Annotated in this window: 98 protein-coding genes, 1 tRNA gene and 1 pseudogene (1 of these 100 cut by a window edge); 46 read left to right on the forward strand and 54 right to left on the reverse strand. The window is 60.2% G+C overall.

The window, feature by feature from the left end:
• Positions 1–30, forward strand: the 3' portion of a protein-coding gene (locus tag NDJ82_RS16385) for a LysR family transcriptional regulator (RefSeq protein WP_112193897.1). The gene continues 879 nt to the left of window position 1, outside the view; 30 of the gene's 909 nt are visible here — the last part of the coding sequence; its start codon lies off the left edge, out of view; its stop codon occupies positions 28–30.
• Here the strand turns inward: NDJ82_RS16385 and NDJ82_RS16390 are convergent.
• From NDJ82_RS16390 to NDJ82_RS16430, 9 genes are all read right to left on the reverse strand, one after another.
• Positions 27–512 (reverse strand): DoxX family protein, encoded by a 486-nt coding sequence (locus NDJ82_RS16390; RefSeq protein WP_099583314.1) that lies wholly within the window; start codon positions 510–512, stop codon positions 27–29. The genes NDJ82_RS16385 and NDJ82_RS16390 overlap by 4 nt on opposite strands.
• On the reverse strand, positions 509–1285 hold the full coding sequence (locus tag NDJ82_RS16395) for an HvfC/BufC N-terminal domain-containing protein (protein WP_250925867.1): 777 nt from the start codon (positions 1283–1285) through the stop codon (positions 509–511). The genes NDJ82_RS16390 and NDJ82_RS16395 overlap by 4 nt, the downstream gene beginning before the upstream one ends.
• Entirely contained in the window at positions 1282–2160 is an 879-nt protein-coding gene (bufB, locus tag NDJ82_RS16400) for an MNIO family bufferin maturase (protein WP_158876254.1), read from the reverse strand. Before bufB ends, NDJ82_RS16395 begins: the two co-directional genes overlap by 4 nt.
• Positions 2161–2183: 23 nt before the next feature.
• Positions 2184–2480: a BufA1 family periplasmic bufferin-type metallophore gene (locus NDJ82_RS16405; RefSeq protein ID WP_112193901.1), complete on the reverse strand. Its 297-nt coding sequence runs from the start codon at positions 2478–2480 to the stop codon at positions 2184–2186.
• Positions 2481–2661: 181 nt separating this feature from the next.
• Positions 2662–3363, reverse strand: a complete 702-nt coding sequence (locus NDJ82_RS16410) for an ABC transporter ATP-binding protein (protein ID WP_078731918.1) — start codon at positions 3361–3363, stop codon at positions 2662–2664.
• A gap of 1 nt (position 3364) precedes the next feature.
• Positions 3365–4132 (reverse strand): high-affinity branched-chain amino acid ABC transporter ATP-binding protein LivG, encoded by a 768-nt coding sequence (gene livG, locus NDJ82_RS16415; protein WP_012722652.1) that lies wholly within the window; start codon positions 4130–4132, stop codon positions 3365–3367.
• Positions 4129–5382, reverse strand: coding sequence for a high-affinity branched-chain amino acid ABC transporter permease LivM (locus NDJ82_RS16420; protein ID WP_099583309.1), 1254 nt, complete (start codon positions 5380–5382; stop codon positions 4129–4131). The genes livG and NDJ82_RS16420 overlap by 4 nt, the downstream gene beginning before the upstream one ends.
• A complete protein-coding gene (livH, locus tag NDJ82_RS16425; RefSeq protein ID WP_025855194.1) occupies positions 5379–6302 on the reverse strand; it encodes a high-affinity branched-chain amino acid ABC transporter permease LivH in 924 nt (307 codons plus the stop codon). The genes NDJ82_RS16420 and livH overlap by 4 nt, the downstream gene beginning before the upstream one ends.
• A 229-nt stretch (positions 6303–6531) precedes the next feature.
• Positions 6532–7659: a branched-chain amino acid ABC transporter substrate-binding protein gene (locus tag NDJ82_RS16430; protein ID WP_099583308.1), complete on the reverse strand. Its 1128-nt coding sequence runs from the start codon at positions 7657–7659 to the stop codon at positions 6532–6534.
• Positions 7660–8000: 341 nt separating this feature from the next.
• On the opposite strand from NDJ82_RS16430, the gene NDJ82_RS16435 reads away from it, so the two are divergent.
• Both NDJ82_RS16435 and NDJ82_RS16440 read left to right on the forward strand, forming a co-directional pair.
• Positions 8001–8306: a DUF2288 domain-containing protein gene (locus NDJ82_RS16435; protein WP_250925868.1), complete on the forward strand. Its 306-nt coding sequence runs from the start codon at positions 8001–8003 to the stop codon at positions 8304–8306.
• 257 nt (positions 8307–8563) lie between these two features.
• Positions 8564–9655 carry a hypothetical protein gene (locus NDJ82_RS16440; protein WP_158876250.1) on the forward strand — a complete coding sequence of 364 codons (1092 nt, stop codon included), beginning with the start codon at positions 8564–8566 and terminating at the stop codon, positions 9653–9655.
• A gap of 36 nt (positions 9656–9691) precedes the next feature.
• On the opposite strand, the gene NDJ82_RS16445 is transcribed toward NDJ82_RS16440, so the two are convergent.
• From NDJ82_RS16445 to NDJ82_RS16455, 3 genes are all read right to left on the reverse strand, one after another.
• On the reverse strand, positions 9692–11887 hold the full coding sequence (locus tag NDJ82_RS16445; protein ID WP_158876249.1) for a hypothetical protein: 2196 nt from the start codon (positions 11885–11887) through the stop codon (positions 9692–9694).
• 203 nt (positions 11888–12090) lie between these two features.
• Entirely contained in the window at positions 12091–14355 is a 2265-nt protein-coding gene (locus tag NDJ82_RS16450) for a putative bifunctional diguanylate cyclase/phosphodiesterase (RefSeq protein ID WP_250925869.1), read from the reverse strand.
• Positions 14356–14493: 138 nt separating this feature from the next.
• Positions 14494–14859, reverse strand: a complete 366-nt coding sequence (locus tag NDJ82_RS16455; RefSeq protein WP_099583304.1) for a YkgJ family cysteine cluster protein — start codon at positions 14857–14859, stop codon at positions 14494–14496.
• A 251-nt stretch (positions 14860–15110) separates the two neighbouring features.
• Between NDJ82_RS16455 and NDJ82_RS16460 the strand changes: the two genes are divergently transcribed.
• The gene (locus tag NDJ82_RS16460; protein WP_112193918.1) at positions 15111–16457 is read left to right on the forward strand and encodes a spinster family MFS transporter; all 1347 of its coding nucleotides are present in this window, start codon (positions 15111–15113) and stop codon (positions 16455–16457) included.
• 166 nt (positions 16458–16623) lie between these two features.
• On the opposite strand, the gene rapA is transcribed toward NDJ82_RS16460, so the two are convergent.
• Positions 16624–19470 carry an RNA polymerase-associated protein RapA gene (rapA, locus tag NDJ82_RS16465; RefSeq protein ID WP_112193920.1) on the reverse strand — a complete coding sequence of 949 codons (2847 nt, stop codon included), beginning with the start codon at positions 19468–19470 and terminating at the stop codon, positions 16624–16626.
• A 218-nt stretch (positions 19471–19688) separates the two neighbouring features.
• On the opposite strand from rapA, the gene NDJ82_RS16470 reads away from it, so the two are divergent.
• The gene (locus NDJ82_RS16470; protein ID WP_112193922.1) at positions 19689–20030 is read left to right on the forward strand and encodes an aspartate-semialdehyde dehydrogenase; all 342 of its coding nucleotides are present in this window, start codon (positions 19689–19691) and stop codon (positions 20028–20030) included.
• Here the strand turns inward: NDJ82_RS16470 and NDJ82_RS16475 are convergent.
• The 3 genes from NDJ82_RS16475 to NDJ82_RS16485 all read right to left on the reverse strand — a co-directional run bounded on the left by NDJ82_RS16475 (position 20027) and on the right by NDJ82_RS16485 (position 22639).
• Complete coding sequence (locus NDJ82_RS16475; RefSeq protein WP_250925870.1) at positions 20027–21208, reverse strand: aminotransferase class V-fold PLP-dependent enzyme; 1182 nt, start codon at positions 21206–21208, stop codon at positions 20027–20029. The genes NDJ82_RS16470 and NDJ82_RS16475 overlap by 4 nt on opposite strands.
• Positions 21205–21675 carry a RidA family protein gene (locus NDJ82_RS16480; protein ID WP_250925871.1) on the reverse strand — a complete coding sequence of 157 codons (471 nt, stop codon included), beginning with the start codon at positions 21673–21675 and terminating at the stop codon, positions 21205–21207. Before NDJ82_RS16480 ends, NDJ82_RS16475 begins: the two co-directional genes overlap by 4 nt.
• 91 nt (positions 21676–21766) lie before the next feature.
• Positions 21767–22639: a LysR substrate-binding domain-containing protein gene (locus tag NDJ82_RS16485; protein ID WP_191958293.1), complete on the reverse strand. Its 873-nt coding sequence runs from the start codon at positions 22637–22639 to the stop codon at positions 21767–21769.
• A 133-nt stretch (positions 22640–22772) separates the two neighbouring features.
• Here NDJ82_RS16485 and NDJ82_RS16490 point away from each other — a divergent pair, with 133 nt between their 5' ends.
• Together NDJ82_RS16490 and ccoM are read left to right on the forward strand one after the other, a co-directional pair.
• Positions 22773–22934 carry a hypothetical protein gene (locus tag NDJ82_RS16490; protein WP_090408332.1) on the forward strand — a complete coding sequence of 54 codons (162 nt, stop codon included), beginning with the start codon at positions 22773–22775 and terminating at the stop codon, positions 22932–22934.
• 143 nt (positions 22935–23077) lie between these two features.
• Positions 23078–23194 carry a cytochrome c oxidase subunit CcoM gene (gene ccoM, locus NDJ82_RS27455; protein WP_276145525.1) on the forward strand — a complete coding sequence of 39 codons (117 nt, stop codon included), beginning with the start codon at positions 23078–23080 and terminating at the stop codon, positions 23192–23194.
• A 151-nt stretch (positions 23195–23345) separates the two neighbouring features.
• Here the strand turns inward: ccoM and NDJ82_RS16495 are convergent, their stop codons facing one another.
• Both NDJ82_RS16495 and NDJ82_RS16500 read right to left on the reverse strand, forming a co-directional pair.
• Entirely contained in the window at positions 23346–24821 is a 1476-nt protein-coding gene (locus tag NDJ82_RS16495) for an inorganic phosphate transporter (protein ID WP_099583296.1), read from the reverse strand.
• A gap of 311 nt (positions 24822–25132) precedes the next feature.
• Positions 25133–25333 (reverse strand): hypothetical protein, encoded by a 201-nt coding sequence (locus NDJ82_RS16500; RefSeq protein ID WP_099583295.1) that lies wholly within the window; start codon positions 25331–25333, stop codon positions 25133–25135.
• Between the two features lie 558 nt (positions 25334–25891).
• Between NDJ82_RS16500 and pcaR the strand changes: the two genes are divergently transcribed.
• The 11 genes from pcaR to pcaC all read left to right on the forward strand — a co-directional run bounded on the left by pcaR (position 25892) and on the right by pcaC (position 36574).
• Positions 25892–26734 (forward strand): pca regulon transcriptional regulator PcaR, encoded by an 843-nt coding sequence (gene pcaR, locus NDJ82_RS16505; RefSeq protein WP_025855315.1) that lies wholly within the window; start codon positions 25892–25894, stop codon positions 26732–26734.
• 145 nt (positions 26735–26879) lie between these two features.
• Positions 26880–28220 (forward strand): 4-hydroxybenzoate transporter PcaK, encoded by a 1341-nt coding sequence (gene pcaK, locus NDJ82_RS16510; protein ID WP_112193937.1) that lies wholly within the window; start codon positions 26880–26882, stop codon positions 28218–28220.
• A 146-nt stretch (positions 28221–28366) separates the two neighbouring features.
• The gene (locus tag NDJ82_RS16515; RefSeq protein WP_112193939.1) at positions 28367–29224 is read left to right on the forward strand and encodes a CoA transferase subunit A; all 858 of its coding nucleotides are present in this window, start codon (positions 28367–28369) and stop codon (positions 29222–29224) included.
• A complete protein-coding gene (locus NDJ82_RS16520) occupies positions 29224–30003 on the forward strand; it encodes a CoA-transferase subunit beta (protein ID WP_122308664.1) in 780 nt (259 codons plus the stop codon). The genes NDJ82_RS16515 and NDJ82_RS16520 overlap by 1 nt, the downstream gene beginning before the upstream one ends.
• Positions 30000–31202 (forward strand): 3-oxoadipyl-CoA thiolase, encoded by a 1203-nt coding sequence (gene pcaF, locus NDJ82_RS16525; RefSeq protein ID WP_191947767.1) that lies wholly within the window; start codon positions 30000–30002, stop codon positions 31200–31202. Before NDJ82_RS16520 ends, pcaF begins: the two co-directional genes overlap by 4 nt.
• Before the next feature lie 17 nt (positions 31203–31219).
• The gene (pcaH, locus tag NDJ82_RS16530; protein WP_099583290.1) at positions 31220–31924 is read left to right on the forward strand and encodes a protocatechuate 3,4-dioxygenase subunit beta; all 705 of its coding nucleotides are present in this window, start codon (positions 31220–31222) and stop codon (positions 31922–31924) included.
• Between the two features lies 1 nt (position 31925).
• Complete coding sequence (gene pcaG / locus NDJ82_RS16535) at positions 31926–32492, forward strand: protocatechuate 3,4-dioxygenase subunit alpha (protein ID WP_099583289.1); 567 nt, start codon at positions 31926–31928, stop codon at positions 32490–32492.
• Positions 32493–32692: 200 nt separating this feature from the next.
• Positions 32693–33988, forward strand: coding sequence for an MFS family transporter (locus NDJ82_RS16540; protein WP_250925872.1), 1296 nt, complete (start codon positions 32693–32695; stop codon positions 33986–33988).
• Positions 33989–33998: 10 nt separating this feature from the next.
• Entirely contained in the window at positions 33999–35363 is a 1365-nt protein-coding gene (locus NDJ82_RS16545; protein ID WP_250925873.1) for a 3-carboxy-cis,cis-muconate cycloisomerase, read from the forward strand.
• A 10-nt stretch (positions 35364–35373) separates the two neighbouring features.
• Complete coding sequence (pcaD, locus tag NDJ82_RS16550) at positions 35374–36165, forward strand: 3-oxoadipate enol-lactonase (protein WP_250925874.1); 792 nt, start codon at positions 35374–35376, stop codon at positions 36163–36165.
• Positions 36166–36175: 10 nt separating this feature from the next.
• Positions 36176–36574, forward strand: coding sequence for a 4-carboxymuconolactone decarboxylase (gene pcaC / locus NDJ82_RS16555; RefSeq protein WP_250925875.1), 399 nt, complete (start codon positions 36176–36178; stop codon positions 36572–36574).
• Positions 36575–36639: 65 nt separating this feature from the next.
• Here pcaC and NDJ82_RS16560 read toward each other — a convergent pair whose 3' ends face one another.
• The 6 genes from NDJ82_RS16560 to NDJ82_RS16585 all read right to left on the reverse strand — a co-directional run bounded on the left by NDJ82_RS16560 (position 36640) and on the right by NDJ82_RS16585 (position 46732).
• Positions 36640–37539, reverse strand: a complete 900-nt coding sequence (locus NDJ82_RS16560) for a polysaccharide deacetylase family protein (RefSeq protein WP_099583284.1) — start codon at positions 37537–37539, stop codon at positions 36640–36642.
• 84 nt (positions 37540–37623) lie between these two features.
• Positions 37624–38874, reverse strand: a complete 1251-nt coding sequence (locus NDJ82_RS16565) for an OprD family porin (protein ID WP_112193954.1) — start codon at positions 38872–38874, stop codon at positions 37624–37626.
• 224 nt (positions 38875–39098) lie between these two features.
• The gene (locus NDJ82_RS16570; RefSeq protein WP_250925876.1) at positions 39099–40796 is read right to left on the reverse strand and encodes a molecular chaperone HscC; all 1698 of its coding nucleotides are present in this window, start codon (positions 40794–40796) and stop codon (positions 39099–39101) included.
• A gap of 168 nt (positions 40797–40964) precedes the next feature.
• Complete coding sequence (gene adeC / locus NDJ82_RS16575; RefSeq protein WP_250925877.1) at positions 40965–42422, reverse strand: AdeC/AdeK/OprM family multidrug efflux complex outer membrane factor; 1458 nt, start codon at positions 42420–42422, stop codon at positions 40965–40967.
• On the reverse strand, positions 42419–45580 hold the full coding sequence (locus tag NDJ82_RS16580) for an efflux RND transporter permease subunit (protein ID WP_112193956.1): 3162 nt from the start codon (positions 45578–45580) through the stop codon (positions 42419–42421). Before NDJ82_RS16580 ends, adeC begins: the two co-directional genes overlap by 4 nt.
• Positions 45581–45583: 3 nt before the next feature.
• Positions 45584–46732, reverse strand: coding sequence for an efflux RND transporter periplasmic adaptor subunit (locus tag NDJ82_RS16585; RefSeq protein WP_250925878.1), 1149 nt, complete (start codon positions 46730–46732; stop codon positions 45584–45586).
• 286 nt (positions 46733–47018) lie between these two features.
• Here NDJ82_RS16585 and NDJ82_RS16590 point away from each other — a divergent pair, with 286 nt between their 5' ends.
• Positions 47019–47651 (forward strand): TetR family transcriptional regulator, encoded by a 633-nt coding sequence (locus NDJ82_RS16590; RefSeq protein WP_099587559.1) that lies wholly within the window; start codon positions 47019–47021, stop codon positions 47649–47651.
• Between the two features lie 290 nt (positions 47652–47941).
• Here the strand turns inward: NDJ82_RS16590 and NDJ82_RS16595 are convergent, their stop codons facing one another.
• From NDJ82_RS16595 to NDJ82_RS16605, 3 genes are read right to left on the reverse strand one after another with little or no spacing between them, the layout of a single operon-like run.
• Complete coding sequence (locus NDJ82_RS16595; RefSeq protein WP_250925879.1) at positions 47942–48997, reverse strand: alkene reductase; 1056 nt, start codon at positions 48995–48997, stop codon at positions 47942–47944.
• Positions 48998–49025: 28 nt separating this feature from the next.
• Positions 49026–50192: an MFS transporter gene (locus NDJ82_RS16600; protein ID WP_112193962.1), complete on the reverse strand. Its 1167-nt coding sequence runs from the start codon at positions 50190–50192 to the stop codon at positions 49026–49028.
• Between the two features lie 14 nt (positions 50193–50206).
• A complete protein-coding gene (locus NDJ82_RS16605) occupies positions 50207–50533 on the reverse strand; it encodes an ArsR/SmtB family transcription factor (RefSeq protein ID WP_012722694.1) in 327 nt (108 codons plus the stop codon).
• Between the two features lie 154 nt (positions 50534–50687).
• Here NDJ82_RS16605 and NDJ82_RS16610 point away from each other — a divergent pair, with 154 nt between their 5' ends.
• On the forward strand, positions 50688–51272 hold the full coding sequence (locus NDJ82_RS16610; protein WP_158878935.1) for an acyl carrier protein phosphodiesterase: 585 nt from the start codon (positions 50688–50690) through the stop codon (positions 51270–51272).
• A 112-nt stretch (positions 51273–51384) separates the two neighbouring features.
• Here NDJ82_RS16610 and NDJ82_RS16615 read toward each other — a convergent pair whose 3' ends face one another.
• Together NDJ82_RS16615 and olsB are read right to left on the reverse strand one after the other, a co-directional pair.
• Complete coding sequence (locus NDJ82_RS16615; protein WP_191958300.1) at positions 51385–52176, reverse strand: lysophospholipid acyltransferase family protein; 792 nt, start codon at positions 52174–52176, stop codon at positions 51385–51387.
• Positions 52176–52931 (reverse strand): L-ornithine N(alpha)-acyltransferase, encoded by a 756-nt coding sequence (olsB, locus tag NDJ82_RS16620; RefSeq protein ID WP_099587554.1) that lies wholly within the window; start codon positions 52929–52931, stop codon positions 52176–52178. Before olsB ends, NDJ82_RS16615 begins: the two co-directional genes overlap by 1 nt.
• A 185-nt stretch (positions 52932–53116) precedes the next feature.
• Between olsB and NDJ82_RS16625 the strand changes: the two genes are divergently transcribed.
• The 4 genes from NDJ82_RS16625 (at position 53117) to NDJ82_RS16640 (ending at position 56329) form a co-directional block, all read left to right on the forward strand.
• Complete coding sequence (locus NDJ82_RS16625; RefSeq protein ID WP_191958301.1) at positions 53117–54190, forward strand: serine hydrolase domain-containing protein; 1074 nt, start codon at positions 53117–53119, stop codon at positions 54188–54190.
• Positions 54187–54501, forward strand: coding sequence for an amidase (locus NDJ82_RS16630; RefSeq protein WP_099587552.1), 315 nt, complete (start codon positions 54187–54189; stop codon positions 54499–54501). The genes NDJ82_RS16625 and NDJ82_RS16630 overlap by 4 nt, the downstream gene beginning before the upstream one ends.
• 87 nt (positions 54502–54588) lie before the next feature.
• A complete protein-coding gene (locus NDJ82_RS16635) occupies positions 54589–55170 on the forward strand; it encodes a YceI family protein (RefSeq protein WP_250925880.1) in 582 nt (193 codons plus the stop codon).
• A gap of 1 nt (position 55171) precedes the next feature.
• Positions 55172–56329 (forward strand): phospholipase D-like domain-containing protein, encoded by a 1158-nt coding sequence (locus NDJ82_RS16640; RefSeq protein ID WP_112193970.1) that lies wholly within the window; start codon positions 55172–55174, stop codon positions 56327–56329.
• 83 nt (positions 56330–56412) lie between these two features.
• Here the strand turns inward: NDJ82_RS16640 and bglX are convergent, their stop codons facing one another.
• Positions 56413–58704, reverse strand: a complete 2292-nt coding sequence (gene bglX / locus NDJ82_RS16645) for a beta-glucosidase BglX (protein WP_112193972.1) — start codon at positions 58702–58704, stop codon at positions 56413–56415.
• Between the two features lie 244 nt (positions 58705–58948).
• On the opposite strand from bglX, the gene NDJ82_RS16650 reads away from it, so the two are divergent.
• The 4 genes from NDJ82_RS16650 to NDJ82_RS16670 all read left to right on the forward strand — a co-directional run bounded on the left by NDJ82_RS16650 (position 58949) and on the right by NDJ82_RS16670 (position 62305).
• Positions 58949–59560 (forward strand): LemA family protein, encoded by a 612-nt coding sequence (locus NDJ82_RS16650; RefSeq protein WP_032888315.1) that lies wholly within the window; start codon positions 58949–58951, stop codon positions 59558–59560.
• 4 nt (positions 59561–59564) lie between these two features.
• Positions 59565–60293 carry a TPM domain-containing protein gene (locus tag NDJ82_RS27460; RefSeq protein WP_112193975.1) on the forward strand — a complete coding sequence of 243 codons (729 nt, stop codon included), beginning with the start codon at positions 59565–59567 and terminating at the stop codon, positions 60291–60293.
• Between the two features lie 31 nt (positions 60294–60324).
• Positions 60325–60942, forward strand: coding sequence for a TPM domain-containing protein (locus tag NDJ82_RS16665; RefSeq protein WP_099587546.1), 618 nt, complete (start codon positions 60325–60327; stop codon positions 60940–60942).
• A 145-nt stretch (positions 60943–61087) separates the two neighbouring features.
• Positions 61088–62305 (forward strand): class I SAM-dependent methyltransferase, encoded by a 1218-nt coding sequence (locus tag NDJ82_RS16670; RefSeq protein ID WP_250925881.1) that lies wholly within the window; start codon positions 61088–61090, stop codon positions 62303–62305.
• 6 nt (positions 62306–62311) lie between these two features.
• Here NDJ82_RS16670 and NDJ82_RS16675 read toward each other — a convergent pair whose 3' ends face one another.
• The 6 genes from NDJ82_RS16675 to NDJ82_RS16700 all read right to left on the reverse strand — a co-directional run bounded on the left by NDJ82_RS16675 (position 62312) and on the right by NDJ82_RS16700 (position 69344).
• A complete protein-coding gene (locus tag NDJ82_RS16675; protein ID WP_191947715.1) occupies positions 62312–63217 on the reverse strand; it encodes a DMT family transporter in 906 nt (301 codons plus the stop codon).
• Positions 63218–63316: 99 nt separating this feature from the next.
• Entirely contained in the window at positions 63317–65890 is a 2574-nt protein-coding gene (locus NDJ82_RS16680; protein ID WP_250925882.1) for a TonB-dependent receptor, read from the reverse strand.
• A gap of 128 nt (positions 65891–66018) precedes the next feature.
• Complete coding sequence (locus tag NDJ82_RS16685; RefSeq protein ID WP_250925883.1) at positions 66019–66987, reverse strand: FecR family protein; 969 nt, start codon at positions 66985–66987, stop codon at positions 66019–66021.
• On the reverse strand, positions 66984–67523 hold the full coding sequence (locus tag NDJ82_RS16690; RefSeq protein WP_250925884.1) for an RNA polymerase sigma factor: 540 nt from the start codon (positions 67521–67523) through the stop codon (positions 66984–66986). The genes NDJ82_RS16685 and NDJ82_RS16690 overlap by 4 nt, the downstream gene beginning before the upstream one ends.
• 137 nt (positions 67524–67660) lie before the next feature.
• Entirely contained in the window at positions 67661–68533 is an 873-nt protein-coding gene (locus NDJ82_RS16695; RefSeq protein ID WP_250925885.1) for a dihydrodipicolinate synthase family protein, read from the reverse strand.
• 28 nt (positions 68534–68561) lie between these two features.
• Positions 68562–69344, reverse strand: coding sequence for an aldolase (locus NDJ82_RS16700; RefSeq protein WP_158878946.1), 783 nt, complete (start codon positions 69342–69344; stop codon positions 68562–68564).
• A gap of 106 nt (positions 69345–69450) precedes the next feature.
• On the opposite strand from NDJ82_RS16700, the gene NDJ82_RS16705 reads away from it, so the two are divergent.
• A complete protein-coding gene (locus NDJ82_RS16705; protein WP_158878947.1) occupies positions 69451–69978 on the forward strand; it encodes a helix-turn-helix domain-containing protein in 528 nt (175 codons plus the stop codon).
• A gap of 19 nt (positions 69979–69997) precedes the next feature.
• Here NDJ82_RS16705 and NDJ82_RS16710 read toward each other — a convergent pair whose 3' ends face one another.
• A complete protein-coding gene (locus NDJ82_RS16710; RefSeq protein ID WP_250925886.1) occupies positions 69998–71014 on the reverse strand; it encodes a DUF4917 family protein in 1017 nt (338 codons plus the stop codon).
• 124 nt (positions 71015–71138) lie between these two features.
• On the opposite strand from NDJ82_RS16710, the gene yiaY reads away from it, so the two are divergent.
• The 6 genes from yiaY (at position 71139) to NDJ82_RS16740 (ending at position 77621) form a co-directional block, all read left to right on the forward strand.
• On the forward strand, positions 71139–72287 hold the full coding sequence (gene yiaY / locus NDJ82_RS16715; protein WP_158878949.1) for an L-threonine dehydrogenase: 1149 nt from the start codon (positions 71139–71141) through the stop codon (positions 72285–72287).
• An 85-nt stretch (positions 72288–72372) separates the two neighbouring features.
• Positions 72373–73047, forward strand: coding sequence for an NAD(P)H-binding protein (locus tag NDJ82_RS16720; protein ID WP_250925887.1), 675 nt, complete (start codon positions 72373–72375; stop codon positions 73045–73047).
• Positions 73047–74000 carry a LysR family transcriptional regulator gene (locus NDJ82_RS16725; protein ID WP_099587534.1) on the forward strand — a complete coding sequence of 318 codons (954 nt, stop codon included), beginning with the start codon at positions 73047–73049 and terminating at the stop codon, positions 73998–74000. The genes NDJ82_RS16720 and NDJ82_RS16725 overlap by 1 nt, the downstream gene beginning before the upstream one ends.
• A 102-nt stretch (positions 74001–74102) precedes the next feature.
• On the forward strand, positions 74103–75296 hold the full coding sequence (locus tag NDJ82_RS16730) for a CaiB/BaiF CoA transferase family protein (RefSeq protein WP_191947710.1): 1194 nt from the start codon (positions 74103–74105) through the stop codon (positions 75294–75296).
• Positions 75293–76234, forward strand: a complete 942-nt coding sequence (locus tag NDJ82_RS16735) for a hydroxymethylglutaryl-CoA lyase (protein ID WP_099587532.1) — start codon at positions 75293–75295, stop codon at positions 76232–76234. The genes NDJ82_RS16730 and NDJ82_RS16735 overlap by 4 nt, the downstream gene beginning before the upstream one ends.
• A 58-nt stretch (positions 76235–76292) precedes the next feature.
• The gene (locus NDJ82_RS16740) at positions 76293–77621 is read left to right on the forward strand and encodes an MFS transporter (RefSeq protein ID WP_099587531.1); all 1329 of its coding nucleotides are present in this window, start codon (positions 76293–76295) and stop codon (positions 77619–77621) included.
• 7 nt (positions 77622–77628) lie between these two features.
• On the opposite strand, the gene NDJ82_RS16745 is transcribed toward NDJ82_RS16740, so the two are convergent.
• A complete protein-coding gene (locus NDJ82_RS16745) occupies positions 77629–78114 on the reverse strand; it encodes a DMT family transporter (protein ID WP_250925888.1) in 486 nt (161 codons plus the stop codon).
• A gap of 77 nt (positions 78115–78191) precedes the next feature.
• Here NDJ82_RS16745 and NDJ82_RS16750 point away from each other — a divergent pair, with 77 nt between their 5' ends.
• A complete protein-coding gene (locus NDJ82_RS16750; RefSeq protein WP_425416867.1) occupies positions 78192–79100 on the forward strand; it encodes a LysR family transcriptional regulator in 909 nt (302 codons plus the stop codon).
• A 10-nt stretch (positions 79101–79110) separates the two neighbouring features.
• Here NDJ82_RS16750 and NDJ82_RS16755 read toward each other — a convergent pair whose 3' ends face one another.
• On the reverse strand, positions 79111–79395 hold the full coding sequence (locus tag NDJ82_RS16755; protein WP_112193992.1) for a type II toxin-antitoxin system RelE/ParE family toxin: 285 nt from the start codon (positions 79393–79395) through the stop codon (positions 79111–79113).
• Positions 79385–79624, reverse strand: a complete 240-nt coding sequence (locus tag NDJ82_RS16760; protein WP_112196918.1) for a CopG family ribbon-helix-helix protein — start codon at positions 79622–79624, stop codon at positions 79385–79387. Before NDJ82_RS16760 ends, NDJ82_RS16755 begins: the two co-directional genes overlap by 11 nt.
• Positions 79625–79724: 100 nt before the next feature.
• On the opposite strand from NDJ82_RS16760, the gene fos reads away from it, so the two are divergent.
• From fos to NDJ82_RS16775, 3 genes are all read left to right on the forward strand, one after another.
• Positions 79725–80135, forward strand: a complete 411-nt coding sequence (gene fos, locus NDJ82_RS16765) for a fosfomycin resistance glutathione transferase (RefSeq protein ID WP_099587526.1) — start codon at positions 79725–79727, stop codon at positions 80133–80135.
• Between the two features lie 54 nt (positions 80136–80189).
• Positions 80190–80831, forward strand: a complete 642-nt coding sequence (locus NDJ82_RS16770; protein WP_099587525.1) for a LysE family translocator — start codon at positions 80190–80192, stop codon at positions 80829–80831.
• Between the two features lie 118 nt (positions 80832–80949).
• Positions 80950–81477 (forward strand): DUF4142 domain-containing protein, encoded by a 528-nt coding sequence (locus NDJ82_RS16775; RefSeq protein WP_016975135.1) that lies wholly within the window; start codon positions 80950–80952, stop codon positions 81475–81477.
• Between the two features lie 54 nt (positions 81478–81531).
• Here the strand turns inward: NDJ82_RS16775 and NDJ82_RS16780 are convergent, their stop codons facing one another.
• Positions 81532–81957: a low affinity iron permease family protein gene (locus NDJ82_RS16780; protein WP_099587524.1), complete on the reverse strand. Its 426-nt coding sequence runs from the start codon at positions 81955–81957 to the stop codon at positions 81532–81534.
• A gap of 45 nt (positions 81958–82002) precedes the next feature.
• Between NDJ82_RS16780 and NDJ82_RS16785 the strand changes: the two genes are divergently transcribed.
• Positions 82003–82917, forward strand: a complete 915-nt coding sequence (locus NDJ82_RS16785) for a GNAT family N-acetyltransferase (protein WP_352230442.1) — start codon at positions 82003–82005, stop codon at positions 82915–82917.
• On the opposite strand, the gene NDJ82_RS16790 is transcribed toward NDJ82_RS16785, so the two are convergent.
• Together NDJ82_RS16790 and NDJ82_RS16795 are read right to left on the reverse strand one after the other, a co-directional pair.
• Complete coding sequence (locus tag NDJ82_RS16790; protein WP_099587522.1) at positions 82918–83418, reverse strand: methylated-DNA--[protein]-cysteine S-methyltransferase; 501 nt, start codon at positions 83416–83418, stop codon at positions 82918–82920.
• A gap of 88 nt (positions 83419–83506) precedes the next feature.
• Entirely contained in the window at positions 83507–84424 is a 918-nt protein-coding gene (locus tag NDJ82_RS16795; protein ID WP_250925889.1) for a LysR family transcriptional regulator, read from the reverse strand.
• Between the two features lie 95 nt (positions 84425–84519).
• Here NDJ82_RS16795 and NDJ82_RS16800 point away from each other — a divergent pair, with 95 nt between their 5' ends.
• Positions 84520–85683, forward strand: coding sequence for an MFS transporter (locus NDJ82_RS16800; protein ID WP_250925890.1), 1164 nt, complete (start codon positions 84520–84522; stop codon positions 85681–85683).
• A gap of 38 nt (positions 85684–85721) precedes the next feature.
• Here NDJ82_RS16800 and NDJ82_RS16805 read toward each other — a convergent pair whose 3' ends face one another.
• The 7 genes from NDJ82_RS16805 to NDJ82_RS16835 all read right to left on the reverse strand — a co-directional run bounded on the left by NDJ82_RS16805 (position 85722) and on the right by NDJ82_RS16835 (position 90724).
• Positions 85722–86027: a DUF6482 family protein gene (locus NDJ82_RS16805; protein ID WP_250925891.1), complete on the reverse strand. Its 306-nt coding sequence runs from the start codon at positions 86025–86027 to the stop codon at positions 85722–85724.
• A 21-nt stretch (positions 86028–86048) separates the two neighbouring features.
• Entirely contained in the window at positions 86049–86573 is a 525-nt protein-coding gene (locus tag NDJ82_RS16810; RefSeq protein ID WP_250925892.1) for a DUF3833 domain-containing protein, read from the reverse strand.
• Between the two features lie 184 nt (positions 86574–86757).
• Positions 86758–86831, reverse strand: a tRNA-Gly gene (locus NDJ82_RS16815).
• A gap of 122 nt (positions 86832–86953) precedes the next feature.
• The gene (locus NDJ82_RS16820; RefSeq protein WP_250925893.1) at positions 86954–87838 is read right to left on the reverse strand and encodes an alpha/beta fold hydrolase; all 885 of its coding nucleotides are present in this window, start codon (positions 87836–87838) and stop codon (positions 86954–86956) included.
• 305 nt (positions 87839–88143) lie between these two features.
• A complete protein-coding gene (locus tag NDJ82_RS16825; RefSeq protein ID WP_250925894.1) occupies positions 88144–88836 on the reverse strand; it encodes a 16S rRNA pseudouridine(516) synthase in 693 nt (230 codons plus the stop codon).
• Positions 88826–89038, reverse strand: a complete 213-nt coding sequence (locus tag NDJ82_RS16830; RefSeq protein WP_099587575.1) for a cysteine-rich CWC family protein — start codon at positions 89036–89038, stop codon at positions 88826–88828. Before NDJ82_RS16830 ends, NDJ82_RS16825 begins: the two co-directional genes overlap by 11 nt.
• A gap of 63 nt (positions 89039–89101) precedes the next feature.
• Positions 89102–90724, reverse strand: a complete 1623-nt coding sequence (locus NDJ82_RS16835) for a methyl-accepting chemotaxis protein (protein WP_112194008.1) — start codon at positions 90722–90724, stop codon at positions 89102–89104.
• 309 nt (positions 90725–91033) lie between these two features.
• Here NDJ82_RS16835 and NDJ82_RS16840 point away from each other — a divergent pair, with 309 nt between their 5' ends.
• Positions 91034–91399 (forward strand): hypothetical protein, encoded by a 366-nt coding sequence (locus NDJ82_RS16840; RefSeq protein ID WP_112194010.1) that lies wholly within the window; start codon positions 91034–91036, stop codon positions 91397–91399.
• Between the two features lie 53 nt (positions 91400–91452).
• On the opposite strand, the gene dspII is transcribed toward NDJ82_RS16840, so the two are convergent.
• Entirely contained in the window at positions 91453–92565 is a 1113-nt protein-coding gene (gene dspII, locus NDJ82_RS16845; protein ID WP_250925895.1) for an enoyl-CoA hydratase/isomerase DspII, read from the reverse strand.
• Positions 92566–92701: 136 nt separating this feature from the next.
• On the opposite strand from dspII, the gene ung reads away from it, so the two are divergent.
• From ung to NDJ82_RS16865, 4 genes are all read left to right on the forward strand, one after another.
• Positions 92702–93394, forward strand: coding sequence for a uracil-DNA glycosylase (gene ung / locus NDJ82_RS16850; protein WP_158878960.1), 693 nt, complete (start codon positions 92702–92704; stop codon positions 93392–93394).
• A 141-nt stretch (positions 93395–93535) separates the two neighbouring features.
• Positions 93536–95548, forward strand: a complete 2013-nt coding sequence (locus NDJ82_RS16855; RefSeq protein WP_250925896.1) for a hypothetical protein — start codon at positions 93536–93538, stop codon at positions 95546–95548.
• Positions 95549–95912: 364 nt separating this feature from the next.
• A complete protein-coding gene (locus NDJ82_RS16860; RefSeq protein ID WP_250925897.1) occupies positions 95913–97943 on the forward strand; it encodes a DUF5011/hyalin repeat domain-containing protein in 2031 nt (676 codons plus the stop codon).
• Between the two features lie 222 nt (positions 97944–98165).
• Positions 98166–100439: an autotransporter outer membrane beta-barrel domain-containing protein gene (locus tag NDJ82_RS16865; RefSeq protein WP_250925898.1), complete on the forward strand. Its 2274-nt coding sequence runs from the start codon at positions 98166–98168 to the stop codon at positions 100437–100439.
• Between the two features lie 88 nt (positions 100440–100527).
• Here the strand turns inward: NDJ82_RS16865 and NDJ82_RS16870 are convergent, their stop codons facing one another.
• The 3 genes and pseudogenes from NDJ82_RS16870 to NDJ82_RS16880 all read right to left on the reverse strand — a co-directional run.
• Complete coding sequence (locus NDJ82_RS16870; RefSeq protein WP_250925899.1) at positions 100528–104109, reverse strand: YncE family protein; 3582 nt, start codon at positions 104107–104109, stop codon at positions 100528–100530.
• Positions 104110–104265: 156 nt separating this feature from the next.
• Positions 104266–104391 (reverse strand): annotated as a pseudogene (locus NDJ82_RS16875) (AbrB family transcriptional regulator); the annotation flags it as partial.
• A gap of 72 nt (positions 104392–104463) precedes the next feature.
• Positions 104464–105475, reverse strand: a 1012-nt coding sequence (locus tag NDJ82_RS16880) for a YncE family protein (protein WP_250925900.1), incomplete at its 5' end; no start/stop codon positions are given.

Raw genomic sequence — 105475 nt, forward strand, 5'->3', positions numbered from 1 at the left:
CGCAGCGGCGAGGCGCTGGATCGGCTTTAACGGGAGCGGCGGGCAATCAAGTGGTCGATGGAAAAACAGCCTGGACCCTTGGCAACCAACAGCAACAACAAGGCAAGCCAAGTGCCGTGGGTAGGGTAGGCGTCCGGGTACACAAACAGCTGAATAACCAACGTCATGCCGATCAAGGCCAGGGCCGAGAACCGCGTAGCGAACCCCACCAATATCAGCACCGGGAAAAAGTGCTCGGCAAACGCCGCCATGTGCGCGGCCACTTCCGGCGACAACAACGGCACGTGGTACTCACTGCGAAACAGCGGCAATGTCGACGCGGCGAGTTTCGGTTCGCCCAGCTGGAACGTGCCGCTGATCAGGTCGATCGCGAAACCTTCGACCTTGGTTTGCCCGGATTTCCAGAACACGGCTGCAATGGAAAACCGCGCAATAAACGCGATCAGGCTGTAGGGGATTTTCTCGAAAAGCGCGATGGCCCGTCTGATGAGGCACGAAGGGGTGGTGTTCATGGCGATACCTTTTGTTCTGGGAGCAGGTGAGTGATGGCGTCGTGGTTGATCAGCAGTGACAGACATTGGTGCAGGTCAAATTCGGCGCAGGCTTCAAGGGCGTCTGCCACGGCCGTTTCCAATGCAGCGCCGTGGTTCAGGCTATTGATAAACGCGACCGAGCCGCCGTCGATGGCGAAGACCTTGACGCTCAGTCCGTGGCGCAGCACCAGTGCACTTTGTGCCTGCCAGGGATCAAGGCTGGCCAGGGCGCCCTCGGTCTGGTGCGCCGCCCAAACTGCGACCACGGCGTAGGCGCAGTTCAACGTGGCGAGGGATGGGTGCAGTTGCAGGCGTAATGCGCCCAGCGCCGTTTGGGCCTGCAGGTGTTGTAGTACGGCCTGCTGATTCACCGACGGCGTATCCGCTGCGTGATAGGCACGAACCCGCAGGCGTTCCAAGCGGGCCACATCGGCCAGGTAAGGCACGCTGGCGGCGGGTTCAAAACCCTGGATGAAGTCGGCAAATGTGCTGCCGTAGTCGCTCATCAACGGGCTGTCGGGTGGTGAAGCCTGGACGTAAACGCTGGCCATTGCGCGGAAAAAATCATCACCTACCAGGCGCACCGTTACGGGGTACGCCGTGGCCAGTGCATTGATCAGTGCACTGTGGACATTGTTGCGATACACCGTAAAACGACTGGCCGGGTCGGCGCCGTTACTGCTGAAAAGGCCGTCCGGGCAGGGCTGATCGGGCGCCAGCAAGGCGCTGGTGAATGCGTCGTGAAGGCTCATGGGCGGACCTTGGATAAATAACGTTCGGCCTGATGGGCTTCAGCGTGCAACACGTTGAAGGCAGGCACTTGGTTGTCACGCTCAATCAGGGTGGCGACCGGGCCCGTGCGTGTGAGCACCTGCTCGTAAAGCTGCCATACCCTGTTGTCGATGGGGGCACCGTGGTCATCTATCAGCAGGCGATCACCCAGGCTGTCGGTGTCTTCGGCAAAACCTGCCAGATGAATCTCGCCCACGGCGTGCAACGGCAGGGCGTCGATGTAGGCCAGCGGGTTGCGTTGGTGATTGATACATGACACGTAGACGTTGTTCACGTCCAACAGCAAGCCGCAGCCGGTACGGCGGATGATCTCGCTGATGAAGTCGGTCTCGTCCAGGGTGGAGCGCTCGAACTGCAGGTAGGTCGATGGATTCTCCAGCAACATCGGCCGCTTGAGGGCGCTCTGCACCTGATCGACGTGTTCGCAGACCCGGTTCAGGGTGCTGGCGTCGTAGGCCAGGGGCAGCAAGTCATTGAGAAACACCGGGCCGTGGCTGGACCAGGCCAGGTGTTCGGAAAAAGAGTGGGGTTGGTAGCGTTCGATCAGCGCCGCAAGCCGTGCCAGGTGCTCACGGTTGAGCGGGCCTTCGCCGCCGATGGACAGGCCCACGCCATGCAGCGACAGCGGGTACTGTTGGCGAATCAACCCCAGGTAATGATGGAAAGGGCCGCCGGCGACCATGTAGTTCTCGGCGTGCACTTCAAAAAAACCGATATCGGGAAGGGTCTGGAGCACCTCGTTGAAGTGCTCGCTCTTGAGCCCCAGCCCGGCCCTGGAAGGAAGGCCGGGTGCCTGAGCCGTTGAGACCTTGTGCAGAGTGGAAAGCGTCATCATCCGTACTCAGGCTATGCAGGGTTTCAGGACTTGGCGGTGAAGGCCGCTTCCTGGCCGAAGCCGGTCGGCGAGGTAGAGCTTGGGGTTTGGGTGCAGGTGCCGGCGGGGACCAGTTTCCAGGCGTTGGCCTGATCCTTGGTTTTCGACGTGCCCGCACAGGAAGTGCCCGCGCCTGCGGCGCAATCGTTTTTGCCGGCTTCTGCGACGCCGAAGCATTTCTGCATGTCGTCGGCGGCATGGGCGGTTGTGGTCAGGGCGGACAGGCTCAAGGCGGAACCCAGGGCCAGGATGAGGGCGGAGGCGGACAGTTTGGTGGTCATGGTGTATCTCCAGTAGTGGTCGTGTGGGCAGGCTTGAGTGCCTGCATGCACCACTAGAGAGGGGAGGGCTGAGTTCGTTACATGCGGATCGAAAATAATTATTCAGGGATCACGCGAAACAAATGTGGGAGGGGGCGAGCTCCCTCCCACATTTAGATCCGGTTTATTCAGCAACCGTCTCTTAGCCGCCCAGGTACGCTTCCCGTACCTTCGGATCGGTCAGCAACTGCTCACCCGTGCCCTGCATCACCACCCGACCGTTTTCCAATACATAGGCGCGGTCGGCGATTTTCAGCGCCTGGTTGGCGTTCTGTTCCACCAAAAACACGGTCACACCGTCTTTGCGCAGCTGTTCGATGATGTCGAAAATCTGCTGGATGATGATCGGTGCCAGGCCCAGGGACGGTTCGTCCAGCAGCAGCAGCTTGGGCTTGCTCATCAGCGCCCGGCCGATGGCGAGCATTTGCTGCTCGCCGCCGGACATGGTGCCGCCGCGCTGGCTGAAGCGTTCCTTGAGCCTTGGAAACAGGTGCAGCACCTTGTCCATCTGCTCCTGGTAGTCGCCCTTGTCGGTGAAGAACCCGCCCATGGCGAGGTTCTCTTCGACGGTCAGGCGCGAGAACACGCGGCGGCCTTCCGGCACTACGGCGATGCTCTTGCGCATGATGTGCGACGACTCCTGGCCCACCAGCTCTTCACCCATGTAGCGGATGCTGCCGCTGTGGGCCTGGGGTGAACCGCACAAGGTCATCAGCAAGGTGGACTTGCCGGCGCCGTTGGCGCCGATCAGGGTCACGATTTCACCCTGGCGCACTTCCACATTGACGCTGTGCAGGGCCTGGATCTTGCCGTAGAAAGTGGAAACGTTTTCGAATTGCAGCATTTTACGCTTCCCCCAAATAGGCTTTGATCACTTCAGGATTGTCGCGGATCTGCTCCGGCGTCCCGTCGGCCAGCGGCGTGCCCTGGTTGATTACCACGATGTGGTCGGAAATGCTCATGACCAGTTTCATGTCGTGTTCGATCAACAGCACCGTGGCGTTGTTTTCCTCACGCAGCACGCCGATCAGCGCCTTGAGGTCTTCGGTTTCCTTGGGGTTCAGGCCGGCCGCTGGTTCGTCGAGCATGAGGATCCGCGGGCGGGTCATCATGCAGCGGGCGATTTCCAGGCGACGTTGCTGACCATAGGCCAGGGTGCCGGCAGGGCGGTTGGCGAACTCGGTCAAGTTGACCTTGTCCAGCCAGTACTCCGCATACTCCATGGCCTCGCGCTCGCTTTTGCGGAACGCCGGGGTCTTGAACAGGCCTGCAAAGAAGTTGGTGTTCAGGTGACGGTGTTGGGCGATCAACAGGTTCTCGACCGCCGTCATGTCCTTGAACAACCGCACGTTCTGGAAGGTACGCACCACGCCCTTGCGGGCGATCTCGTGGCCGGCCAAACCCTGGATCGGCTGACCGTCCAGCAGGATGCTGCCACCGCTCGGCTTGTAGAAGCCGGTGAGGCAGTTGAACACTGTGGTCTTGCCGGCGCCGTTGGGGCCGATCAATGCCACTACCTGTTTCTCCTTGACGGTCAGGGCCACGCCGTTGACCGCCAGCAAACCGCCAAAGCGCATGCTCAGATTTTCGACTTTCAGGATCTCGCGGCTCATTTGCGCAGCTCCATGTGTGGACGTTGCATGGGCAGCAGACCTTGAGGGCGCCAGATCATCATCAGCACCATCATGGCGCCGAACATCAACATGCGGTATTCGCTGAACTCACGCATCATTTCCGGCAGCAGGATCATCACGATTGCCGCCAGGATCACGCCCAGTTGCGAGCCCATGCCACCCAGAACCACGATGGCGAGGATGATCGCCGATTCGATAAAGGTGAACGACTCCGGGGTGACCAGGCCTTGGCGCGCAGCAAAGAAGCTGCCGGCGAAACCGGCGAACGCGGCACCGAGGGTGAAGGCGGAGAGCTTGATGATGGTCGGGTTCAGGCCCAGGGCGCGGCAGGCGATCTCATCTTCGCGCAGCGCTTCCCATGCACGGCCAATCGGCATGCGCAGCAAGCGGTTGATCACGAACAGTGCTGCCAGCGCCAGCAACAGCGCAACCAGGTACAGGAACACCACTTTGCTCACCGGGTTGTAGGCAATCCCGAAGTACTCGTGGAAAGTCTGCATGCCCTCGGCGGCGGTGCGGTCGAACGACAGCCCGAAGAACGTTGGCTTGGGGATGCTGCTGATGCCGTTGGGGCCGCCGGTGATGTCCGTGAGGTTACGCAGGAACAGGCGGATGATTTCCCCGAAGCCCAACGTCACGATGGCCAGGTAGTCACCGCGCAGGCGCAGCACCGGGAAGCCCAGCAGGAAGCCGAACGTGGCCGCCGCCATGCCGGCCAGCGGCAGGCAGATCCAGAAACTCCAGCCCAGGTAGTGCGAGAGCAGCGCGTAGGTGTAGGCACCCACGGCGTAGAAGCCCACATAGCCCAGATCGAGCAGGCCGGCGAGGCCCACCACGATGTTCAGGCCCAGGCCCAGCAGCACGTAGATCAGAATCAGGGTAGCGATATCCACCGCCCCGCGCGAGCCGAAGAACGGCCAGATCAACGCGGCCACGATCAGGCCGATGATGATGTAGCGCTGGGTGCGCGGCAGGGTCAGGAATTGGCTGACCTTGGGCGATACCAACGGGCCGCGGTTGCGCTTGAGCAAGGCACCGACCTGATCGCTGAACAGCACGCGCAGGAACATCAGCACCGAGCACAGGGCAATGATGGTCAGGGTCACGGGACCGGTGCCATGCACTTCCAGGTTGATGCCGACAATGCTCAGCTTGAGGCCGAGTACCGGAAAGGCCACGGCCCATACCAGCAAGGCGCTGAAAAACGCCGATTTAAGATATCTGCTCATACTTTCTCAACCTCCGGACGGCCCAGGATGCCGGTCGGACGGAACAACAGCACCAGAACCAACAGGCCGAACGCGACGACGTCCTTGTATTGGTCGCCGAAGATATCGGCACCAAACGCCTCGGCCACACCCAGCACCAGCCCGCCGAGCATCGCGCCCGGGATACTGCCGATGCCGCCCAATACCGCCGCGGTAAAGGCCTTGAGCCCTACCAGGAAACCGGCGTTGGGGTTGATCACGCCGTACTGCATGCTCAGCAGCACCGCCGCAACAGCGGCCAGCGCGGCACCGATCACGAAGGTCAGGGCGATGATGTTGTTGGTGTTGATGCCCAGCAGGTTGGCCATCTTGATGTCTTCGGCGCAGGCCCGGCAGGCGCGCCCCAGACGGGAGCGGGAGATGAACAGGGTCAAGCCCAGCATCGCCACCAGGGTGACGACGAAAACCAGGACCTGCATGTACGAAATCAGCACTTCTTGTGCGCCACCCGGGCCGAAGGAGAAGCTCCCCGGGATCAGGTTGGGAATGGACTTGTCCTTGGAGTCCTGGGACAGCAGTACGGTGTTCTGCAGGAAAATCGACATGCCGATGGCGGAAATCAGCGGGATCAGGCGGTTGCTGCCACGCAAGGGACGGTAGGCAACACGCTCGATACTGTAGCCATAGGCACTGGTCACGATGATCGACGCGAGGAACGCAGCGGTCATCAACAGCGGCAGGGAGTGGATACCCATCATGGCCAGCCCGGCAAGGGCGATGAAGGCCACGTAGGAACCAATCATGTACACCTCGCCATGGGCGAAGTTGATCATTCCAATGATGCCGTAAACCATTGTGTAGCCAATGGCTATCAAGGCATAGGTGCTGCCAACGGTCATACCGTTAACCAGCGTTTGGAAAAAATGATAGATCTCAGGCATTACAGCGCTCCTAAAAACCCGATACGCATTTCACTGGTGGAGTCATGTTCCGGCCCTGTGCTGTGTTCTGTGAGCACATTTGCACAAAGCGTTTGCCAGCGAACCGCTGGTGACGGTTTTAAGATTTTCAGGTGAGCCAGCGCCCGGATCGCGGGTGACAGGCCCATAAACCTCGTAAAACAAAGCCCACTGCTCTCACAGTGGGCTTGTTGGACCAGTAACGCCTGGCTTACTGAGGGGAAACTTCGGTTTTAGGTTTGCCGAAGTGCCATTCGTAGACCACGAACTTGAAGTCCTTCAGGTCGCCCTTGGCGTCGAAGCTCAGCTCGCCGGTAGGGGTCTTGAAGGTGCCTGCGTGGATGGCAGCAGCCACTTTGGCGGTGTCATCGCTCTTCGCGGCGGCGATACCACCGGCGATCACTTCAACAGCCGAGTAGGCCGGGAACACGAACGGACCGGTTGGGTCCTGCTTGTTCTTGGTGAACTCTTCAACAATGGCCTTGTTGGCTGGATCGGTGTCGAAAGACTTCGGCAGGGTCACCAGCAGACCTTCGGAAGCGTTCTGGGCGATTTGCGAGATGGAGTCGTTGCCGACGCCTTCAGGGCCCATGAACTTGGCGTTCACGCCTTTTTCCTTGGCTTGGCGCAGGATCAGGCCCAGCTCAGGGTGGTAGCCACCGTAGTAGACGAAGTCGACGTTGGCTTGCTTGAGCTTCTGGATCAGCGAGCCGAAGTCCTTGTCGCCAGCGTTGATACCTTCGAAGAGGGCAACTTTCACGCCTTTCTTCTCGAGAGTCTGTTTAACGGCGGTGGCGATGCCTTCACCGTATTGCTGCTTGTCGTGGATGACTGCAACGACTTTTGGCTTCACGTGGTCGGCAATGTAGTTGCCGGCCGCCGGGCCTTGGGCGCTGTCCAGGCCGATGGTGCGGAACACCAGCTTATAGCCACGGGAAGTGATTTCCGGGCTGGTGGCCGCCGGGGTGATCATGATCACGCCTTCGTCTTCATAGATGTCGGACGCTGGCTGAGTGGAGCTGGAGCAGAGGTGACCGACCACGAACTTGACGCCGTCGTTGACCACTTTGTTGGCCACGGCCACGGCTTGTTTAGGATCGCAAGCGTCGTCGTATTCCTTGGCTTCAAGCATTTTGCCGTCGACGCCGCCTTTGGCGTTGATGTCGGCGATTGCCTGCTTGGCACCCATGAATTGCATGTCGCCGTATTGCGTTACAGGACCCGTCTTCGGACCGGCGATGCCGATCTTGATGGTGTCAGCTGCGAACGAATGGCCGGCAACCCCAGCCAGGACCATAGCGGCAAACAGTTTGGAAATCTGCTTAGTAGCCTTATTCATAGTGCTCCACTCTTACTGTTGTATTTTTTATAGTTCTAGCGGCCTTGTGAGCTGCAGAACCGGATCAGATATCTCGGATATCCCCCCGGCAGTGCCCTGGCAACTGTACCGGTACAGTGTAGAGCGCCGATTCATCGCTTGAAAAGCTGGCTGCTGGGGGCAAAAGCCGGGTGTGTCGCTTTAATGAAAGAAAAAGACAGAATTGCGGCGGGGTGATGCCAGAGTTTCGGGCAATCCTTGGCTTTCCTGACACTTTCTATCGATGACTCATTTGCAACTGGGTTTTTCTAGCTTGGCCGCGACGTTATGATTGCGCCGATTTTTTCCCAAGGTGAATTCCCATGACGCAAGAACCTAGCACCCTCTATGCCAAGCTGCTCGGTGAAACGGCCGAAATTTCCTGGAAGGAGCTTGAGCCGTTCTTTGCCAAGGGTGCCCTATTGTGGGTCGACGCCGGTCTGGATTTGATCGAAGCCGCCGAGGGAATGGCCGAGGACAACCGTGACAAAGTCGCTGCCTGGCTGGCCTCGGGCAGCCTGGGCGAAGTGTCTGCAACGCGGGCATTGGACCTTGTGGCGCGTGACCCTGGCTTGTGGGCGGTGGTGGTTTCGCCGTGGATACTGATCCAGGAAAGGGCGGCGCAATAGCTGTTGGCACCAAAATGGTGCGCGTAATCCCGCTGCAAAAGTGTGTAGCCGAGTAACCGCAATCGACGTGATGGCATGTTGCCGTGAAGAAAGGTCACAGCTCAGGGTGACGTGCGCGTCATGGGAACAGTTTTCCCGTGGGCGAACGGCTGGGAGAATTGTTTCTCGGTGTTAATAGATGGAAGTCGGAGGTCAGAACATTCCGTAGGAAGCGGTGAATTCCGGTAAAGTTCGTCGCTTGTTACCCGGAGCTAGTTATGCCGTCAGCGCTGCCCCCTTTAGCCAAGCCCTCGCACCAACTGCTTTACCTTATCTACGGTAATCAGGACGTTTATCGGCGCGAAGCCAAATTCAGCATCCTCACCGCCTTGTCCCAGCTGAAAGCGGGCGAGTCGTTGTGCATTCGGGTCATGACCGATCGCCCCCAGGACTACCTCGGCTGGCCGGTTGAAACCATCAGCCTGGATGAACAGACCCTGACCCAATGGCAGGGTGAGAACGGCTATACCCACCGCCGCAAGGCCTGCGCGATTGCCCACGGGCTGACGCTGGCGGACAAAACCCTGTTTGTCGACACCGACACCCTGTTCCTCAAATCCCCCCATCGTGTGTTCGAGCTGATCGAGCCGGGCCAGTACGTGATGGATGGCTTCGAGTACGACTGGAGTTACGTCTGTCAGCGTGCGGACTACCTCAAGCTGGGCGAACACCTACAGGCCCACGGCATCTGTGCCGATAACAGCTTCAAGCTCTACAACAGTGGCCTGTGCGGTGTGCGCGCCAGTGATGCGCCGCTGCTCGAAGCGTCTATCCGCCTGATCGACGAGTGGACCCAGCACACGTTCGATATCCACACCATCGAGCAAATCGCGATTTCCTTTGCGATGCGCGATCAGAAGGTGCGCGAGGCGCGCAAGTTCGTGCATCACTACTTTGCCGACAAGCGCTTCTTCCATGCCATGCAGGCGCACTTCTTCACGCTGCACGGTGAGGTATTCGGCCCCGAGTTGGTAGCGCGTTGCCTGGATGTGCCGCAGGTCAAACCCGTGCCGTCGCCCTGGCAGCGGCTGCGTATCAAATGGAAGCTGCGCAATCAGCGCAAACACGTCAAAAAGGTCGGCCGCGATTTGCTCTACGGCAGTTCGGCACCTGAGCATCCGTACTACGACGTGTGCCGACATGGCTGGTGGGAATCGGCATCGCGGGAGATTCGCAGCTGGAATGAGGCCGAGCAGAAGCGCTTTTTCGGTGCGAAAGACGCCGGCTGGCCGAAGCATTTCCCCCGGCCTGCCAAGCGCGCTGACGAAAAGACCATCATCGCGTTCCTGCGCCAACGCATGACGCACTGAGGTTGCGACGGCGCCACGCGGCGCCGTCGCACAGTGCTAGGCGGTTTTGCCGGTGTGGTTGTTCAACGAAATTACCTTGGTCTTGCCGATGCGGTGACGGTAGATCTCGCGCAGGTACTTGATCGCTTTCTTCACACAGTCCCGTGACAGACGAATGTCATTGATCGACACGAACTTGTCTTTGTCGTTGATCAACTCGCGGTACTTCTTTTCATACATCGGCTTGATCGCGTACCAGTTGGTGTCGAGGATCTTCGCCGGGTTTTCAAACTCGTTGAGCAACTCGTCGATCCGGTCTTCGTCGAAGTCCTCGTGGATGATGAAGTCCAGGATCGAGTTGTCCAGGGTGTCGTCGAAGCGGTACGGGTTGCGTGCGAAGCAGCGTTTGATAAAGGCCACGATCAGCGTCAGGAAGTCATCCGACAGGCACGGGCTCTTGGCGATCAAGGTGGTCAGCGACAGGTTGGCCGAGGCGCCGATCACCAGGGCATAGCGCTTGAGGGTGGTGTTGGGGAACAGGCTGTTGAGGTGGGTCTTGAGCCGGTTCAGGTCCATATAGGACAGCTTGTAGTCCTTGGGCAGCGAGACGATGGACACCACCGACGAGCAGTTCTTGAAGAAGTGCAGGTCGTGCAGCGCCGCCGCGTCATAGCCGGAGTTCTTGTACTGCTCCAGGGACGCCTTGTAGCGCTTGGACTCGATCGGCAACAAGCTGATGCCTTCGATGGCCTGGGTGACTTTGTTGAAGTGCGGCAGGTCGATGGAGCGGAAGAACAGGTCGTCGATGTTCAGGCGTTGCGGCTCTTTTTCGAAGACTTTGAACTTGTCATTCGACGGCGCCGGGGTTTCCGGGACCACGGACTCGGCGTAGGCAATCGCCACCGGGCCGGCCAGGCTCATGAACAGGTCGTTGGCGTCCAGGCGGATGGTTTCGCCGATGTCGATGCCGGCGCGACGGAAGTAGTTCTGGTCGTAGTCGGTGGTCACGGCCTGGGCGGTGAGGATGTTGAAGATCTGTTGGGAGATGTACTGGTTGGCGTGTTTTTCCATGGCATTGACGTCAATGTTCTGGATGTTGCCGTCATCGCTTTCTTCGGCGTAACGCATGATGTCGTTGGAGATCAGCATCATCGCGTTCCACGGACGGATACGCCCCTTCACACTGGCTTCGCTGCTGTCCTCGTTGTCGAAGTTGTACGAGAAGTCCCACTCTTCCGACAGGTATTTGCACAGCAGCCGTCCGGCATTGATGTGCAACGCTTCGGACATTTCGCTGCGGTGATCGGAAATATTCGGCAGCACGCAAATGCCGCTGGTGAAGATCGGTTCGAAGACGAAAGCGTGGCCGCTCTTGCTGTCGTGCTCGTCGGCGGGCTTGGTGTCGAACGTCTTGTTCATGTACGAGTGCTGCTGGGCCAGGCCGAATTCCGAGGCCATGCCCGAGCCGGTGCCGCCACCGGCGCTGAAGATCGAAAAATACAGGCGCGACTGGTTGGCCTTGATACCGCAGGAGTCGATCAGGTACGAGTGGATCATCTTCCAGTCAGGGCTGGAAAAACGCTGGGTGTCTTTATTGAGGATGATCTTGGCCAGGTACTGGCCGAGGATCGGCGCATTACCGGCGCCGCCGGCATGGACTTCCGACAGGTCCATGATTTTCATCTTGCTGTAGTCGCGCAGGAAGCCGCTTTTTTCGCTCTTGCGCGAGAAGCGGATACGCCCGGCAATGTCCTTGTCCAGGTCGCCGAGCATCACCAATGGTTCCACCAGGAACACCGGCTTGCTGGCTTTGCCGCCGCCCAGGCGCAGGTTGTTGCGGATCCACTGGGTGGGGCTGTAACCCTTGTCCTGATGGCTCTTTTTAAATTGAAGCTTATCTTCGTTGCTGAACTCGTTCAGGTAGAACTTGCGCGCGTTGTACACCAACTCCGCCACGTCCAGCGCAATGTTCGAACCGCAGCGCCCCAGGCCGATCAGGCACACCGAGGGGAATTCCTGCTCGCTGCGCTGCTCGCCGTCCATTTCCAACTGAGGCGGGCGCGGGAACACCATGTCGCGCAGGCCGTCGAGGTTATCGAGGATGCGGTCGGTATTGGTCTCGGTGAAGTACAGGTATTGCTGGGTGGACAGCGGGCGGGCGCTGCTCGATGACTTTGAACCTGAGGATTTTTCCGCAGGAGCTGTGGGCAACACGTCGGATACCACGGTGGCAGAGTTATTTTTAGAAGTCATGGTGCGCCATGTGCCTGGGCGGATGGCTGAAAAGAATAAAACGGCCATCACGGAGTGGGAGTTCGCGACTTTGCAGTGCGTCCTTGTCCGGGATAATCGGGTTTGACCCTGTGTTCTCAGGACAAACCTGGCCGGACTCTGATGAATCGGCCGTTTGTCGGGAATCTTGAGATAAATGATGGCGAAATGCCAAAGTTTCGGCGTCAGCGAATTGGCCTGACGATGGAAGGGGGGCCTGAGCGCGCCGGGGACGGTTCTTTCGGCGGGCTGGTGTCCTTGGCCGCCGTGCCACTCAACGGATTGAGCGGGTTGCGCATATCGATACCCTGCATCACGCCGATGATGTCGCTGGCGGGCACCGCCGGGCTCAGCAGGTAGCCCTGGACGTAATCACAGCCGTGCTTGAGCAGCAAGTCGAACTGGGCCTGGGTTTCCACGCCTTCGGTCACCACGTGCAGGTGCAGGGTATGGGCCATGCCGATGATCGCCTGGACGATTTCGATATCGGTCGCCGACTTGGGAATGTCCTGGATAAACGAACGATCGATCTTCAAGGTGTTGAGCGGCAGGCGCTTGAGGTAGGCGAGGGAGGAGTAGCCGGTGCCGAAGTCGTCGATGGACAGCGACACACCCAGCGCCCGGATTTGCCGCAACAGCGCCAGGGTGCTGCTGATGTTGCCCATCAGCGCATTTTCAGTCACTTCCAGTTCCAGGCGGTTGGCGCCGATTCCGCTGAAGCGCAGGGCGTCTTCGATTTCGTCCGCCAGTTCATCGCGGGCCAGGTTCAGGGCCGAGCAATTCACCGTCATGGTCAGGTCGGTATAGCCTCGGTCGCAGAGCAGGCTCAAGTCGTGGCAGGCCTGGCGCAGTACCCAGTGGTCGAGGTCGGCGATCAGCCCGTTGCTTTCGGCAATGCCGATAAACCGGTCCGGGGCCAGCAGCCCATGTTGCGGATGTTGCCAGCGCACCAAGGCTTCCAGGCGCGTGACCTTGCCCAGTTTCATGTCAAAGATCGGTTGGTAGAACAGCACCAGTTGGTTCTGGGCGCGCAGGGCGCTGCGCAGTTCTTCTTCCAATTGCAGTTCGAGGAAGGCCCTGGTTTTCAGGTTGGAGCTGAAGAAGTTCAGACTGTTACGTCCCGTTTCTTTGGACTGGTACAGCGCCAGGTCGGCGGTCTTCAGCAGCTCTTCGCAGGTCGCGCCGTCATCGGGAAACAGGCTGATGCCGATGCTGGTGGTCATTACCATGCGCCGGCCGGCCAGTTCGATGGGCTCTTTCATTTTCTGCATGATGCGCTGGGCCAGGTGCCGCGCTTCGTCGCGGTGGTGGACGCTGATCAGGATGCAGAACTCATCGCCGCCAAACCGGGCGACCACGTCTGCATGGCTGCGCACCGAGCCTTTGATATGGCTGGCGAGTACGGTGAGCAATTGATCGCCGGCGTCATGGCCGAGGCTGTCGTTGATGCGCTTGAAGTGGTCGATGTCCAGGAAAATAACCGCCATCATGCCGTTTGACGCGGTCTTTTCGGCGATTTTTTCCGCAAAGATCTGATTGAAACCCCGGCGATTGAGCAGGCTGGTCAGGGCGTCGTAATGGGCCACCTGTTGCAGGGAGGCACGTGCCTGGTCCAGTTCGCTGAGCAGCGCGTTGACCCGTCGCAGGTCGCGCTCCTTGTGTTGCAGCTTCTTGTCCGCCAGGGCCGCGCTGATGCTGCTGCCGATCACCAGCAAGGTGATCACGGCGACCGACAGACCCAGTTGGATGGGGTTGTTGTCCTGCGTCAACGAAAGGTCGGCGCCCGTGGGCACAATCAGTCGCATCGCCGCCATGCCGGTAAAATGCATGCTCAGAATGCCCGCGCCCAGCACCAGGCTGGCGGCGTATTTGAGCAGTTGATGAAAGACCCCGGCGCCGGTGCGCAGGTAGCTGGACAGCAACAACGCCGCCAGGCTGGCGCCCATGGCGATGCCCAGGGACGCAAAGAACAGCCCCGACTCGAAGTACATCTGAGCCTGGGAGTGCATGGCCGACATGCCGACGTAGTGCATCAAGGTGATGCCAAACCCCATCCACACCGACGCCTGCAGGTACTGGTGCAAGCGCACATTGGTATGACTGAGGGTTTTCATGGCGAACAATGAGGCGATCAGGGCGATCAGCAGCGACGCGAACGTGGTGATCAGTTCGTAGTGAATGGCAATGGGCGCCTGGAAGGCCAGCATGCTGATGAAGTGGGTGGACCAGATGCCACCCGCCAGGCATCCGGCACCCAGCCAGCGCCAGTGGCGGCGCGCGGTGGGGTCTTCGACATGGCCAACGCGTTCGGCCATGTCCAGCGTGCCGAACCCCGCCGCACAGGCGACCAGGTAGGCCAGTAGCACCAGGAAAGGGTTATGACTGCAATTGAGTAATAAGTGCCCGTTCTCTGGAAGGTCGGTAAAGAAGTGCAGACCCAGCCATTCCATAGCATGTCCTGTCATAGCGTCACGTCACAGCCTACGGCAGTGACCTATGAGGTCGAGTATAGAAGCCTCGAAGGATTTGCCAGGGATAATGGCACTTTGCTCTCAATGATTTTGGCATGCCGCTCATAGCGATTAATGCTAAGCGCTGATGGGCAGCTCCAACTCGAATGGCGCTTGCAACGGCGGCAGGCCAAATGCGGCGCGGGCTGCATCGCAATCTAGGCTCTGCTCGCCCTGGCTCCACGACGCATCGAATTCTCGGCAGGTGCTTGAGCGTTGCTCATAAATTGAGCAGCTGGTGCCTTTGCCGACTTCGCCTTCAAGGCTGCAGCAGCGCGCGGGCTTCTGGTCGGTGCCGATCATCGCGACGCGCGTCGGGTTGATCTGGACCACCAGGTCATCGGGCACTGTGCCGCCCGACGAGGCGCACTCACCCCAGAAGAAAGACACTCGGAAGTATGAACAGCAGGCACCGCAACTCAGACACGGACTGGCTTCGGACATGGGCGTCGTCAATAAGAAAAGTAAGAAGGGGGGCTACGGGAAGGCTCGCCATTCTATCCGTGCCATGGCCGTTGGGAAGAGGGGCGCGCACTTATATTTTTGTAGGCGAAGTCCCGTAGCGCCGGGTGAAATCATGCCCTATCAGCTTTACGAATCATTACAGACAACCTGGGCTCGCCTGACTATGTTGCAGGTACCGGGCAGGATGCATCGGGCATCGCAGCTCTCATAACAATAAAAGAGACGGACCCATGCAGAACTCGACCCAAGCGGCGAATGCCTGGCGCATTCTGTTCCTGCTGTTTCTGGCCAACCTGTTCAACTTCTTCGATCGCACCATTCCGGCGATCATCATCGAGCCGATCCGCATGGAATGGCACCTGAGCGACTTCCAGCTCGGCATCATCGGCACGGCCTTTACCATCGTCTACGCCATTGCCGGCTTGCCGCTCGGGCGCCTGGCCGATACCGGCTCGCGTAGCAAACTGATGGGGTGGGGCCTGTTTGCATGGAGCGGGCTGACGGCGGTCAACGGCCTGGTCGGCAGTTTCTGGACGTTTTTGCTGGTGCGCATGGGCATCGGTATTGGTGAAGCCAGCTATGCGCCGGCCGCCAACTCGCTGATTGGCGACCTGTTCCCGGCGCATCGTCGCGCCCGGGCGATGGGGATTTTCATGCTGGGCCTGCCGCTGGGCCTGTTGCTGGCGTTTTTTACCATTGGTTGGATGGTCAAGGCCTTCGACAGCTGGCGCGCCCCGTTTTTTATCGCCGCCGTGCCGGGGATGATCCTCGCGGTGTTCATGTTCTATATCAAGGAACCCAAGCGCGGCGCTGCCGAAACCGTACAAGTCTCCCAGGAGCGCGTCGACCGCCCGATCCGCCGCGTGCTGGCCGTACCGACTTTTCTGTGGCTGGTGCTGGCCGGGCTGTGCTTTAACTTTGCCACCTACGCGTGCAACTCGTTTCTGGTGCCGATGCTGCAACGGTACTTCCTCATGCCGTTACAGGATGCGGCCGTTGCCACCGGGGTGATTGTCGGTTTGACCGGCTTGGTGGGGCTGACCCTGGGCGGCTGGATCGCCGACAAGATTCACCAACGGGTTGCCAATGGGCGGCTGCTGTTTGCCGCGTGCAGCCTGATCATCTCCACCGTCACGACCGCCTGGGCCTTGCATGCCGGGCGCATCGAGATTGGTGTGTTTGTGGCGCTGTTCAGTGTGGGTTGGTTGTTTGCCTATAACTTCTACACCTGCGTGTACACGGCGATCCAGGACGTGGTCGAGCCGCGCCTGCGAGCCACGGCGATGGCGTTGTTCTTTGCCGGGTTGTACTTGCTGGGCGGGGGCATGGGGCCGATTGTGGTGGGCGGATTGTCCGATCACTTTGCTCATTCGGCGATGTATGCCGATGGGGCTGCGCAGATGACCGAGGCTTATAAAGCCGTGGGTCTGCATGACGCCATGTACCTGATTCCGGTGGCGCTGTTCTTTACGATGCTGTTCTTGTTCCAGGCCTCGCGCAGTTTTGTGCGCGATGCCAAGCGCATGAAGGCCGGATTGGTGGCTGACGAGGTGCCGGCGGCTGCGGTGACGGCTTGAGATGGAGGTGATGCCATCGGGGGCAAGCCCCCTCCCACATTGATCGGTGATAGACAGGACAATGCGGTCAACTGTGGGAGGGGGCTTGCCCCCGATGAGGCCCCCAAAGCCAATAAAAAAGGCCCGCATTGCGCGGGCCTTCTTGTTCAGCGGGGCAGGGCGGTAATCAACCCGCTACCAATACCCGAATCGCCTCCAGTCGCAGCGCCGCCTTGTCGAGCATGGCCAGGCCTTGCTCGCGTTGGTTGCGCAGGGCAACCAGCTCGCTGTCACGTACGGTTGGGTTGACCGCTTGCAACGCAGTCAGGCGCGCCAGCTCTTCGTCGGTGTCCGCTGCCAGGCGACGCTTGGCCTCGGCCACGCGCTCGGCATGTTGCGGGGTGATCTTCTCTTCACCCGCGTTGATCCGTGGCGTCAACTGGTCGCGCTGGGCCTGGATGAACTTGTTGGCGCTAGCCCGCGGCACGCTTTCCAGCTGGTCGTTGAGGGTCACGAATGACACACGCCCCGACAGGTCATTACCGTTCGCATCCAGCAGGCAGCGCAGTGCCGCCGGCGGCAGGTAGCGACCCAGTTGCAGCGCACGCGGTGCAACTACTTCGCTGACGTAGAGCAGTTCCAGCAACACGGTGCCCGGCTTGAGCGCCTTGTTCTTGATCAGCGCCACGGCGGTGTTGCCCATGGAACCGGACAGCACCAGGTCCATGCCGCCCTGCACCATCGGGTGTTCCCAGGTGATGAACTGCATGTCTTCGCGTGACAGTGCCTGATTACGGTCGTAGGTGATGGTCACACCTTCGTCGTCGCCCAGGGGGAAGCTGGCGTCGAGCATTTTTTCGCTGGGTTTGAGGATCAGCGCGTTTTCCGAATGGTCTTCGCTGTCGATGCCAAAGGCGTCAAACAGGGTTTCCATGTAGATCGGCAGGGTGAACTGGTCGTCTTGCTCAAGAATGTCTTCAACCAGTGCATCGCCTTCGCCGGCGCCGCCGGAGTTGAGTTCCAGCAGGCGGTCGCGACCGGTGTGCAGCTCTTGCTCCAGGCGCTCGCGTTCGGCACGGGCCTCGTCGATCAGGGCTTGCCACTCGCCGTCGTCGGCGTTTTCCAGCAGCGGCAGCAGGCGTGGGCCAAACTGATGCTGCAAGGCGTTGCCGGTCGGGCAGGTGTTGAGGAATGCGTTCAGCGCTTCGTGGTACCACTGGAAGAGACGCTCTTGCGGGCTGGTTTCCAGGTACGGTACGTGCAGTTCGATCACATGTTTCTGGCCGATCCGGTCCAGACGGCCGATGCGTTGTTCCAGCAGGTCGGGATGGGACGGCAGGTCGAACAGCACCAGGTGGTGGGAGAACTGGAAGTTGCGGCCTTCGGAGCCGATTTCCGAGCAGATCAGCACCTGGGCGCCGAACTCTTCATCGGCAAAGTAGGCGGCGGCGCGATCACGTTCGAGGATGTTCATGCCCTCGTGGAACACCGTGGCCGGGATGCCGGAGCGCACGCGCAGGGCGTCTTCCAGGTCCATGGCGGTTTCAGCGTGGGCGCAGATCACCAGGACTTTGGTGCGCTTGAGCATTTTTAGCTGGTCGATCAGCCACTCGACGCGCGGGTCGAAGCGCCACCAGCGGTTTTCTTCGTCAATGTCCGGCTGCGACTGGAAGCTGACTTCCGGGTACAGCTCGGCGTGTTCGCCCAGCGGCAACTCCAGGTATTCGTCCGGGTTCGGCATCGGGTAGGCGTGCAGCTTGCGCTCCGGGAAACCCTGCACGGCGGCACGGGTATTACGGAACAGCACGCGGCCGGTGCCGTGGCGGTCGAGCAGCTCACGCACCAGGCGCGCACTGGCTTCGGCGTCGCCATCGTTGACGGCGGTGAGCAGCGCTTCGCCTTCGTTACCGAGGAAACCCTGGATGGTCTTGTGGGCGGTCGGCGACAGGCGGCCCTTATCGAGCAGTTCCTGCACGGCTTCGGCCACCGGACGATAGTTTTCGCTCTCGGCGCGGAAGGCCTGCAGATCGTGGAAGCGGTTCGGGTCCAACAGGCGCAGGCGCGCGAAGTGGCTGTCCTGGCCCAGTTGCTCCGGGGTGGCGGTGAGCAGCAGCACGCCTGGTATCACTTCGGCGAGTTGCTCGACGAGAGAGTATTGCGGGCTGGCTTTTTCTTCATGCCAGACCAGGTGGTGGGCTTCGTCGACTACCAGCAAGTCCCAGCCAGCGGCGAACAGCGCGTCCTGGGCCTTCTCGTCGTCCACCAGCCATTCCAGGGCCACGAGGGCCAACTGGGTGTCTTCGAACGGGTTGGCGGCATCGCTTTCGATGAAGCGTTCTTCGTCGAACAGCGCGACCTGCAGGTTGAAGCGGCGGCGCATTTCCACCAGCCACTGGTGTTGCAGGTTTTCCGGGACCAGGATCAACACGCGGTTGGCGCGGCCCGAGAGCAACTGGCGATGGATCACCAGGCCGGCTTCGATGGTCTTGCCCAGGCCGACTTCGTCAGCCAGCAATACCCGCGGCGCGATACGGTCAGCGACTTCACGGGCGATGTGCAGTTGGTGAGCAATAGGTTGCGCACGTACGCCACCCAGGCCCCACAGCGTGGACTGCAACTGGCGGCTGGTGTGTTCCAGGGTGTGATAGCGCAGCGAGAACCAGGCCAGCGGGTCGATCTGGCCGGCGAACAGACGGTCGCTGGCCAGGCGGAACTGGATAAAGTTGGAGAGTTGGGTTTCCGGCAGGGTGACCTGTTCGTTCTGCCCATTGAGGCCGTGGTAGACCAGCAGACCGTCGACGTCGTCGACTTCCTGTACGGTCATTTTCCAGCCTTCGAAATGGGTGATGGAATCACCCGGCGAGAACCTCACACGGGTGAGGGGCGCATTCCGTAGCGCATACTGGCGAGTGTCGCCAGTGGCCGGATAGAGCACGGTCAACAAGCGGCCGTCCTGTGCCAGAACGGTGCCTAACCCCAGCTCTGCTTCGCTGTCACTAATCCAGCGTTGCCCCGGTTGATACTGCTGCGCCATGCTGCCTGACTCCCGCCGTGAAAAAGCCGACTATCTTAACGGAACAAGGCCCGCAGCCAAAGGACTCTGACAAAAACTACTCCGTTTGAGTGCAGGGCGGAGTGCTGAATCGACGGGTGGCGGGCACTTGCGAGTGTCGACTGGGTCACAGGTTGGCGAGTCCGCGCTCAAGTCGCCGTGGCCCCCGCCGACAGCCTGCTGACAGGAGAACAACTATCATGCTGCCACCTATGCTGCCCGTCAGCGTTATACCGGTTACGTCGCAACTCGACCCGGTCCGTCAGAAACCAGATATTCCGCCCGTGGTCCCTGTTCAAGCGGGCTCCAGTGAAAGCACCATCGACTTGAAAAAAGGCGATGCCGAGCAGTCGACCTTTCTGCTGCGCGAAGAGCAACGCCGCCAGCAGGAACAGCAGAAACGCCGGCGCGAAGCCGATGAGGATCCGGACCAGCACCTGGCGATCCCGGGCGACCTGCTCAATGCCGACAACACCGTACCGGTTGTGCCGCTGATCGAAGACGCGCCGCGCCAGGGCCTTTGGGTGGACGTCGAGGTTTAAACCCGCAGTTGCCTCAAGGCCGCTAGCAGCGACTCGATGTCGTGATCGTTGTTGAGGGGGCTGACGGAGATCCGTGCAACGCTTGCCAGGCCCCGCGCCTGCATATCCAGCGGGGTGTAGGCCACGCCGTTGGCGCCAATATTGATGTGCCTGAGTCCCAATTGTCGTTTCAGCTCGAAGGCGTCGCAGCCGGCGAGGTTGAAGGCGATCAGCCCTGATTGAAACGTGCCCAGGTCATGCAGGGAAACCCCCGGAATCTCACACAATGCTGCGCGAATTTGCGCGCTGGTTTGTGCGACGTGTTTCCATACTCGCTCAATCCCCCAGTCATTCATCTCGTGCAGCGCATTCCCCAGCCCCGCCAACAGGGCGAAAGACACTTCGCTGGTTTCAAAGCGCCGTGCGTCGTCGCGCAGGTCGAAACCGGCGGCGGTCCAGGGGGCTGAAAACACATCGCGTTGGGCCGGGTTCAACTGTTGGAGAAAGTCCGGCCGCACATACAACAGCGCCGTGCCACGCGGCCCGCGCAGGTGTTTGCGGCCGGCCGACTTGAGCACATCACACTGCAACGCCTGCACATCCACCGGCACCTGGCCGACCGCTTGGCCGGCGTCGATAAAGTAGGGGATGCCATGACGCCGGGCCACTGCGCCGATGGCCTGGGCGGGGTTGATCAGGCCGCCGTTGGCCGGCAGCCAGGTGAGGTCGATCAGCTTTACGCTGGCATCGATCATCGCCTCCAGTGCCACCGGGCACACCGCGCCGGTGGCGTCGCAGGGGATGACTTCCACCCGCGCACCTGCTTGCACGGCCAATTGCATGCTCGCGAGGTTGCCGCCCCATTCGTGGCGCCCCACCAGAATGCGATCACCCGGTTGCCACGGGCCCAGGGCTTGGAATGCCATGCTCCAGGCAGTCGAACCGCTGCCGGCAAAGGCTATCGACGCGGCGGACGCGTTGAGCAGTTGCGCGGCGGCGTGGCGCGCTTTTTCCACGAGCATGGCGCCATGCTCACCGGCTTCCATCGGACCGTCCCGGGCTTCGCGCTGGAGTTGGTCAATGATGGCGTCAAGTGTCGCCTGGCTTGGCAGCGAGGCGCCGGCAGGGTTGAAGTGCACCAGGCCCGACTGGCAGCCAGGCGTGGCCTCCCTTAATCGTTGAACATCGAGCGGGCTCACGGCTGCAGCTCGAAAACCGCGTCAACCTCTACCGCCACACCGGCTGGCAGACTGGCAACCCCCACTGCGGTGCGCACATGCCGGCCTTGTTCACCGAGGGCATTGACCAGCAGGTTCGACGCACCGTTGGCCACCGCGCCCTGGCGCTGGAAATCGGCGCTGCTCGCGATAAACACCCCCAGGCGCACAGTGCGCACCAGGCGCGACAGGTCATCGCCCAAGGCATCGCTCAATTGCGCGAGCAAGCTCAGTGCCGCTAGTTCTGCCGCCTGGACACCTTCTTCTTCACTTAGGGATTCGCCCAGTCGGCCGAGGTAAGCAGGCCTTGCGTCGAGCAGGGGGATTTGCCCGGAGATAAACAGCTGGTTCTGACTGATGACATGGTTGATGTAGTTGGCAATCGGCTGGCTGGGAGCTGGCAGCGTCAGGCCAAGGGCGTGCACGCGTTGGCGCAGGGAGTTGCTCATGCTGAGTCCTCTGGTTTCAAGAGGGTTGAGCATGTTGTTCCGGGGGGGACTGCGACAAACGGATAGATCTCACTCGACGTATCGAAATAACTCACGCGTCGGCGCAGATCTCCCTTAGCCACTGGCTGAAGCATTCGACCGCTTGGTGGGCAGGGCCTTGAGGGGTGATCAGCCAATAGCCGATATCGCTGTGGTAGGGCGGCCAGTCGAAGGCTTGCACCAGGCTGCCGTCCTGGAGTCGGCGTTGGATGAGATGGTGACGACCCATCGCGATGCCCTGGCCGGCCACGGCGGCTTCGACCACGATGTTGTAGTCGTGCAGCATGACGCGCGGGTGATGTTCAAGGCTGACTTGATAGTACTGGGACCAATCCGTCCATTCGAACGGCCGGTGTGAGGTTGCCATCAGCAAGGGGCCGTTGCCCAGTGAGTTGGCCTTGAACGTCGGGCTGCAGACCGGTGAAATGACTTCAGCCATCAGGCGCGTGGCCTGCACGTGCGGCCAATCGCCCTTGCCGTAGCGGATGGCCAGGTCGACCTCGGCGGCGGCGACGTTGGCCAGTTGAATTGACGGCAACAGCTCCACCTGGATGTATGGGTAGCGGTTGAGAAACCCCGCCAGGCGCGGCGCCAGCCACAGCGTGGCGAAAGACGCCAGCAGGCCGACGCGCAATACCGTGGCGCTGGGCACCTGCCGTTGGGCGCGGGTCGCGGTGGCGATGGCATCGAGGGCCGGGCGGATTTCATCGTAGTAACGCTGCCCATCTGCGGTCAGATCGATGGCGCGGGTGCGTCGGATAAACAACGGTTTGCCCAGGTGCTGTTCGAGTTTCTGGACCTGATGGCTGAGGGCGCTTTGGGTCACTGAAAGCTCCTGGGCCGCCTTGATAAAGCTCAAGTGCCGGGCCACGGCTTCAAAAGCACGAAGGGCCAGCAGCGGGGGAAGATCCTTGTGCAGTGACACCTGAGTGCGCCTCCTGAGTTGGGCGGAAAGTACCGATTTTGGGCGACGGTCTGCCTTTTGTCGCGTGCTGATTTGCCGTCGGGCACAGGAGCCCGCATTATTGAGCCCTACTTGCCACGACGTAAGACAAACCATGAGTGATGACGACAAGCTGATCGACCTGAATGCCGAACGCGCCAAGCGCGTGCATGACCTCAATGACAAACGCCTGAATGAAGTGCGCCAGGCATTTGAACAGGCAATGCCTTTAGGCAAAGCCAAGAAAAAATCAAAGAACAAACCGAAAAAGCGTTAATACGGCCTGCGTCTGTTGATGCAGGTCAGTTATTGCCCTTCTTTACGCCCCGTTGCGGGCGACATTGATCCCCGTCAATTTTCCAATTCGCCTTCTCCAGTAACTTAGCCCTATCGCAACAGGGCAAGTGCAGGAGGCCGGTCATGTTTATCGATAATGTGGTATTCGCCGGGGTGCTGACTGTCAGCCTCATGGTGCTGTTTTTCGTAGGGTTTGGGATTTTTATCTGGAAGGACGCTAATAAGCGTAAAGAACCGTAAGTCTTTCTGGATTACATGAGCACGCAAGGCATTTTGGGCGACTTCGGTCGCCTTTTTTTTTGCCTGGTATTTAATGATGTCGGCTAATACTGATCCATAAAAAAAGGTGCGGTCCTCACAGAGGCCGCACCTTTTTTTCAGCGCCTGGCTATCAGTTGCCCAGCGCCTTGGACGCCAGCCAGAACAACCCGGCCGACAGGCCAACGGTCGCAGGCAACGTCAACACCCAAGCCATCAGGATGGTCTTGACCGTGCCACCTTGCAGGCCGCTCTTGTTCGCGACCATGGTGCCGGCCACGCCCGAAGACAGCACATGGGTCGTGGACACCGGCAGGGCAAAGATATTGGCAAAGCCAATCATGGTAGCAGTGGTGATCTGCGCTGACATGCCCTGGGCATAGGTCATGCCCTGCTTGCCGATCTTCTCACCGATGGTCAGTACCACACGCTTCCAACCCACCATGGTGCCCAGGCCCAAGGCCAATGCGACGGCGAGGATTACCCAGAACGGCGCGTACTCGGTAGTCGCGGTCAGGTCTTTGCGAAGCTTGTCGAGGTCGGACTTCTCACGCGCATCCAGGCCCGGCAGCTTGCCGACTTTCTTCGCGGTGTCGTCCAGGCAGAGCAGGTAGCGACGCACTTCGATACGCTGGTCCGAGGTCAGCGAATGGTAGTCCGAGACCCCGCTCAGCGTACTGACGAGCGCTTTGATAGTGGGCTCGGTCTGCTGCGGGTTGCACTGGAACTTGCCCGGCAGATCGTCCTTCACGCTTTTGCCCAGGGCCAGGAATTCGCCGAGGGTGGCGTTGTTGCGCTGGTAGAACTGGCTCAAATGCACGGTGGCGTCGCGGGTACGCTCGATCTGGTAGGTGGTGCTGCCCAAGTCGAGTACGAACTGCGCCGGTACGATACCGATCAGCACCAGCATGATCAGGCCGATGCCTTTCTGACCATCGTTGGAGCCGTGCACGAAACTCACGGCCATGGCGGAGATCACCAGGACCAGGCGGTTCCAGAACGGCGGGTGCTTCTTGTCGTCGAGCTTGCGGCGCTGGTCCGGGGTCTTGTGCATCTTCGACAGCGGGCGCCACCATTTCAGACCGATCAGCACCAGGGCTGCGACCAGGAAGCCGGCCATCGGCGAGAACACCAGGGAGGCGCCGATATCGATAGCCTTCTGCCAGTTCACACCGTCAGCCAGGGGAATATCGTTGATCAGGGCGTTGGCCAGGCCGACACCGAGGATCGAGCCGATCAGGGTGTGGGAGCTGGAAGCAGGAATACCGAAGTACCAGGTGCCCAGGTTCCAGGTGATCGCTGCGGCCAATAACGAGAAGACCATCGCCAAACCATGGCCGGTATTCACATTGATCAGCAACTCCACCGGCAGCAAATGCACGATGGCGTAGGCGACACCGACACCACCGAGCAATACGCCGAGGAAGTTGAACACCCCGGAGAAGAACACGGCCAGATGCGGCGGCATGGCTTTGGTATAGATGACTGTGGCCACCGCGTTAGCGGTGTCATGAAAGCCATTGATGAACTCGAAGGCGAGGACAAAGGCCAGGGCGAGCAACAGGCTCACGAGAACCCAAGCATCCAGTCCGCTGAATAAATCGATCATGAAGGTTTTCTGACCCGGTCGTAAGGGGGCGCGATTATGCCAGAAAACCTCAGTAATCGATGCACTAGCTGCTCATCGGTAACAAACTTCATTGAAACGCCAGGGGCGAAACCGGGCGATCCCAGGGTTTTCGGGGCTTTGGCAAGTCTTTGATTTATAAAGTACAGGTCTGAAAAGAGCGGGTTTTGTCACCGAATCGTCATGCCTGAAACATTTGTATGAAATTTTACTGGCGATCGTGGGATCCAGGGCCCGGGCTGCTGGCTAAGCGCTAGCAGCCCGGGCCGCGCCCCTGGCTCAATCCGAAGCACTTATGGCTCTTCGGCCTTGAGTTCCTGTTCAATCTTTTGGATTTCCTGGGTAAACGCCTGGTCGAGCAGGCTGGCTCGCTTGCGCCAGGGTTTGCGCTCAGGTTCAGGCTGGGCGGCGTAGGTGGTGACTTCCCCGCCGTAAACGTCCTTGTAACGTTGCTCCTGGCGCTCAAGTTCCGCGCGCAGTTCATCTTTCGTCACATTGTTACCTAATCGAGTTGAGTGTAATTACCCGGCAGCGTAGTGCCTGAATGTCGCCTTCGGATTGTTCAAAGTTGAACCAATGATGCGCTCAAGTTTGAACCGCTGATACTAAAGACCGTTGGTGGTAACTGTCATTCAAGGCAGGTAGTTGCGACCTTCCATGCACGGCATGTGCCTGGGCTGGCGAGCTCTGGTCCCGATAGTGAAACCGGGCTGACCTCCGCACAGCGTGCATTATAGCGGCGCATTTGAATAACACTATCGGCATAAAGTTAAAAAGCGTCAACTTTGTGTGAGCGTTTTGTTACACGCAGACGTCAGCAATTGCTGAAATTCTGGCGCCATAAAGTCAACAAGGAACTAAAGATTCAACCTTCTCATCGCAACTTTACTCGGCCAGGCAGGTGAGGGTGCGGGCACGGCTCAAATTGCGATAATCGCATGATCGTCCGATAATCGCCCAACGTTGCCGGCCCTGCCTTGTGCAGGGCGGCCAGTGCGGCTTGTAATACCCGCCCAATCCCTGCGGTTGACAATAAGAGAAAGGAACCCGAGATGAACGATCAATTGCGCAACTCCTTCGCGTCAGTGGCGCCGCCGATCGTTGCCTCGCCGGCCAAGCGGATCCAGGCGTTTACCGGTGACCCCGACTTCATGACCTCCCTGGCCCGTGGCCTGGCCGTCGTGCAGGCATTCCAGGAGCGCAAGCGCCACCTGACGATTGCCCAGATCAGTCACCGCACCGAAATCCCCCGCGCCGCTGTGCGCCGTTGCCTGCATACCCTGATCAAACTGGGCTACGCCACCACCGACGGGCGCACCTATTCACTGTTGCCCAAAGTCCTGACCCTGGGCCATGCCTACCTCTCATCCACGCCACTGGCGGTGTCGGCCCAGCCGTACCTGGACCGTATGAGTGAACAACTGCACGAAGCCTGCAACATGGCCACCCTGGAAGGCGATGACATCCTCTATATCGCCCGCTCGGCAACGACCCAGCGCCTGATTTCGGTGGACCTCTCGGTGGGCGGCCGTTTGCCGGCCTATTGCACTTCCATGGGGCGCATCCTGCTCGCGGCACTGGACGACGCTTCGCTGCAGGACTACCTCGATCACGCCGACCTGCAAACCAAGACCAGTCGCACCCTCACCACCCCTGAAGCCTTGTTCGAATGCCTGCAACAAGTGCGTCAGCAGGGCTGGTGCATCGTCGACCAGGAACTGGAACAAGGCCTGCGCTCCATCGCGGTGCCGGTGTATGACGCCTCGGGCCAGGTATTGGCGGCACTCAATGTCAGCACCCATGCAGGGCGGGTCAGCCGCAGCGAGCTGGAACAGCGTTTCCTGCCGAGCATGCTCAGCGCCAGCCGTGAGCTGAGTGCGCAACTGTTTGCCTAAGCTGTTCGGTGACCGCACAGATCCCGGCTTGATCAATTGACGGTGTTTCACCCGGCTTATTATTGTGCGGCAGCGCTCTCAGGGGCGCCCCAATAATAATGACGACCCCAGGTCGTTGGCCCGCCCTCGGTGTGGAATAAAAATAATGAATCAGCCTTCTGTCGGTACCACGCTGGACGTGCAGTCCTTCATCAACACCCAGCCACTGTCACGCTATCAGTGGCGCGTGGTCATCCTGTGTTTCCTGATAGTTTTCCTCGACGGCCTCGACACTGCAGCCATGGGCTTTATTGCGCCTGCGCTGTCCCAGGACTGGGGCATCGACCGCGCCAGCCTCGGCCCGGTGATGAGTGCTGCGTTGATCGGCATGGTATTCGGCGCGCTGGGTTCCGGCCCGCTGGCCGACCGTTTTGGCCGTAAAGTGGTGCTGGTCGGTGCCGTACTGGTGTTTGGTGCGTTCAGCCTCGCCTCGGCCTACAGCAGCAATGTCGACCAGTTGCTGGTGCTGCGTTTCCTCACAGGGCTAGGCCTGGGCGCGGGTATGCCCAATGCCACCACGCTGCTGTCCGAATACACCCCCGAACGTCATAAATCGTTGCTGGTGACCAGCATGTTCTGCGGCTTCAACCTGGGCATGGCCGGTGGCGGGTTTATCTCGGCCAAGCTGATCCCGGCGTTTGGCTGGCATGCGTTGTTGATGATCGGCGGCATCCTGCCGTTGATCCTGGTGGTGGTCCTGCTGCTCTGGCTGCCGGAGTCGGCGCGTTATCTGGTGGTGCGCAACCGTGGCACTGACAAGGTGCGCAAAACCTTGTCACCCATCGAGCCCACTATCGTTGCCCAGGCCACGGCCTTCAGCGTACCCGAACAGAAAACCGTCAAGGCCCGCAATGTGTTCGCGGTGATCTTCTCCGGCACCTACAGCGCCGGCACCTTGCTGCTGTGGCTCACCTACTTCATGGGCCTGGTGATTGTGTACCTGCTGACCAGTTGGCTGCCGACGCTGATGCGTGACAGCGGCGCGAGCATGGAGCAAGCCGCGTTTATCGGTGCGTTGTTCCAGTTCGGTGGAGTACTGAGCGCCGTTGGCGTGGGTTGGGCGATGGACCGGTTCAACCCCCACAAAGTCATCGGCATTTTCTACCTGCTGGCTGGGGTGTTTGCCTACGCGGTCGGACAGAGCCTGGGCAATATCACCGTGCTGGCGACCTTGGTGCTGATTGCCGGGATGTGCGTCAACGGTGCGCAATCGGCGATGCCGTCCCTGGCGGCGCGTTTCTACCCGACCCAAGGCCGCGCCACCGGCGTGTCATGGATGCTCGGCATCGGCCGCTTCGGCGCGATCCTCGGCGCCTGGATGGGCGCCACCTTGCTGGGCCTGGGCTGGAACTTCGAGCAGGTGCTCACCGCCCTGGTGATCCCGGCCGCAGTCGCCACCGCGGCAGTGGTCATCAAGGGCATGGTCAGCCATGCGGATGCGACCTGAGGTTGATTGATAGCTTGCCAACAATCGGTTCGATAATCGAACGCTTAGTCGATTATCGGATTGTTTGGCCCATTTCCCCAGCTTAATCTTCAAGCACTTCGGCGCCACCTCAGCGCCTTTTTCGATAACCCCGGGAGCCCAACCCCATGGCTGACATTCTCACCCTGCGTGATGCGGTCAAGCGCTTCGTGAACGACGGCGATACCGTCGCCCTCGAAGGCTTTACCCACCTGATCCCTACCGCCGCAGGCCATGAAATCATTCGTCAGGGCAAGAAAGACCTGACGCTGGTACGCATGACGCCTGACCTGATCTACGACCAGTTGATCGGCGCCGGCTGTGCACGCAAGCTGATTTTCTCCTGGGGCGGCAACCCTGGCGTGGGTTCCCTGCATCGCCTGCGTGACGCGGTCGAGAAGCAATGGCCGCAGCCGCTGGAGATCGAAGAACACAGCCATGCCGACCTGGCGAATGCCTACGTCGCTGGTGCCTCAGGCCTGCCGTTTGCGGTGCTGCGTGCCTACGCCGGTTCCGACCTGCCCAAGGTCAACCCGCTGATCAAAAGTGTGACTTGCCCGTTTACCGGCGAAGTGCTGGCGGCGGTGCCGTCGGTACGCCCGGACATCACCGTGATTCACGCCCAGAAGGCCGACCGCAAGGGCAACGTGTTGCTCTGGGGCATTCTCGGTGTGCAGAAGGAAGCGGCCCTGGCGGCCAAGCGCTGCATCGTCACCGTCGAGGAAATTGTTGACGACCTGAATGCACCGATGAACAGCTGCGTATTGCCGACCTGGGCCCTGACTGCTGTCTGCCACGTACCCGGCGGCGCGCATCCTTCCTACGCCCACGGGTACAACGAGCGCGACAATCGCTTCTACCAGGCGTGGGACCCGATTGCCCGCGACCGTGGGACGTTTACCGCCTGGATTGACGAATACATCCACGGCACTGCCGACTTCAGTGAATTCCAGGCCAAACTGGCCACCGCGCAGGAGGCCAAGTAATGGCTTACTCGACCAATGAAATGATGACCGTCGCCGCCGCGCGCCGCCTCAAAAACGGCTCGGTGTGCTTTGTCGGCATCGGCCTGCCCTCGAAAGCAGCCAACCTGGCGCGCCTGACTTCGTCGCCCGACGTGGTGTTGATCTATGAGTCCGGCCCAATTGGCGCCAAGCCTTCGGTACTGCCGTTGTCCATCGGTGACGGTGAACTGGCGGAAACCGCTGACACCGTGGTGCCAACCGGTGAGATTTTTCGCTACTGGCTGCAAGGCGGGCGCATTGACGTCGGCTTTCTCGGTGCGGCCCAGGTCGACCGTTTCGGCAACATCAACACCACCGTGGTCGGTGACTACCACCAGCCCAAAGTACGCCTGCCAGGTGCCGGTGGCGCGCCGGAGATTGCCGGTTCCGCCAAGAGCGTGCTGATCATCCTCAAGCAGTCGTCCCGGTCGTTCGTGGACAAGCTGGACTTCATCACCTCCGTCGGCCACGGCGAGGGCGGCGATTCGCGCAAGCGCCTGGGCCTGCCGGGCGCCGGTCCTGTCGGCATCATTACCGACCTGTGCATCATGGAGCCGGAAGAGGGCACCCATGAATTTGTGGTCACCGCGCTGCACCCTGGCGTCACCCGCGAGCAAGTGGTGGCCGCCACGGGTTGGGCGATCCGCTTTGCCGACCAGGTCAGCACCACTGCCGAACCGACTGACATCGAACTGACCGCCCTGCGTGACCTCGAAGCCCGCACGGCCGCCGCCCATGGCCAAGCACCCGGAGAAGCCTGATGCGCGACGTGTTTATCTGTGATGCCATCCGCACGCCCATCGGCCGGTTTGGCGGTGGCCTGGCCACGGTGCGTGCCGACGACCTGGCGGCGCTGCCGATCAAGGCGCTGATGGAACGCAACCCGTCGGTGGACTGGCGTGCGGTGGACGAGGTGTTCCTCGGCTGCGCCAACCAGGCCGGCGAAGACAACCGCAACGTTGCGCGCATGGCGCTGTTGCTGGCGGGCCTGCCCGAGACTATTCCGGGCGTGACCCTCAACCGGTTGTGCGCCTCGGGCATGGACGCCATCGGCACCGCGTTTCGCGCCATCGCCAGCGGCGAAATGGAGCTGACGATTGCCGGCGGCGTCGAGTCGATGTCCCGTGCACCGTTCGTGATGGGCAAGGCCGATGCGGCGTTTTCGCGCAACATGAAGCTGGAAGACACCACCATCGGCTGGCGTTTTATCAACCCGCTGATGAAGGAACAATACGGCGTGGATGCAATGCCGCAGACCGCCGATAACGTCGCCGACGATTACCAAGTGTCCCGCGCCGATCAGGACGCCTTCGCCCTGCGCAGCCAGCAACGCACGGCAGCCGCCCAGGCTGCCGGTTACTTTGCCGAAGAAATCGTGCCGGTGCGGGTCGCCCATAAAAAAGGCGAAACCGTGGTGGCGCACGATGAGCATCCACGGGACACCACCCTTGAAGCCCTGACCAAGCTCAAGCCGGTCAACGGCCCTGACAAAACTGTCACCGCTGGTAATGCTTCGGGTGTGAATGATGGCGCCGCCGCGCTGATCCTGGCGTCCGCCGAAGCGGTCAAGAAACACGGCCTCACCGCCCGTGCCCGCGTGTTGGGCATGGCCAGCGCCGGTGTCGCCCCGCGTGTGATGGGCATCGGCCCGGTGCCGGCGGTGCGCAAACTGGTGGAGCGCCTGGGGTTGGCGGTCACCGATTTTGACGTGATCGAACTCAACGAAGCCTTCGCCAGCCAAGGCCTGGCGGTGCTGCGTGAATTGGGGATCGCCGACGACGCGCCCCAGGTCAATCCGAACGGTGGCGCCATCGCCCTTGGGCATCCGCTGGGCATGAGCGGTGCACGGTTGGTCCTGACAGCCCTGCATCAGTTGGAAAAAACCGGTGGCCGTAAAGGCCTGGCGACCATGTGTGTCGGCGTCGGCCAAGGCTTGGCCCTGGCGATTGAACGCATCTAATAAGAGAGGACTGCTCCATGAGTGACAAGCCCGGTTACCGGCGCCCGCAAGCGGGCACTCAACCTGATTACCTGCACCCGGCCTACCAGTCGACGAACCTGCGTTCGCCGTCCCAGCCGCTGGTGTTCCTGCCCCATTCCTTGTCGGAAATCACCGGCCCGACCATCGGTGCCGAGCGGATCAACGAGAAGGACAACGACCTCACCGCGCAACATGAAGGCGAGCCACAGGGCGAGCGCATCATTATTCATGGTCGCGTGCTGGACGAAAACGGTTTGCCGGTGCCGGGCATCCTCGTGGAGATCTGGCAGGCCAACGCCGCCGGTCGCTACAACCACAAGCGCGATGTGCACGACGCGCCGCTGGACCCGAATTTCACCGGCACCGGCCGCACCGTCACCGACGCCGATGGCTGGTACCAGTTCCAGACCATCAAGCCCGGCGCCTACCCGTGGGGCAACCATCACAACGCATGGCGCCCGGCGCATATCCACTTTTCGCTGTTTGGCCCGAGTGTGCTGACGCGGTTGGTCACGCAGATGTATTTCCCCGGCGACCCGTTGCTGGAATACGACCCGATCTACAACTGCGTGCCGGACACTTCGGCCAAGCAGCGCTTGATCGCCAGCTTCGACCTGGAAAAAACCATTCCTTCCTATGCCCTCGGCTACCGCTGGGACATCGTCCTGCGCGGCCGCGACGCCACGCCGATGGAGAAATGAGATGAGCCTTTACGCAACCACGTCCCACACCGTCGGGCCGTATTACCACATCGGCCTGACCTGGCTGAACCGCGAAGACCTGACCGTCGCCGCCACCCTTGGCGAGCGCGTGGCGATCAGCGGGCAAGTGGTGGATGGCAACGGTGATGTGGTCAACGACGCCATGCTCGAAGTCTGGCAGGCCAATGCCGCCGGCAAGTACGACCATCCGGAAGATGAGCAGGACAAGGCCGTCGACCCTAACTTTGAAGGGTTTGGCCGGGTGCCGGTGGACGCCGAAGGGCGCTTCCGGTTTACCACCATCAAGCCGGGGGCTGTTCCGGGCCTGAAAGGCACGACCCAGGCACCGCATTTGGTGGTGCTGGTGTTTGCGCGAGGCTTGGTGAAGCACTTGCTGACGCGGATTTATTTTGACGGTGAGGTGCTCAATGGCGATGACGCGCTGCTGGCATGTGTGCCCGCCGAGCGGCGTAGCACCTTGATTGCCAGGCAGGATGAGCAGGGCGTGTATCAGTGGAATGTGATTTTGCAGGGGACGGATAAGGAGACGGTGTTTTTTGATTATTGAGTAAGGCTTGGGGGCCTCTTCGGGGGCAAGCCCCCTCCCACAGTTGATCGAGTTGTCTGAGCCTTACTCGGTTAAATGTGGGAGGGGGCTTGCCCCCGATAGGGCCGGTTCAGGCAACCCATTATCCAAATGTCTGCTTGCGGAACATGGTTGTTGCAAAGTATGTCTAGGCTATAACCGTTCCCACTGAGTGAAAAATCATGACAACAACCACCAGTCACTACACCGGAGAAGAACGCAGCAAACGGATCTTCGCGATTGTCGGTGCCTCCTCCGGCAACCTGGTCGAATGGTTCGACTTCTACGTCTACGCCTTCTGCGCCATTTACTTCGCCCCGGCGTTTTTCCCCTCGGACGACCCCACGGTCCAACTGCTCAACACCGCCGGCGTATTCGCCGCCGGGTTCCTGATGCGCCCCATCGGCGGCTGGCTGTTTGGCCGGGTGGCCGATAAACACGGTCGCAAAAATTCGATGATGATTTCGGTGCTGATGATGTGCGCCGGCTCGCTGGTCATCGCCTTCCTGCCCACCTACAAAGACATCGGCGCCTGGGCCCCGGCGTTGCTGCTGGTGGCGCGGTTGTTCCAGGGTTTGTCGGTGGGTGGCGAGTACGGCACCACCGCAACCTATATGAGTGAAGTCGCCCTCAAGGGCCAGCGCGGTTTCTTCGCCTCGTTCCAATACGTCACCCTGATCGGCGGGCAACTGCTGGCGGTGTTGGTGGTGGTGATCCTGCAACAGATCCTCACCGAAGAAGAATTGCGCGCCTGGGGCTGGCGGATTCCGTTCGTGATCGGCGCGATTGCGGCGGTGATTTCGCTGTTGCTGCGTCGCACCCTCAAGGAAACCACCAGCGAGGAAATGCGCCAGGACAAGGACGCCGGCAGCATCGCTGCGCTGTTTCGCAACCATAAAGCGGCGTTTATCACCGTGCTCGGCTACACCGCCGGCGGCTCGCTGATTTTCTACACGTTCACCACCTACATGCAGAAGTACCTGGTGAACACCGCCGGGATGCACGCCAAGACCGCCAGCTACATCATGACCGGCGCGCTGTTTGTGTACATGTGCATGCAGCCGCTGTTCGGCATGCTCTCGGACAAGATCGGTCGACGCAACTCGATGCTCTGGTTTGGCGCCCTCGGTACTCTGTGCACCGTGCCGATCCTTTTGACCCTGAAAACCGTGACCAGCCCGTTCCTGGCGTTTGTGCTGATTTCCCTGGCGTTGGCTATCGTGAGCTTCTACACCTCGATCAGCGGCCTGGTGAAAGCGGAAATGTTCCCGCCCCATGTGCGTGCCTTGGGCGTAGGCCTGGCCTATGCGGTGGCCAATGCGATCTTCGGCGGCTCGGCGGAATACGTGGCCTTGGGTCTGAAATCCATGGGCATGGAAAACACCTTTTATTGGTACGTCACAGGCATGATGGCCGTGGCTTTCCTGTTCAGCTTGCGTCTGCCGAAACAGGCGGAGTACTTGCACCACGATTTGTAAGGAATGCGTTATGACACTGCGCACCAGCAATCAGCTGTTCGACGCTTACTTCACGGCTGACAGCATGGCCGAGGTGTTCTGCGACCAGGGGCGCTTGCAGGGCATGTTGGATTTTGAGGCAGGTTTGGCCCGCGCCGAGGCGCGGGTCGGGTTGATTCCCCAGGCCGCCGTTGCACCGATTGCCCAGGCATGCCTGGCGTCGTTGTACGACGTGGACGCGCTTGGCGTGGCGATTGCCACCGCAGGCAATTCGGCGATTCCGTTGGTCAAGGCGCTGGGTAAGTTGATCGCCAGCGAAGATGCCGGGGCCGAACGCTACGTGCATCTGGGCGCGACCAGCCAGGATGTGATGGACACCGGGCTGGTGCTGCAATTGCGGCGCGCACTGGTGTTGATCGAAACCGACCTTGCTCGCTTGGGGGATGTACTCGCCGCCCAGGCCCAGCGTTATGCGACCACACCGATGGCCGGGCGTACCTGGCTGCAGCACGCAACGCCCGTGACGTTGGGCATGAAAATCGCCGGTTGGCTGGGCGCCGTGACGCGCAGTCGTCAACGTCTTACCGAGCTGAAACCGCGTCTGTTGGTGCTGCAATTCGGCGGCGCCTCCGGCACCTTGGCCGCACTCGGTGAGCAGGCGATGCCGGTGGCCGAGGCGTTGGCGGCTGAGCTGCAACTGACCTTGCCCGAACAGCCCTGGCACACTCAGCGTGATCGCCTGGTGGAGTTCGCCAGCGTGCTGGGGTTGATCGCCGGCAGCCTCGGCAAGCTGGGCCGCGACATCAGCCTGTTGATGCAGACCGAAGCGGCGGAAGTGTTCGAACCGTCGGCGCCGGGCAAGGGTGGCTCGTCGACTATGCCGCACAAACGCAATCCAGTCGGCGCTGCGGTGCTGATCAGTACGGCCACCCGCGTGCCTGGGTTGGTCGCGACGATGTTCAGCGCGATGCCCCAGGAGCATGAGCGCAGCCTGGGCTTGTGGCATGCCGAATGGGAAACCTTGCCGGAGATCTGCCGGTTGGTCTCCGGCGCCTTGCAACAGGCGCTGCAGGTGAGCGAGGGGTTGGAAGTCGACCCCGAGCGCATGAAGCACAATCTCGACCTGACCCAGGGCCTGGTCCTGGCCGAAGCCGTCAGCATCGTGCTTGCCCAGCGCCTGGGCCGCGAAACCGCACACCATTTGCTGGAGCAGTGCTGCAAGCGAGCAGTCGCCGAAGGGCGCCATCTACGCGCCGTATTGGCCGACGAACCGCAGGTCAGCGCCGAGCTGTCTGCACCCGAACTCGACCGCCTGCTCGACCCGGCCCACTATTTGGGCCAGGCGCACACTTGGGTCACCCGTGCTGTCACCGAACATTTTGAACTGACTGCCTGAGGAGGCCGCCATGCCATTTGCACAACTCGCCGAGGGCGACCTGCATTACCAACTCGATGGCCCCGTGGACGCGCCAGTATTGGTGCTGTCCAACTCGTTGGGCACTGACCTGCATATGTGGGACATCCAGATTCCGGCCTTCACCCAGCATTTTCGCGTATTGCGTTTCGATACCCGTGGCCATGGCAAATCCCTGGTTACCAAGGGCCCCTACAGCATCGAACAGCTCGGCCGTGATGTGCTGGCGCTGTTGGACGCACTGGATATTCAACGCGCGCATTTTTGCGGCCTGTCCATGGGCGGCCTGATTGGCCAATGGCTGGGCATCAACGCCGGTGAGCGTTTGCAGAGCCTGGTGGTGTGCAACACCGCGGCCAAGATCGGCACGCCGGAGATCTGGAACCCGCGCATCGAGATGGTGTTGCGCGACGGTGCAGCGGCGATGGTGGCCTTGCGTGATGCCTCCATTGCGCGCTGGTTCACCGCTGACTTCGCAGCGGCCAACCCGCACCAGGCCCAGCAGATCACCGACATGCTCGCGTCCACTTCGCCCGAGGGTTATGCGGCCAACTGCGGCGCCGTGCGGGATGCGGATTTCCGTGAGCAACTGCGCACGATCAAAGTGCCGACCCTGGTGATTGCCGGCACCGAAGATGCCGTCACACCGCCAGAGGGTGGCCGCTTTATTCAGACCCATGTGAGGGGTGCCGAGTACGCTGAGTTCTATGCGGCGCACCTGTCCAACGTTCAGGCCGGTGCTGCATTCAGCGACCGTGTGATTGAATTTTTGCTGGCCCGTTGAGGAGCTTTTTGTGGAAGAGAAACAACGTTACGCCGAGGGGCTGCAAGTACGCCGCGACGTGCTGGGCGACGCGCATGTCGACCGTAGCCTCAATGCCCTGACCGAGTTCAACAGCGAATTCCAGGAAATGATCACCCGCCACGCCTGGGGTGACATCTGGACCCGTCCGGGCCTGTCTCGGCACACCCGCAGCCTGATCACCATTGCCATGCTGATCGGCATGAACCGCGCCGAAGAACTCAAGCTGCACCTGCGCGCCGCTGCCAACAATGGCGTGACCCGTGCCGAGATCAAGGAAGTGCTGATGCAGAGCGCGATCTACTGCGGGATCCCGGCGGCGAATGCCACCTTCCACCTGGCTGAATCCGTGTGGGACGAGCTGGGCGTTGAGTCCCGCCAACCCGACTAGATTTGAACTGCGCTCAAAATGTGGGAGGGGGCTCCCACCTGTTTGATTTCACAAGGCTTCAAGTTTCAGTGGGAATCAGCATCCCACACCCAGTTCCATACCCCCGGCAGGTGCACGGCTTCACTCACATCCTTGACCGTCCGCGCCAGCGCCGCACGCTGCAGCGCATCATGGTCGGTATAGAACGGCTCGGCGGCGGTCTTCATGCCGGTGACCTGGGCACTGTCCAGCAGGATCTGCAGGTATTCCTGCATATGCCGCGCGGTGTAGCGGTTGATGTCGTGGAAGGTCACCACCACCGGTATCACCCCATCTACCGTTGGCAACTCGCCCAATGCAATGCGCTCGCGCACCACCGACAGTTGCCGATACAGGTTGGCGCGGCGGCGTGGGCTGCCGTTGAAGCCCCAGATCTTGCCGTCATTGGCGCTCAAGTCCGTCAGCAGTACGTGCAGGCCGTGGCGCTGGTAGGCGGCGAAGGTGCGGCGGTCGTAGTTCCAGAACGGCGGGCGCACCAGCACCGGTGGCGCGCCGGTGATCGCGGCGATATCGGCAGAACCCTGGGCGAGGGTGCTTTCCAGTTCGGCGTTGTTCAGCCAGCGATGGTTGGTATGAAACGCCGTGGCTGTGTGGAAGGCCAGAATATGCCCGCCCGCGTACTCACGTTCCATGGTCTTGCGACCCCGTGAACTGCCGCCGGAACGGGCCGCCTCGGTCTGCAAAAAGAACACCGCCTTGATCCCCGGCAACACCGGGTTGTGCGCCAGGTCGGCCACCACCGAACGGCTCGGGTTGTTGTAGCCCGAGGCACTGGGACCGTCATCGAAGGTCAGCAGGAAACGGATCGGCGCTTGGCTTTGCAGGCGCTGCTCAGTCTGGGGCGTCAGGGCGACGGGCGCGCCGATGCAGCCACTGAGGCTCACGGCCAGGGCCAGCACGGCCGATGCGATGGCGAAGGATTTCATGGTGTATGCGGGCTCGAAAAAGAGGCCGCTGCTGGGCGGATCAGCAGCGGCAGGCGCGCACCATACAGCAAGTGCGACGCTGGATTACAGCAGACTTATCGGGTAACTGACGATCAACCGGTTTTCGTCAAACTCGTTGTTGCTGTAGTCGCGGCGCATGCTGGAGTTGCGCCAGCGCATCGTCAGGTTTTTCAGGCTGCCGCTTTGCACGGTGTAGCCCAATTCGCTTTCGCGACCCCATTCCTTGCCATCGGTGATGGTGCCGGTGTGCACGTTGCTGCCGCTGATATAGCGGTTCATCAAGGTCAGGCCCGGCACACCGAGGGCGGCGAAGTTGTAGTCGTGGCGCAGTTGCCAGGATCTTTCCTGGGCGTTGTCGTAGCTGGAGTTATAGCTGTCGTTGGCCAGGGTGCCGCCGCTGGTGCCGTTGACGCGCATCCAGGCGTTGTTGCCGGTGAGTTTTTGCAGGCCGACATAGAAGGTGTTGCCGCCGTACTTGGCAGAGAACAGGCCGGACCAGGTCTTGTTGTCCAACTCGCCAGCGCGGGCACTGCCGTCGTCCTTGCCGTAGAAGAACCCGAGGTTGGCGCCCAGGGTCCAGTCACCGAGGGGCTGGCTGTGGGTCAGGTTGACGTATTGTTGGCTGTAGATGTCCTTGAGCTGGGCATTCCACAGGCCGACCTGGGTGCGTTTGTCGTTGAACGTATATTCGCCGCCCTGGAAGTTGAAGCGGTCAGAGGTGAAGGCGGCTTTGCCGGTCATCGACAGGTCGGTCATGCTGCTGTCGTCACGCGGGCTGTTGGCGCGGAATTGGCCGCCGTAGAGGGTCAGTCCGTCGATTTCCCTGGACGTGATCTGCCCGCCACGCAGGGTTTGCGGCAGGGAACGGCCGTCGTCCGAGCGCAGGATCGGCAGCACCGGCATCCACTCGCCGACCTTGACTTCGGTCTTCGAAATACGGGCCTTGAACGCCACACCGAGGCGCCCGAACTCATCCGCCGGCCGGCCGTCGCGATCCAACGGCAACAGCTGTGTGCCACCGGTGCCGCGCCCGCCATCGAGCTTCAACGAATACAGCCCCAGCACATCCACACCGAACCCAACCGTGCCCTGGGTAAAGCCGGACTTGGCGTCAAGGATGAAACTCTGCGTCCACTCCTGCGCGCCGCCCTGGGTCTTGGTCGGGTTGGTGAAATTGCGGTTGATAAAGAAATTGCGCAAGTTGAGGTTGGCGCTGGCGTCTTCCAGGAAGCCGTGCTCTTCGGCGACGACGGGAATTGCCAGGCTGGCGACAGCGGTGGCCAGCAAGAGCTGGCAGGGACGGAACGTGCTCATGGCGTTGGACCTGTTGTTATTGGGGTTATGCAGGTGGCGGCCATGGTGCGGGGCGGTACGGGGGCGATGAAAGTGGGGGTGGGCGGGTTTTGGGCGGTGATCGAACGACTTTGAGCGGATAAACGCTTGGGATAGATTGCCCGTGTGAGCACACAGGCCGTCCATGAAATTGACAATCATGGACGGCATTTATGACGCCAGCGAATGACTACAGCGCCTTTCCCTCAGCGCCACGATCCATTGTCGAGTTGCTCAAGTTGCCGGGTCAGTTCACTGCGGGCTTCACGGATGCGGCGTTCGTCCTGGGTGTCGAGGATCTGCTGGAACTGCGCGGCCCAGTGGCCGAGCTGCTCGCGCAGCTCGCCGAGGTTTTCCTGATAGAGCCGTTCGAGGCGCGCAGTCAGCACCGTGTTGACCTGCTGATCGCGTGGGTGAACCTTCAACTGCGCCAGCGCTTGCAGGCGTTGCTGAATCTCTTGCGGGCTGAGCACGCCGGGGTTGTTCTCGATCACCAGGGAGTGCTGCTCGCCGGTCAGCGGGATGCTCACCTGGGCTTCCAGCAGACCGTTGTTGTCGTAGGTGAAGCGCACATCCAGCGAGACTTCACCGGCCTTGCGCTTGGGCACCGCGATGTCCAGTTGGCCCAGTTCGATGTTGTCTTTCACCAGGCGGCTTTCGCCTTGGTAGATTTTCAGCAGCACCTGGCTCTGGTTGTCGTGCAGTGTCACTACGCTTTTTACCCGACTCACCGGCACGCTGCTGTTGCGTTCGATCAACGGCAGGTAATGGCCGCTTTCGATATGGCCGCCGTATTGGTTCGAGGTTTCGATGCCCAAGGTGTAGGGGCACACGTCGGTCAGCACCACTTCTTCAAGCGCGGCGGAACGGGCTTTGAGCGCCGCCTGGATCGCCGCGCCGTGGGCGACCACCTGGTCGGGGTCAAGGCTGATGGACGGAAAGCGCCCGAACAACCCGGCGGCGAGTTTGCGCACCAGCGGCATGCGTGTGGTGCCGCCCACCAGCAGGATTTCATCGAGGTCGCTGACGCGAATCCGCGCATCGCGCAGGGCGCGTTCAATCGGGGCGCGCAGGCGTTCCAGCAGTGGCGTGTAGAGCTTGGCCATGTCCTGTTGGGTGATGGTCTGCACCCATTGCAGGCCATCGACCCGCAGGGCGAACTCGGCGCTGTCGTCCTGGCCGAGGGCCTTGCGCACGCGCTCGGCTTCGCGGCGCAGGGCTTGCAGCACACTGTTGGTGGGCGGAAAACCGGCGCTGTTGCGCTGGCTCTCGACGAAGTGTTCCAGCAGCAAGGTGTCGAAGTCTTCGCCACCGAGGAAGTTGTCGCCGGCGCTGGCGCGCACTTCCATCACCCCGTCGAACAGCTCGATGATCGACACGTCAAAGGTGCCGCCGCCGAGGTCGAAGACCAGGAACGAGGTTTCTTTGTCGCGCTGATGCAGGCCGTAGGCGAGGGCGGCGGCGGTGGGTTCGTTGATCAGTTTTTCAACGTTGAGCCCCGCCAGTTCACCGGCGATGCGCGTGGCTTTGCGTTGGCCGTCGCTGAAGTAGGCCGGCACGCTGATCACGGCTTCGGTGACGGTATGGCCGTAGGTGCGCTCGATGTCTTCCTTGAGGCTCTTGAGCACCAGCGCCGAGAGTTCTTCGGGGCGGAACGAGCGATCACCCAGGCGCACCTCAGTGGCGCTGCCCATGTAGCGCTTGAACAGCGACGTGGTCAGGTGCGGGTGGGTGTGCAGGCGCTCTTTGGCGGCCTGGCCGACCAGGATACGGCCTTGATCATCCAGCCCGACCACGCTTGGGGTCAGCAACTGGCCAAGGGCATTGGGCACCAGTTCGGCGGCGTCGCCGCGCCAGACGGCGGCGAGGCTGTTGGTGGTTCCCAGGTCGATTCCTACGATCATTACGACAAGCTCCCTCTGTGGTCTGTAAGAATCTGTGACCAATTTTACCCTGAAAGGTTGAAGCGAAAGCAAGGGCACAGGGCGTTTTGTGGTGAGCCCGCTCACCACTATGGACATAAAAAAACCGCCTCCTGTAAGGGAGGCGGTTTTTTCTTTACTGCAGCGTGATCAGAACAACTTCAACGCCGGCGCTTCTTCTTTCAACGGCTCATTCTTTGCCGTCTGCTCGTTCCAGCCACCGCCGAGGGCCTTGTACAGGGTGACCTCGCTGGTCAACTGTGCCAGGCGGTCGGTGATCAGCGATTGCTGGGCACTGAACAACTGGCGCTGGGCGTCGAGGAAGGTCAGGTTGCTGTCGACACCAATACGGTAGCGACGCTCAGCCAGGCGGTAGTAATCCTGGTTGGCCTCGACGAAACCGCGCTGGGCGTCCAGTTGCTGCTTGTAGGTCTCACGTGCGGCGAGGCCGTCGGAGACTTCCTGGAAGCCGGTCTGGATGGCCTTCTCGTAGTTCGCCACGTTGATCTCTTTCTGGATCTTCGAGTAGTCCAGGCTGGCGCGCAGGCTACCGGCGTTGAAGATCGGGATGTTGATCTGCGGTGCAAACGACCAGGTGCCCGAACCGCCTTTGAACAGACCGCCCAAGGTTGGGCTGGCGGTGCCAGCACTGGCCGTCAGGGTGATGCTCGGGAAGAACGCGGCACGGGCCGCGCCGATGTTGGCGTTGGCCGCCTTGAGGTTGTACTCGGCCTGCACGATGTCAGGACGACGTTGCAGCAGGTCCGATGGCAGCCCGGCCGGCACGTCGCTGAGCAGGTCATCCGACAGCGGCTGGCTGGCGATATTCGCCGGCAGGCCGGTGCCCAGCAGCAGGGTCAGGTTGTTTTCGTCCTGGGCCACCTGGCGGGTGTAACGCGCCAGTTGCACGCGGGCGTTTTCCACCGAGGTGCGCGCCTGGCTCAGGTCAAGTGCGGAGGCGACGCCGACTTCGTTGCTGCGCGAGGTCAGTTTGAAGCTCTGCTCGAACGCGCCCAGGGTGTCCTGGGTGAGCTTGAGCAGCTCCTTGTCGGCCTGCCAGGTCAGGTAGGCGTTGGCCACACTGGCTACCAGGCTGATCTGGGTGCTGCGGCGCGCTTCTTCGGTAGCGAAGTATTTCTGCAGCGCTTCTTCACTCAGGCTGCGGACACGCCCGAACAGGTCCAGCTCGTAGGAGCTGATCCCCAAGCCTGCCGAGTACTGGCTGGCGATGGTCGCCTCACCGGTCTGCGACAGCTTGGCCGGTGTACGCGAACGGCTGCCGCTGCCCGTGGCCGAGACGGCCGGGAACAGGTCGGCGCGCTGGATCTGGTACTGCGCGGCATAGGCATCGATGTTCAGCGCCGCAACGCGCAGGTCACGGTTGTTTTCCAGCGCGGTCTTGATCAGCTGTTGCAGGGCCGGGTCATGGAAAAACTGCCTCCAGCCTTGCTCGGCAGCCGCCTGGTTCGGCGCCTGGGCTGGCGAATACGCCGGCCCCTGCGGGAACTGTGCCGCCACCGGCGCATCGGGGCGCTGGTAGTCAGGTATCAGCGAGCAGCCACTGAGCACGAAGGCGGTGACGGCTAGGGAAAGTAGCGACTTGCTCATTGGCCAGCCTCTTTAGGAGTTTGCTTAGGTTCAGTCTTTTTACGCTCGCCCGCGGCGGACACGGTTGCAAAGAACAGTGGCACCCAGAAGATCGCCAGGACAGTGGCCGTGATCATACCGCCAATCACGCCGGTACCGATGGCGTGCTGGCTGCCTGAACCGGCGCCCGAGGAGATCGCCAGCGGCAGTACGCCGAGGACGAACGCCATGGAGGTCATGATGATCGGGCGCAGACGCATGCGGGAGGCTTCGATGGCCGACTCGACAATGCCCTTGCCTTGTTCATGCAGCTCTTTGGCGAACTCGACGATCAGGATGGCGTTTTTCGCCGCCAGGCCCACCGTCACCAGCAAGCCCACCTGGAAGAACACGTCGTTGGACAAGCCGCGCATGCTGGTGGCGATCAACGCACCCACCACACCCAACGGCACCACGAGGACAACTGCAATCGGGATCGACCAGCTTTCGTACAGGGCCGCGAGGCACAGGAACACCACCAGCAGCGACAAGGCGTACAACGCAGGTGCCTGGGAGCCGGACAGACGTTCTTCGTACGACAGGCCCGTCCAGGCATAGCCCACGCCCGCCGGCAGTTGCTTGGCGATGCGTTCGACTTCAGCCATGGCATCACCGGTGCTGTAGCCCGGAGCCGGGGTACCGAGGATTTCCATCGCCGCTACACCGTTGTAGCGCGAGAGCTTCGGCGAACCGTAGATCCACTTGCCCGACGAGATAGCCGACAACGGCACCATCTTCCCGGAGTCGCTGCGCACGAACCACTTGTTCAGGTCTTCAGGGGACATACGGCCAGCGGCCTCACCCTGCACGTACACCTTCTTCACGCGACCACGGTCGATGAAGTCGTTGACGTAGCTGCCACCCAGGGCAATCGCCAGGGTCTGGTTGATGCTCGACAGCGTAATGCCTTGGGCACTGGCCTTCTCGTCGTCGACGGTGAGCTCGTACTGCGGCTCATCGTTCACGCCGTTGGGGCGTACACCGGCCAGGATCTTGCTCTGGGCCGCCATGCCGAGGAACTGGTTACGCGCCTCCATCAGCTTCTCGTGGCCGACACCGCCCTGGTCTTGCAGGAACACGTCGAAACCGGTGGCGTTACCCAATTCCAGAACCGAAGGCGGCACGATGGCGAAGACCATGGCGTCCTTGAATGCCCCGAAGAAGTAACCCTGGGCACGCTTGGCCACTTCGAATACCGACTGCGAAGCGTCGCGCTCATCCCATGGCTTGAGCATCACGAACGCAAGGCCCGAGCTCTGGCCACGGCCGGCGAAGTTGAAACCGTTGACGGTAAATACCGATTTCACAGCCTTGCCTTCGCCTGGCTCGCCTTCCTTGTCGTTGAGCAGGAAGGCACGCATGTCGTCGATGACTTTTTGCGTACGTTCAGCCGACGAACCGACCGGCGTCTGCACCTGGGCAAAGATCACACCCTGGTCTTCCTCGGGCAGGAACGCGCTTGGAATCCGGGTGAACAACCAGATCATGCCGACGACGATGATCAGGTACACAAAGAACGCAGGGAATTTGTGCTTGATCATGTTGCCCACGCCGCGCTCGTAGCTGATGACGCCACGGTCGAAGGTGCGGTTGAACCAGCCGAAGAAACCACGCTTGGGTTGGCCGTGTTTCTCGGGATCGATGGGCTTGAGCATGGTGGCGCAGAGCGCCGGGGTGAAGATCAGGGCAACCAGTACCGACAACGCCATGGCCGAAACGATGGTGATGGAGAACTGTTTGTAGATCACACCGGTGGAACCACCGAAGAACGCCATCGGCAACAGTACCGCCGACAGCACCAGGGCAATACCCACCAGGGCGCCCTGGATCTGGCCCATGGACTTGACCGTCGCCTCTTTCGGCGACAGGTGTTCCTCGGCCATGACCCGCTCGACGTTTTCCACCACGACGATGGCATCGTCCACCAGCAAGCCGATGGCGAGGATCATGCCGAACATGGTCAAGGTGTTGATGGTGAAACCGAACGCCGCCAGGATCCCGAAGGTGCCCAGCAATACCACCGGTACGGTCATGGTGGTGATGATGGTGGCGCGGAAGTTCTGCAGGAACAGGAACATCACCAGGAACACCAGCACGATCGCTTCGACCAGGGTGTGCACCACGCCGGAGATCGATTCGGTCACCACAGGGGTGGTGTCATACGGCACCACCGCCTTCATGCCTGGCGGGAAGAACGGTTCCAGGGATGCCACGGTCGCACGGATGGCCTTGGCGGTGTCCAGGGCGTTGGCGCCCGAGGCCAGCTTGATCGCCATGCCGGAAGCCGGCTTGCCGTTGAACTGTGCACTGATGCTGTAGTTCTGGCCGCCCAGTTCGATACGCGCGATGTCACGCAGACGCACCTGCGAGCCATCGGCGTTGACCTTCATCAGGATCTTGCCGAACTCTTCTGCGGTTTGCAGGCGGGTCTTGCCGATGATGGTCGCGTTCAGTTGGGTGCCGGGCAGGGCAGGCAGGCCGCCCAGTTGACCGGTGGCCACCTGTACGTTCTGTGCCGAGATGGCGGTGCTGACGTCGACCGGGGTCAACTGGTAGTTGTTCAGCTTGCCCGGGTCCAGCCAGATACGCATGGCGTACTGCGAACCGAACACCTGGAAGTCACCGACACCCGCAGTACGCGAGATCGGGTCCTGGATGTTGGACACGATGTAGTTGGAAAGGTCGTCCTTGGTCATGCTGCCGTCTTCCGACACCAGACCGATCACCATCAGGAAGTTCTTCACCGACTTGGTCACACGGATACCCTGTTGCTGCACTTCTTGCGGCAGCAGCGGGGTCGCCAGGTTCAGCTTGTTCTGCACCTGGACCTGGGCGATGTCCGGGTTGGTACCCTGGTTGAACGTCGCGGTGATGGTCATGCTGCCGTCGGAGTTACTGTCCGAGGCGACATAACGCAGGTTGTCGATACCGTTGAGCTGTTGCTCGATGACCTGCACCACGGTGTCCTGCACGGTTTGTGCGGACGCGCCTGGGTAGGTCACCTGGATGTCGATGGCGGTTGGCGCGATGGCCGGGTATTGGTTGATGGGCAACTTCAGGATCGACAGTGCCCCGACCAGCATGATCACCAGGGCAATTACCCAGGCGAAAATGGGACGGTCGATAAAAAATTTCGACATGGATTACTCCCCTTTGCCGGCAGCGGCAGCAGGAGCACCAGCGGAACCTGCGGGCTTGGCGTTGTCAGCGTCCTTGACCTTGACTTCGATGCCCGGCTTGATGAATTGCAGGCCTTCGGTGATCACGCGGTCACCGGCGTTCAGGCCTTTTTCCACCAGCCAATAGGCGCCGTCGGTACGGTTGGCCACCAGGGTGCGTTGCTCGACCTTGTTGTCCTTGTTCACTACCAGCGCGGTCGGGATGCCCTTGATGTCACGGGTCACGCCTTGCTGCGGTGCCAGGATCGCCTTGCTGTTCACACCGGCTTGTAGTTGGGCGTGAACAAACATGCCCGGCAGCAGGGTGTGGTCAGGGTTGGGGAACACAGCGCGCAGGGTCACGGAACCGGTGGTCTGGTCGACCGACACTTCGGAGAACTCAAGTTTGCCTTCCTGACCGTAGTCGGTGCCGTCTTCCAGGGTCAGCTTGACCTTGGCGGCATTGGCGCCGGCTTTTTCCAGTTGGCCGCTTTCCAGGTCGCGGCGCAGTTTCAGCATTTCAGCGGAAGACTGCGTGACGTCGACGTAGATCGGGTCCAGTTGCTGGATTACGGCCATGGCATCGGCCTGGCCATTGCTGACCAGCGCGCCTTCGGTGACGGCAGAACGGCCGATACGCCCGGAAATCGGCGCGTAGACCTTGGTGTAGCGCACGTTGATCTGGGCGGTTTGAACGTTTGCTTCGGCAGTCATGCGGTTAGCGACGGCGGTGTCGTATTCCTGACGGCTGACGGCTTGTTCATCCACCAACTGTTTGTAGCGATCGGTGATCGACTTGGTCTGGGTCAGCGTCGCTTGTGCGCTTTTGAGCGTGGCTTCATAGACCGACGGGTCGATCTGGTAAAGCTGCTGGCCTTCCTTCACGTCGGCGCCTTCTTTGTACAGGCGCTTGAGGATGATGCCATTGACCTGAGGACGAACTTCCGCGATGCGGTAGGCGGTGGTGCGGCCTGGCAGCTCGGACGTCAGGGTATAGGCTTGCGGTTGAATGGTGACCACGCCGACCTGAGGGGTTTGAGCGGGCGGAGCCGCTTCTTCCTTTTTACATCCGCTGAGCAGCGATGCCAGGGCGACGGCAGTGACCAGAGCGGTAACAGCTGGCTTAAGTTGCATGAAGATCCTCGGGTCAGGCGCGCAGGGTGCGCACAAGAAGGGTGGAAGGGTAAAAAACAAGCCGTGAGTGGATAAGTAGCTTGCTACGCAATATACTTACGTTCATGGTTGTTTGTAAACTCTTGACAGGCTGCGTGGAATGTTGACAAAGCAACGCCCGAAGCCTCGATTCCATTACGTTCGGCACCCATGACGGTGTCGTCCCACAAATATTCAGATGATCGTTCGCGTCTATTAACGTTGCGTTAACGATAGTCTCAAGTGTCCTGATTGAGGTTCTACTGCCATGGTTCGTCGCACTAAAGAGGAAGCTCAAGAAACGCGCAGCCAAATTCTTCAAGCCGCCGAGCAAGCCTTTTACGATCGCGGCGTTGCACGCACGACGCTGGCGGACATCGCCGCGCTGGCCGGTGTGACGCGGGGCGCTATTTACTGGCACTTCAGCAACAAATCCGATCTGTTGCAGGCGCTGCTCGACACCTTGCATGAGCCGCTGGATGAATTGGCCAGGGCCAGTGAAAGCGAGGATGAACTCGACCCGCTGGGCTGCATGCGCAAGCTGCTGATTCATTTGTTTCATCAAGTGGCCCTGGACCCGAAAACCCGGCGCATCAATGAGATTTTGTTTCATAAGTGCGAATTCACCGATGAAATGTGCGACATGCGCCGCCAGCGCCAGACCCACAGCCTGGAGTGCAACCTGCGCATCGGCCTGACCCTGCGTAACGCGGTCCATCGCGGGCAACTGCCGGAAAACCTCGACACCACCCGTGGCGCCGTGTGCATTCATGCCTACATCAATGGGCTGATTGGCCAGTGGCTGTTGGTCCCCGACAGCTTCCAATTGCATCAGGAAGCGGAACGCTGGGTAGACGCAGGGCTAGACATGCTGCGTCTGAGCCCAAGCCTGCGCAATTGAAACAAAATGCGTAATTGCATCAGGGTGTGTCAACAGTAAAGCCTAAGGACAGTCAATCGTCCTTCTGCCTGATTGGTGGGGTGACTTTGTATACGGGCTGGCGGGCGGTTGATAGGTAGCCGCCTAAGTATTTTGTAGGGATTTTGTTGCGGTTCTGTGAAGTGATGTTTCCCAAGGCTACAGACAGTCAAAAACGTGGGAGGGGACTTGCCCCCGATAGCAGTGGGTCAGTCAACACCTATAGTGACTGATGCACCGCCATCGGGGGCAAGCCCCCTCCCACATTTGGTTTACAGCGCCAGCGTTGGGTAATCGATGTAGCCGACCGGGCCCTTGCCGTAGAAGGTGTCCGGACGTGCTTCGTTCAGCGGCGCATCGGCCTTCAAGCGTGCCGGCAGGTCCGGGTTGGCAATGAACGGCACACCCCAGGCCACCGCATCCGCTTTACCTTCGGCCAGCCACGCATTGGCCCTGTCCTTGGTAAAGCGTTCGTTGGCGATGTACACGCCGCCGAAAGCTTTCTTCAGTTGTGGACCGAGGCTGTCCGCGCCTTCCTTTTCACGTGAGCAGATAAACGCGATGCCACGTTTGCCCAATTCGCTGGCGACGTAGGTGAAGGTTTCTGCCAGGTTATCGTCGCCCATGTCATGGGAATCGGCACGCGGTGCCAAATGCACGCCCACACGGCCGGCGCCCCAGACTTCGATGGCCGCGTCGGTCACTTCCAGCAGCAGGCGTGCACGGTTTTCCAGGGAGCCGCCGTACTGGTCGGTGCGCTTGTTGGTGCTGCTCTGAAGGAACTGGTCGAGCAGGTAACCGTTGGCGCCGTGGATTTCTACGCCGTCGAAGCCGGCGGCCTTGGCGTTCTCGGCACCGGTGCGGTAGGCGTCGACGATGTCGGCGATTTCTGCAGTTTCCAGGGCGCGCGGGGTCGGGTAGTCAGCCAGTGGGCGTACCAGGCTGACGTGGCCCTTGGGCTGGATCGCGCTCGGTGCCACCGGCGTTTCGCCGTTCAGGTAGGACTCGTGGGAGATGCGGCCCACATGCCAGAGTTGCAGGAAGATCTTGCCGCCCGCGCCATGAATCGCCTTGGTGACGTTGGCCCAGCCACGCACCTGGTCGTTGGACCAGATGCCTGGGGTGTCCGGGTAGCCCACGCCCAGCGGCGTCACGGAGGTGGCTTCGCTGAGGATCAGCCCGGCGGACGCACGTTGCACGTAGTACTCGGCCATCAGCGCGTTGGGTACGCGGCCTTCATCGGCACGGCAGCGGGTCAGCGGCGCCATGATGATGCGGTTCGACAGTTCCAGGTCGCCCAGTGTGATCGGATCGAAAATAGTCGTCATGGGAATACACCTTTCTCTTTGAAGTTGATCAGTTGGTCGCAGGGGCCAGGTCGGCATCGCCGCCCTGACGGAAAGTAATCAGGGTCACTACCAGCGCAAGGATCGCCAGGGCAGCTGCCGCCAATGGCACGCTGGTCAGGCCGAAGCCGTGGGCAATCACACTGCCGCCGACCCAGGCACCAAGGGCGTTGCCGATGTTGAAGGCGCCGATGTTCAAGGTGGACACCAGGTTCGGCGCGGCCTTGCCGAAGGTCACCACGTTGATCTGCAACGCAGGCACGGCAGCAAACGAAGCGGTGGCCCACAGGAACAGGGTGATTTCAGTCGGGATCACGGCGACGCTGGTCCAGGTCAGCGCCGTGGACACCACCGCCATGCTGATAAACACGCCGATCAAGGTCGCGGCCAGACGCTTGTCCGCCAGCTTGCCGCCGATGATGTTGCCCACGGTGAGGCCCAGGCCGATCAGCAACAGGGTCCAGGTCACGCCTTTGGGCGACACGCCGGTGACATCACCGAGCAGCGGCGCCACATAGGTGAAGAGGGTAAACATGGACGCGGCGAACAGCGCGGTCATGCTCAGCGACAACCAGATCCCGGCCCCTTTGAGGGCGGCCAGTTCGGCACGCATGTCGAGTTTTTCTTCGTCGCGCTTGGCCGGCAGGAAGCGGATCAGGCCGATCAACGCCACCACACCAATCACCGTCACCGCCCAGAAGGTCGAGCGCCAGCCGGCTTCCTGGCCCAGCGCAGTACCCAGCGGTACACCGAGCACATTGGCCAGGGTCAAACCGGTGAACATCAAGGCCACGGCGGACGCCCGCTTGTTGGCAGGCACCAGGTTGGCCGCCACCACCGAGCCGATCCCGAAAAACGCACCGTGGCACAACGCGGTGACCACGCGGGCAAACATCAGCACGTTGTAGTCACTGGCCAGGGCGCAGAGCAGGTTGCCGATAATAAAGATGCCCATCAACGCTACCAGCGCCGCCTTGCGTGGCAGTTTGGCGGTGGCCAGTGCCATGAAGGGCGCGCCGATGGCCACGCCCAGGGCGTAACCAGTCACCAGCCAGCCGGCGCCGGGAATCGACACACCGAGGTCCGCCGCCACATCGGGCAACAGGCCCATGATGACGAACTCGGTGGTGCCAATGGCGAAGGCGCTCAGGGCCAGGATGAGTAGCGAGAGGGGCATTTGCGTTTCCTTTGTTACAGCGCTGCGTTGTCGTCAGCGCTGAGTTCGGTGGTGAGCGCTGCGAGGAAGGCCTGGATGGTTTCCTCGTTGCGTTTGAAAAAGTGCCACTGCCCGGCCTTCTGGCTGCTGATCAAGCCCGCCCGTTGCAAGGTGGCCAGGTGGGCCGACACGGTCGACTGGGACAAGCCGCAGCGCTGGTCGATCTGCCCGGCACAGATGCCGTATTCGTGGTTGTGCAGTTGCTCGGGGAATTGCACTTTCGGGTCTTTCAGCCAGGTGAGGATGTCTCGTCGTACTGGGTGCGCCAGGGCTTTTATTATTTCGTCGAGGTCGATGGACATGGCAGGTGCTCGGTGTCGTAAAGCGTTATATCGCGATGAGGCGAACCTTAAATCGTTGCATCCCGATATACCAATATGATTTTGGTCTGAGGACAGGTCAAATCGGTATATCGGGTTATAACGATACGTTGACGGCAGTGCTAGACTGCGCGCCATGAATTATCTCGCACATCTGCACCTGGGCGGCCAACTTCCTGCACAACTGCTCGGCAGCCTCTATGGCGATTTCGTCAAAGGTCGCCTGCAAGGGCAGTTCAGCCCGCAAATCGAGTCGGCGATCCAGTTGCATCGCTCCATCGACCGCTTTACCGACAGCCACCCGCTGGTCGGCGAAGCGTTGTCGCGCTTCAGCCTTACCCGCAGGCGCTATGCGGGGATCGTCCTCGACGTGTTTTTCGATCATTGCCTGGCGCGGGATTGGGCGTTGTATGCCGATCAGCCGCTGGAGCAGTTCACTTCGCAGGTGTATCGCGTGCTCGCGGCCGAGCCGCAGTTGCCGGGGCGGCTGGCGCAGATTGCGCCCTGGATGGCAGCGGATGACTGGCTGGGTTCGTACCGTGAGTTCGAGGTGATGGAGCAGGTGTTGCGCGGGATTTCGCGGCGGCTGACGCAGCCGGAGGAGTTAGGGCAGGCGATGCAGGAATTGCGGGTGTTGTATGAGCCGCTGAGTGAAGACTTCCGGGTGTTCTACCCGGAGTTGCAAGCCTTTTCACAAGCCCAACTGATTAGTGGGGTCTAAATGTGGGAGGGGGCTTGCCCCCGATAGCTGTGGGTCAGTTATAGATGAGCTGACTGATACACCGCTATCGGAGGCAAGCCCCCTCCCACATTGGAACCGTGTTTAGCTCATATCAGGCGGCGAATGCTGGTCGAACCGCCACTTGCTCAGCCTCTGGAAGCGGCCCAAACAACGCCTTCTGCACCGCCTGCTGCGCCTGATACGCCAATGCCGCGCGTTCTTGCCCGGCGCACGCAATCGGCTTGAGCAGGTGAATCTCCACATCGCCCTGATCATTGGCGAACAACCGCATCAGGTGCGACAACAAATCGTCATCGCCAATAAACGGCGCCAGCGGGTCTACTTGCCCATCGCGCAGGTAACGAATTGCCACCGGTTGCAGCGCCACATCCGCATCGATCGCACTGGCCAGCAAGCGCCCGTGGAAGGTGCGCAGGCTACGCCCGTCGGTGGTGGTGCCCTCGGGGAACATCAGCAGCGGATGCTGTTGCTCCAGATGGCGGGTCATCTGCTTGCGGATCAACTGGCTGTCGCCCGAGCCACGGCGGATAAACAGGCTGCCGGCCTTGGCCGCCAACCATCCCGCCACCGGCCAGGTGCGCACTTCGGCCTTGGACAGGAACGACATCGGCGCCACCGCACCCAGCAGCGGAATGTCCGTCCAGGACACGTGATTACTCACCCACAGCATCGGCTGCGTCGGTAACTCACCGTGCACCGTCACGCGAAAGGGCAGGGCGTTGGTCAGCCGCGCCATAAAAAACCGCGACCAACGCTGACGCCGCACCATCGAGTTGGCGATGCCCAGCCGCTCGAACACGCCGAACACACTGGCCATGCTCAAGCCCAGCGCCACCACCACCAGCACGCGGGCGATGCGCCCGTACACGCGCAAACGGCTCATCACATGGCCGCCTTGAAGTGGCGCGCGTAACGCGGGCACAAATTATCGCGTTTGAGCAGGATGAACACGTCGGCCACCTGGAAATCTTCATCCCAGCACGGCTCGCCGCAGATCTTCGCACCCAGGCGCATGTAGGCCTTGAGCAGCGGTGGCATTTCGGCGATCACGTTGGACGGCAGGTCCAGCGCCGGCAGCGGTTTTTTCGGTTCGGCGCGCAAGTGTTCGTTGCACAGATAGCGTTCGCGCAGGCGCTGCATGATCGCGTGGGCCTGGATGCCGCCGTCGTGCATCGGGATGCTCGCGCAGCCCATCAGATAGCTGTAGCCGCCCTGGTTGAGCACTTCGGCCAATTCGCCCCACAGCACGGCGATGGTGCCGCCGTTGCGGTAGGCCGGATCGACGCAGGTGCGGCCGATTTCCAGGATCGGGCCCTGCAGGTGCAGCAAGCCATGCAGGCTGAATTCTTCTTCACTGTAGAACCGGCCCAAGGTGCTGGCGGCCTGATGGTCGAGCAAGCGGGTAGTGGCGACGAGTCGACCGCTGTTCAAATCCCGCACGCCGATGTGGCTGCAGTGAACATCATAGTCATCCATGTCCAGGCCGTGTTCCGCGCCTTTCAGCTTGGCGTTGAACTCGCCGCTGAACACGTTGAACCGCAGGGCCTGGGCTTCCTGCAACGCTTGTGCGCCAACCAGGCGTTCGGCTTGCAGACGGCGTTCATTGCCGGTGTCGCTGATGCGGGCGATCTGAGTCATGGCGAATCTCCGAGTGCCAGCCACCTTTCGGCCGGTCGACTTGTTTGTCCAAACTCAGGCTATGTAGGCTCGGTGTCATCTCCATGAAGTTATGGTGACGCTTGGATGACAGCCCTTCCTGTCGCAAATCTGTCATCACCCTCGGCTAGGCTCGCGGGCTTGAATGCCCCCTTGAGTCTGTGTCCATGGTCAGAGGCCTGCTGTGTGTTGCCCTGCTGTTCGTCACCGCTACCGCCCACGCCGAAACCTGGCCAGACAAGGACTGGGCCAAGGGCACGCCGCTTGCCGGGCCCGCCGTCGAAGCCTTGGACGCCTACGCGTTCCCGCCGCGTGACGATGCCACCCGCCAAGGCATTCGCACCGATGCGCTGCTGGTGATCCGCGACGGCGAGATCATCTACGAGCGCTACGCAGCGCCCACCACCGCCGACACGCCGCACCTGACCTGGTCCATCAGCAAGAGCCTGATGGCCACTGTGCTGGGCATAGCCTACGGCGATAATCGCTTCAAACTGACTGACCCTGTGTGGCGTTTTTACCCGCCGATGAAGCAACACCCCGCTGTGACCATGGCCGACCTGCTGCACTGGGCCTCAGGCCTGGACTGGCAGGAGGACTACGAATACGCGCCGCTCAAATCCTCGGTGGTGGCGATGCTCTATACCCGTGGCCACGCCGATATGGCCGAGTTCGCCGCCAATACCGGCTCGTTCAGCGCGCCGGGCCAGGCCTTCCGTTACTCCAGCGGTGACAGCAATATCTTATCCGCCGCACTCAAAGGCATGCTCGGACACAAGGCTTACATCAGCTACCCGTGGGACGCGCTGTTCAAACCGCTGGGCATTCGTAATGCCACGTGGGAAACCGATGCCGATGAAACCTTCGTCGCCTCGTCCTATGCCTACCTGACTGCACGCGACTTGGCCCGTGTCGGTTTGCTGATGGCGCGCAACGGTCGTTGGGGCGAGCAACAGTTGCTGCCAGAAGACTGGGTCGCCTTCAACCGCCAGCCTTTCGACAAATACCAGGCAGTCCAGGACGAAGCCGTGCCCGGCGGTCATTGGTGGCTGAACCAAGGCACCCCGCTTCCCTGGCCCGCCGCCCCGGCTGACACGTTCGCCGCACTCGGCCATTGGGGCCAGGCGCTGTACGTGATGCCCGCCGAACACCTGGTGATCGTGCGTTACGGCGATGATCGCGACGGCAGCTACCAACACAACGAACTGCTCAAGCGTGTGCTTGCGGCGGTGCAGCCATGATCCGTCGTCGGCCGTTTACCACCGTGTTTCTATTGTTGGTCGCAGCCCTGCTGGGCTGGATCTGGCACGAGCGCGTCAACCTGCAAGCCTTCCCTGACATCATCGCGGCGTACACGGCCAAGGAGTATTGCTCGTGCCGGTATGTTGCGAACAATCCAGCCGACTATTGCCGGGGTTATGTGAAGCAGTACGTGCCGACCAGTGCATTCAGCGATAACCCTGAGCGCAGTGAAGTGACGGCGAGTGGGTTGGGGCGCACGCACAGTGCCAGGTGGTTGGGGGAGCGGCAGGGGTGTCGCCTGACACCCTGACCCGGCAAGCCCCCTCCCACATTTGGATTTGCGCCGTTCCTGACATGCGCTTAAGGTTCGTGCAGGTTTTTTGCCCCACGAGTCTTTATGTTCAATGTCAAACCTCTGGCCTTCACGTTACTGACCTGCGCCGCTATCCCCGCCCATGCCGATTGGTACCTGGATAACGAATCCTCGCGGCTGTCCTTTGTCACCACCAAAAACACCGAAATCGCTGAAGTGCAGCGCTTTCTGGTGCTGCACGGCAAGGTCGACAGCAAGGGCGCGGCGCAGGTGGAAGTGGAACTGGAGTCGGTCAATAGCGGCATCCCGCTGCGTGACGAGCGCATGCGCAACCAGCTGTTCGAGATCAAGACGTTTCCCGATGCGCTGATCTGTACACAGATCAATCTGCAACCCATCAATGACCTGGCCCCCGGCGCGCAGTTGGAGTTGCGCCTGCCGCTGAGCGTGACCTTGCACGGCAAGACCCAGACCTACAGCGCCGAATTGCTGGCCACGCGCCTGGATGACCGGCGCTTCCAGGTAGTGACCCTGGAGCCTGTGGTACTGCACGCCGATGCTTTCGACCTGGCGCCAGGTGTCGCGGCATTGCGTGAAGCCGCGGGGCTCAAGTCGATCAGTTTGTCGGTGCCGGTGGGTGCCGTGCTGATTTTCACGGCGCGCTGACGTGAGCGGCGCAGTGTTCCCGTGGCGCAGCGCCAACCGTTTCGAGTTGTTGATCGACGGACCGAATTTCTTCCCGCAGATGCTGGTGGGCATTGCCCGCGCCGAGCGCCAGGTGGATCTGGAGTTGTACCTGGTGGAGGCGGGCGCTTGTGCCGAAGCCATGGTGCAGGCGCTGGTGCTGGCCGCCGAACGCGGCGTGCAGGTGCGTTGCCTGTTCGATGACTACGGCAGCCTCGCCTTCACCCTGGGGCTGCGCAAGCGTTTGACCGATGCGGGTGTGACGCTGCGTTTCTACAATCGCCTGAGCTGGCGCCGTTGGATGCGTAACCTGTACCGCGACCACCGTAAGCTGCTGCTCATCGACCAAAACATCGCCGTGGTCGGCGGCACCGGCGTCACCGATGAATTCTGGACGCCGGGCGAAGACACCGCCGAATGGCACGAAGTGATGGTGCAGATCAGCGGCCCGTTGGTGCAGGACTGGCAGGCGCTGTTCGACCGCCAATGGCACGCCAACGTGGCGCGCCGGGAATGGAAGCCCGCCACCCATTTCGGTTTGCCGCGCTTGCCCAAAGTGCCGGCGACCGGGCCGGGTCTGGGCCGCGTCGCGTATGCCGACGCCCGTCAGCACCGCGACATCCTGCAATCGCTGATTCGTGCTCTCAACAACAGCAAGACGCGAATCTGGCTGGCTACGCCGTATTTCCTGCCCACTTGGGGCGTGCGCCGTGCCTTGCGCCGGGCGGCTGGGCGCGGCGTGGATGTGCGTTTGCTGCTGACCGGCCCACGTACCGATCACCCGTCCGTGCGTTACGCCGGGCATCGTTATTACCCGCGTTTGTTGCGCTCGGGCGTGCAGATCTTTGAATACCAGCCGTGTTTTTTGCACCTTAAAATGGTGCTGGTGGATGACTGGGTGAGCATCGGCTCGTGCAATTTTGATCACTGGAACCTGCGCTTCAACCTGGAAGCCAACCTTGAAGCGTTGGACCCGCAATTGACGGCGGCGGTGGTGGACAGCTTCGAGCGGGACTTTGCACAGAGCCAGGCGGTAAGCCTGCAAGCATGGAAGGCGCGGCCATTGTGGCGGCGGGTAAAGCAGCGAGTGTGGGGCTGGGTGGATCGGTTGGTGGTCAATTTGCTGGATCGACGCGGCTGACAAGAACAACGAGGCCAAATGTGGGAGGGGCGGTGCGACGATTCGACTTGCCCCCTCCCACATTTGTTTACCGCATTTGAGGTTTAGAGCAGTTCGAAGGTCTGCTGCTGCACATCCTGGGAATCCAGCCCGATCTGCACATTGAACTCACCCGGTTCCGCCGCGAACTTGAGCTGGGTGTTGTAGAACTTCAAATCCTCTTCGGTGATGGTGAAGTGCAAGGTGCGCTCTTCCCCAGCCTTGAGCATGACTTTCTGGAAGTTCTTCAGCTCCTTGATCGGGCGGATCATCGAGCCGGCCACGTCCTGGATATACAACTGCACCACGGTTTCGCCGTCGACCTTGCCGGTGTTCTGCACGGTGACGCTGGCGTCGAGCTTGCCGGTCTTGTTCAGGGTGGTGGACGACAGTGCCATGTCCGAGAGGCTGAACGTGGTGTAGCTCAGGCCATACCCAAACGGGAACAGCGGCCCGGTGGTGTCATCGAAGTATTGCGAGGTGTAGTTGCCCGGTTTGCCTGGGGTGAACGGCCGTCCGATGGTCAGGTGGTTGTAGTAAGTCGGAATCTGCCCCACGGAGCGTGGGAAAGTGATTGGCAGTTTGCCCGACGGGTTGTAGTCGCCGAACAGCACGTCGGCGATGGCGTTGCCGCCTTCGGTGCCGGCGAACCAGGTTTCCAGGATGGCGTCGGCCTGTTGGTTCTCTTCCAGGATCGACAGCGGGCGACCGTTCATCAGCACCAGCACCAGCGGCTTGCCGGTGGCCTTCAACGCCTTGATCAGGTCGCGCTGGCTTTGCGGGATGTTCAGGTCGGTGCGGCTGGAGGATTCATGGGACATGCCACGGGACTCGCCCACGGCGGCGACGATCACGTCGGCATCCTTGGCCGCTTTGACCGCTTCATCGATCAGCACCTGCGGCGCGCGCTTGTCATCCACCACTTCCGGGGCATCGAAGTTGAGGAAGTTGAGGTAGTCGACCACGGCCTTGTCGTTGGTGATGTTGGCGCCACGGGCGTAGATGATCTTGCCTTTCTCGCCGATCACCGCATTCAAACCGTCGAGCAGGGTTACCGACTGTTCTGGCTTACCGGCTGCGGCCCAACTGCCCATCATGTCGATCGGCGCCTTGGCCAGCGGGCCGACCAGGGCGATGGTCGCGGATTTTTTCAGTGGCAGGGTGTTGTTCTGGTTTTTCAGCAAGACCAGGCTGCGGCGCGCGATGTCACGGGCCTCGGCGCGGTGCAGGCGGCTGTCGGCGTAGGTGTCGGCCGGGTCATCCTCGGCCTTGCCGATGCGCAGGTACGGGTCCTTGAACAGGCCCATGTCGTACTTGGCGCCGAGCACTTCGCGCACCGCGTTGTCGATGTCGCTTTGCTCGATCTCACCGGACTTGAGCAGCCCCGGCAATTCCTTGCCGTAGAGCGAGTCGTTCATGCTCATGTCGATGCCGGCCTTGATCGCCAGCTTGGCGGCTTCACGCCCGTCCTTGGCCACGCCGTGCTTGATCAGTTCGAAGATCGCACCGTGGTCGCTGACGGCCAGGCCCTTGAAGCCCCAGTCCTTGCGCAGCAGGTCGTTCATCAGCCAGGTGTTGGCGGTGGCGGGCACGCCGTTGATCGAGTTGAGCGCCACCATCACGCCGCCGGAACCGGCCTTGATCGCCGCGTGGTACGGCGGCAGGTAGTCCTGGTACATCTTGACCGGGCTCATGTCGACCACGTTGTAGTCGCGCCCGCCTTCCACTGCGCCGTACAGGGCGAAGTGCTTGACGCTGGCCATGATGCTGTCGGCATTCGCGGGGCTGGCGCCCTGGAAGGCGCGGACCATGACTTCGGCAATGCGCGAGACGAGGTAGGTGTCTTCGCCGAAACCTTCGGAAGTCCGGCCCCAGCGCGGGTCACGGGAGATATCGACCATCGGCGCGAAAGTGATGTCGAGGCTGTCGGCGGCGGCTTCCTGGGCGGCGATGCGCCCGGAGCGGCCGATGGCGTCCATGTCCCAGCTGGAGGCCAGGGCCAGGCTGATCGGGAAGATCGTGCGGTGGCCGTGGATCACGTCATAGGCGAAGAACATCGGGATCTTCAGGCGGCTGCGCATGGCCGCGTCCTGCATCGGACGGTTTTCCGGGCGGGTGATGGAGTTGAACGTGCCGCCGATGCGGCCGGCGGCGATTTCCTTGCGGATCATCTCGCGGGGCATTTCGGGGCCGATGCTGATCAGGCGCAATTGGCCGATCTTCTCGTCGAGCGTCATCTGCTTGAGCAGGTCGCTGACAAAGGCGTCCTTGTCTTTAAGCGCAGCAGGCTTTGTTTCCGCCCAGGCGGGGTGGGTGGCCAGCGTGGCAACAAGGCCGAGCAAACACAGCTTTTTCATGAATATCCTTTTTCGGCTCACTGCACAGCGAACAGGCGCTGTTCTGCCAAAATGTGGGGAACATATGGTGTTGTTCGAGTGTTATTGCAGAAAATGCACCACACTTCTGAACTCTTATTTGCGCTGGGCATCTTTTTAGCTGAATGATTCGATGCAATCCAGTAGTGGGAGCGGATTATGCCCCAAGCGCGCGGTTTATAGGGTCAGTCGTCACATTCCATCAAGATTGCTCAGGAGAAACACCATGCAAGCAGCACAAGGTTACCGCTGGGGCTTCAAGGCCGCGGCTTTGCTATTGATCAGCACGGTGCTGAGCGGTTGCGGCATCAACACCATTCCCACCCTGGACGAACAGGCCAAAGCCGCCTGGGGCCAGGTGCAGAACCAATACCAACGCCGCGCCGACCTGATCCCCAACCTGGTGGAAGTGGTCAAAGGCTACGCTGCCCATGAGCAAGACACCCTCACTGCGGTGATCGAAGCGCGGGCCAAGGCCACCTCGATCCAAGTGGATGCCAGCACCCTCGACAACCCCGAGAAGCTCAAGCAGTTCCAGCAAGCCCAGGACGGTTTGAGCGGCGCCCTCAGCCGTTTGATGGTGGTGTCCGAGCGCTACCCGGACCTGAAGGCCAACCAGAACTTTCTGGCCCTGCAATCCCAGCTTGAAGGCACCGAAAACCGTATCGCCGTGGCCCGCCGCGACTTTATCCAGGCCGTCCAGGCCTACAACACCGAGATCCGCACCTTCCCAGGTCGCCTGTGGCACAGCGTGATGTACAGCGACTTGCCGATCCGCCAGACGTTTGAAGCCACCAGTGCCGATGCCGATAAAGCGCCGCAAGTGAAGTTCAAGTAAGCCGATGCGCTTATTACGGATAGGCCTGGCGCTGTGGCTGCTGGCCTGCGTCGGGGCGGCCCAGGCTGCGTTGACCTTCCCGGAGTTGACCGGGCGGGTGGTGGACAACGCCCAGATGATCGACCCGGCGGTGCGCGCGCAGTTGACCGAGCAGTTGCAGGCGCTGGAGCAAACGTCCGGCGACCAGATCGTGGTCGTCACCGTGCCCGACCTGCAAGGCGTGCCCATTGAAGACTTCGGTTATCAACTGGGCCGCCACTGGGGCATCGGCCAGAAGGGCAAGGACAACGGCGCGCTGTTGATCGTCGCCCGCGATGAGCGCACATTGCGCATCGAAGTCGGCTATGGCCTGGAAGGCGTGCTGACCGATGCGCAGTCGTGGGTCATCATCAATCAAGTGATCACTCCAAAATTCAAAACCGGCCATTTCAGCCAGGGCATCAGCGATGGCGTGGCCGCGATGATCCAGGTGGTTGGTGGTGAGCCATTGGCCGTGCCGGCCCATGTGGCGGACGCCAACTTTGCCAAGGATAATCCCGGGTTTTCCATTGGCCTGTTTATCTTGCTGATCGGCGTGTTGTGGCTGTGCAACCGTATGGGGCTGCCGGTGGGCGCGATCTTGCTGGCTATTCTCAGCAGCAGCGGACGCGGCGGCGGGGGAGGCGGTGGCGGCGGTGGTTTCCGGGGCGGCGGTGGCGGTTTCGGCGGCGGCGGCGCTTCAGGTGGCTGGTGATGACAATAACTAGAAAAGAGCATGTACAACCATGGCATTACTGACTGAACACGAGCAACGCCAAGTCGCCGAGGCGATTGCCCGGGTCGAGCAACAGACCGACGCCGAGCTGGTCACCGTGCTGGCCGCGCGTGCCGACGATTACGCCTACATCCCGTTGTTGTGGGCCAGCCTGATCGCCTTGGTGGTGCCGGGTGTGGTGCATTACCTGTCGGGCTACCTGACCATGTACACCTTGTTAGTGGCCCAGTGGCTGACCTTCATTGTGCTGTGCCTGGTGTTTCGTTTGCCCAAGGTGACCACGCGGCTGATTCCGCGTTCGGTGCGCCACTGGCGGGCGTCCAACCTGGCGCGCCGGCAGTTTCTGGAGCAGAACCTGCACCACACGTTGGGCAGTACCGGTGTGCTGATTTTTGTCTGCGAGGCCGAGCGTTACGTGGAAATCCTGGTGGATGACGGCATTTCCAAACGCCTGGATGACAGCAGTTGGGATGCCATCGTCAAGACGTTTACCCAGCAGGTGAAGCAGGGGCAGACGTTGGCCGGGTTCATCTCCTGTATCGAAGCGTGTGGCGAGTTGTTGAAGGTGCATGTACCGGTGACGCAAGCCCGGAATGAACTGCCCAACCGTCTGGTCGTACTCGAATAACCCAGGCGCCGCTGAACAACAATGTGGGAAGGGGCTTGCCCTCCCACATTTGGATCTGTGTTGACCACTGGTCAAATAACCCCGTGCCCTAAACCTCTATCCCCCCTAAAATGCCCGGCATTCTTAGCCCGAGGCGTTTTTGTTCATGTCCGTCACCGCTCAACCTGCCAGCCCCGCGCCGGATCATCACGCCCAGTTCATCGAACTGCTGGACACGAGCCTCGCGCAGAACGCCTTTATCAAGCTGGTGCTGGCCAAGTACGTTGGTGAGGAAGCCGAGCTGCAACGGCTGATCATCAAGCCCGTGACGGTCAAGGAGCAGGCGTGCCTGTCCTTCGTCTACCGCTACAAGACCCGCGACATCACCAAGAACTTCCCGCTGGCCGATGGCGTGGCGGCGATTGCCGAGCTGCTGCCGGCCTCGTTCAAGAACGCGCATTTGCTGTCGCTGACCGACGAAGCCCAGTTGGAATACAGCAAGAAGAACAAAAGCTCGCTGTTCAAAAGCAAGCCCCAGCAACTGCGTGAGGCACCTTCGGCCGAGCACAACCGCGAGAAGCATCGCTTCCTCGATCTGAGCCGGCCGTTTCTCGCCGACCTGGGTGTGACCGACGCCAGGCAGGCGCTGATCCCATCAATGTCGCGCAAGTGGAAGCAGATCAACAAGTTCATTGAAGTGTTCAGCCATGCGCTGACCTCGTCACCGCTCAAGCTGGACCAACCGGTGCGCGTTGCCGACTTCGGTTCGGGCAAGGGCTACCTCACGTTTGCGATCCACGATTACCTGCGCAACAGCCTCCAGGCCGAAGGTGAAGTTACCGGTGTGGAACTGCGCGAAGACATGGTGACCCTGTGCAACACCGCTGCCGCACGCCTGGAACACCCGGGGCTGGTGTTCAAATGCGGCGATGTACGCAGCGTGGCACCGAGCGAACTGGACGTGATGATCGCGCTGCACGCGTGCGATATCGCCACCGACTATGCGATCCACACCGGCATCCGCTCCGGCGCGTCGATCATCATGTGTTCGCCGTGCTGCCATAAGCAGATCCGCTTGCAGATCCAGAGCCCGGTACTGCTCAAGCCGATGCTGCAATACGGTTTGCACCTGGGCCAGCAGGCGGAAATGGTCACTGACAGTTTGCGCGCATTGTTCCTTGAAGCCTGTGGTTACGAGACCAAGGTGTTTGAGTTCATCTCCCTGGACCACACCAACAAGAACAAGATGATCCTCGCGGTCAAGCGCGCGGAGCCGGTGGACAATGCGCAGTTGCTGGAGAAGATTCAGCAGTTGAAGGCGTTCTACCAGATCACCGAACACTGCCTGGAAACCCTGCTGCGCGCCGACGGCTACCTGAAGTAGTCGTCTCTACACAACCCCCGTAGCAGGCTTGACGACTGGGGCCGGTTGCACGGATGTCCTGCGCCCCAGCATCACCGTCACAATCACCCCGCACGCAAACACCCACGTAATCGGCTCGATATGTTCCCCAAAGAACAACGCCGAAAACGCGATGGTGAAGAAGATCTGCAACAGCTGAATCTGGCTGACCCGCGCAATACCGCCCATGGCCAACCCAGCGTACCAGGCAAAGAACCCCAGGAACTGCGAGAACAGCGACACATAGCCAAACGCCCACCAGGTGCGCATGGAAATCGCGCCTTGATGTTGCGCCGCCAGGTACCACACCGGCCCGATCAACACCGGCGTCGACAGCACCAACGCCCAGCAGATCACCTGCCAGCCGCCCATCTCCTTGGCCAACCGGCCGCCTTCGGCATACCCCAGGCCACCTACGGCAATCGCGCCGAGCATCAGCAAATCACCCGCCTGGATACTGCCGGCGCCGGTGATCAACGCATAACTCAATACCAACGCACTGCCCAATGCGGCGCAGGCCCAGAAGGCTTTGGACGGTCGCTCGTGGGACAGCCACGCCGCATACAGCGCCACGCACAGCGGTTGCAGGCCGTTGACCAGCGCGCCATGGGACGCCGGCAGGGTTTGCATGGCCCAGGCCGACAGCACCGGAAAGCCAAGAATGACGCCCGCGATCACCAGGCACAGCCCGCGCACTTGGCGCCAGGTGGGCCAGCGCTCGCGACGCCACAGCAACAGCGCCGCCGCCGGGACCGCCGCGAACAAGGCACGGCCCAGACCGTTGAGCAGCGGGTGGATCTCCTGCACCACGATACGGGTGAAGGGCAGGGTCAGGCTGAAGATGATGACGCCCAGCAGGCCGAGGGCCATGCCGGTGTTTTCACGCGATCTCATGGGGGTACCGAAATCCAGAGGGCTTCAAGGGAAGCCCATCTAGCCACAACCCCCGCCGAATGCGGGCCTACAGCTGGGTACGGAATTATCCGTACAGTTTTAGAAGAAGCGTGTGACGCTGATCTTGGCGTTGCGCCCTTCGCTGTAGGCACGGTCGCCGCTGAGTGCCGGCCGGTAGTTGTTGTTAAGCAGGTTGTCGACAGTGAAGTTGACTTCGGTGCCTTTGAGGCCGGCCTGTTGGGGTTTCCAATTGGCGAACAGGCCCATGCTGCCGTAGGACGGGTTGGCGTATTGGTCATAGAACGTGTCGCCCACCGAGCTGTTCAAGGCGCTTGAGTATTTATCGCTGGGCAGGCGGTCGGTCTTGCGCACGAACTGCGCCGTCCAGCCGAATTGGGCGTTCCAGGCGGGGATCTTGTTGCCCATCATCAACACCCATTTGGCTGGTGGAATGTCCCGGGCCCAGACGTGGATGTCGGTGGCCCACGGGTTGGTGTAGGGGTTGTCGCGTTTGCCGGTAGCGTAGGAGTAACTCACCGAGCCGAACAGATAGGTCGAGTCGTAGTAGGCCTCAAGCTCAAAACCCTTGATCGTCATGCCACCGACGTTGCGGTAGTTGGTCTTGGCGGCCATGTCGGCGCTGGTGCAGACGCGGTCGATGCCCCCCACTGCGGTGTTCTGACGGTCACAGCCGATGCCCGTTGCCTTGAAAATCTCGTCTTCGATGCGGTTGTGGAACAGCGTCGCACGCAGTTGCAGGTTGTCGTCACGGCCGATGAGGTTGGAGAAATTGGTGACGTTGCCCGCGGTTATGGCGGTGATGCGCTCCGGGTTGAGATTAAGGCTGGTGGACGTGCGGCTGCCCAAGCCCTGGACTTCGTACTGTTCGTCGATCACCGGGGCGCGCCAGGTTTTGTTCCAACTGGCGAACATCGCCACGTCCGGCGTGATGTTCCAATAGGCCGCCAGGCGGGGTGACCAACCGGTGTAGGTGCGGTCGCTGTAGTCATGCCCGATGGAGGGATCGGGGTTGCTGTAGTACGGCGCGTCGTTGGCTTCGCCACGGTTGCGCACGTGGTCATAGCGCAGGGAGGGGGTGATGGTCACGTCGCCGAGGGTCACGGCGTCCTGCAGGTAGAACGCGTTGGTGTCGACTTTGCCATGGGGCATGAAGTACGGCTGGAAGTGGCCGTAGTTGTACTTGGCGGTGTTGTAGGTTGCGCCGGGCATCCAGCTTTCGGTTTCACGCTTATGCTTGCGAATCTGCACGCCGCTGGTCACGGCATGTTCCAGCGGGCCGGTGCTGAACAGGCTGATGTTGCGCAGTTCCAGAATCTTGTCGCCGTAGGCGGTGTCCATCTTGCGCCCACCCGTGGCCAGGGAGAACGACGCATCGGCGTTGCGCTCATCGGTCTGGTCGGTATGAGACACCGAATAGCTGAGCTTCATGTCGATCAGTGGGTTGTCCAGCGGCTGGTAGAGGTACTTGCCCGAGTACGTGGTATCGATGGTTTCCCGATTGGCGAGGAAGCGTTTCAATGCACCCTCGTAGCCATAGCGGTCAATCGCCGACTGCAGCGGCGGGGTGGGATAGCTTTTGGCCGAGAATGGCGTCCAGCGCCGGCTGTTGGAGCGCGAGTACGACAAGCCTGCGCTGTGTTCATCAGTGAAGTGGGCGTTGAGCTTGAACAACTTACCGTCCACATTCTGTGCGCTGTTGGGCAGGCGCTTGGGATTGATCGGGTACTCATTGCGGGGATCCGGCGGCGTGCCGGCCAGCTTCATGTCACCCCCATCGCGCTGGGTCAGGTAGGCGAGAGCGTCGAAGCGGCCATCGTCGGTGCGCCCGTAAACGGCCGAGCTGTAGACCTGCTCGTGATCGTTGCTGGCGTAGCCATACTTGAGCATGGCGCCGGCGTTGCGGCCGTCCTCCAGCATGTCGGGAGCATCTTTGGTCTCCATGATGATCGAGCCGCCGAAGCCACCGTTGCCGGTGAAGGCCGAGTAGGGGCCTTTTTCCACCTCGACGCTCTTGATCAGCTCAGGCTCGATAAACACGGTGCCTTGCTGATATCGCTCAAAGCCGCTTTTGGTGGCGCCATCCACCGACATCGGCACGTCTTCGGCCTCACCCATGCCACGGATATTGATGGTCTGGCCTCCGGGCTTGGACGAGCCACCCATAAATACACCCGGCAGGTTTTGCAGCAGCGCGGGGACGTTGTTGGGCTGAAAGCGGTCGATATCCGCCTGCTTCATGGTAGAGCGGCCGACGGTGCTGGAGTCGACCTGGGTGCCAGTGCCGATCACGCTCAGGGCATCCAGTTGCACGGCGCCGCTGCTGGTGGTCTTGGCCTCTTCGGGCTTGACCACGTAGGTACTGCCCACCTTGATCAAGGTAAACGCAGCGTTTTTCAGCAGGGTGCGAATCGCCACTTCCGGGGTGAAATCACCGTTGAGCGCCGGTGCCTGTACGTTCTTGAGCAGCGTTTCATCGAACAGCAACTGGATCTTCGCCTGCTGCGCCACCTGACTCAGGGAGGTGGCCAGCGACTGGGCGGGCAGGTGCAGGGTCAACGACTCGGCCTGGGCACTGAGGCTGAAGGCCAGGCAGCTGGCAATAAGGGTTGGTCGCAGAAACAGATGCGTAGCGTGGCAAGGCGCGCGAAACATGAAATCCCCCAGTGTGGCCAAATGGCCGAAAATGCGTGCGTATCAAACGCAGACCGGAGGAAGACGGGGCTGGCCAAAAAAACCACACCTGCGAATGCAAAATATTCTCAAGTGTGGTTTTGGCTGGCTTACTTGCTCGGTTCTATCCGGACAATGCCATCGGCCGACGCCACGGTTTTCACCGGCAGCAGGGCGGGCAGGGCATTGAGCAGGGCGTCGGGGTCATTCACATCAAGATTGCCCGACACTGTCAGGTGGGCCACGGCGTTGCTCACCTGCAACGGCGCCTGGGGGCGGTACAGGCTTAGTTCATCGATCAGGCTGACCAGTTCGCGGTTGCGAAACGACAAGTGCCCGCTGCGCCAGTCGGCCACTTCTTCAGCCGTGAGGGTTTGCTGCTGCAAGGTGCCTTTGGTGTAGCTATAGCTGGCGCGTTGCCGGGCGCCGAGCAGGGTGACGGGGCTTTTGGTGTCCGGTTCGAACGCGACCTGGCCGTGGGCGACGCTGACCACCAGTTGCTGCTGGCTGCGTCGCACGTCAAAACCGGTACCGACCACTCGCACAGTGGCCTCGCCGGCCCGCACGAACAGCGGGCGCTCCTTGTCGGCAGCCACCTCGATGTACAACTGGCCCTTGTCCAGGTGCACGATGCGTTGGTGCGCATTGAAGTCCACGCGCAGTTGAGTATTGGCATTCACGTACAAGGTACTGCCATCCGGCAGATTCACGGTGCGCATGCCCTTGGCATGGGCAGCGACCTGGGTGTGATATAACTCACGCGGCGCGCCGATATGCGTGGCCAGCACCGCGCACAGCAATGCGGCGGCCACCGCCAGCGCAGGGCGCCATACCGATGGTTTGCGCTTGGGCAGCGCCACGGGTTTGTTCAGTTGCTGCAACTGGGCCAGGTCCGCCCACAGTTGCTCGAATTCGGCATAGGCGCGGGCATGGGCCGGTTCGGCCACCCAGGCGGCAAACGCCCGGCGGTCGGCGCGGTCGGTGTCGTTGCGGTTGCGCGCAAACCAGCTGGCGGCCTGGGCGTCGATGGCGTCGCTATCGTCGATATCCAGGTCGTCGGTGTCGCTCAGGCGGTTCATTCTGGCTGCTCCGTGCCGGGGTCGTTTTGAAGGCGTCGCTTGCAATGCAGCAGGGCAAAGGCGATGTGCTTTTCCACCATGCTGGTCGAAATGCCCATGCGTTCTGCAATCTGCGCCTGGCTCAGGCCTTCGAAGCGGTGCAGCATAAGGGCTTCTCGCCTGCGGGGCGAGAGTTCGGCGAGGACTTCTTTCAACTGTTCCAGGCGTTGCAAGCGTTGCACGGCGGCCATGGGATCGTTTTGCTCGTCGGTGACAGGTTCGACGTCCATGGCGGCCTGATCTTGATGGACGGTGTGTCGTACCTTCTGTTTGCGCCAGTGATCACGCAGCAGGTTGCGTGCCATCTGGAACAGAAACGCTCGGGGCTGCTCGACCTTGGCGCGGTCACGGTAGTCCAGCCATTGGGTAAAGACATCCTGGGTCATGTCCGCCGCGTCGCTGGCGTTGTCCGTGCGTTTACGCAGGAAATACAGAATATCCGTATAAAACCCGCGAAAGGCATCGGCCGACACCGGGTCGGGCTTGGGACGAGACATGGATATCCTTCTTGACGAAGCACGACGTGGGAAAAGTCGTGAATGATATCGAGAACTATTGTCATTTGTCTCTATTTGAAGGATCTACTCTATTTAAAATGTGGGAGGGAGGCCCCGCCCCACACTGGATCGCCGCGTCAGCGCAGCAGCGTCGTCAGCTGTTCAATCCCCGCTTCACCCAAGGGGAACACCGGCAACCGCGGATCACCCACCTCCAATCCGGTCAACCGCAGCCCAGCCTTGATCGTCGCCGGCAACCCGCCCTTGAGGATAAATTCCAGCAGCGGCAACTGACGATAAAACAGTTCACGTGCGAGGGTCAGGTCATTGGCCAATACAGCGTTATACAAATCCAGGTTGAGCTGCGGGATCAGGTTCGGCGCCGCCGTGCACCAACCCTTGGCGCCCGCCGCGAAGGCTTCCAGCGCCAGCGGGTTGCAGCCGTTGTAGAACGGCACATCACTGTGACGTTGCAACTGGTGCATACGCTGAATATCCCCGGTGCTTTCCTTGACCATGGTCACGTTCTCGACCTGCTTGAGGATACGCAGGATCAGTTCCACCGACATGTCCGTGCCACTGGTGGCCGGATTGTTGTAGAGCATGATCGGCACACCGACGCTGTCGCCGATCGCCGCGTAGTGGGCGAGAATTTCCGCCTCGCTGAGTTTCCAGTACGAGGCCGGCAGCACCATCACTACGTCGGCGCCGTTGGCCTCGGCGTAACGGGCGCGGCGCACGGCCTTGGCGGTGGTCAGGTCGGACACGCTGACAATGGTCGGCACGCGCCGGGCGATTTTTGCGAGGCTGTAGGCGCTGACTTCGTCCCACTCGGCATCGCTTAGATACGCGCCTTCGCCGGTGCTGCCCAGTGGCGCAATGGCATGCACGCCGCTGTCGATCAGACGGTCGATGGAGCGGCCGAGGGCGCCGAGGTCGATGCTTTGACCGTCAGCGCTGAACGGTGTGATGGTGTAGCCGATGATGCCGTGAAGAGTGGGGCTGGACATGGATAGTCTCCGGTCTGAGAGGGGCGGGTCAGTTCAGGCAATCGGCGTGTTGGCGCAGGTTCTGCCGGGCGTAATAGTTGAACGCGGCGCCATGGCGCTTGGGTCGGGCAATCCAGTCATGGGCCTCGCGGCCCAGCGCTGGCAGGATCGGCTTGATAGTGCCCGCCGCCATCGCCAGCAGCTGCAATTTGGCGGCGCGCTCGATCAACTGGGCGATTACGCAGGCCTCCTCGATACTCGCCCCGGTGGACAGTTGACCGTGGTGCGAGAGCAAAATCGCGCGCTTGTCGCCGAGCGCCGTGGTGATGATATCGCCTTCCTCATTGCCCACCGGCACGCCTGGCCAGGCTTCCAGGAAGGCGCAGTCTTCGTACAGCGGGCAAAGGTCCATGTGGGACACCTGCAGCGGCACTTCGAGCATCGACAACGCCGCGATATGGGTGGGGTGCGTGTGGATGATGCAGTTCACATCCGGCCGGCCACGGTACACCCAGCTGTGGAAACGGTTGGCCGGGTTGGGGATGCCGTGACCTTCCAGCACTTCAAGGTCCTCGTTCACCAGCAACAGGTTGCTGGCGGTGATCTCATCAAAACCCAGGCCCAATGGTTGGGTGTAATAGGTGCCTGGCGTGGGGCCGCGTGCGGTGATCTGCCCGGCCAGGCCGGAGTCGTGGCCGTTTTCGAACAGGATGCGGCAGGTGAGCGCCAGCTTTTGCCGGTCGGTCCACGTATTATCCGCCAGGCTGTTTTGCATCTGATTCAGTGCGTGCTTGACCAGTTGGTCTTTGGGGAGTGCTAATGTCTTGGCCATATCGGTGTCCTTTGGGTTAGAACGAATGACACTAAAGATGCTATATGACACTTTGTGTCATTAGCAAGCACAGCTTATCGTTTTCTGCATGGATTACCCGCAGCGCATGTCTATCCGTTTGAAATTATTAAGGAAAAAGCTTGGCGTGACCTTGGAGACCCTGGCTGAAAAATCCGGGATGACCAAGAGTTACCTGTCCAAGGTCGAGCGCGGGCTCAACACGCCGTCCATTGCCGCCGCGTTGAAACTGGCCAAGGCGTTGAACGTGAACGTCGAGGAATTGTTCAGCGAGGATCGCGTCAGCCTCGACAGCTACAGCCTGGTGCGCAGTCACGAGCGGCCCGATACCACGCCGGGTTACGCGGTGCTGGCCCATCAAGTCAGCGAGCGCAGCTTGCTGCCGTTCATCATTTACCCGCCGGCGGAGTTCAGCGACAAGACCTTCAAGGAGCATCTGGGGGAGGAGTTTCTGTTCGTGCATGAAGGCGCGGTAGAGGTGGACTTCATGAACGAACGGGTGATTTTGCAGCGAGGCGATGCGTTGCACTTCAACGCGCAAAAGCCGCACCGGCTTCGTTCGGTGGGGGACGTGCAGGCGCAGTTGCTGGTGGTGGTGCACAGCGCGGAAGAATAATCACGATCCGAATTTTTGATCAGCGTTCGACAGGGACGGACAGTGCTGCATTCCCCAGCGGATGCGTGCGCGCCGCAAAAAACTTCAGCGCCACACCTCTGCCATCAAACAACTCGAAATACCGCCGCTTCTGCTGGCGGATAAACCCTTCACTGCGGCCCGACACCGAGATCGCCAGCGTGCTCACATTGGCCTGGCGAATCGCGTCCACCAAGTGCTGATCCTGCGGCCCCAGACCGTGCCCGAAGATGCACAGCGCGCCCTCATGAGTCAGCAATTGCTCATAGCAGAACGACAGGTAATCCGAACTGCGGATGGTCTTGAGCTTCTCCTCCATCTTGCCTTCGCTGACAAACAGCGGCACATCGTCCAGGGTCTTGATCGTGTTGTTGATGGCAAAGCTGCTGAGCAAGGTGCTGTCGGTCGTCGGCAGTTTGCGCGCAGTGCCGTCGAGGTTGCGCACCAGGTGCAGGCCGCCGTGCAGGTATAGGATGCGTGTGGCGTCGGTGCGGGTGTTGCGCAGGTCGAAGCTGGCGTCGGCGTTGCGAAACAGGTCATCGATGCCCGGCGTGTGCAGGATCGCCCAGTAGTTGAGCAGATCGTAGTTACTGGTAAACACAGTGGCATAACCGGCCAGTTCCGTATTGATCGCTGCCAGTGTCGATGGCTGCACCAGGCGCCACGGGATATGCACCGCGTGGATGGTGTTGATCAACGCTTCCTTGATCGCGTAGTAGCGATTGCGCGGTGCCGCCGAGCTGACTGCCAAGGCCTTGTTGACCCGGCTGGTGGTTTTCAGCGCGCCCAGGGCTTGCTCGAAACTGCGGGTTTGCAGGGCGTCGAACACGCTGAGTTCAGAGGGGCTCAGGGGTTTTTCTTCGACGGTGCGGGCGTTTTCAAACAGCGAGTCGTAGGCAAAGTCTTCCCAAATCGTACGACTCGCGCCGTTGCCGATCAGAATCCCAGTGAAGTCGATGGCGCTGCGCAGGGCGCTCCAGTCTTCAAGGTGGGCGTCAATATCCTGGAAATCCTTCATTGCGGCGGGCTACTCGAAATCGGCTGGGCGGTGACTTTATCACGAGCGGGCGTTGATCCTGATCAAGATGCCGCAGGCCAGTGAGGTCGATGCTGTAGGCATAAATGTTATCCGAGGATTCGCCATGAGCAGCACCTTCTTCATTCCTGCCGTCAACATCATGGGCACCGATTGCCTCGACGAAGCCATGAACGCCATCCGCAATTACGGTTTTCGCAAGGCGCTCATCGTCACCGACGCCGGCCTGGCCAAGGCGGGCGTGGCCAGCATGATCGCCGAAAAACTGGCGATGCAGGACATTGACTCGGTGATCTACGACGGCGCCAAGCCCAACCCCAATGTGGAAAACGTTGAGAAAGGCCTGGCGTTGTTGCAGCACAGTGCGTGTGATTTTGTGGTGTCGCTGGGCGGCGGCTCGCCCCATGACTGCGCCAAGGGGATTGCCCTGTGCGCCACCAACGGCGGGCATATCGGCGACTACGAAGGCGTCGATCAGTCGGCCAAGCCACAACTGCCGCTGGTCGCCATCAACACCACCGCCGGCACTGCCAGCGAGATGACGCGCTTTTGCATCATCACCGACGAAACCCGCCACGTGAAAATGGCCATCGTTGACCGCAACGTCACGCCGCTGCTGTCGGTCAACGACCCATCGCTGATGGTCGGCATGCCCAAGGGGCTCACCGCCGCCACCGGCATGGACGCCCTGACCCACGCCATCGAAGCCTACGTCTCCACCGCCGCCACGCCGATCACCGATGCCTGCGCGATCAAGGCCATCGAACTGATCAGCGCCAACTTGCGCCTGGCCGTACGCGACGGCAGCGATAAGGTCGCGCGGGAAAACATGGCTTACGCGCAGTTCCTCGCCGGCATGGCCTTCAACAACGCATCCCTGGGCTTTGTGCACGCCATGGCCCACCAGTTGGGCGGTTTCTACGACCTGCCCCACGGCGTGTGCAATGCGGTGCTGCTGCCCCATGTGCAAAGCTTCAACGCCAGCGTCAGCGCCAAACGCTTGAGCGACGTGGGCCGCGCACTGGGTGCCGAGATCAAGGGCATCACCGCAGAAGAGGGCGCCCAAGCCGCCATCGCCGCCATCCGCAGCCTGGCCCAGGACGTTGAAATCCCCGCTGGCCTGCGTGAACTGGGCGCCAAGTTGCAGGACATTCCGCTGCTGGCGGCCAATGCGTTGAAGGATGCGTGTGGACTGACCAACCCACGTCGCGCGGATCAGCGTCAGATTGAGGAGATTTTTCGCAGCGCGTTTTGAATAGGGGCAGTGGCAAGCGGCAAGCGTTAAGCTACAAGTCGAATGCGTTTAACTTGAGCTTGCGGCTTGCCGCTGAGGTCCCCTTATGAGAGTTCTGTTATTCGGCGCCACCGGCATGGTCGGCCAGGGTGTTCTGCGTGAATGCCTGTTGGCTGCCGACGTGCAGGAAATCGTCGCCGTTGGCCGCACGCCACTGACCCAGGAACACGGCAAGCTGCATCAGGTATTGCACGGTGACATGCTGGATTTCCAACCCCTGGAAAACCTGCTGCAAGGCTTTGATGCGTGCTTCTTCTGCCTCGGCGTGTCTTCGGCCGGAATGAACGAAACCAGGTACACCCATCTCACCTATGACTTGACCCTCGTCGCTGCCAGCACCTTGGCGCGGCTCAATCCGCAGATGACGTTTATCTATGTGTCCGGCGCCGGTACCGACAGCTCCGAGGCGGGCAAGTCGATGTGGGCGCGGGTCAAGGGCAAGACCGAGAACGCCTTGCTGCGCTTGCCGTTCAAGGCGGTGTACCTGTTCCGGCCGGGGATTATCCAGCCGTTGCACGGTGTGCGCTCGAAGACGCCGTTGTACCAGGCCTTTTATTCCGTGCTGGGGCCTGTGCTCTCGTTTGTGCGCCGGGTCAAACCGAGCTGGGTGGTGAGTACCGAGACCGTTGGGCGGGCGATGTTGCAGGCGGTGAGCCACGGCACGCCGCAAGCGGTGGTAGAGCAGGGCGAGATCCACCGTCTGGCTGCCGAGCGTCGCTGATGTTGCACAAGAGCCTGGTGCGTCGCCTGGACCTGATCACCCTGCAGCTGTTTGTCGCGGTGTTCGAAGAAGGCACTTTGACCCGTGCCGCTGCCCGTGAGGCCATTGCGGTATCGGCCGCCAGCAAGCGCCTGATGGAACTGGAGCACGTGTTGGGCGTAAGCCTGTTTGTGCGCCGGGCCAAGGGCATGGACCTGACGGCCGCTGGCGAAACGCTGTTGCACCATGCACGGCAGATGCTGTTCAACGTCGAGAAGATGGGCCTGGAACTGGGCGAACACAGCCACGGTGTGCGCGGTTATGTGCGGATGTTGGCCAATCTCTCGGCGATCATTCAGTTCCTTCCTGAAGATTTGCGCGATTTTTCCGAGCTGCATCCCGAAGTGAAAACCGATCTGGAAGAGCGCCCCAGTACCGGCGTGGTGCAGGGCGTGCTGGACGGCGTCGCGGACCTGGGTATCTGCTCGTGCGACACAGACACCAAAGGCTTGCCCAGCGTGACCTATCGGCTCGACAAACTGGTGGTGCTGATGCCGGCGGATCATCCGTTGGGAGCGCGCCAGAGCGTGGCGTTCGCCGAAACCTTGGACAGCGACTACGTCGGCCTGCACGCCGCGAGCTCAATCAACATGCGTACCCACGCCGCTGCGCGCGAGGCCGGCAAGATGCTGCGCCTGCGTATCCATGTGCCGGGCTTTGATGCGATGTGCCGGATGGTCCAGGCCAATATGGGCATCGGTATCCTGCCGCACAAGGCCTACGAATTGTTTGGGCGCGCACTGGGTTTGCACGCGGTGCCGTTGACGGACAGTTGGTCTGATCGCCGTTTGATCCTGGTGGTGCGCGACGAAGCGCAATTGTCGCCAGTGAGTCGGCTGTTGTTCGATTACCTGAGTCTGTCGATGCCTTCCCTGGAGCAGCCTGCCAGCCTGGTCCTACGGAAAATTCGCTGAGCGTTCGCTTTTCGCGAACGCTCCTTGCCAACTGACGGTTGGATTTCTCCCGCCCCTGTCCTCTAGCCTTGGTCCACATTCCAAGAATAAGAGGTACACCCCATGACGGCTCCCCTGAGCGGTATCAAGGTGATCGAGATCGGTACCTTGATTGCCGCGCCGTTCGCCGCACGGTTGATGGCCGAGTTTGGCGCCGAGGTGATCAAGATCGAATCCCTCGGCCAGGGCGATCCGCTTCGTAAATGGCGAAAGCTGCACAACGGCACGTCGCTGTGGTGGTACCTGCAATCACGCAACAAGAAGTCGTTGGCGCTGGACCTCAAGTCCACGCAAGGCCTGGGCCTGATCAAGCAACTGCTTGGCGACGCCGACGTGCTCATCGAAAACCTGCGCCCCGGCGGCCTGGAAAAACTCGGCCTGGGCTGGGACGTGCTGCACGCACTCAACCCCAAGCTGACCCTGGTGCGCATCTCCGGCTACGGCCAGACGGGCCCTTACCGCGACCGTCCGGGTTTCGGCGCTATCGGCGAGGCCATGGGCGGCATTCGCTACACCACGGGCAACCCGGATTCGCCACCGGCGCGAGTGGGGGTGAGCCTGGGCGATTCCCTCGCGTCCCTGCACGCAGTGATCGGCACCTTGATGTCGTTGCTGCGGGTCAAGACCGGCCAGGGCGATGGGCAGATTGTCGACGTGTCCCTGGCTGAAAGCGTGTTCAACCTGATGGAAAGCCTCGTGCCGGAATACGACATGCTCGGTCATGTGCGCGAACGCAGCGGCGGGGCCTTGCCCGGCATTGCACCGTCCAATACCTACCTCACCGCCGATGGCGCCTATGTGGTGATTGCCGGCAACAGTGACCCGATCTACAAGCGGCTGATGACCACCATCGGCCGTATCGATCTGGCCGAAGCCCCCGAGTTTGCCCACAACGATGGGCGTGCGGCGCAGAGCGGCCTGCTGGATGCGGCGATTACCCACTGGACCAGCAGCCTGCCCATCGAGCAGGTGCTCAGCGCCCTGGAAGCGGCGCAAGTACCGGCCGGGCGTATCTATTCGGTGGCGGATATAGTCAGCGACCCTCACTACCAGGCACGTGACATGCTGCTCGACGCCGAGCTGCCTGGCGGCGTTTCGGTGAAGATGCCGGGCATTGTGCCCAAACTCTCGCAAACCCCCGGCGGTGTAAATTGGTCGGGCCCGGCCCTGGGCCAGCACACTGACGACATTCTCACCGGGCTGGGCCTCACCGGCGCCGATATTCAACGCCTGAAAACCACCGGAGTGGTGCAATGATCACTGATTATTCCGACCCGCTGATCGTGCAGGAAGTGTCCCCGCGCGATGGCTTGCAGATCGAACCGACCTGGGTCGAGACCGCCGATAAGATCGCGCTGATTGACCGGTTGTCACTTGCCGGTTTTTCGCGGATCGAGGCCGGTTCGTTCGTCTCACCCAAGGCTATCCCTGCGCTGCGCGATGGCGAGCTGGTGTTCCAGGGTATCGAGCGCAAAGCCGGTGTGATCTACGTGGCGCTGATCCCCAACCTCAAGGGCGCCGAGCGCGCCATTGCGTCTCGCGCCGATGAGCTGAACCTGGTGATGTCCGCCAGCCAGACCCACAACCTGGCCAATATGCGCATGCGCTGCGAAGCATCGTTGGCAGCATTTGCCGACATCGTCAGCTTTGCCGCCGAGCATCCGGTGCGCCTCAACGGCAGTATCGCCACCACCTTTGGTTGCCCGTTCGAAGGCAAGGTCGACGAAGACCGCGTGCTGCAGATCGTTGACGCCTATCGCAAGTTGGGCATTCAGGGCATCAGCCTGGCTGACACCACCGGCATGGCCAACCCCCGTCAGGTGCAACGCCTGGTCAAGCGCGTGCTGGAGCGCATTCCCGCCAGTGACCTGACGCTGCATTTCCACAACACCCGCGGCCTGGGGTTGTGCAATGTACTGGCCGCTTACGAGGCCGGTGCCCGTCGTTTTGATGCGGCGCTTGGCGGCCTTGGCGGCTGCCCATTTGCGCCGGGGGCCTCGGGCAATATCTGTACCGAAGACCTGGTCAACCTGTGTGAGGAAGTCGGGATTCACACCGGGATCGACTTGGCGCACCTGCTGGACATGTCCCGGCGCCTGCCGGCGCTGTTGGGCCATGAGTTGCCCGGTCAACTGGCCAAGGCCGGGCGCAATGGTGATTTGCATCCACCCCCGGCTTACATCGCCACGTTGTAACGCCTGCCAGACAACAAAAACAATCGGACGCCTGTGAGCAGTCCGCTGGAGAAGCACAATGAGCACTAATACGTTAGAGGCCGGCGCGCGCCCGGCCGGTGAAGTCGATCCCATCAAAGCCGTGGTCAAGAAGGTCGCCTGGCGCCTGATGCCACTGATCATGGTCTGCTACCTGTTTGCGTTTTTTGACCGCATCAACATCAGCTTCGCCAAGTTCCAACTGCAAGCCGACCTGGGCCTGAGCAACACCGCCTATGGCCTGGGCGCGGGGCTGTTCGTGATCGGTTACGTGATCTTCGAAGTGCCGAGCAACATGATGCTCTACAAGGTCGGTGCGCGCCGCTGGATTGCGCGGATCATGGTGTCCTGGGGCTTGGCCACGGCGGCCATGGTATTTGTCACGGCCGAATGGCAGTTCTATGCACTGCGCTTTGTGATCGGCGCGATGGAGGCCGGGTTTGCCCCTGGCGTGCTGTACTACCTGACGCTGTGGTTCCCCCAGGATTTCCGTGGGCGGATTACTTCCTTGCTGTTCCTGGCCTCTGCGTTCGCCGGGCTGGTGGGCGCGCCGTTTTCCGGCCTGGTGCTGGAGCACTTGGACGGCGTGCTGCAGATGCGCGGCTGGCACTGGTTGTTCCTGCTTGGCGGCTTGCCGTGTATAGGGCTGGCGTGGATGGTGCTGACGCAATTCAAGGATCGCATCGAAGATGCACCTTGGCTGAGCGCCGAGGAAAAAACCTTGCTGTCCAGCCGTATCGCCGTGCACGAAGTGCACAAGAAAGGCTCGTTGCTCCAGGCCCTGCGCATTCCGGGTTTCCTGATGCTGGGGCTGATCTACTTTCTGATTCAGGTGGCATCCTACGGCCTCAATTTCTGGGCTCCGCAATTGATCCGCAGTGCGGGGGTCGAAAGCCCGGTGGTGATTGGCTTGCTGACGGCCATTCCTTACATCTGCGGGGCGATCACCATGGTCCTTGTGGGGCGTTGGTCGGATGCCACGGGTGAGCGGCGCAAGTTCGTCAGCGGGCTGGTGGCGTTGGGCGCGGTAGGGTTCTTCTGTGCAGGGATCTTTGATAACCACACCACGTTCCTGATCATCGCCCTGGGCCTGCTGGGCGCGGGGATTATCGCGTCGATCCCGACCTTCTGGACCTTGCCGCCCAAACTGCTGGCGGGCGCGGGTGCCGGGGCGGCTGGCGGGATTGCGCTGATCAACACGTTGGGGCAGTTGGGCGGCATCGTCAGCCCGGTCATGGTGGGGCGCATCAAGGACATCACGGGCAGTACCACGCCGGCGCTTTATGTCATCGCTGTGTGCGCCTTGATTGCCGCAGCACTGTTGCTGTGGGGGTTGCCACACAAGCTGCGTACGTCCGACAAGCGCTGACGGTATTTCACGCGGCAGCCAGGGCTTTGGCTGGTGCGCCGCCGAATTGAATCAGCGCCACCCCACCTATCAACAACAACGCCCCAAGCACCCGGGGCGTTGTCAGTTGACGCTCCACCAGGCCAAACAGCCCGAAGTGGTCGAGCAGCAGTGATGCAATCAGTTGCCCCGCCAACGCCAGGGCAATGAACCCGGATGCACCCAGCTTGGGCAGCAGCATCAGCGCCAAGGAAATAAAGCACACGCCAAACGCGCCACCGGCCCACATCCATAACGGCGCCTGGGTAATGAATGCCAGGCTCGGCAAGGGCAGGCGCAGGGCGATGATCACCGGCAGCAGCACGATAATGCTCACCAGCAGCGATGCCAGGGTGGCCCACAATGGATGGCCCAGCCCGCGCCCGAGGTTGGCATTGATTGCACTCTGAAACGGCACCACCGCCCCGGCGATTACCGCCAGCGCCAATAAACCCAGCCATTGCAACGTTGTCATTTGGTATCTCCCAGAGGTTTTGCTGGACTCTAGGCTATTCGTCGCGCAAATTTAAATTCCTAGTTCTTATGCTGGATATGCAGCTGATGAATGATCTGCGCCGCATCGACCTCAACCTGTTGGTGATCCTCGACGCCTTGCTCAGCGAGCAACACGTTACCCGCGCCGCCGAGCGGCTGCACCTGAGCCAGCCGGCGGTCAGCCATGCGCTGGCGCGGTTGCGGGATGTGTTGGGTGATCCGTTGCTGGTGCGCCATGGCGGCGCGCTGGTGCCCACTGCGCGTGCGTTGGAATTGGCCGCACCGCTGGCCGAAGCCCTGGCCCAGGTGCAGGCGTTGCTGGCGCCGAATTGTTTTGATCCGGCGTCGGCCAAGCGCCGGTTTCGTGTAGCGATGTCGGACTACAGCGCGGCGATTTTCCTACCGGGATTGGTCCGCGTTCTGCGTCGTGAGGCGCCGGGCATCGACCTGCAAGTCATCCAGGCCAGCCGTGAAGGCATGGTCGACGGTGTGCTCAATGGCGACCTTGACCTGGCCGCCGGTGTGTTCCCCGACATGCCCGCCGAACTGCGCACCACGCCCTTGTTCGAAGAGCACTACACCTGCCTGGTGGACCGTAACAGCCTGCCGCCGGACGGCACACTCGACCTGCCCACCTACCTCTCGCGCCCCCACGTGCTGCTGGAAATGCGCGGCAGCGGCACGCCGGAAATCGAACGCGCGCTGACGGCGATTCGTCAGCGGCGGCATGTGGCGATCAGCCTGCCGCATTGGGGCGTGGCGCCGCAATTGATCGAGGGCACGGACCTGATCCTGACCGTATCGTCGCGGGGCTTGCGCGCTGTCGAGCATCCGCACTTATTGGCCGTAGCGCCGCCGTTTCATATTCCATCGTTTGCGTTTGAGCTGGCGTGGCATGCGCGGCGGGGAGGGGATTCGGGGATGCAGTGGTTGATGGGGCAGGTGCGCAGAGTTTTACAAGACTGAATAAGGATCGCTACCAAGACGCGGGTGGCTGACGACGGGTATGGAAAATCCGCATGACCTGCAACCGCCCCTCTCGAATGCGGTAGGGAACGATATAAGGCCATCGAGGCACCACCCATTCGCGAGTACCGGATACTCGGCCCTCTTTCCCCATTGCGGGAAATTGCGCGATGTTCTCAAGGCCGCTCAAAATTGCCTGGACGAACTCATAGGCCGCTTTGGGATTTTCTTCGGCAATGAAGGCCGCTTCGTCGTCAAGGTTCCTGAGGGCTACCCTCAGCCACTCAACCTGCATTGTTGCGCCATTTGTCGGCGATAGCTTTTACCTCTGCTGCCGTTGCGAAGTCACCCGCATCAGCTTCTTTGAGGGCTTTTTGAATTTCTTCAATTTGCCAGGCTTCGCGCGTCAAGTATTCGCGTAACGCATCAACTGCGAGAAAGGATTTGCTGCGCCCGGTGGCCTTGGCAAGACTGGCAAGCGTATCGGCGATTTCTTCCGGTATGCGTAGGGACATAACAGACATATATATCTCGATGTAGTGATGTGTAGTGAAACATACTACCTTGTCATCATGCTTGCAGTTTGCACCGTTCGTCAGAGTCATTATGGTCTAGGACATCTTCATGCTTACAGGACTCAATCACCTAACGTTGGCTGTCACTGATTTGCACCGTAGCCTGTGCTTTTACCATGACCTGCTGGGGCTTCGGCTTGATGCCACTTGGAGCAACGGCGCCTATCTCTCATTGCCGGGTTTATGGTTATGCTTGTCTCTGGACCCGCTGCGCGTCTCGACGCCTGCACCTGATTACACCCACTTTGCATTTACCACCGATGCGGGCGATTTCGCTGCACTGGTTGAGCGCTTGAGGGCTGCCGGTGTTCAGGAGTGGCGCGACAATCGTAGTGAAGGCGCCTCGTTCTACTTCCTTGACCCCGATGGACACAAGCTCGAAGCCCATGTAGGTGATCTGGCATCGCGTCTGCAGGCCTGTCGACAGAAGGCCTATCCAGGAATGAAGTTTTACCCCTAGCACCGGAACATACAGAATCCATCCAACTCACAGTCTTTTTTCAGAGTCGCCTTCATGACCCTATCCCTGCTGCTCGCCGTACTCGCCTCGGGTTTTATCTATGGCATTACACCTGGCCCTGGCGTGTTGGCCGTGTTCGGTATCGGTGCCGCCCGTGGTCGCCGCGCCGGGGCAGGTTTTCTGTGCGGGCATCTGCTGGGCGATGTGGTGTGGTGCAGCACCGCGTTGATCGCCATTGTCGGTGCGCGGGAAGTGGGCAGCACTGCGTTTGATGTGCTGGGCGTGCTCAGCGGCCTGTATCTGTTCTGGCTTGGCTGGCGGGCCATCCGCACGCAACGGCGCAGCAGTGACGACCCTCAGGGCGCCGCGCGGCATCCGTTCTGGCACGGGATTGTGTTCGGCCTGACCAATCCGAAAGCCTACCCGGTGGCGGTCGCGACCTTCACTGCGTTGCTGTCCAGCCGCGCCGAGTTGCTGACCTGGTCGATGCTGCCGTCGCTGATCTTCCTGAGCTTCGTTGGCGGTCTGCTGGCCTATGCAATCCTGATCGGCGTGGTCGGCGCCCAACGTGTACGCACGGTGTATCAGCGTCATGAAGTCCTCATCACCAAGCTCTGTGGCGTGATGTTTATCGGCTTCGCCATCAATGCGCTGGCCCATGCGGTGCCAGGCCTGTTCGCCAGCAAACCGGCATGAGATGTCGACGACCGTTCGTCGCGTCGGCAAGTTTTTTCTAAACCTTTACCGCCCTGAAAATTCGAATTCAGGGCGGGGTGTGTTCCCCGCCCTAATTTTTGCCCTGGAGGAACCCATCATGAGCCGCATGGCTATCCGGTTACGCACCGCCAGTTTCGCGATGCTGCTGGGCCTCGGCGCCAGCAATGCTTTCGCCCAGTCGCCTGCTGAATTCATCGAGCAGGCCTCGGCCAAAGGAATGGCCGATATCGAGACCAGCCGCATGGCCCACGCGAAAACCTCGTCCCAGGAAATCAAGGACTACACCATCGAGGTGATCAACGAGCGCACCCTGGCCAATCAGCACTTGGCAGCCATCGCCAAGAAGCTCGATCTGCCCGTGGCGCCACGTGAGAAAATTGTCGACAAAGCCGAGACCCTGATGCCCGAGCTCAAGGACGGCGACTCGTTCGACGCCGCCTATACCGCACAACAGGTCAAGGAAAACGAAGACGCTATTGCACTGTTCAAACAGGAAGGCGCCGCGTCGGATGTACCGGAAATAAAAGCGTTGGTCGATGAGACACTGCCAAAATTGGAAGAGCGCCTGCAGAAGGCCCGCGCCTTGGCGTCGACTTATGGCAAAGGTCATCAAGGCGACGGTTAAGGTCGTCACCTGAATTGAAAAACGGCGGTTGGATCCTCTCCAACCGCCGTTTTTTTATGCCTGGTTCAGATCGGTTTTAGTGGGCGCCGCGTCGTCGGCAGCGTGGCCGCAACTGCTGTTCAGGTTCAGGGTGCCGGCGTTGCCAATGCTGCGGTATTCCTGGCGCAGTTTTTCCAGCTCTTTGCGGTCCAGACCATCCAGGCTGAGTACGGCGTTCTGTGCATCTTTGGACACGCGCAGCAGCTCGTCGATCTTGATATGCAGGATATCGTTGTCGCGGTTCTGGGTGTTCTGGATCAGGAACACCATCAGGAAGGTGATGATGGTGGTCGAGGTGTTGATGATCAGCTGCCAGGTGTCGTTGTAGTGGAAATACGGCCCGCTCAGGCTCCACGCCAGGATCAATGCCGTCGCTGCGTAGAAGGTGCGGGGGCTGCCTGCCCAGCGGGACAGGGATTGCGAGACTGTGGAGAATTTCATGACCGTTTTCCTGGAGTGAAGGGGTGATGAACGTATGGACAGCAGGTGCTCTTTGAAATTTCTTTTTACAACTTGGCTGATGAACCAAACGGTGCGCTTTTTCTTCGGGTTTCAAGGCAAGGGCTTACATCGACCAGCAGTGGCGGGCGCAAGACTTTGCTTTTGCCTGGACTGCCCATGCGCGCCATTCCTACCCGCGATTTGCCCACGCTCTATTACCGGACTGAAGATCATTTTTTTACCGTGACCTGTCCGTTACGTCGGCGCTATGGCGCCTGCATCACTGCCTATTTCACCGATCTATTTTGCAACCCGTCGAACCTGTTGCTTATCCGCGTGGGCAACGCCCCGTCGGGTGACGCAATGACTGAGCCTCTGGGTCTGATTCGCCGCACCTGCCTGGCGATACAGGTGGTGATTCATGAGGAAAAGGTCGAGGGAGTGCATGAGGCACTGACGGAGCTCGGCTTGCAGCCTGCCGAAAGGACCACCACGATGGCGCTCGAACTGTCGCGTCGGGTGCCTTCGGTAAGTGAGCGTTTTTCGCAGATCAGCCTGACTCGGAACTTGAATGACTGGGCGCTTCCCATTGGCAATGCGTTCGCGGTCCCGCCCGAGGTGGTGGCGCATTATCAGGCTCGGCACCAGCGTGCCCTGGACGCCGGTCATTCACTTCACCACTTCACTTTGTCCGTCGAGGAGAGGGTGGCGTGTTCGTTGACGTTGTCGCTATGTGATGGCGTCGCACGGCTTAACGATGTCGGCACGATCAAGGAATTTCGTGGGCGGGGTCATGCCACTCAATTGATTAACGCTGCGCTGCTGCACGCTTCGAACCTGGGCGCCCAGCGATGCTTCCTAGAGGCGTCGATGGCGGGGCGCTCGTTGTACAGCACGCTGGGTTTCAAACCGTTGTTCGATTACCAGTACTTTAACCGTGGAGCGGTCGCAGGCACGTGATCAGAAGGCCATTTTCACCTGGCCGCGGTTCTCAAGGGTCAATAGATACTGCTTGGCCTCAAGCCCTCCAGCAAAGCCGGTCAAGGTTCCCGAGGCACCGATGACCCGATGGCACGGCGCGATGATTGAAATCGGATTACGCCCATTGGCCGCACCCACGGCGCGCACGGCGTTGGGGTTGCCGATCTGTAGGGCGATCTGGCTGTAGCTGCGGGTTTCGCCGAAGGGGATGGTCAGCAATGCCTGCCAGACCTGCTTCTGGAACGCGGTGCCGTTGAAATCCAGTTCCAGCTCGAAGGTGCTGCGCGTGCCGGCGAAGTACTCCTGCAACTGGCGCTCGGTTTCCAATAGCACGGGGCTTTCATTGGCTTCGTGCAATTCGCCCAGGCGCACGCGGTTGGCGCGTTCTGTCTCCCACAGGATTGCACCGAGCTTGCCATTGCGCGCCACCAGGGTGAGTTGGCCAACGGGGGAGGGCATGAGTTTGTATTCGTACACCATGAGCGGGCTCCTATGGGCGGGTGTAGTGCCAATCTAAAGCATGCCGCCCCGGTCAAAACTACGTTTCTTGCGGTGGAATTCGGCGGCGTCAGCGGTCCTGCTGCAGCACTTTAAGCGCAGTCGACGAGATCCCGGCAATCACGCTGAGGAACGCCTCGACCAACACACTTTTTGTTTCAGTCGCGGTCAAGACTAACAACTGTGCACAGGCGTCCGCCTCGATCAGCGGCCTGTACTTGATGCCCTTGTTCATCAAGCTTTGCGTGCATTCCGGTACCAGCGCCACCCCTTGGCCAGCCGCCACCAGCGCGATGATCGAGGTGATCTGCCGCCCAGTCGGGCCAGGGCGCAGGGGCACGCCGTGGTGTCGGTAAAGCTGTTCGATGGATTGGTTAAGCCCCGAGCCATAATCCGCCGGAAACAATATCAGTGGGTAGGCACTGAGCTGCGCCAAGCTGACCTCGGCCAGGCTCGCCAGTGGGCTGTCTGTGGACACCGCCGCTACCAACCGCTCCTCTCCCAGGGATAGCACCTGCACTTCTCGGGGGGGCGGTAGCAGTCGGCTCAAGCCGATATCCAGCCGCCCATCCGCTACCTGAGCGCCCAGGCTGCCGGAGGCGCACTCCAGCAGCGTCAACTGCACATCCGGATATCGCTGGGCAAAAGACTGGATCGCTTGGCTGAACAGATCTGAGAGGGCTATTGAGCTGGCATAACCAAGCGCCAGCTGCCCGGCAGTGCCTGCGGCCAATTTGTTTGCGATCACCTGTGCCACGTCGATCTGTTCCAACACGCCGCGTACATAGGGCAGAAACGCTCGTCCTTGGGCCGTGAGGGTCACCGTGCGGCTGGTGCGGTCAAACAGTTTGAAACCCAACTCTGCTTCCAGCGCTGAAATCTGCCGTGTCAGCGGTGGTTGCGCGAGGTGCAGGCGAATGGCAGCACGGCCGAAGTGCAATTCCTCGGCGACCGTCAGAAAGTAACGCAGCTTGCGTAGGTCGAGCATCCTGGTCCTTGGGTATCAATCGGTCGGAATTCGGTATTGGTCCCAGACCCGCAGGCCATTCTATAAAGACCTTTCAAAATAAGACGAGAGGTTTCATGAAATCGCGCCTGCATTGCGCCCGCCTTGCCCTGTTCCTGTGTGGCTGCGCGGCGTTTCTCAACCTGTATGCAACCCAGAGTATCCTCCAGACCTTTGCCGCGCAGTTCCACCTCAGCCCCAAGGCCGCAGGTTGGAGCATCACGGTGACCACTCTCGCCGTGGCGATCACTGCGCCGTTTGTCAGTCGTGTGACCGGTCGTTTCGAGCAACGCACGGTGATCTGCGTGGCCGCGCTGTTGCTGGCGGTGCCGACATTGATGACCGCCTATGCCGGCAGCTTTGCCGAAGTGCTGGTGTTGCGCTTCGTGGAGGGCATGGTCATACCGGTGGTGTTTGCCACCAGCGTGGCCTATATCGGCGACCGTTGGCATGGCGGCACCGTCACCGAAGTCACCAGCCTGTATGTCGCCGGCACCGTGCTGGGTGGGTTTGCCGGACGCTTCGTCACGGGGATGGTGACCGAGTACTTCGGTTGGCGCGAAGCCTTTGAAGTGCTGGCGGTGTTGAGTTTGATGGTCGGTGGGTTTATCCAGTTTCTGCTGCCGGCCAACCGCGCGCGGGAGGTCCAAGTCCGCGCTCCTTCTTCGAGCGTTTTTCGCAAACCATTGTTGGCTGCTTACGCCGTAGGTTTTTGTGTGTTGTTTTCCCAGGTTGCAGCGTTTACCTACGCAGGTTTGTACCTCGGCCTACCGCCGTTCAACCTTGGACCGGCGGCCTTAGGCACGCTGTACATGGTGTTTTTGTTGGCGCTGATTGTGATCCCCATCGCCGGCCGCCTGAGCAAGGCCCGTCCCCATGCCCAATTGCTGACGGTAGCTGCCGTGCTTGGCGTAAGCGGATCAGCCCTGACGCTGATCCCCTCTCTGTGGTGCATCGTGACGGGCCTGGCCCTCAGTTCCACCGGCGTGTTCCTCGCCCAGGCCGCAGCCAATGCCTTCACCACCGCCACCGCGCACGACAACAAGGCCGGTGCCGTTGGCGTCTACCTCACGTGTTACTACTTGGGCGGCAGTTGCGGTGCAGTCGTGCCAGCGCTGATCTGGGAGCGTTGGGGCTGGGACGGTTGCGTGGCGCTGATCATCGTGTTCCAGCTGTTGATCTTGTTGATCGCGCTGACAGGTTGGCGACCCTACGAACCTATGCGGGGCCAACCCTCATGACGTTGCCTGCCGGGCCTGGATGGCTGGTTGCAACGGTGCTAAAGAGTCGCACCCAGCGAAAATGGAATGCGCAACGCACCGACAGCGCCCTCGCGGGTGCCACACATTTCGTCATGGGCGCACTGCTGCACCAACACACAGGGAAACGGTGGAACGTCCTGCAACAGGTCGCGTAAATGCGTGCTGGAGCGCAGGTGCAGGGTCTTGCCGTTATCGTCCAGCAATGTCATCTCGACGTGATCGAGCTTCACACGGGCAATATAGAAACCGCCCTCCATGGACAGCAACTCAAGACCCCGTATTTCACCTTTCTCGGCCAGTTTGGCCAGCTTCTGCACATTCATTTTTCACCCCCGCGTTGACTGTTATTGGCGACGAAAGAACAACGTGACCTGGCCCCACTCCACGCCGAACTTGGACATGCTTGACCGGTTGATCATCGTGTCCTCGTCCATCAGGTACATCCAGTCGTCAAAACTCACCTCGTACACCGAGCCATCCACCGGGAGGTTGAGGCGGTAGCGCCACCGCAACGCGTTCCCGGCGACTTCGCCGATGGCCTCGCCCAACACATCACCCGCTCGCCCGCGCCAGCGCCCTGAACCATCGGGCGTGAGCGTCCACACGCGGCGCTGGCGAGTGCCGTCGCTGTACAGGAACTTTTCGTCGAGAATCAGTTTGTCGCCCTCGCGATGACTGGCGATATCCACTTCAAAACGCTTGGCGACTTCGCCCGAGCGTTTCTCGAAGATGCCCCAGGCTTTCACGGGTTTGCTGAAGAAACGCTCAAGATCCAGCGCAGGTTTCTGGTCGGCGTAGTGTCCGACCTCTACATTGCTGCAACTGGCCAGGCTCAAAACCAGCAACAGTGAAATCAGCAGGCGCGTCATTGCCCGGCTCCTTGATCGTGCGAGGCTCGGTGCCTGCGCTCAAGGTCTGATAGTTGTACAGAATTCTGTATTTGTACAGGTTTTGCGGGCGGGAAAATATTGGCATAAAAAAACCGGCCTCCAGGGACCGGTTTCTTTATGCATCCCCCGCCAAAACCATGTTGGCGTGGGATCTATGTCTGAGTGGAGCGGGTAGAGGGAATCGAACCCTCGTCGGAAGCTTGGGAAGCTACTGTTCTACCATTAAACTATACCCGCTCAGAGCGGCTGACTTTGTACCAGATGTTCACTTGGATTTGAAGTTTTTCTTTGAAAATGTGCAGGTTGCGGCGAAGGCGTGTGCTCCTTCGCCACAACGAGCGTGGCGTTGAGTCGTCATTTCAAACCGCAAATGCATGCTGTGCCTGACCTTGGTGATAACGCAATCGGCTGATCTGCCGCGCCGGTTTCAAAAAGCCCACCACTGCCTCCCGGCTGTCCTTGCATGCCGCTTTATGCTCCATGTCCAGAAAATGCCCCGTCGCCTGGATGGTGCTGAAGCTGCTGTTGGCCACGTAGTTGCCGAACTGCCTGGCATCCTGGGCGCTGGTGTATTCGTCCCACTCGCCGTTGAGGAACAGCACGGGAATGTCGATCGCCTTGGCGGCCTTGAGGTAGCACAGTCGGTCGCTGGTGAGCACTTGGCTGATGTGGAAGTGCATCTGCCCATATTCGTGCTCGGCCAGGCTGCTGACATGCTTGTAGTTGAAGCGCTTGAACAGCGACGGCAGGTGTTTGCCGATGGTGTTGTTGACGAGGTGGCCGACACGGTCGCGGTCGAGGTTGCCGAGGTAGTCGACACCGCGCTCCAGGTAGTCACGCATGGGCGCGTTGATCACTGGGGAGAACGAGCTGATCACGGCCTTTTCCACGCGACGGGGGCGGTGGGCGAGGGCGACCAGGGTAGCGGCGCCGCCCCAGGAAAACGACAGCACGTGCTCGGCGGCAAAGTGGTCGATGAGTTCCAGCAAGATCTGGCCCTCGACTTCCTTCGTCAGCATTTGCTCATGGCGGTTATGGATTTTGGAGCGGCCGGCGTAGGGCTGGTCGTACAAAACCACGTTGAACTGCGGGTGCAGGCTTTTCACGGTTTGGGCGAAGGATGCCGTGGTGGCCATTGAGCCGTTGACCAGAATGATGGTCTTTTCAGCCTCGTCCGCGCGATAGAACTCCGTGTAAACCCGATACTGACCCTGTATATCCAGCACAGCGATTTCTGGCCTCATGTCGTAAGACTCCTGGCAAGCGGGTAGGGCGCGCAGATAACTCTGCACGAGCTTTGTGACAGGTAGGCATACGCCTGAAAATGGAGGCCCATGTCGGTCCGATGACGGCTGGCCGACGGGTGTTGTTATGGCGGGCTGTTTGCCTGGAAGGCCCGTGGGATAAAGCGCGGGCGGGGGCAAGGTGTTTCTTGGAGGTTATAGGCGACTCGCCAGTCATATTTAAACTGGTGAGCTTGATTCAAGCACAGACTCGGGATGTCGCAAGGCGTAAAAATGGGTTTTTGCCATCACCGGCTGAACGGTCATCAGACCTGGCGGATTTCCTCAAGCGTCAACGACCTATATTCGCCCGGCGCCAGCGCAGCATCCAATTCGAGCGGCCCCATGCGCTCGCGATGCAAGCCGATCACTTTGTTGTTGAAGTGCCCGAACATGCGCTTCACCTGGTGATAACGGCCTTCGATAATGCTCAGTCTCGCGGTCGTCGGCCCCAGCAGTTCCAATGCGGCGGGCTGGGTGGTGAGGTCTTCAAACGCAAAGTACAGGCCCGCCGCAAACGTATTCGCGTACTCGGCGCCGATGGTCTGTTCTGTTTCAACGAGATAGACCTTGGGCAATTTGGTCGTCGGTTGCGTCAGGCGGCGCGACCACTGGCCGTCATTGGTGATCAGCATCAGCCCGGTGGTGTTGAAATCCAGACGGCCGGCGATATGCAAGTCGGCGGTGTCCGGTTCATGCAGCAGGTCCAGCACCGTGGGGTGTTGCGGGTCCGACGTCGCGCTCACACACCCCTGAGGCTTGTGCAGCATGAAATACCGCGCAGGTTTGCCCGCCTGCAGCACGTTCTCATCAACGCACACGCGGCTGAACTCCCGTACTTCATGGTGAGGGTCGCTGACGGCCAGCCCATCGACGGTCACCCGTCGTTCTACCAATAACAAACGCACTTGCTTGCGGTTGAACTGCGACAGGTTGCTGAGGAAACGATCAACTCGCATCGCGGCTGCGCAGCTGTTGATCGACTTGGGCGCAGCGCGGGCACAGGCAGGCTGTGTTGCGTAGCTCGTCCGGCAACGCTTCGAGCACCGCGGTATCGATGGTGACGCTGAAGCACCAGCAGGCCTGGTCGGCGGTACGTGGGTCGGCCAGGGTGCAGTCGTTGCGGGCGCCGCAGGCGGGGCAGAGGGTTGGCGTGGTCATGGGCTGCATCGGGCAAGGTTCGCTTGGCCTTGCACGATACAGCGCCAACCCACGGCAGGCTACTTACAGCTGGAACTTGCTGACCAGCAGATTGAATGACGTAGCCAGGCGCGACAGGTCCTGGCTGGAGGCATTGGTCTGGTGGGCGCCGGCGGCGGTCTGGGTCGACAGGTCCTGAATGTTGAGCAGGTTGCGGTCCACTTCTCGGGCCACTTGCGCCTGTTCCTCGGAAGCGGAGGCGATCACCAGATTGCGCTCATTGATCTTCGCCACGCTGCTGGTGATGCGCTCCAACGCCTCGCCGGCGTTCTGTGCCAGGGTCTGGGTGTTGTTGGCCCAGGTCAGGCTCTTGTTCATCGCGGCCACGGCGTCATCGGCACCGACCTGCACTTCGCCGATCATTTTTTCGATGTCGACGGTGGAGATTTGGGTGCGATGGGCCAAGGCCCGCACTTCATCGGCAACCACCGCGAAACCTCGACCTTGCTCACCCGCACGGGCTGCTTCGATGGCCGCATTGAGGGCCAGCAGGTTGGTCTGGTCGGCGATGCCGCGAATCACATCGATCACCTTGCCGATTTCCCGGACCTGGCCCGCGAGGTCGGCGACCGATTGCGTCGAATCATTGATCTCTACCACCATCGAACCCATGCCGGACACGGCCTGGGCCACTTGCTCACGACCTTCTTCGGCTTCGGTGGTGGCCTGGCGCGAGGCTTCCGACGTGGACACCGCGTTGCTCGCCACTTCGTCCACCGCGGCGGTCATCTGGTTGACGGCGGTGGCGGCCTGTTGGATTTCGTCATTCTGGCGGGTGAGGCCCCGGCTGCTTTCTTCGGTGACTGCGCTGAGTTCCTCTGCTGCTGAAGCAAGCTGATCAGAGGCGTTGGCGATTTCCACCAGGGTGCTTTTCAAGCCGCCCTGCATGTCGGCCAGCGCCATCAGCAGTTGCCCGGCTTCGTCGGTGCGCTCGGTGACGATGGCTTGGGTCAGGTCGCCTCTGGCAATGCGTTGTGCGCTCTCCACGGCCTGGGCGATGGGGCGGGTGATCAGGCGGGTGATCAACACACCAATAGTGATGGCGATGATGAAGGCCAGCACGATGCCGCTGATCATCCAGGTCAGCGCGCTGTTGCGCAGGTCATCAGCGGCGATGGAGCCTTCTTTGATCTGGCGGTTGTTGGAGTCGATTAGCACGCGGATCAAGTCGCGTGCCTGGCGGAAAATCTCATTGTTGGTGGTGTTGAGCTGTGCACGGGCCTGGTCGAGCTGGTTGTTTTCAAGCATCGACATGATGCGTTCGGAGTTGCTGATGTAGGTGGGCCAGAGCTGGTCGAGCTTATCGCCGGCTGCCCGTTCGTCGTCTTCCAGCGGCGTGGTGCGGTAGGTTTTGTAGGCGGCTTGGCTGTTCGCGAGTTCTTTGGTGATGTCCTGGCGCACGCGATCGCGGTCTTGCTGGGACACGTCGCCCTGGCTGGCATCCATCAACCGGTACAGGCCACGGTTATGAGCGACCAGGCCGTTGAGGGTGGCCGAGGTGGTGCTGACGGAGACCAGATTGTTCGAAAACGTCAATTCCAGTGCAGTGGCGAGGCGAACGACCCCTTTGATACCCAGTACACCCACGCCCAGGGTTACCACTGCGCACAGTAGAAAGGAGAGCAACAGTTTGGTTGAAATCTTCATGGCTGAAATCCGAGGTTATAGGGGTATAAAGCTCGCGCTAGAGCCTCCGTGCTATTGTGCGATGTCATAGTGACACTATTCAATTGTTTAAAGTTTCAATACACCCACAAATGTTCCACCCACTCTCAAAGCCCGACTAATTGGCAACGTTGCGGCGCCAACACAGTTTGCTCTGATACAGATGTATCAAACTGTTACCAAAACGCACCAGATTCGGTTTTTGATGTCAGATATTTCGTCATTCGGTGAAAGCTGAATGCCGCCCTCCCGCGTCGCTGGAGGTGCTCTTTCGCGGTCCAGGAGGCCGCCATGTATCGACGACTGCTGCTCAGCGCTTTACTCGGTCTGACCCTTTCCGCTTGTGTGCCCTACTACGATGGAGGCCAGAGCTACTATCGATCCGAGGTCTACACCTCACCGGCGCCGGCGTATTACTACGGTGGTGGCCCGGCGTATCAATACCGCCGTGACTACTACCCATCGCCGCGCTACTACGCACCCGCACCGCGTTACTACTCGGCGCCGCGTTATTACCAGCCGGCACCTCGCTATTACCCTTCGGGGCCAAGGGCGGGCTACCGGCCTTATCCGAACCAGGGGTGGGGTGATCACGGGGGTAATGGCAGGCACGGACGCGATGGTGACCATGGCCGCGGTCGCGGCGGTCACCGTTGACCGGTGTTGAATGCAAACGGCGCAGGAAGCGCCGTTTTTTTTGGGTGAAACAATCAGTAATCGGACAGGTCCGCCAGCGGATGGCGGCCTTCCCACGCCTTGTGAAAGTGCGCCTGCACCACGGCGTCCGGAACTGTATTGATATCTGGCCAATGCCAATGGGGTGTGTGGTCCTTGTCGATCAAGCGCGCGCGCACGCCTTCGCTGAACTCCGGGTGACGGCAGCAATTGAGGCTCAGGGTGTATTCCATCTGGAATACCTGGGCCAGGGATAAATGCCGAGCGCGCTGGATCTGCTCCCACACCAGGTGTGCGGTCAGCGGGCAGCCTTCGCTCAAGGTCGTGCCGGCACGGCTGAACAGCGGATCGGCGTGGTCACGCAGCGGGCTCAAGGCGCGCCAGGCACAGCGCACGTCGCCAACGTCCAACCATTCGTCGATCTGCGCCCGGCGCGGCAGCCATTGGGCCTCGGGCTGTTGGCTGACTGCTTCCTGGGCCAGGGCCTTGAGCAGGCTGTTGAGCTGCATCGCGGTCTGTTCCTGCCAGTTGAGTTGCAGCAGGCCATCGAGCAGTTCGTCCTGTTGATCATCGCGCAGGAAGCGGTCGGCCAGACCCAGGTCCAGGGCGTCACGGCCGTTGATGTGCGCGCCGGTAAGGCCCAGGAATAAACCGAGCTTGCCCGGCAGGCGCGACAGAAACCAACTGGCGCCCACATCCGGGTACAGGCCGATGCTGATTTCGGGCATGGCCAGGCGGCTGCTCGGCGTGACGATGCGGATGGCGGCGCTTTGCAGCAGGCCCATGCCGCCGCCCAGTACATAGCCGTGGCCCCAGCAGATCAGCGGCTTGGGGTAGGTGTGCAGGCGGTAATCAAGGCGGTATTCCGCGGCAAAGAACTGCGCCGCCAGGGCGGGCACTTCGCCGGGCTGTTCACGGCATTCCATGGCCAGGCTGCGCACCTCGCCGCCGGCGCAAAAGGCCTTGGGTCCGTTACCGCGCAGCAGCACACAAACGATATTTGGGTCCTTGGCCCAGGCATCCATGCGATCGTGTAAGGCCAGGATCATCGGCAGGGACAGGGCGTTCAGGGATTTTTCAGCATCAAGGCTGGCGATGCCGATGCGGGCACCGTCGCTGCCAGTCAGCTCTTCGAAGTGCAGGTTCATTGTGACCTCATTCGGGAGGGTGAAGGATCAGTATGATCGCTTCGTGGGAAGGTGCCGATGGTGTGTCAGATCAATTGACAAGCAAGGCCGGCTTTCCTAGGGTTCGCCTCATTCTTTTTTACAAGACAATTCAACTATGACCGAAGGCGACCGTATCAAACTCGAACCCAGCTGGAAACACGCCCTGCGTGAGGAGTTCGATAAGCCCTACATGGCCCAGTTGCGCGAGTTCCTGCGCCTGGAACATGCCGCTGGCAAAGAGATCTACCCGCCTGGCCCTTTGATTTTCAATGCCCTGAATTCCACGCCTTTGGACAAGGTCAAGGTGGTCATCCTTGGCCAGGACCCGTACCACGGCCCCGGCCAGGCCCACGGTTTGTGCTTCTCGGTGCAACCGGGCGTGCCCACACCGCCGTCGCTGGTCAACATCTATAAAGAACTCAAGCGCGACCTGAACATTGACATCCCCAACCACGGCTACCTGCAAAGCTGGGCCGACCAGGGCGTGTTGATGCTCAACACCACCATGACTGTCGAGCGCGCCAATGCCAACGCCCATGCGGGCAAGGGCTGGCAGTTCTTTACCGATCGGATTATCGAAGTGGTCAGCGAGCACCAGCCACATTTGGTATTTCTGCTGTGGGGCGCCCATGCGCAAGGCAAGCAGAAACTGGTCGATGCCACCAAGCATCTGGTCCTGACGTCAGTGCATCCGTCGCCGCTGTCGGCGTATCGCGGGTTTCTGGGCTGCGGGCATTTCAGCCGCGCCAACAAGTTTCTTGAGCAGAATGGCGAGACGCCGATTGAGTGGCGGTTGCCGCCTGTCTGATCAGCGTGCATACCTGTGACATTCGACAGTAGCCAGAGGGTGTACTTGCGCATTAAATGATTTACCTGGCCTTGTCGGTTGGGTGCACTCCCATCGGTGGTCAATGGCCGGTCATTGATCGATTGCCCAAGGAGAGTGGACATGCCCAAATACACAACCTCTACCCCTATTCCCCGCACGCTGGACCAGCCCTGGGTTCCAGCGGCGCTGCCGTTGCTGGATGATGAAGTCGCTTACAAAATACATCGGCAGAACCAAGTTGACCCGTTGGCAGTGGAAATCTCTACCCTTTGGATTGGCGGGGGCCTGCTTGACCCAGGTGAGGTAACACGTGTGACCTGGCTGTGGGATGACGTCCAGGTTGGTGATGTGAAGGAGTTGACAGCACCCTATGATGAAAGCGATCTGCCCATGGTAGCGAGCTTCATACCGGCTATCCGCCTGGCCGAGCCTGGCCTGCACAGGTTGCAGTACATCGTTGAGCTGATCGCTGGCAACCCTACGGACGCGTCATTTCCAATCCAGATTGATCTAGACAAGGTTGCGCCCAATCAAGGGCAGCAGCCTAACAGGCTGCAATTTGACGCTTATATTCAAGCCAACGGTGTGACTGATGATTACCTGGCCGACCCGGCCAACAATGATCAGGTCGTGGCTGTTGTGCCGCCATGGCCCGATATGCGCCTGGAGGATCGCGTTGACGGTAAGTTGACGTTGTTGCCGGCGTTTCGACGCTCATACTCACGCAACGACGAGATAGTCGCATCGGTGCACATTACCCAGGCTCACAAAAACGGTGCCCCGATCGAATTGGTCTTTGAAGGCGACACGTTTCGCACACTGCGCAGCAATCGAGAATACTCCGCTCAGTACTTCTTGATAGACCGCACCGGTTGGCAAGGGCCGGCGTCGCGTACTTCCGTCGTACTGAATGCGCTCACACCCTCGCCCATTCAGTTTCTCTCGCCGGAGGTGCCACAAGCCTTCGGCGCGGGTGCAAATGGGCGGATTGACCTGGAAGATGCCCGTGAAAGTGGCGGCGTCTATATGAATATCCTGGAAATCGTTGGAGCACTTGATGGCGATGTGGTAACGCCTTCGTGGGACTTGATTCCCCTTCCTCCGATTACCGTAGGGCCTTTTCAGGTCTGGCCAGTGCGTGTCGATATTCCTTGGCCGATTCTGGCTCAAGGCGGCTTCGAGCTGGTGGGTGGGGTGATCCGGGCCGGCTATACCTGGCAACGTGGAACCGGCACCGCCCGGCCGGCCATCCCCAGGTTCGTCCCCGTGGACCTGACCGCCGCGGGCGAACTCAACCCGGACAACCCCAACTACATCAACCCCCTGCTTCTGCTGCCAACCGTCAAAGGTGAGACCGGCGACGATGTGTTGACCCTCTTGGATCAAAATAAACCCGCCACTGTGGAATTGGAGTTGGGCGTTGATTTCCAGGTGGACGATGAGCTGGAGCTGATCTGGAATGATAACCCCGTGCCGGTGGATACCCACAAGGTTGCCATCGGTGAGAATCCGGGGGATTTGATCACCTTCCATATTCCCTGGTCGCTCATCGAGCCGATTGGTAACGCACGGGTCAATCTCTTCTATCGCACTTTCAATGGCGTGAACCGTCAACGTTCTAACCACAAAGTCATCACCGTGGCCGTTTCACCGATTGTGGGGTTGAGGCGCACCCAATACCCGGACGTGAACTATGGCCCAGGACCTGATTCCGGGTTTATAGGTTGCACGCTCAACCCTCATCCCTCTTTTGGAGTCAAGGTATTTGTCCCGGGGGACACTGCGCGACTGGAGGTAGGCGATGTGTTGCGCTTGATCTGGGTGGGCTATGCCAGCCCCAACGGCAATCTCGCTCATGTGATCGACAGCTCTAAAGGCGAGTGGGATTCGCCTTCGTTGACCCCGGAAGGGGTGCAAAACGGTCACACGTTCACAGTCCCGTTCAATCCCCATGTGTTGTTGCCTGGGTTGGTCAAGCGAGATGAATATCCCCATGAGCCGGCCCACGGCTCAGCCACCACGTATTACCAGGTGATTCGAGGTGGAGTGCCTGTCGGCGCGTCGGCGCTCAGCCTGGTATTGGTCACGTTGATTCGTCCAAACAATTTACCGCCCTGCATCGCGCCATCCTGAATCAACGCGCAAATGGGAAGGGCGCAATGCCCTTCCCATGTGGTCTGCATGCCGTCGCCAGCCTTTTTAATAGAACCCTTTGCGCTGTTCAGCGCCTGGCAGATGCTCGCACGTAGTGAAAAAAGACGCTTCACCGACATTTAGCGGTCGAATGCCAAACTGCATATTTTCTGGCGTTTGGCAAGTTGTGAGAATTGACAGTTATGCGGTGAGCGAGGCTGAGGTTTAATGGACTAACCGTTGTCAGGTTGCAGTGATAGCTGGAGATGACGAATGACATCTCCATTAACAGGGTCGCAGGTCTGTGGGTGAAATACCGTTGTCCGGATCCAGATCCTTTCCCCCATGCAAGGAGCTTTGGATCATGTCAAAAAAACTACCGTTGTCGAAGGCCAAAACGCCAGCAACGCAGGCGAACGAAAAGTTGCCTGCGAAAGCAAAAGCTACCCGTAAACCCTCGCAGCGCACGCGCGTAGGGACACAGAGGGTTTTAGCCAATGCGCCTGCTCCCACGCTTGTCAACGCACTCCCTAACTTGCCAGTGGTTCCCCCCGACCCTGACCAATCGGCAGACGGTCAACCCAATCTCATACCCCACGCTGTCCAGGCCGGCGGTTTGACGCTTTCCCTTCCACGCTGGGCTCCACTTGCAGATCCGGGGGATATCGACACTATTTTTTGTCGTGCGAACGGCCGAATGCTTGGCTTCTACGAATACAGTGGCGACGATCCAGCGCCACCTGATCCTTTTATTCTCACTCTTCAACCGCACGCCGAGCTGCAAACCCATGGTGAAAAGGAGATCACCTATACGATCTTTCATGCCAATGGCAATGTAGCTCCCTCTGACATCACCCATGCGTTTGTCGACGCACGCGACCCCAACCTCAATAACCGGCCGGCTGCCATTACCTTGCCAACCGATCTGTCGGGGCCAGTGACACCGGATTATCTGGCTGGCAAACCCGGGTTGGTGTGTCAAATCCAACGAATGGTAGACAACCGCCCCGGAGATACCTGGCAGGCATTTTTCGGGAGTAAGGATTTAATCGGTATCACGGGTGTTTTTCCGTTGACAGGCAGTGCTGAAGTGATTTTTACAACCGCGATTGTCCTGGCCGGCGGGTCGGGCGATCGGGAGATTACCTACAATGTAACTGATCGTGGAGGCAACGAGACGCAGACGTCTTTTACCCGGACCGTGACAGTCGCCACCGCTAACGAACCCGTGTTGGAAAACTTTCAAGTATTGGAGGCGCCTTTGATCGATAAGGAAGAGGCGCGTAATGGTGTAACGGTACGCTTGGGGAATATTGTCGACTGGCTCTCGACTGATATGGTTCGAATGTTCTGGCATGGCACCTTGATCTACGAGAAACCTGTAGGTGTGTTCCCTATCTTCCCGCTTGATGGCACGGCTACGTTCGATGTGATCAGTTCACATGGGGACATGTACAACGCCGATGTCCACTGCACCATCAGCCGTGACGGGCTAGGGACTATCCCCTCGCCAACGATCACCGTTGCGGTGAATATAGATGAGCCCGGTGATACGGATAACCCTGGCCCAGGCCCCGTTGACCCCAACTATGATCTACCAACAGTCAGAGGCAATGAAGGTCATGAGAACCATTTGGTAGAACTTGACCGTGGTTTCCCGGCCACGGTGACGTTCATTATTCCTTCAGGGCTAACCACCGGCGTTTTTATTGATGTTTACTACGGCATTATGGGCGGGACGCTGGCTGACACTTATAACGTCACCGGTAGTGAAGCTCCCGATTTCGAGGTTGCGTTGGAGATTGGTTGGGACATTATCGAAATGTATGGCAACGGCGATGCCATACCTTGTTATTACAAGGTTCGCGATGCAATCAACTACAAGCACTCTCCCGACCAGAGCGTCAAGGTTGAACTCTACAGCTTGTCGGGGCTTGCAGATCCGGTGTTCTCGGTACTCAATACAGTGGGCAGGCTTGGATGCTTCGACCGCTTGACGCCTCCGCTAGTCCCGGCGCCTTGGGTGGCAGTCCCTATTTTCATCAAGGACGACGTAGCTCTTCAAATCGGTGACCTCGTCGTTGTGCATGCGGCCAGGTACGCATTTGCCGATAACACTACCCCGTTAGATACCATGGAAACGACGCCTAGAGAGATATCGTTCAACGACATCGCGGATGGCTTCACCATCAACCTCTTGCTGGGGTTGTGGTTCAGGGACTTTACCGGGACCGGCGGTCGTGGTTGGGTAGGTGTGCGCTGGAGTATCTATCGCCCTGACACGACGGATCGCGGTACCTCGGATGAAGTTCAGGTGCGATGGGATTTCCGTGGTGCTTACCCACCACTGGGCACCTGTGTGCCAGATTCGACGCGAGCGCTCGGGTCGCTGTGATCCATGCATAACCCTGTTGGCCTCTTTGTGGGGCCACAGGGTTTTTTATTGCGGCTTGCTTAATCAACGCCAGGGTTGTGTCGAAGCTAGATGATCTACTCATAAGGAAAGTCCTACATAAAAAGGTAATTCCAATCCTTAGTCTTTGCGCCGTGGAAAACGGAAGGCCGGTCGATATGGCCTTCGGGTTCGAACTGGTACTTTTTCTGAGGTTCATTGGCAATGCACACGATTAATTCTTCTGACTTTAAACACTCCAAATTATCGGCAGCGATCAAGCTTATCGCTGTTGCCCCAATGTGTTTCCTGAGCGCTCAAACCCTGGCGCTGGAAGAACTGGACGGAACGACCAAAGACGTCTATCCAGTGACGTACGTTGATAACTTTCGGCTGAAAAACAACGCCACGCTGAATGTTCATAATGGTGGGACAGTGCGCGACATTCAGTCGGTTGGCTCGACGGTAAACCTGACAGGCGCACGGGTTTCATCCACTGCCAGTACCACCGCAGTGATACTGACCAACAGCACTGCACACATCAACAATACCCTTATCACCAGCACTCGAGCGGGCGGTCTGGACGTGGTTCGCAATCCGTCAACGCTCACGGGGTCCTTGGCAGAGGTCAGCAATAACAGTGAAATTCACGGCGCGACTTATGGTGCCAATGTAACTTCCTACAGCACCTTGAACCTCAATGACTCGAAACTGATAGGTGGTTCCCAGGCCGGGTTGATCCTTCGCGGTGGCGCGGCCAATGCGGTCAATAGTCAAATCATCGGTGCTACCGACGGCATCCGCATGACCCGCGAACACAGCACCGTCCCCAACTCGCCGGAACTGCGCTTGGAAGGTACACGTGTCGAGGGGCTGACAGGCTCTGCCATTGTGGTCGATACACCGATCACTGCTGAAATTGATGTCAATAACGGTTCTACCCTGATAGGCAATAACGGCAACTTGCTTGAGTTGAAAACCGGCGGCAACGCCAACATGCGCGTCAACAACAGCGCGCTGACCGGCAATATCCAAGTGGGCACCGGCAGCGTCCTGGACCTGAGCCTTGACAGTGCCATCATGAACGGCGACGTGATCAACAACGGTGGCACTGCCAGCGTCGGCTTGAACAACGGTTCGGTCTTGACGGGGCGACTGGAGAACGTCGACAAGCTGGCGATCAACAGCGACGCCACCTGGGTCATGGTCGACAACCAGCAGGTCGGCGACCTGTCCCTGAACGGCGGCAACATCAAGTTCGGCGATACGGGGCACTTCTACCAACTCGACGTAGAAAACCTGTCGGGGAACGGCACCTTCCTCATGAGCGTGGACTTTTCCACCCTGAAGGGCGACTTCCTCAACGTCACCGGCACATCTGCGGGCGAGCACCAACTGTTGATCGCCAGCAGCGGCGCAGACCCCTTGGGCGATGACCGTTTGCACGTGGTACATACCGCAGATGGCGTTGCCAAGTTCAGCCTGCTGGGTGATCGCGTGGACGTGGGGACTTACTCCTACAGCCTGATCGATGACAACGAGAGCAAGGACTGGTACCTCGACCCGGACAGCAAAGTGATCAGCCCGAGCACCAACTCCGTGCTTGCGTTGTTCAATGCGGCGCCAAGTGTACTGCTGGGTGAAATGACCACCCTGCGTACCCGCATGGGCGAATTGCGCTTCAGCGACGGCAAATCCGCAGGCCTGTGGACTCGCGCCTACGGCAACAAATACGAAGTGTCCAACGACAAGACGGGCTTGGGTTATAACCAGTCGCAACGTGGTTTTACCCTCGGTGCCGACGCGCCGGTAGAGGGCGGCGACGGCCAGTGGCTGATCGGTGCCATGGCGGGTCACAGCACCTCGGACCTGGACCTGAACCGTGGTAGCAGCGCCACCATCAACAGCTACTACGTGGGCGGTTATGCCACGTGGATGGATGCCGAGAGCGGCTTCTACTTTGACGGCGTGCTCAAGTTCAACCGCCTGCACAGCGAGTCCAAGGTGGCGATGAGCGACGGCAAGAAAGCCAAGGGCAACTACACGCAAAACGCGATGGGCGCGTCGGCGGAAGTCGGTCGCCATATCAGCCTGGACGATGGTTATTTCGTCGAACCGTATGGTCAGTTGGCGGCGGTGATTACCCAGGCCCAAAGCTACACGCTGGACAATGGCCTGGACGCCAAGGGCGACCGTTCAAGCTCGGTCATCGGTGAAATCGGTACAACGGTGGGGCGCAATATTCAATTGGAAAGCGGCGGGGTGTTGCAGCCGTACCTGAAGGCGGCGGTGGCCCACGAGTTCGACCAGAGCAATAAGGTGTTCGTCAACGACAACGCGTTCAACAACGACCTGTCGGGTTCGCGCCTGAAGCTGGGGGCGGGTGTGGCGATGTCGGTGTCGCAGAACCTGAAGTTGCATGCGGATCTTGAGCGCAGCACCGGGAAGAACATCAAGCAGCCGTATGGGGTGAATGTGGGGTTGCGGTACGATTTCTAAGTCGGTGAGTCCAGGGATTGGTGGCCGTTAAACTATACCGGTAATAAAAAATGCCCCCGCTCGAAAGAGCGGGGGCATTTTTTATGGCTTACAGGCTGACGATAATGACATTGTTATTTCCGGAGTTGGCAACGTATGCCACCGCGCCATCAGAGCTGATAACAATTTCTGTTGGACGATCCAGCGGGTGTGTAGTGGTATTGACTTCTCCAGTGATGAGTCGGGTGGCCGTATCGATGATTTTTATCGAGTTGTCTGCTTGCAGGCACATGTAGGCTTTATCGCCGTTTGGTGTGAATGCTATTCCCCGCGGCTGAGGTAGGTTCTCGAGTTTCTTGATCAGCGAGGGTGGAGTGGTCGTTGTTGAAAGTATATTCAGGCCGCCATTGGTAGATGCCGAATCATAGGTTGTCACATAGAGGACTTCTTCAGTAGGGCTTTGGGCAATACCGTAAGAACCTGTACTGCCATTGTAATAACTGCCTAGCAGCGTGCCGGTAGATTGATTGAACTCATTTACATAGTAACCCGTCGTGTAAACTCGACTGCCAGATCGGTTGGTTGTGAGTGCATTTGCAAGATTAATTTTGCCAGAGAGTACTCTTATCTCTGTATTGGTTGAGGTGTCGATTTCTTGGATGTACGCGTAGGTACGATCACCCACATATAAACGTGAGCCTGTAGGGTTTAAGCACAATGCTGAGTTAAAAGTATATCCAGTAATGGTTTTGATTGTCTGGAAGTTCCGAGTCTCAATGGCAAGTGTCGAAGACGTTTCAACGGAGACATACAAGGTTTGGCCGTTCGGATGAATGGCTATACCGCGAGGTGCCGTTGCAAGCGAGATCGTGCGTGTCACTTTACGTGTAGCGGTATCGATGACTGAAACCGTTTTACTGCCATAGTTGGTCACATAGAGTGTCGAATTGTCAGAACTAAGCGCAAGGTGGAGGGGCGTGTTGCCCACCGCGATTGCCCCTTCCACCACTCCTGAAGCCCTCTTGACCCGATACGGCGGTGAAATCTCCAACGGCCTCGCCGAAGACTTGTTCCCCGTGCCATCCAGCGACGCCAGTACCTGCACTTCCAGCGTGTCGCCTTCATGCAGGCTGCGCAGGTAATTGGCCGGTATCGGCATGCTGATCCGCCGGGCGTTGAACTCTTCGTTACTGACGGGCAGGCTTATGCGCAGCGCATAATTGCTGCTGCTGAGCAGATCAATCCACACCGCCTGCCCCAGCCGCATGAACGGCCAGCCGTCCACCCGCACGGTGTAAGCCTTGTTGGTTTCAACCTGGCCCCCCACCGCTTCTGGAATCCGTACCAGATCCAGCTCCTGCGCCGGCAGGTCTTGCACCTCCAGGGTCAGCTCTTTTGAGGAGGTTGAGACATGGTCGCGTATCACCTCATAAAATACCTGGCAGTTCATGCCGAGATTGGCGCCGACAAAGAGGTTGGAGACGGTAAAGCTGACATAGTTTTCCCCCGGCTCCGGGATACCGGGTTTGCTTGGAATATCCGGTGTGCCGAACCCCGCAGCGCCGATGATGCGCACCTTGATCTGATCGCTGGGCAGCATCGGGCTGTAGCTCACCCGGACCGTCACCACTTCCGGCCGTGGCGGCAGCACATGCTCGGGGTTCAGACGCGTCAGGGTCGGCGTGATCACTGTGCCTTCCAGCACCAGCGGCACGTGCAGGTTCAAGGCCGCCCCCACCGTGATCACCACTTCAAAGGAGAACAACGTGCGTTGGCCTGGTACTTGTACGGTGTAGTAAAGCCTGCCCGTGCCGTTCAAATTGGCGATCACGTAAACCCGTGGGATGGTGAAAGGCAGGTCCCGGCCGAACCAGTTACTGTTGATCGAGAGTTCGTTGGGCGGAGCACTGCCGCCGGCGGCGCTGCCTTCGAAATGCAGGGTAACCGTGGCGCCGAGCACAAACGCAGCGTGGCGGGTGACGGTGACATTCAGATCGCCGCGCTGGGTGTCCGGATCGAACACGTAGTGCGGTGGCAGCGCCTGGCGTGGCACGGGAGCCGGCAGTGAGGCCTGAAAGTCGCCGACATCAAGGGCAAGCGATTTCGACTGTGGTCGTTCCGCCGCGCCATTGACCTTGTAGGACAGCCGGAGACGTCCGCCTTCCAACTGGGCAATGTCGCCATTGGGGCCGTTGGGCAACTCAAAGTAAATGTCGCCGTTGCCGGCGCTCTCAGTGCGCTCGTCGTAGTAAGGGTCCCCGTTGGCATAGGCGCCTTCCAGCAACAGGGTGATGCGATCCTGGGGGTCCTGCCCGGGGTAGGCCAAGATATGCACGAACACCGGATTGATTGTTGGCGGCAGTACCCCGCCGATAGCATCGGGCACGAGTGGCGCGGGCAAACTGGTGTCGATGGGGGTGCCGATGATATTGATTAGTGTGCTCTCGGAGTTGCGAGGCAGTACACCGGTCCGAAGGCGCTTATAAGTGATCTGGATCCGGCCGCCGACCAAAGGCTGGATGTCGGCATTGGGCCACTCGATATTGGCGAACAACACCGTGGTGGAGGTGACGGTGAAATTGTAGAAGTTGGTGATGCGTACACCGCCCTGTGTCAGCCCAATGACCCGTACACGGATGGTGTCATTGAACAGGTAGCCCATGCCGCGGACTGGCACAGTAATCTTGGCATTGATGCCGTTGAGCTCGTCGTAGTTGAGAACGTCATTGCCATGACCATCGTCCTCAGACTCAAAAATGAAGGCGGCCGGCAAGAAGGGTTCGGTCGAATCATCCAGTCGCACCTCAATCACCTGCGCCGGGGAAAACCCATCGGAGGCGTTGCCCACTTCGTCGACCACATTGTATTCACAGACGTGCACGCCACTGCCGACCTGAGACCAGATACCTGGGTTGATAAATACCGTGATGGGATCCTGGCCCGAGGCTTCGAACTCGGTGACACGGTGCTCGACAATGACCCCGCCAATGCTCAAGCGAATACGATCGCGCACTTTGCGATAATTGACCGCTGGCAGCGCTCGGTTGGCGGGGTAAAAGTCGATAATGACCGGTATGGGCGAGCCTGCGCTGTCCTTGTCCACCCCAAAGTCGATGATGTGCTGAGGGAAGTGCGGCAGCGGCAGGTTTTCGTTCTCTGGCGTGCTGGCAGTCGGGTTACGCCCGCCGGGCAGTTCACTGTCAACCAGGAGGTTGAAACGCTTGGTTTCTTCGGTTCCACCCCCAATGCGCGTGACGAAGGCCTGCAGCGTATTGCCGGCCTCGCGCAAAAAAGCGCCGCTGGGTGCAAACAGGATGATTTGCTTGCTGTTTGCTGCTTCGTCGTCAGTGACGGTATGAAAGTCGGCCCGGATATTATTGAGCCGAAGCTCAATGAAGTCGCCTTCGGACTGGCCAAGATAGGGCAGCAGGATACAGATCACCCCTATGGCGGCAACATCCAGCGCGGCGCGATTAAGCCCGCCATCGTAGCCCACTACCGGGTTGCTCAGGGTTGGCAGATAAAGGGGCAGGTCAGAAAACGGTACGCTGGCAAAGGACGCCGGTGTCAGAAGTGCATCGGCGGGTTGGGGAAGGGTAAACCCCTCGCGGCGCAGATCATCGGATTGTGATGAGGACGGCGTAGCGGGCGTTTTCACGAGCAACAGCGCGGGGTCGATGTCTTGATTCATGGTCGCAATCCTGTGTGAACCGTACGAAAGGCGACCGCGAAGTGAGGGGGCCGCCAGAGGATTCAATACCCCGCGACCCGACGTTGACTAGCTGTGAGAAATGACAGTGGCGACGAGTGGTCAGTGGCCCAGGGCGGGCCACTTGAACCGCTGATGTCAGGGCTGACGGTTCCAGTGCCTGAACAACGGCTCCGCCAGAAACAACACAAACAGCAACCGCATCACCTGCATCGCCGTCACCAACGGCACCGACAGTTGCCGGCGGACGGATATACCACCTGGTTTTTAAGGGCACCATTGAAAAAAATGCCCCGCACAGCGAAGTGCGGAGCATTTTTTGCTGGGCCCTGAAGCTTATGTACTGATGACAGTGACAGAGTTGCCACCATTGTTGGCGACATAGAGCGTGGAGCCGTCTGGGCTGATAGCGACCCCGAACGGGCCATTGAGCCCTCCCACTGCATCAATGACGGTTTCTTCATCGGTGTTTATGATTTTCAGGCTGTTATTACCGTAGTCCGTGACATAGGCGAATGGTTGTTTGGGGTGCATGACAATGCCGACGGGCTGGTTGAAACCCGTAAGGGTGTTACGGATGACGTTCGTGCCCGTATTCATAATCTTAATGTTATTGGCACCTGTGTTCGCTACGTACAGTGTTGGCTTGGCACTTACGTTGTGAGGGCTGTAAGCCATGTCACGAATGTAATTGAAACCCGCCAAGGATCCCACGGTGGTATTGCTTGGCTGGTCGACGGTGTATACGTGGGGGGATGACCCCACATAAATGCGAGAATTACTGGGGTTTAGCGTCACTGACCAAGCGTTCGGGTACCCGAGTGTGTACAGGCGCGCACCGGAGGAGGTGTCGTGGGTATACAGCGCAGAGGAACGGTAGCTAGCAACATATAAGCGCGTTCCCAGCGTATTCAAAGCAAGTGCGTAAGGAGCAGTGAAACCCGTTATTTGGTTGATAAATGCATAGCTGGTAGTGTTGATAACGGTAACTTGTCCCGTGCCCAAGTTGCTTACATACAGGATGCCGCCGTTGGGACTGATAGCGATGGCGTGTGGGTAGCTCAGACCGGGAATGGTATGAATAACTTTATGGGTGGCCGTCGCAATCACTGACACCGAATGAGAACCCTCATTGGTAACATAAACGCGACTGCCATCGGGGCTGACGACCAGTCTTGCCGGTGCACCCCCTACTTCGACATGGGTAATGATCCCCGCCTGTTTTTTAATCGAATAGGACGGTTTGCCCAATTGTACGGCGGTGTTCCTGTCACCGAAACCGTCCATTGAAACCAGTGTTTTAACCCGAATTTGGCTGCCATTGGGCCGCGAGCGCAGGTACGTGCCA

It is taken from the genome of Pseudomonas sp. SR18, assembly GCF_023701505.1.
Classification (GTDB): domain Bacteria; phylum Pseudomonadota; class Gammaproteobacteria; order Pseudomonadales; family Pseudomonadaceae; genus Aquipseudomonas; species Aquipseudomonas cyclaminis.

Bases quoted from the DNA above. Each gene is read 5' to 3' on its own strand.
- NDJ82_RS16390 (WP_099583314.1), bottom strand. From the start codon at position 512: ATGAACACCACCCCTTCGTGCCTCATCAGACGGGCCATCGCGCTTTTC.
- NDJ82_RS16395 (WP_250925867.1), bottom strand. From the start codon at position 1,285: ATGAGCCTTCACGACGCATTCACCAGCGCCTTGCTGGCGCCCGATCAG.
- bufB (WP_158876254.1), bottom strand. From the start codon at position 2,160: ATGATGACGCTTTCCACTCTGCACAAGGTCTCAACGGCTCAGGCACCC.
- NDJ82_RS16405 (WP_112193901.1), bottom strand. From the start codon at position 2,480: ATGACCACCAAACTGTCCGCCTCCGCCCTCATCCTGGCCCTGGGTTCC.
- NDJ82_RS16410 (WP_078731918.1), bottom strand. From the start codon at position 3,363: ATGCTGCAATTCGAAAACGTTTCCACTTTCTACGGCAAGATCCAGGCC.
- livG (WP_012722652.1), bottom strand. From the start codon at position 4,132: ATGAGCCGCGAGATCCTGAAAGTCGAAAATCTGAGCATGCGCTTTGGC.
- NDJ82_RS16420 (WP_099583309.1), bottom strand. From the start codon at position 5,382: ATGAGCAGATATCTTAAATCGGCGTTTTTCAGCGCCTTGCTGGTATGG.
- livH (WP_025855194.1), bottom strand. From the start codon at position 6,302: ATGCCTGAGATCTATCATTTTTTCCAAACGCTGGTTAACGGTATGACC.
- NDJ82_RS16430 (WP_099583308.1), bottom strand. From the start codon at position 7,659: ATGAATAAGGCTACTAAGCAGATTTCCAAACTGTTTGCCGCTATGGTC.
- NDJ82_RS16435 (WP_250925868.1), top strand. From the start codon at position 8,001: ATGACGCAAGAACCTAGCACCCTCTATGCCAAGCTGCTCGGTGAAACG.
- NDJ82_RS16440 (WP_158876250.1), top strand. From the start codon at position 8,564: ATGCCGTCAGCGCTGCCCCCTTTAGCCAAGCCCTCGCACCAACTGCTT.
- NDJ82_RS16445 (WP_158876249.1), bottom strand. From the start codon at position 11,887: ATGACTTCTAAAAATAACTCTGCCACCGTGGTATCCGACGTGTTGCCC.
- NDJ82_RS16450 (WP_250925869.1), bottom strand. From the start codon at position 14,355: ATGGAATGGCTGGGTCTGCACTTCTTTACCGACCTTCCAGAGAACGGG.
- NDJ82_RS16455 (WP_099583304.1), bottom strand. From the start codon at position 14,859: ATGTCCGAAGCCAGTCCGTGTCTGAGTTGCGGTGCCTGCTGTTCATAC.
- NDJ82_RS16460 (WP_112193918.1), top strand. From the start codon at position 15,111: ATGCAGAACTCGACCCAAGCGGCGAATGCCTGGCGCATTCTGTTCCTG.
- rapA (WP_112193920.1), bottom strand. From the start codon at position 19,470: ATGGCGCAGCAGTATCAACCGGGGCAACGCTGGATTAGTGACAGCGAA.
- NDJ82_RS16470 (WP_112193922.1), top strand. From the start codon at position 19,689: ATGCTGCCACCTATGCTGCCCGTCAGCGTTATACCGGTTACGTCGCAA.
- NDJ82_RS16480 (WP_250925871.1), bottom strand. From the start codon at position 21,675: ATGAGCAACTCCCTGCGCCAACGCGTGCACGCCCTTGGCCTGACGCTG.
- NDJ82_RS16490 (WP_090408332.1), top strand. From the start codon at position 22,773: ATGAGTGATGACGACAAGCTGATCGACCTGAATGCCGAACGCGCCAAG.
- ccoM (WP_276145525.1), top strand. From the start codon at position 23,078: ATGTTTATCGATAATGTGGTATTCGCCGGGGTGCTGACTGTCAGCCTC.
- NDJ82_RS16495 (WP_099583296.1), bottom strand. From the start codon at position 24,821: ATGATCGATTTATTCAGCGGACTGGATGCTTGGGTTCTCGTGAGCCTG.
- pcaR (WP_025855315.1), top strand. From the start codon at position 25,892: ATGAACGATCAATTGCGCAACTCCTTCGCGTCAGTGGCGCCGCCGATC.
- pcaK (WP_112193937.1), top strand. From the start codon at position 26,880: ATGAATCAGCCTTCTGTCGGTACCACGCTGGACGTGCAGTCCTTCATC.
- NDJ82_RS16515 (WP_112193939.1), top strand. From the start codon at position 28,367: ATGGCTGACATTCTCACCCTGCGTGATGCGGTCAAGCGCTTCGTGAAC.
- NDJ82_RS16520 (WP_122308664.1), top strand. From the start codon at position 29,224: ATGGCTTACTCGACCAATGAAATGATGACCGTCGCCGCCGCGCGCCGC.
- pcaH (WP_099583290.1), top strand. From the start codon at position 31,220: ATGAGTGACAAGCCCGGTTACCGGCGCCCGCAAGCGGGCACTCAACCT.
- pcaG (WP_099583289.1), top strand. From the start codon at position 31,926: ATGAGCCTTTACGCAACCACGTCCCACACCGTCGGGCCGTATTACCAC.
- NDJ82_RS16540 (WP_250925872.1), top strand. From the start codon at position 32,693: ATGACAACAACCACCAGTCACTACACCGGAGAAGAACGCAGCAAACGG.
- NDJ82_RS16545 (WP_250925873.1), top strand. From the start codon at position 33,999: ATGACACTGCGCACCAGCAATCAGCTGTTCGACGCTTACTTCACGGCT.
- pcaD (WP_250925874.1), top strand. From the start codon at position 35,374: ATGCCATTTGCACAACTCGCCGAGGGCGACCTGCATTACCAACTCGAT.
- NDJ82_RS16560 (WP_099583284.1), bottom strand. From the start codon at position 37,539: ATGAAATCCTTCGCCATCGCATCGGCCGTGCTGGCCCTGGCCGTGAGC.
- NDJ82_RS16565 (WP_112193954.1), bottom strand. From the start codon at position 38,874: ATGAGCACGTTCCGTCCCTGCCAGCTCTTGCTGGCCACCGCTGTCGCC.
- NDJ82_RS16570 (WP_250925876.1), bottom strand. From the start codon at position 40,796: ATGATCGTAGGAATCGACCTGGGAACCACCAACAGCCTCGCCGCCGTC.
- adeC (WP_250925877.1), bottom strand. From the start codon at position 42,422: ATGAGCAAGTCGCTACTTTCCCTAGCCGTCACCGCCTTCGTGCTCAGT.
- NDJ82_RS16580 (WP_112193956.1), bottom strand. From the start codon at position 45,580: ATGTCGAAATTTTTTATCGACCGTCCCATTTTCGCCTGGGTAATTGCC.
- NDJ82_RS16585 (WP_250925878.1), bottom strand. From the start codon at position 46,732: ATGCAACTTAAGCCAGCTGTTACCGCTCTGGTCACTGCCGTCGCCCTG.
- NDJ82_RS16590 (WP_099587559.1), top strand. From the start codon at position 47,019: ATGGTTCGTCGCACTAAAGAGGAAGCTCAAGAAACGCGCAGCCAAATT.
- NDJ82_RS16595 (WP_250925879.1), bottom strand. From the start codon at position 48,997: ATGACGACTATTTTCGATCCGATCACACTGGGCGACCTGGAACTGTCG.
- NDJ82_RS16600 (WP_112193962.1), bottom strand. From the start codon at position 50,192: ATGCCCCTCTCGCTACTCATCCTGGCCCTGAGCGCCTTCGCCATTGGC.
- NDJ82_RS16605 (WP_012722694.1), bottom strand. From the start codon at position 50,533: ATGTCCATCGACCTCGACGAAATAATAAAAGCCCTGGCGCACCCAGTA.
- NDJ82_RS16610 (WP_158878935.1), top strand. From the start codon at position 50,688: ATGAATTATCTCGCACATCTGCACCTGGGCGGCCAACTTCCTGCACAA.
- NDJ82_RS16615 (WP_191958300.1), bottom strand. From the start codon at position 52,176: ATGAGCCGTTTGCGCGTGTACGGGCGCATCGCCCGCGTGCTGGTGGTG.
- olsB (WP_099587554.1), bottom strand. From the start codon at position 52,931: ATGACTCAGATCGCCCGCATCAGCGACACCGGCAATGAACGCCGTCTG.
- NDJ82_RS16625 (WP_191958301.1), top strand. From the start codon at position 53,117: ATGGTCAGAGGCCTGCTGTGTGTTGCCCTGCTGTTCGTCACCGCTACC.
- NDJ82_RS16630 (WP_099587552.1), top strand. From the start codon at position 54,187: ATGATCCGTCGTCGGCCGTTTACCACCGTGTTTCTATTGTTGGTCGCA.
- NDJ82_RS16635 (WP_250925880.1), top strand. From the start codon at position 54,589: ATGTTCAATGTCAAACCTCTGGCCTTCACGTTACTGACCTGCGCCGCT.
- bglX (WP_112193972.1), bottom strand. From the start codon at position 58,704: ATGAAAAAGCTGTGTTTGCTCGGCCTTGTTGCCACGCTGGCCACCCAC.
- NDJ82_RS16650 (WP_032888315.1), top strand. From the start codon at position 58,949: ATGCAAGCAGCACAAGGTTACCGCTGGGGCTTCAAGGCCGCGGCTTTG.
- NDJ82_RS27460 (WP_112193975.1), top strand. From the start codon at position 59,565: ATGCGCTTATTACGGATAGGCCTGGCGCTGTGGCTGCTGGCCTGCGTC.
- NDJ82_RS16665 (WP_099587546.1), top strand. From the start codon at position 60,325: ATGGCATTACTGACTGAACACGAGCAACGCCAAGTCGCCGAGGCGATT.
- NDJ82_RS16670 (WP_250925881.1), top strand. From the start codon at position 61,088: ATGTCCGTCACCGCTCAACCTGCCAGCCCCGCGCCGGATCATCACGCC.
- NDJ82_RS16675 (WP_191947715.1), bottom strand. From the start codon at position 63,217: ATGAGATCGCGTGAAAACACCGGCATGGCCCTCGGCCTGCTGGGCGTC.
- NDJ82_RS16680 (WP_250925882.1), bottom strand. From the start codon at position 65,890: ATGTTTCGCGCGCCTTGCCACGCTACGCATCTGTTTCTGCGACCAACC.
- NDJ82_RS16685 (WP_250925883.1), bottom strand. From the start codon at position 66,987: ATGAACCGCCTGAGCGACACCGACGACCTGGATATCGACGATAGCGAC.
- NDJ82_RS16690 (WP_250925884.1), bottom strand. From the start codon at position 67,523: ATGTCTCGTCCCAAGCCCGACCCGGTGTCGGCCGATGCCTTTCGCGGG.
- NDJ82_RS16695 (WP_250925885.1), bottom strand. From the start codon at position 68,533: ATGTCCAGCCCCACTCTTCACGGCATCATCGGCTACACCATCACACCG.
- NDJ82_RS16700 (WP_158878946.1), bottom strand. From the start codon at position 69,344: ATGGCCAAGACATTAGCACTCCCCAAAGACCAACTGGTCAAGCACGCA.
- NDJ82_RS16705 (WP_158878947.1), top strand. From the start codon at position 69,451: ATGTCTATCCGTTTGAAATTATTAAGGAAAAAGCTTGGCGTGACCTTG.
- NDJ82_RS16710 (WP_250925886.1), bottom strand. From the start codon at position 71,014: ATGAAGGATTTCCAGGATATTGACGCCCACCTTGAAGACTGGAGCGCC.
- yiaY (WP_158878949.1), top strand. From the start codon at position 71,139: ATGAGCAGCACCTTCTTCATTCCTGCCGTCAACATCATGGGCACCGAT.
- NDJ82_RS16720 (WP_250925887.1), top strand. From the start codon at position 72,373: ATGAGAGTTCTGTTATTCGGCGCCACCGGCATGGTCGGCCAGGGTGTT.
- NDJ82_RS16725 (WP_099587534.1), top strand. From the start codon at position 73,047: ATGTTGCACAAGAGCCTGGTGCGTCGCCTGGACCTGATCACCCTGCAG.
- NDJ82_RS16730 (WP_191947710.1), top strand. From the start codon at position 74,103: ATGACGGCTCCCCTGAGCGGTATCAAGGTGATCGAGATCGGTACCTTG.
- NDJ82_RS16735 (WP_099587532.1), top strand. From the start codon at position 75,293: ATGATCACTGATTATTCCGACCCGCTGATCGTGCAGGAAGTGTCCCCG.
- NDJ82_RS16740 (WP_099587531.1), top strand. From the start codon at position 76,293: ATGAGCACTAATACGTTAGAGGCCGGCGCGCGCCCGGCCGGTGAAGTC.
- NDJ82_RS16745 (WP_250925888.1), bottom strand. From the start codon at position 78,114: ATGACAACGTTGCAATGGCTGGGTTTATTGGCGCTGGCGGTAATCGCC.
- NDJ82_RS16750 (WP_425416867.1), top strand. From the start codon at position 78,192: ATGCAGCTGATGAATGATCTGCGCCGCATCGACCTCAACCTGTTGGTG.
- NDJ82_RS16755 (WP_112193992.1), bottom strand. From the start codon at position 79,395: ATGCAGGTTGAGTGGCTGAGGGTAGCCCTCAGGAACCTTGACGACGAA.
- NDJ82_RS16760 (WP_112196918.1), bottom strand. From the start codon at position 79,624: ATGTCTGTTATGTCCCTACGCATACCGGAAGAAATCGCCGATACGCTT.
- fos (WP_099587526.1), top strand. From the start codon at position 79,725: ATGCTTACAGGACTCAATCACCTAACGTTGGCTGTCACTGATTTGCAC.
- NDJ82_RS16770 (WP_099587525.1), top strand. From the start codon at position 80,190: ATGACCCTATCCCTGCTGCTCGCCGTACTCGCCTCGGGTTTTATCTAT.
- NDJ82_RS16775 (WP_016975135.1), top strand. From the start codon at position 80,950: ATGAGCCGCATGGCTATCCGGTTACGCACCGCCAGTTTCGCGATGCTG.
- NDJ82_RS16780 (WP_099587524.1), bottom strand. From the start codon at position 81,957: ATGAAATTCTCCACAGTCTCGCAATCCCTGTCCCGCTGGGCAGGCAGC.
- NDJ82_RS16790 (WP_099587522.1), bottom strand. From the start codon at position 83,418: ATGGTGTACGAATACAAACTCATGCCCTCCCCCGTTGGCCAACTCACC.
- NDJ82_RS16795 (WP_250925889.1), bottom strand. From the start codon at position 84,424: ATGCTCGACCTACGCAAGCTGCGTTACTTTCTGACGGTCGCCGAGGAA.
- NDJ82_RS16800 (WP_250925890.1), top strand. From the start codon at position 84,520: ATGAAATCGCGCCTGCATTGCGCCCGCCTTGCCCTGTTCCTGTGTGGC.
- NDJ82_RS16805 (WP_250925891.1), bottom strand. From the start codon at position 86,027: ATGAATGTGCAGAAGCTGGCCAAACTGGCCGAGAAAGGTGAAATACGG.
- NDJ82_RS16810 (WP_250925892.1), bottom strand. From the start codon at position 86,573: ATGACGCGCCTGCTGATTTCACTGTTGCTGGTTTTGAGCCTGGCCAGT.
- NDJ82_RS16820 (WP_250925893.1), bottom strand. From the start codon at position 87,838: ATGAGGCCAGAAATCGCTGTGCTGGATATACAGGGTCAGTATCGGGTT.
- NDJ82_RS16825 (WP_250925894.1), bottom strand. From the start codon at position 88,836: ATGCGAGTTGATCGTTTCCTCAGCAACCTGTCGCAGTTCAACCGCAAG.
- NDJ82_RS16830 (WP_099587575.1), bottom strand. From the start codon at position 89,038: ATGACCACGCCAACCCTCTGCCCCGCCTGCGGCGCCCGCAACGACTGC.
- NDJ82_RS16835 (WP_112194008.1), bottom strand. From the start codon at position 90,724: ATGAAGATTTCAACCAAACTGTTGCTCTCCTTTCTACTGTGCGCAGTG.
- NDJ82_RS16840 (WP_112194010.1), top strand. From the start codon at position 91,034: ATGTATCGACGACTGCTGCTCAGCGCTTTACTCGGTCTGACCCTTTCC.
- dspII (WP_250925895.1), bottom strand. From the start codon at position 92,565: ATGAACCTGCACTTCGAAGAGCTGACTGGCAGCGACGGTGCCCGCATC.
- ung (WP_158878960.1), top strand. From the start codon at position 92,702: ATGACCGAAGGCGACCGTATCAAACTCGAACCCAGCTGGAAACACGCC.
- NDJ82_RS16855 (WP_250925896.1), top strand. From the start codon at position 93,536: ATGCCCAAATACACAACCTCTACCCCTATTCCCCGCACGCTGGACCAG.
- NDJ82_RS16860 (WP_250925897.1), top strand. From the start codon at position 95,913: ATGTCAAAAAAACTACCGTTGTCGAAGGCCAAAACGCCAGCAACGCAG.
- NDJ82_RS16865 (WP_250925898.1), top strand. From the start codon at position 98,166: ATGCACACGATTAATTCTTCTGACTTTAAACACTCCAAATTATCGGCA.
- NDJ82_RS16870 (WP_250925899.1), bottom strand. From the start codon at position 104,109: ATGAATCAAGACATCGACCCCGCGCTGTTGCTCGTGAAAACGCCCGCT.